This window comes from Streptomyces rubrogriseus (assembly GCF_027947575.1).
In the GTDB taxonomy this organism is placed as follows: Bacteria; Actinomycetota; Actinomycetes; order Streptomycetales; family Streptomycetaceae; genus Streptomyces; species Streptomyces rubrogriseus.
On the sequence record NZ_CP116256.1, the window covers coordinates 6,889,116 to 7,000,282 of the forward strand.

The 111,167-nt window shown below is 70.4% G+C and carries 106 protein-coding genes, 1 tRNA gene and 4 pseudogenes (2 of these 111 cut by a window edge); 42 read left to right on the forward strand and 69 right to left on the reverse strand.

Translation table 11 applies throughout. The features are described from left to right. On the forward strand, positions 1 to 956 hold the 3' portion of the coding sequence (pyk, locus tag Sru02f_RS30825) for a pyruvate kinase (RefSeq protein ID WP_109033482.1). Its footprint begins 475 nt before the window's first position; 956 of the gene's 1,431 nt are visible here — the last part of the coding sequence; its start codon lies off the left edge, out of view; its stop codon occupies positions 954 to 956. An 82-nt stretch (positions 957 to 1,038) separates the two neighbouring features. On the opposite strand, the gene Sru02f_RS30830 is transcribed toward pyk, so the two are convergent. The 4 genes from Sru02f_RS30830 to Sru02f_RS30845 all read right to left on the reverse strand — a co-directional run bounded on the left by Sru02f_RS30830 (position 1,039) and on the right by Sru02f_RS30845 (position 5,365). Next, on the reverse strand, positions 1,039 to 2,397 hold the full coding sequence (locus Sru02f_RS30830; RefSeq protein WP_244941908.1) for a hypothetical protein: 1,359 nt from the start codon (positions 2,395 to 2,397) through the stop codon (positions 1,039 to 1,041). 16 nt (positions 2,398 to 2,413) lie between these two features. Then, on the reverse strand, positions 2,414 to 2,971 hold the full coding sequence (locus tag Sru02f_RS30835; RefSeq protein ID WP_109033481.1) for a DUF6114 domain-containing protein: 558 nt from the start codon (positions 2,969 to 2,971) through the stop codon (positions 2,414 to 2,416). A gap of 116 nt (positions 2,972 to 3,087) precedes the next feature. Beyond that, the gene (locus Sru02f_RS30840) at positions 3,088 to 3,735 is read right to left on the reverse strand and encodes a DUF6230 family protein (RefSeq protein WP_003973578.1); all 648 of its coding nucleotides are present in this window, start codon (positions 3,733 to 3,735) and stop codon (positions 3,088 to 3,090) included. Positions 3,736 to 4,387: 652 nt separating this feature from the next. Then, positions 4,388 to 5,365 carry a tetratricopeptide repeat protein gene (locus tag Sru02f_RS30845; RefSeq protein ID WP_003973580.1) on the reverse strand — a complete coding sequence of 326 codons (978 nt, stop codon included), beginning with the start codon at positions 5,363 to 5,365 and terminating at the stop codon, positions 4,388 to 4,390. Positions 5,366 to 5,647: 282 nt separating this feature from the next. Here Sru02f_RS30845 and Sru02f_RS30850 point away from each other — a divergent pair, with 282 nt between their 5' ends. Further along, positions 5,648 to 6,352 (forward strand): TetR/AcrR family transcriptional regulator, encoded by a 705-nt coding sequence (locus Sru02f_RS30850; protein WP_109033480.1) that lies wholly within the window; start codon positions 5,648 to 5,650, stop codon positions 6,350 to 6,352. A 22-nt stretch (positions 6,353 to 6,374) separates the two neighbouring features. Here the strand turns inward: Sru02f_RS30850 and Sru02f_RS30855 are convergent, their stop codons facing one another. Then, on the reverse strand, positions 6,375 to 7,358 hold the full coding sequence (locus Sru02f_RS30855; protein WP_167469694.1) for an NADP-dependent oxidoreductase: 984 nt from the start codon (positions 7,356 to 7,358) through the stop codon (positions 6,375 to 6,377). Positions 7,359 to 7,427: 69 nt separating this feature from the next. On the opposite strand from Sru02f_RS30855, the gene Sru02f_RS30860 reads away from it, so the two are divergent. Next, positions 7,428 to 8,441: a GlxA family transcriptional regulator gene (locus Sru02f_RS30860; RefSeq protein ID WP_109033526.1), complete on the forward strand. Its 1,014-nt coding sequence runs from the start codon at positions 7,428 to 7,430 to the stop codon at positions 8,439 to 8,441. Positions 8,442 to 8,470: 29 nt separating this feature from the next. Here Sru02f_RS30860 and Sru02f_RS30865 read toward each other — a convergent pair whose 3' ends face one another. The 5 genes from Sru02f_RS30865 to Sru02f_RS30885 form a co-directional block, all read right to left on the reverse strand. Then, the gene (locus Sru02f_RS30865) at positions 8,471 to 10,171 is read right to left on the reverse strand and encodes an acyl-CoA mutase large subunit family protein (RefSeq protein ID WP_109033478.1); all 1,701 of its coding nucleotides are present in this window, start codon (positions 10,169 to 10,171) and stop codon (positions 8,471 to 8,473) included. A 93-nt stretch (positions 10,172 to 10,264) separates the two neighbouring features. Next, complete coding sequence (locus Sru02f_RS30870) at positions 10,265 to 10,606, reverse strand: DUF3817 domain-containing protein (protein WP_164276568.1); 342 nt, start codon at positions 10,604 to 10,606, stop codon at positions 10,265 to 10,267. Between the two features lie 78 nt (positions 10,607 to 10,684). Further along, complete coding sequence (locus Sru02f_RS30875; protein WP_003973586.1) at positions 10,685 to 11,194, reverse strand: MarR family winged helix-turn-helix transcriptional regulator; 510 nt, start codon at positions 11,192 to 11,194, stop codon at positions 10,685 to 10,687. Positions 11,195 to 11,269: 75 nt separating this feature from the next. Next, a complete protein-coding gene (locus Sru02f_RS30880; protein WP_003973587.1) occupies positions 11,270 to 11,563 on the reverse strand; it encodes an MTH1187 family thiamine-binding protein in 294 nt (97 codons plus the stop codon). Next, positions 11,560 to 11,904 carry a DUF3817 domain-containing protein gene (locus Sru02f_RS30885; protein ID WP_003973588.1) on the reverse strand — a complete coding sequence of 115 codons (345 nt, stop codon included), beginning with the start codon at positions 11,902 to 11,904 and terminating at the stop codon, positions 11,560 to 11,562. Before Sru02f_RS30885 ends, Sru02f_RS30880 begins: the two co-directional genes overlap by 4 nt. A gap of 183 nt (positions 11,905 to 12,087) precedes the next feature. On the opposite strand from Sru02f_RS30885, the gene Sru02f_RS30890 reads away from it, so the two are divergent. The 4 genes from Sru02f_RS30890 to Sru02f_RS30905 all read left to right on the forward strand — a co-directional run bounded on the left by Sru02f_RS30890 (position 12,088) and on the right by Sru02f_RS30905 (position 14,723). After that, positions 12,088 to 12,720: an AIM24 family protein gene (locus Sru02f_RS30890; protein WP_109033476.1), complete on the forward strand. Its 633-nt coding sequence runs from the start codon at positions 12,088 to 12,090 to the stop codon at positions 12,718 to 12,720. Between the two features lies 1 nt (position 12,721). After that, the gene (locus Sru02f_RS30895; RefSeq protein WP_109033475.1) at positions 12,722 to 13,372 is read left to right on the forward strand and encodes an AIM24 family protein; all 651 of its coding nucleotides are present in this window, start codon (positions 12,722 to 12,724) and stop codon (positions 13,370 to 13,372) included. After that, positions 13,369 to 14,145, forward strand: coding sequence for an AIM24 family protein (locus Sru02f_RS30900; RefSeq protein ID WP_109033474.1), 777 nt, complete (start codon positions 13,369 to 13,371; stop codon positions 14,143 to 14,145). The genes Sru02f_RS30895 and Sru02f_RS30900 overlap by 4 nt, the downstream gene beginning before the upstream one ends. 101 nt (positions 14,146 to 14,246) lie before the next feature. After that, on the forward strand, positions 14,247 to 14,723 hold the full coding sequence (locus Sru02f_RS30905) for a MarR family winged helix-turn-helix transcriptional regulator (protein ID WP_109033473.1): 477 nt from the start codon (positions 14,247 to 14,249) through the stop codon (positions 14,721 to 14,723). Positions 14,724 to 14,731: 8 nt separating this feature from the next. Here the strand turns inward: Sru02f_RS30905 and Sru02f_RS30910 are convergent, their stop codons facing one another. Both Sru02f_RS30910 and Sru02f_RS30915 read right to left on the reverse strand, forming a co-directional pair. Next, positions 14,732 to 16,165, reverse strand: coding sequence for a sensor histidine kinase (locus tag Sru02f_RS30910; protein ID WP_109033472.1), 1,434 nt, complete (start codon positions 16,163 to 16,165; stop codon positions 14,732 to 14,734). Further along, positions 16,162 to 16,830: a response regulator transcription factor gene (locus Sru02f_RS30915; protein ID WP_102932268.1), complete on the reverse strand. Its 669-nt coding sequence runs from the start codon at positions 16,828 to 16,830 to the stop codon at positions 16,162 to 16,164. Before Sru02f_RS30915 ends, Sru02f_RS30910 begins: the two co-directional genes overlap by 4 nt. A gap of 135 nt (positions 16,831 to 16,965) precedes the next feature. Between Sru02f_RS30915 and Sru02f_RS30920 the strand changes: the two genes are divergently transcribed. Continuing rightward, positions 16,966 to 17,730 (forward strand): PepSY domain-containing protein, encoded by a 765-nt coding sequence (locus Sru02f_RS30920; protein ID WP_109033471.1) that lies wholly within the window; start codon positions 16,966 to 16,968, stop codon positions 17,728 to 17,730. On the opposite strand, the gene Sru02f_RS30925 is transcribed toward Sru02f_RS30920, so the two are convergent. The 4 genes and pseudogenes from Sru02f_RS30925 to Sru02f_RS30940 all read right to left on the reverse strand — a co-directional run bounded on the left by Sru02f_RS30925 (position 17,673) and on the right by Sru02f_RS30940 (position 21,468). Next, on the reverse strand, positions 17,673 to 18,968 hold the full coding sequence (locus Sru02f_RS30925) for an MFS transporter (protein WP_109033470.1): 1,296 nt from the start codon (positions 18,966 to 18,968) through the stop codon (positions 17,673 to 17,675). The two genes, Sru02f_RS30920 and Sru02f_RS30925, sit on opposite strands and share 58 nt — an antisense overlap. Positions 18,969 to 19,081: 113 nt before the next feature. Next, positions 19,082 to 19,279: pseudogene (locus Sru02f_RS30930) on the reverse strand (cobyrinate a,c-diamide synthase); the annotation flags it as partial. Then, complete coding sequence (meaB, locus tag Sru02f_RS30935) at positions 19,243 to 20,199, reverse strand: methylmalonyl Co-A mutase-associated GTPase MeaB (RefSeq protein ID WP_011030222.1); 957 nt, start codon at positions 20,197 to 20,199, stop codon at positions 19,243 to 19,245. The gene meaB and the pseudogene Sru02f_RS30930, both read right to left, overlap by 37 nt. Before the next feature lie 36 nt (positions 20,200 to 20,235). Further along, positions 20,236 to 21,468, reverse strand: coding sequence for an acetyl-CoA C-acetyltransferase (locus Sru02f_RS30940; RefSeq protein ID WP_109033469.1), 1,233 nt, complete (start codon positions 21,466 to 21,468; stop codon positions 20,236 to 20,238). 149 nt (positions 21,469 to 21,617) lie between these two features. Here Sru02f_RS30940 and mce point away from each other — a divergent pair, with 149 nt between their 5' ends. The 7 genes and pseudogenes from mce (at position 21,618) to Sru02f_RS30975 (ending at position 31,523) form a co-directional block, all read left to right on the forward strand. Next, a complete protein-coding gene (mce, locus tag Sru02f_RS30945) occupies positions 21,618 to 22,058 on the forward strand; it encodes a methylmalonyl-CoA epimerase (protein WP_003973598.1) in 441 nt (146 codons plus the stop codon). A 233-nt stretch (positions 22,059 to 22,291) separates the two neighbouring features. Further along, positions 22,292 to 26,206 (forward strand): polarized growth protein Scy, encoded by a 3,915-nt coding sequence (gene scy / locus Sru02f_RS30950; RefSeq protein WP_109033468.1) that lies wholly within the window; start codon positions 22,292 to 22,294, stop codon positions 26,204 to 26,206. 207 nt (positions 26,207 to 26,413) lie between these two features. Beyond that, positions 26,414 to 27,346, forward strand: a complete 933-nt coding sequence (locus Sru02f_RS30955; RefSeq protein ID WP_003973600.1) for a coiled-coil domain-containing protein — start codon at positions 26,414 to 26,416, stop codon at positions 27,344 to 27,346. Between the two features lie 123 nt (positions 27,347 to 27,469). Then, entirely contained in the window at positions 27,470 to 28,462 is a 993-nt protein-coding gene (locus tag Sru02f_RS30960; protein WP_167469692.1) for an ABC transporter ATP-binding protein, read from the forward strand. Then, positions 28,459 to 29,235 (forward strand): ABC transporter permease, encoded by a 777-nt coding sequence (locus tag Sru02f_RS30965; protein ID WP_109033466.1) that lies wholly within the window; start codon positions 28,459 to 28,461, stop codon positions 29,233 to 29,235. The genes Sru02f_RS30960 and Sru02f_RS30965 overlap by 4 nt, the downstream gene beginning before the upstream one ends. A gap of 148 nt (positions 29,236 to 29,383) precedes the next feature. Continuing rightward, positions 29,384 to 30,657 (forward strand): annotated as a pseudogene (locus tag Sru02f_RS30970) (ATP-binding cassette domain-containing protein). Then, positions 30,654 to 31,523: an ABC transporter permease gene (locus Sru02f_RS30975; protein WP_109033464.1), complete on the forward strand. Its 870-nt coding sequence runs from the start codon at positions 30,654 to 30,656 to the stop codon at positions 31,521 to 31,523. Before Sru02f_RS30970 ends, Sru02f_RS30975 begins: the two are co-directional and overlap by 4 nt. An 18-nt stretch (positions 31,524 to 31,541) precedes the next feature. Here Sru02f_RS30975 and Sru02f_RS30980 read toward each other — a convergent pair whose 3' ends face one another. Continuing rightward, positions 31,542 to 31,874 carry an ATP/GTP-binding protein gene (locus tag Sru02f_RS30980; RefSeq protein WP_109033463.1) on the reverse strand — a complete coding sequence of 111 codons (333 nt, stop codon included), beginning with the start codon at positions 31,872 to 31,874 and terminating at the stop codon, positions 31,542 to 31,544. A gap of 255 nt (positions 31,875 to 32,129) precedes the next feature. Between Sru02f_RS30980 and Sru02f_RS30985 the strand changes: the two genes are divergently transcribed. Next, positions 32,130 to 33,158 (forward strand): LLM class flavin-dependent oxidoreductase, encoded by a 1,029-nt coding sequence (locus Sru02f_RS30985; RefSeq protein ID WP_109033462.1) that lies wholly within the window; start codon positions 32,130 to 32,132, stop codon positions 33,156 to 33,158. 78 nt (positions 33,159 to 33,236) lie between these two features. Here Sru02f_RS30985 and Sru02f_RS30990 read toward each other — a convergent pair whose 3' ends face one another. Beyond that, positions 33,237 to 33,629 (reverse strand): SCO5389 family protein, encoded by a 393-nt coding sequence (locus Sru02f_RS30990; protein ID WP_003973607.1) that lies wholly within the window; start codon positions 33,627 to 33,629, stop codon positions 33,237 to 33,239. A 280-nt stretch (positions 33,630 to 33,909) separates the two neighbouring features. Here Sru02f_RS30990 and nucS point away from each other — a divergent pair, with 280 nt between their 5' ends. Next, positions 33,910 to 34,581: an endonuclease NucS gene (gene nucS / locus Sru02f_RS30995; protein WP_109033461.1), complete on the forward strand. Its 672-nt coding sequence runs from the start codon at positions 33,910 to 33,912 to the stop codon at positions 34,579 to 34,581. Between the two features lie 99 nt (positions 34,582 to 34,680). Here nucS and Sru02f_RS31000 read toward each other — a convergent pair whose 3' ends face one another. From Sru02f_RS31000 to Sru02f_RS31015, 4 genes are all read right to left on the reverse strand, one after another. Then, complete coding sequence (locus Sru02f_RS31000; RefSeq protein WP_109033460.1) at positions 34,681 to 37,290, reverse strand: ATP-binding protein; 2,610 nt, start codon at positions 37,288 to 37,290, stop codon at positions 34,681 to 34,683. 233 nt (positions 37,291 to 37,523) lie between these two features. Then, positions 37,524 to 37,847, reverse strand: a complete 324-nt coding sequence (locus Sru02f_RS31005) for an STAS domain-containing protein (RefSeq protein WP_087807203.1) — start codon at positions 37,845 to 37,847, stop codon at positions 37,524 to 37,526. A 190-nt stretch (positions 37,848 to 38,037) separates the two neighbouring features. Beyond that, complete coding sequence (locus tag Sru02f_RS31010; RefSeq protein ID WP_109033459.1) at positions 38,038 to 38,886, reverse strand: 3-hydroxyacyl-CoA dehydrogenase family protein; 849 nt, start codon at positions 38,884 to 38,886, stop codon at positions 38,038 to 38,040. Between the two features lie 136 nt (positions 38,887 to 39,022). Then, positions 39,023 to 39,664: a TetR/AcrR family transcriptional regulator gene (locus tag Sru02f_RS31015; RefSeq protein ID WP_109033458.1), complete on the reverse strand. Its 642-nt coding sequence runs from the start codon at positions 39,662 to 39,664 to the stop codon at positions 39,023 to 39,025. Positions 39,665 to 39,744: 80 nt separating this feature from the next. Here Sru02f_RS31015 and Sru02f_RS31020 point away from each other — a divergent pair, with 80 nt between their 5' ends. From Sru02f_RS31020 to Sru02f_RS31030, 3 genes are read left to right on the forward strand one after another with little or no spacing between them, the layout of a single operon-like run. Then, positions 39,745 to 40,527, forward strand: coding sequence for an ABC transporter ATP-binding protein (locus Sru02f_RS31020; RefSeq protein WP_109033457.1), 783 nt, complete (start codon positions 39,745 to 39,747; stop codon positions 40,525 to 40,527). A 17-nt stretch (positions 40,528 to 40,544) separates the two neighbouring features. Continuing rightward, positions 40,545 to 41,294 (forward strand): ABC transporter permease, encoded by a 750-nt coding sequence (locus Sru02f_RS31025; protein WP_109033456.1) that lies wholly within the window; start codon positions 40,545 to 40,547, stop codon positions 41,292 to 41,294. Between the two features lie 13 nt (positions 41,295 to 41,307). Further along, complete coding sequence (locus Sru02f_RS31030) at positions 41,308 to 41,880, forward strand: cob(I)yrinic acid a,c-diamide adenosyltransferase (protein WP_109033455.1); 573 nt, start codon at positions 41,308 to 41,310, stop codon at positions 41,878 to 41,880. A gap of 93 nt (positions 41,881 to 41,973) precedes the next feature. On the opposite strand, the gene Sru02f_RS31035 is transcribed toward Sru02f_RS31030, so the two are convergent. Next, positions 41,974 to 42,561, reverse strand: a complete 588-nt coding sequence (locus Sru02f_RS31035; RefSeq protein ID WP_109033454.1) for a hypothetical protein — start codon at positions 42,559 to 42,561, stop codon at positions 41,974 to 41,976. Between the two features lie 152 nt (positions 42,562 to 42,713). Between Sru02f_RS31035 and Sru02f_RS31040 the strand changes: the two genes are divergently transcribed. The 3 genes from Sru02f_RS31040 to Sru02f_RS31050 all read left to right on the forward strand — a co-directional run bounded on the left by Sru02f_RS31040 (position 42,714) and on the right by Sru02f_RS31050 (position 46,558). Next, positions 42,714 to 43,910, forward strand: coding sequence for a sensor histidine kinase (locus Sru02f_RS31040; protein WP_109033453.1), 1,197 nt, complete (start codon positions 42,714 to 42,716; stop codon positions 43,908 to 43,910). Continuing rightward, on the forward strand, positions 43,907 to 44,548 hold the full coding sequence (locus Sru02f_RS31045; RefSeq protein ID WP_109033452.1) for a response regulator: 642 nt from the start codon (positions 43,907 to 43,909) through the stop codon (positions 44,546 to 44,548). The genes Sru02f_RS31040 and Sru02f_RS31045 overlap by 4 nt, the downstream gene beginning before the upstream one ends. Before the next feature lie 147 nt (positions 44,549 to 44,695). Next, entirely contained in the window at positions 44,696 to 46,558 is a 1,863-nt protein-coding gene (locus Sru02f_RS31050; protein WP_109033451.1) for a glycoside hydrolase family 18 chitinase, read from the forward strand. 63 nt (positions 46,559 to 46,621) lie between these two features. Here Sru02f_RS31050 and Sru02f_RS31055 read toward each other — a convergent pair whose 3' ends face one another. The 25 genes from Sru02f_RS31055 to Sru02f_RS31175 all read right to left on the reverse strand — a co-directional run bounded on the left by Sru02f_RS31055 (position 46,622) and on the right by Sru02f_RS31175 (position 72,994). Then, positions 46,622 to 47,068 (reverse strand): DUF2550 domain-containing protein, encoded by a 447-nt coding sequence (locus tag Sru02f_RS31055; protein ID WP_109033450.1) that lies wholly within the window; start codon positions 47,066 to 47,068, stop codon positions 46,622 to 46,624. Positions 47,069 to 47,210: 142 nt separating this feature from the next. Beyond that, positions 47,211 to 47,585: a F0F1 ATP synthase subunit epsilon gene (locus Sru02f_RS31060; protein ID WP_109033449.1), complete on the reverse strand. Its 375-nt coding sequence runs from the start codon at positions 47,583 to 47,585 to the stop codon at positions 47,211 to 47,213. A gap of 131 nt (positions 47,586 to 47,716) precedes the next feature. Next, on the reverse strand, positions 47,717 to 49,153 hold the full coding sequence (gene atpD, locus Sru02f_RS31065; RefSeq protein WP_109033448.1) for a F0F1 ATP synthase subunit beta: 1,437 nt from the start codon (positions 49,151 to 49,153) through the stop codon (positions 47,717 to 47,719). After that, the gene (locus Sru02f_RS31070; RefSeq protein ID WP_109033447.1) at positions 49,153 to 50,070 is read right to left on the reverse strand and encodes a F0F1 ATP synthase subunit gamma; all 918 of its coding nucleotides are present in this window, start codon (positions 50,068 to 50,070) and stop codon (positions 49,153 to 49,155) included. The genes atpD and Sru02f_RS31070 overlap by 1 nt, the downstream gene beginning before the upstream one ends. Before the next feature lie 21 nt (positions 50,071 to 50,091). Further along, complete coding sequence (atpA, locus tag Sru02f_RS31075) at positions 50,092 to 51,681, reverse strand: F0F1 ATP synthase subunit alpha (protein ID WP_003973626.1); 1,590 nt, start codon at positions 51,679 to 51,681, stop codon at positions 50,092 to 50,094. A gap of 193 nt (positions 51,682 to 51,874) precedes the next feature. Beyond that, entirely contained in the window at positions 51,875 to 52,690 is an 816-nt protein-coding gene (locus tag Sru02f_RS31080; RefSeq protein WP_164279032.1) for a F0F1 ATP synthase subunit delta, read from the reverse strand. 5 nt (positions 52,691 to 52,695) lie between these two features. Beyond that, the gene (locus tag Sru02f_RS31085; RefSeq protein ID WP_011030209.1) at positions 52,696 to 53,250 is read right to left on the reverse strand and encodes a F0F1 ATP synthase subunit B; all 555 of its coding nucleotides are present in this window, start codon (positions 53,248 to 53,250) and stop codon (positions 52,696 to 52,698) included. A 41-nt stretch (positions 53,251 to 53,291) separates the two neighbouring features. Then, the gene (gene atpE / locus Sru02f_RS31090) at positions 53,292 to 53,522 is read right to left on the reverse strand and encodes an ATP synthase F0 subunit C (RefSeq protein WP_003973629.1); all 231 of its coding nucleotides are present in this window, start codon (positions 53,520 to 53,522) and stop codon (positions 53,292 to 53,294) included. Positions 53,523 to 53,597: 75 nt separating this feature from the next. Further along, complete coding sequence (atpB, locus tag Sru02f_RS31095) at positions 53,598 to 54,419, reverse strand: F0F1 ATP synthase subunit A (RefSeq protein ID WP_109033445.1); 822 nt, start codon at positions 54,417 to 54,419, stop codon at positions 53,598 to 53,600. 225 nt (positions 54,420 to 54,644) lie between these two features. Continuing rightward, positions 54,645 to 55,079, reverse strand: a complete 435-nt coding sequence (locus tag Sru02f_RS31100) for a hypothetical protein (protein ID WP_109033444.1) — start codon at positions 55,077 to 55,079, stop codon at positions 54,645 to 54,647. A 262-nt stretch (positions 55,080 to 55,341) separates the two neighbouring features. Beyond that, positions 55,342 to 56,658, reverse strand: coding sequence for an MraY family glycosyltransferase (locus tag Sru02f_RS31105; RefSeq protein ID WP_109033443.1), 1,317 nt, complete (start codon positions 56,656 to 56,658; stop codon positions 55,342 to 55,344). 143 nt (positions 56,659 to 56,801) lie between these two features. Beyond that, positions 56,802 to 58,058, reverse strand: coding sequence for a serine hydroxymethyltransferase (locus Sru02f_RS31110; RefSeq protein WP_109033442.1), 1,257 nt, complete (start codon positions 58,056 to 58,058; stop codon positions 56,802 to 56,804). A gap of 247 nt (positions 58,059 to 58,305) precedes the next feature. After that, positions 58,306 to 58,986, reverse strand: coding sequence for an arsenate reductase/protein-tyrosine-phosphatase family protein (locus Sru02f_RS31115; protein WP_109033441.1), 681 nt, complete (start codon positions 58,984 to 58,986; stop codon positions 58,306 to 58,308). Further along, positions 58,983 to 59,630: an L-threonylcarbamoyladenylate synthase gene (locus Sru02f_RS31120; RefSeq protein ID WP_003973635.1), complete on the reverse strand. Its 648-nt coding sequence runs from the start codon at positions 59,628 to 59,630 to the stop codon at positions 58,983 to 58,985. Before Sru02f_RS31120 ends, Sru02f_RS31115 begins: the two co-directional genes overlap by 4 nt. Before the next feature lie 50 nt (positions 59,631 to 59,680). Next, positions 59,681 to 60,526 carry a peptide chain release factor N(5)-glutamine methyltransferase gene (prmC, locus tag Sru02f_RS31125; protein WP_003973636.1) on the reverse strand — a complete coding sequence of 282 codons (846 nt, stop codon included), beginning with the start codon at positions 60,524 to 60,526 and terminating at the stop codon, positions 59,681 to 59,683. A gap of 63 nt (positions 60,527 to 60,589) precedes the next feature. Then, positions 60,590 to 61,666 (reverse strand): peptide chain release factor 1, encoded by a 1,077-nt coding sequence (gene prfA / locus Sru02f_RS31130; RefSeq protein ID WP_003973637.1) that lies wholly within the window; start codon positions 61,664 to 61,666, stop codon positions 60,590 to 60,592. Between the two features lie 108 nt (positions 61,667 to 61,774). Further along, positions 61,775 to 61,999, reverse strand: coding sequence for a 50S ribosomal protein L31 (gene rpmE, locus Sru02f_RS31135; protein ID WP_003973638.1), 225 nt, complete (start codon positions 61,997 to 61,999; stop codon positions 61,775 to 61,777). Positions 62,000 to 62,123: 124 nt separating this feature from the next. Beyond that, positions 62,124 to 63,272: an LCP family protein gene (locus tag Sru02f_RS31140; protein ID WP_109033440.1), complete on the reverse strand. Its 1,149-nt coding sequence runs from the start codon at positions 63,270 to 63,272 to the stop codon at positions 62,124 to 62,126. Positions 63,273 to 63,688: 416 nt separating this feature from the next. Then, positions 63,689 to 65,779 (reverse strand): transcription termination factor Rho, encoded by a 2,091-nt coding sequence (rho, locus tag Sru02f_RS31145; RefSeq protein WP_109033439.1) that lies wholly within the window; start codon positions 65,777 to 65,779, stop codon positions 63,689 to 63,691. Between the two features lie 429 nt (positions 65,780 to 66,208). Further along, complete coding sequence (thrB, locus tag Sru02f_RS31150) at positions 66,209 to 67,138, reverse strand: homoserine kinase (RefSeq protein WP_011030204.1); 930 nt, start codon at positions 67,136 to 67,138, stop codon at positions 66,209 to 66,211. Positions 67,139 to 67,423: 285 nt separating this feature from the next. Then, complete coding sequence (gene thrC, locus Sru02f_RS31155) at positions 67,424 to 68,482, reverse strand: threonine synthase (protein ID WP_109033438.1); 1,059 nt, start codon at positions 68,480 to 68,482, stop codon at positions 67,424 to 67,426. 6 nt (positions 68,483 to 68,488) lie between these two features. After that, on the reverse strand, positions 68,489 to 69,781 hold the full coding sequence (locus Sru02f_RS31160; RefSeq protein ID WP_052840680.1) for a homoserine dehydrogenase: 1,293 nt from the start codon (positions 69,779 to 69,781) through the stop codon (positions 68,489 to 68,491). Positions 69,782 to 69,939: 158 nt separating this feature from the next. After that, complete coding sequence (gene lysA, locus Sru02f_RS31165; protein ID WP_109033437.1) at positions 69,940 to 71,331, reverse strand: diaminopimelate decarboxylase; 1,392 nt, start codon at positions 71,329 to 71,331, stop codon at positions 69,940 to 69,942. 18 nt (positions 71,332 to 71,349) lie between these two features. Continuing rightward, entirely contained in the window at positions 71,350 to 72,393 is a 1,044-nt protein-coding gene (gene nrtL / locus Sru02f_RS31170) for an ArgS-related anticodon-binding protein NrtL (protein ID WP_109033436.1), read from the reverse strand. Between the two features lie 109 nt (positions 72,394 to 72,502). Beyond that, positions 72,503 to 72,994 (reverse strand): response regulator, encoded by a 492-nt coding sequence (locus Sru02f_RS31175; RefSeq protein WP_109033435.1) that lies wholly within the window; start codon positions 72,992 to 72,994, stop codon positions 72,503 to 72,505. A gap of 179 nt (positions 72,995 to 73,173) precedes the next feature. Between Sru02f_RS31175 and Sru02f_RS31180 the strand changes: the two genes are divergently transcribed. Next, positions 73,174 to 73,245 (forward strand) — tRNA-Arg (locus tag Sru02f_RS31180). Between the two features lie 259 nt (positions 73,246 to 73,504). On the opposite strand, the pseudogene Sru02f_RS31185 reads toward Sru02f_RS31180, so the two are convergent. From Sru02f_RS31185 to Sru02f_RS31220, 8 genes and pseudogenes are all read right to left on the reverse strand, one after another. Further along, positions 73,505 to 74,884: pseudogene (locus tag Sru02f_RS31185) on the reverse strand (tyrosine-type recombinase/integrase). Next, a complete protein-coding gene (locus tag Sru02f_RS31190; RefSeq protein WP_109033434.1) occupies positions 74,881 to 75,093 on the reverse strand; it encodes a helix-turn-helix transcriptional regulator in 213 nt (70 codons plus the stop codon). The pseudogene Sru02f_RS31185 and the gene Sru02f_RS31190 overlap by 4 nt, the downstream one beginning before the upstream one ends. Continuing rightward, positions 75,083 to 76,456: a replication initiator gene (locus Sru02f_RS31195; RefSeq protein WP_109033433.1), complete on the reverse strand. Its 1,374-nt coding sequence runs from the start codon at positions 76,454 to 76,456 to the stop codon at positions 75,083 to 75,085. Before Sru02f_RS31195 ends, Sru02f_RS31190 begins: the two co-directional genes overlap by 11 nt. Then, the gene (locus Sru02f_RS31200) at positions 76,453 to 76,713 is read right to left on the reverse strand and encodes a hypothetical protein (protein ID WP_109033432.1); all 261 of its coding nucleotides are present in this window, start codon (positions 76,711 to 76,713) and stop codon (positions 76,453 to 76,455) included. Before Sru02f_RS31200 ends, Sru02f_RS31195 begins: the two co-directional genes overlap by 4 nt. Before the next feature lie 104 nt (positions 76,714 to 76,817). Beyond that, positions 76,818 to 77,108: a hypothetical protein gene (locus Sru02f_RS31205; protein ID WP_109033431.1), complete on the reverse strand. Its 291-nt coding sequence runs from the start codon at positions 77,106 to 77,108 to the stop codon at positions 76,818 to 76,820. A gap of 35 nt (positions 77,109 to 77,143) precedes the next feature. After that, positions 77,144 to 77,338 (reverse strand): hypothetical protein, encoded by a 195-nt coding sequence (locus tag Sru02f_RS31210; RefSeq protein ID WP_109033430.1) that lies wholly within the window; start codon positions 77,336 to 77,338, stop codon positions 77,144 to 77,146. A 12-nt stretch (positions 77,339 to 77,350) separates the two neighbouring features. Continuing rightward, the gene (locus Sru02f_RS31215; RefSeq protein ID WP_109033429.1) at positions 77,351 to 78,676 is read right to left on the reverse strand and encodes an FtsK/SpoIIIE domain-containing protein; all 1,326 of its coding nucleotides are present in this window, start codon (positions 78,674 to 78,676) and stop codon (positions 77,351 to 77,353) included. Continuing rightward, on the reverse strand, positions 78,676 to 79,026 hold the full coding sequence (locus tag Sru02f_RS31220; RefSeq protein ID WP_109033428.1) for an SCO3933 family regulatory protein: 351 nt from the start codon (positions 79,024 to 79,026) through the stop codon (positions 78,676 to 78,678). The genes Sru02f_RS31215 and Sru02f_RS31220 overlap by 1 nt, the downstream gene beginning before the upstream one ends. A gap of 199 nt (positions 79,027 to 79,225) precedes the next feature. On the opposite strand from Sru02f_RS31220, the gene Sru02f_RS31225 reads away from it, so the two are divergent. Further along, a complete protein-coding gene (locus tag Sru02f_RS31225; RefSeq protein ID WP_109033427.1) occupies positions 79,226 to 79,966 on the forward strand; it encodes a GntR family transcriptional regulator in 741 nt (246 codons plus the stop codon). Positions 79,967 to 80,375: 409 nt separating this feature from the next. Here Sru02f_RS31225 and Sru02f_RS31230 read toward each other — a convergent pair whose 3' ends face one another. From Sru02f_RS31230 to Sru02f_RS31255, 6 genes are all read right to left on the reverse strand, one after another. Further along, positions 80,376 to 82,316: a hypothetical protein gene (locus Sru02f_RS31230; protein WP_159107562.1), complete on the reverse strand. Its 1,941-nt coding sequence runs from the start codon at positions 82,314 to 82,316 to the stop codon at positions 80,376 to 80,378. After that, complete coding sequence (locus Sru02f_RS31235) at positions 82,309 to 84,837, reverse strand: ATP-binding protein (protein WP_159107561.1); 2,529 nt, start codon at positions 84,835 to 84,837, stop codon at positions 82,309 to 82,311. The genes Sru02f_RS31230 and Sru02f_RS31235 overlap by 8 nt, the downstream gene beginning before the upstream one ends. Positions 84,838 to 84,851: 14 nt before the next feature. After that, a complete protein-coding gene (locus tag Sru02f_RS31240) occupies positions 84,852 to 86,213 on the reverse strand; it encodes a TRM11 family methyltransferase (protein WP_159107560.1) in 1,362 nt (453 codons plus the stop codon). Positions 86,214 to 86,958: 745 nt separating this feature from the next. Then, positions 86,959 to 87,255, reverse strand: a complete 297-nt coding sequence (locus Sru02f_RS31245) for a hypothetical protein (protein ID WP_109033425.1) — start codon at positions 87,253 to 87,255, stop codon at positions 86,959 to 86,961. A gap of 756 nt (positions 87,256 to 88,011) precedes the next feature. Beyond that, positions 88,012 to 88,332, reverse strand: coding sequence for a hypothetical protein (locus Sru02f_RS31250; protein ID WP_109033424.1), 321 nt, complete (start codon positions 88,330 to 88,332; stop codon positions 88,012 to 88,014). Then, positions 88,332 to 88,859 (reverse strand): bifunctional DNA primase/polymerase, encoded by a 528-nt coding sequence (locus tag Sru02f_RS31255; protein WP_109033523.1) that lies wholly within the window; start codon positions 88,857 to 88,859, stop codon positions 88,332 to 88,334. The genes Sru02f_RS31250 and Sru02f_RS31255 overlap by 1 nt, the downstream gene beginning before the upstream one ends. A 414-nt stretch (positions 88,860 to 89,273) precedes the next feature. Here Sru02f_RS31255 and Sru02f_RS31260 point away from each other — a divergent pair, with 414 nt between their 5' ends. Continuing rightward, positions 89,274 to 90,518, forward strand: a complete 1,245-nt coding sequence (locus Sru02f_RS31260; protein ID WP_174855154.1) for a hypothetical protein — start codon at positions 89,274 to 89,276, stop codon at positions 90,516 to 90,518. A gap of 59 nt (positions 90,519 to 90,577) precedes the next feature. On the opposite strand, the gene Sru02f_RS31265 is transcribed toward Sru02f_RS31260, so the two are convergent. Continuing rightward, positions 90,578 to 91,507, reverse strand: a complete 930-nt coding sequence (locus Sru02f_RS31265; RefSeq protein WP_109033422.1) for a phosphotransferase family protein — start codon at positions 91,505 to 91,507, stop codon at positions 90,578 to 90,580. A gap of 405 nt (positions 91,508 to 91,912) precedes the next feature. On the opposite strand from Sru02f_RS31265, the pseudogene Sru02f_RS31270 reads away from it, so the two are divergent. Next, positions 91,913 to 92,350, forward strand: a pseudogene (locus Sru02f_RS31270) (DUF4259 domain-containing protein). Between the two features lie 44 nt (positions 92,351 to 92,394). Here the strand turns inward: Sru02f_RS31270 and Sru02f_RS31275 are convergent. Together Sru02f_RS31275 and Sru02f_RS31280 are read right to left on the reverse strand one after the other, a co-directional pair. Next, entirely contained in the window at positions 92,395 to 92,562 is a 168-nt protein-coding gene (locus tag Sru02f_RS31275; protein ID WP_373103622.1) for a DUF5958 family protein, read from the reverse strand. Between the two features lie 525 nt (positions 92,563 to 93,087). Further along, positions 93,088 to 94,104, reverse strand: coding sequence for a hypothetical protein (locus Sru02f_RS31280; RefSeq protein ID WP_244941907.1), 1,017 nt, complete (start codon positions 94,102 to 94,104; stop codon positions 93,088 to 93,090). Between the two features lie 421 nt (positions 94,105 to 94,525). Here Sru02f_RS31280 and Sru02f_RS31285 point away from each other — a divergent pair, with 421 nt between their 5' ends. After that, a complete protein-coding gene (locus Sru02f_RS31285) occupies positions 94,526 to 95,209 on the forward strand; it encodes a papain-like cysteine protease family protein (protein ID WP_109033420.1) in 684 nt (227 codons plus the stop codon). A gap of 133 nt (positions 95,210 to 95,342) precedes the next feature. Continuing rightward, complete coding sequence (locus tag Sru02f_RS31290) at positions 95,343 to 96,110, forward strand: hypothetical protein (RefSeq protein WP_167469689.1); 768 nt, start codon at positions 95,343 to 95,345, stop codon at positions 96,108 to 96,110. 71 nt (positions 96,111 to 96,181) lie between these two features. Here the strand turns inward: Sru02f_RS31290 and Sru02f_RS31295 are convergent, their stop codons facing one another. Continuing rightward, positions 96,182 to 96,862, reverse strand: coding sequence for a nitroreductase family protein (locus Sru02f_RS31295; RefSeq protein WP_109033418.1), 681 nt, complete (start codon positions 96,860 to 96,862; stop codon positions 96,182 to 96,184). 139 nt (positions 96,863 to 97,001) lie between these two features. Between Sru02f_RS31295 and Sru02f_RS31300 the strand changes: the two genes are divergently transcribed. Beyond that, positions 97,002 to 97,496, forward strand: a complete 495-nt coding sequence (locus Sru02f_RS31300) for an Lrp/AsnC family transcriptional regulator (protein ID WP_109033417.1) — start codon at positions 97,002 to 97,004, stop codon at positions 97,494 to 97,496. A 53-nt stretch (positions 97,497 to 97,549) separates the two neighbouring features. Here Sru02f_RS31300 and Sru02f_RS31305 read toward each other — a convergent pair whose 3' ends face one another. Continuing rightward, a complete protein-coding gene (locus Sru02f_RS31305) occupies positions 97,550 to 98,407 on the reverse strand; it encodes a patatin-like phospholipase family protein (RefSeq protein ID WP_174855153.1) in 858 nt (285 codons plus the stop codon). 88 nt (positions 98,408 to 98,495) lie between these two features. Continuing rightward, positions 98,496 to 100,277 (reverse strand): FAD-dependent oxidoreductase, encoded by a 1,782-nt coding sequence (locus Sru02f_RS31310; RefSeq protein ID WP_109033415.1) that lies wholly within the window; start codon positions 100,275 to 100,277, stop codon positions 98,496 to 98,498. Positions 100,278 to 100,608: 331 nt separating this feature from the next. Between Sru02f_RS31310 and Sru02f_RS31315 the strand changes: the two genes are divergently transcribed. The 11 genes from Sru02f_RS31315 (at position 100,609) to Sru02f_RS31365 (ending at position 109,471) form a co-directional block, all read left to right on the forward strand. Beyond that, a complete protein-coding gene (locus Sru02f_RS31315; RefSeq protein ID WP_109033414.1) occupies positions 100,609 to 101,805 on the forward strand; it encodes a SchA/CurD-like domain-containing protein in 1,197 nt (398 codons plus the stop codon). Between the two features lie 125 nt (positions 101,806 to 101,930). Beyond that, on the forward strand, positions 101,931 to 102,419 hold the full coding sequence (locus Sru02f_RS31320; RefSeq protein ID WP_109033413.1) for a cupin domain-containing protein: 489 nt from the start codon (positions 101,931 to 101,933) through the stop codon (positions 102,417 to 102,419). Then, on the forward strand, positions 102,416 to 103,687 hold the full coding sequence (locus tag Sru02f_RS31325; RefSeq protein WP_109033412.1) for a beta-ketoacyl-[acyl-carrier-protein] synthase family protein: 1,272 nt from the start codon (positions 102,416 to 102,418) through the stop codon (positions 103,685 to 103,687). Before Sru02f_RS31320 ends, Sru02f_RS31325 begins: the two co-directional genes overlap by 4 nt. Further along, positions 103,684 to 104,958: a ketosynthase chain-length factor gene (locus Sru02f_RS31330; RefSeq protein WP_109033411.1), complete on the forward strand. Its 1,275-nt coding sequence runs from the start codon at positions 103,684 to 103,686 to the stop codon at positions 104,956 to 104,958. Before Sru02f_RS31325 ends, Sru02f_RS31330 begins: the two co-directional genes overlap by 4 nt. Positions 104,959 to 105,027: 69 nt before the next feature. Further along, entirely contained in the window at positions 105,028 to 105,300 is a 273-nt protein-coding gene (locus tag Sru02f_RS31335; RefSeq protein ID WP_011030170.1) for an acyl carrier protein, read from the forward strand. 1 nt (position 105,301) lies between these two features. Further along, the gene (locus Sru02f_RS31340; protein ID WP_003973657.1) at positions 105,302 to 105,781 is read left to right on the forward strand and encodes an SRPBCC family protein; all 480 of its coding nucleotides are present in this window, start codon (positions 105,302 to 105,304) and stop codon (positions 105,779 to 105,781) included. A gap of 33 nt (positions 105,782 to 105,814) precedes the next feature. Next, positions 105,815 to 106,150 (forward strand): TcmI family type II polyketide cyclase, encoded by a 336-nt coding sequence (locus tag Sru02f_RS31345; RefSeq protein WP_055417864.1) that lies wholly within the window; start codon positions 105,815 to 105,817, stop codon positions 106,148 to 106,150. Positions 106,151 to 106,394: 244 nt separating this feature from the next. Beyond that, positions 106,395 to 107,300, forward strand: coding sequence for a DUF3152 domain-containing protein (locus tag Sru02f_RS31350; protein ID WP_109033410.1), 906 nt, complete (start codon positions 106,395 to 106,397; stop codon positions 107,298 to 107,300). Between the two features lie 79 nt (positions 107,301 to 107,379). Continuing rightward, positions 107,380 to 107,814, forward strand: a complete 435-nt coding sequence (locus Sru02f_RS31355; protein WP_109033409.1) for a PPOX class F420-dependent oxidoreductase — start codon at positions 107,380 to 107,382, stop codon at positions 107,812 to 107,814. 129 nt (positions 107,815 to 107,943) lie between these two features. After that, entirely contained in the window at positions 107,944 to 108,690 is a 747-nt protein-coding gene (locus tag Sru02f_RS31360; protein WP_109033408.1) for a DUF4142 domain-containing protein, read from the forward strand. Between the two features lie 187 nt (positions 108,691 to 108,877). Next, positions 108,878 to 109,471 carry a hypothetical protein gene (locus tag Sru02f_RS31365; protein ID WP_109033407.1) on the forward strand — a complete coding sequence of 198 codons (594 nt, stop codon included), beginning with the start codon at positions 108,878 to 108,880 and terminating at the stop codon, positions 109,469 to 109,471. A 22-nt stretch (positions 109,472 to 109,493) separates the two neighbouring features. Here Sru02f_RS31365 and ku read toward each other — a convergent pair whose 3' ends face one another. After that, positions 109,494 to 110,585, reverse strand: coding sequence for a non-homologous end joining protein Ku (gene ku / locus Sru02f_RS31370; protein ID WP_167469688.1), 1,092 nt, complete (start codon positions 110,583 to 110,585; stop codon positions 109,494 to 109,496). A gap of 55 nt (positions 110,586 to 110,640) precedes the next feature. On the opposite strand from ku, the gene ligD reads away from it, so the two are divergent. After that, positions 110,641 to 111,167 carry the 5' portion of a non-homologous end-joining DNA ligase gene (gene ligD / locus Sru02f_RS31375; RefSeq protein WP_109033405.1) on the forward strand. 355 nt of this gene lie beyond the right edge of the window, so the window shows 527 of its 882 coding nt (coding positions 1-527); the start codon lies at positions 110,641 to 110,643; its stop codon lies off the right edge, out of view.

Below are 111,167 nucleotides of genomic sequence, written 5' to 3' on the forward strand. Positions count from 1 at the left end.
CCGGCGCGGCGGTCAACGTCCCCGCGCTGAGCGAGAAGGACGTCGAGGACCTCCGCTTCGCGCTGCGCATGGGCTGCGACCTGGTCGCCCTCTCCTTCGTCCGGGACGCCAAGGACGTCGCCGACGTGCACCGCGTCATGGACGAGGAGGGCCGCCGGGTCCCGGTGATCGCCAAGGTGGAGAAGCCCCAGGCGGTCGACAACATGGAGGACGTCGTGATGGCGTTCGACGGCGTGATGGTCGCCCGTGGCGACCTGGCCGTCGAGTACCCGCTCGAGAAGGTCCCCATGGTGCAGAAGCGCCTGATCGAGCTGTGCCGGCGCAACGCCAAGCCGGTGATCGTGGCGACCCAGATGATGGAGTCGATGATCACCAACTCCCGGCCGACCCGCGCCGAGGCCTCCGACGTCGCCAACGCGATCCTGGACGGCGCCGACGCGGTCATGCTGTCCGCCGAGTCGAGCGTGGGCGCCTACCCGATCGAGACCGTCAAGACGATGTCGAAGATCGTCACCGCCGCCGAGCAGGAGTTGCTCTCCAAGGGCCTCCAGCCGCTGGTGCCGGGCAAGAAGCCGCGCACGCAGGGCGGTTCGGTGGCCCGTGCGGCCGCCGAGATCGCCGACTTCCTGGGCGGCAAGGGCCTGGTCGCCTTCACCCAGTCCGGCGACACCGCCCGCCGGCTCTCCCGCTACCGCGCGGCCCAGCCGATCCTCGCCTTCACCACCGACGAGTCCACCCGCAACCAGCTGGCGCTCAGCTGGGGAGTGGAGCCGCACGTGGTGCCGTTCGTGAACACCACGGACGAGATGGTGGACCTGGTGGACCAGGAGACGGCCCGCCTCGGCCGGTTCAGCGACGGCGACATCGTCGTGATCACCGCCGGTTCGCCCCCCGGCGTGCCCGGCACCACCAACATGGTGCGGGTCCTCCACCTCGGCGAGACGCGGCGCGGCTGACCGTCCCCCACCCCGTCGTACGCACCGAGGGCGCCCCCTGTCGCAGGGGGCGCCCTCGGCGGTGTGGCTCGCGGCCGCGGAATCAGTCGGTGATGTACTGGTGCAGCCCGGGAACGTGCAGGGTGCCGCCGAACTGGCCGGCCTGCACCACCTTCACGTTCGTGAAGTAGATCAACGGGATGTCCAACGGCGGCGGGTTCTCCGGGTCGAAGGTGATCGGGATCAGCCCGAGCAGGTTGCCCGAAATACTCTCGGTGTACATGACCGTGTCGCCGTCGCGGATCGTGGACGTGGAGCCCTTGGCCGCTTGGACGTGGTGCGTCTTGCCGGTCGTGTCGTCCTTGACGATCTGGTGCAGGTCGCCGATGTCGGTGCCTTTGGAGATGACGTACTTCAGGACCTTCTTCGTCGCCCCACTGGCCGTCTTCACCTCGACGATGCCCTTGTAGGAGGCTCCCTTCAGGGTGAGTGAGCTGGCCTCCAGGTACCAGGGGTCCTCCGGCACGGGCAGCGTGTTGTCGACACCGCCCTCCTCTTCGGTGGCGGCCGGGCAGTCCTCCGGGTCCACCGCGGCGCTCTCGGACGGGTCGGCGCCGGGCGAGGCGGTGACCTCGTCCTTCGCCTCCTCCGCGGCCTTCCCGGCGTCCTCCGTGGCCTTGTCCACCGTGTCCTTGGTGTCCTCGGCCGCCTTCGACGCCGCGTCGGTCGCGCCGTCCACGGTGTCCTTCACCGTGCCGGTGACCTTGTCGGTGGTCTCCTTCACGACGTCGGACGCGTCGTCGCCGGCGCTCTGGGACGCCGAGGGGGTCGGCGTCGGGCTCGCGGTCTCCTCGGTCTTCTCGCCACCGGTGAAGATGCCCTCTATGGCGTCGCCGATGCCCTCCAGCAGGCCGCCCTTCTCCGATTCGGAGGGGGAAGGCTCGACGGCGCTCGCGCCGGCCGATTCCTTGCCATCGGACGCGGAAGGGCTCGGAGCGGGCTCGGACTTGTCGCCGTCGGCGGCCTTGTCACCGGCGGCCGTGTCGTCCTTGTCGTCGGAACCTGAATCCGACGAAGAGGACGCGTCCTCGTCCGTGCCCGGCTTCTTGCCCGTGTCCCCGGCCGACGGCGAGGCGCTGGGCTTCGTCTCGTCCTGCTTGCCGTCGTCAGTCGCGGAAGGCGAAGGTTCGGGCGACTCGGACGCGTCCTTCTCGGCGTCCGCCATGGCCTCGACACAGGCCTTGTACTCGTCCGCCGTCAGGCTGTTGGACGACGGCGCGCCCTGGTCGTTCCCGTCCGCGAGGGCGAGGGTCGGTGTGAACCCCAGCCCCATGAGGACCGCCGTGGGCATCGCCGCCAGGGCTATCGCCTTGCCGGTGGGCACATGGAACCTGGTGAACAGCGGCTTCCTGGGCGCCGCGTGACGTGGCCCCGTTCTCGCACGGGACGTCTCCTCGTCCATCCCGTGCTTCACCTCGTCAGCCGGCACTGTGCCTCCCGTTCGCCCCGTTGGCCGGGCTCGTTCCTGACCGATCGTCGCCCCCGGGTGCGCTCAGGGACGGGGCGGAAGCCGAGTCGCTCCCCGAGCCCTCGAAGGCGCCGCCCTCGCCCTTGTCGCCCTTGGCCGACCCCGACTCGACCGGCTCCCCCGGCGCCCACGCCACGGCCAGGGCACCGCCGACGAGCGAAAGCATGAAGCCGATGATGAAGCCACCGAAGTTGGCGACGGGAATGGACACCAGCGCGAGCAGAATCGCCGCGATTCCCGCGAAGACCCGTACGTGCTTCTGGAACCAGAGGCTGACGCCGAGTACGACCAGTAGCACGCCGATGATCAAAGAACCGGCGCCGGCCGTGGTGGCCATCGCCACCGTCAGGTTTCCGAACTGCAGGTGCGCGTACGGGAAGTACATGATCGGGAAGCCACCGAGCAGGACGAGCAGACCGGCCCAGAAGGGCCTGGCGCCCCGCCAGCCTCGGAACTGCAGCCTGCGGCGGGTGAACTGGCCGACGGCGGCAGGAGTCTCGGCGCTCATGGAAAACAGCTCCCTGGTACAGCGTTGCTGTGGTGGTGATCTGGGCCGCCACGTCGCGAGGCGGCCGAAGGACCGACGGGCGGGGGCGCAACCGGCCCCCGCCCGTCAGCGAGGGCTCAGTAGCACTCGACGCCTTCGCCGGAGCCCTTCTTCAGCGACATGTGCAGACCGCTGAGCTGGAAGGTACCGGCGGTGGTCGCCCACGCCGTCTGCTTCACGTCCTTCAGCACGGCCTGGTCCGCCTGCTGCGCGAAGCCGCCCGGGCTGGTCTGCTTGCCCTCGACCTCACCCTGCTTCTGCCTCGGGCCCTTGTTGATGGCCCCGGCAGCCACGCCGATGTCGATGTTCGTGAAGGTGGCGTCCGCCTCCAGGTCCTGAACATCGATGTAGAGCTGCTTGGCGTGGACCTTGCCCGAATCCTTGTTGCTGTCGCCCGCCTCCAGCCTCAGCGTGACGGTGCCGATCAGCGGGATGTTCGGGGTGACGACCGACTGGCACATCTTGGTGATGGTGGCCTTGTCGAACGCCGAGACCGCGACGGCATGGTTGCCGTCCACGCCCTTGTCGTAGGCCCCGTACTGCGAGAAGCCCGTACCCACGAGCTCCTTGGCCGTCACCTTGAACGACTGGCCCGACACACTGAACGACGCGGCGAGAGCGCCCTGCGCGAGCGCGACGCCTATCGCAGCCGTGGCGGCGACGCTGGGCACCATCACCACGGCGAACCGCTTCCATCTGGTCCCGCCACGCACCTGGGACTCCATATTTCCTCCTTCTCGGACGTACATCTCCTGGCCTCGGCCCCGTCGCCAGTCGGCGACTCGACCCGGCAGGGATGGGAGAAGTGCTACGTCCTCGGGAAGGAGAGCGCCTGTCCTCGGCGGCACGTACAACGCGCCCGAACAACCGGCGATCACCCCCGAGCGACAACCACTGGTCGCGCCTGACACGCATCACGCACAACCCTGCTGGACAGGCTTCGCCGGATGAGCGAAGACCCCCCTGTCCAAGGGCCGGCATCACTGCCGCCGACCCTGCTCGGTGGGGACCCAGGAACCCCCGCGGCCCGACCGGCTGTCGGGGTACGGGAATGGACCGAGCGTCGCCGATCGTGGTGCATTCTCGCCGTCGGCACAAGGGGGTTCGTTACTGGCTAGTAGCGGCCGGGTGACCGCGGGACGACGCACCGGGCCCGAACGGCGACGCTGGGTGTGCCACGAGGGCGGAACAAAACTGTTGATCGATGGACAGAGTCCGACAGATCGACGCCGTCGACTTACTGGCAGTAACAGCGGCCGCGATTACCAAGTTTTGGTAAAGCGCGGCCGCAGTGACGCCTCTTCGACAGCTCCTTCACATACGCAACACGCCGACGGCGTTTAGAACGCCGATCCGGAGCGCCGGAGCGGAAGGGGCCTAGAACAGGGCGCGGGCGAGCGCCCGGCGCGCCGCGGCCACCCGCGGGTCGTCGGCGCCGACCACCTCGAACAGCTCCAGCAACCGCAGCCGTACGGCGTCCCGGTCGTCGCCCGCCGTGACGCGCACCGTGTCGATCAGGCGCCCGAAGGCGTCCTCCACGTGACCGCCCACCAGGTCCAGGTCGGCGGCGGCGATCTGCGCCTGGGCGTCGCCCGGCTTGTCGGCCGCTTCCCGACGGACCTTCTGCGGATCGGCGTCCTGCACCCGCTGGAGCAACTCGGCCTGGGCGAGGCCCAGTTTGGCCTCCGTGTTGCCCGGCTCCTCGGCCAGCACGTTCTTGTAGGCCTGGACGGCACCGCCCAGGTCGCCCGCGTCCATCGCCTGCACGGCGGCGTCGAGGGCCGCGTCGTGCGGCCCGGCGGGGCGCTCGGGGGCGGCGGGCCGCTCGGCGCCCGGCTCCGCCTCGGGGTCGACGACGAGACCGGTCAGGCCGAAGCGCTCCTCGCCGACCTGCACCAGCTGGTCCAGGGTCTGCCGGATCTGCTGCTCGCCCGCGGCCCCCTGGAAGAGCGGCAGCGCCTGTCCGGCGACGACCGCGAACACGGCCGGGATGCCCTGGACGCCGAACTGCTGCATCAGCATCTGGTTGGCGTCGACGTCGATCTTGGCGAGGAGGAAGCGCCCGTTGTACTCGACGGCGAGCCGCTCCAGGACCGGGCTCAACTGCTTGCAGGGCTCGCACCACTCGGCCCAGAAGTCGATGACGACCGGGACCTCGGTGGACCGCTGCAGGACATCGCTCTCGAAGCCGGCCTCGTCGACGTCGATGACGAGGTCGGCCGGGGAGACGGCGCCCGCGCCGCCGGTCCGGGCCGCCTCGGCGCGCGCCTGCTCCGCCTTCGCCTTGGCCTCCTGGGCCTGCTTCACCGCGGCGAGGTCGACGACCCCGCTCATGGACATGTTCCGTGGCTGCATGGGTCTATCCTCCCCCGTACGGCGCGCGCGTGTGAAAACCGGGTCGAAAGCCCGCCCGGATGTGTGCTGTTCGGCGTGTGTACTGCCCGATGTGTGTGCTGCTCGGCGCCGGGTCCCCACCCCACGCCCGTGGTCGTCGCTGGGGCGCGGGCGGACCCGCGCTTTCGCTACGAGTCGTAGCGTAATGCCAGGACGGCCCGTCGGAACACCCCACCGCCAGACCCCGTCGCGGTGATCTGTCTCACGAGCGGCCGCGTGTTACCCGCCGGTTAAGGTCGGGGGATGCAGAGCAGCACCCCAGCCGGCCGTGCCGGGCGCCCGCGCAGTGCCGCGGCGGACACCGCGATCCTGGCCGCGACGCGGGCCGCCCTGGTCGACCTCGGCTGGTCGAAGCTCACCCTGGGAGACGTCGCCACCCGGGCCGGGGTTGCCAAGACGACGCTCTACCGCCGCTGGGCGGGCAAGAACGAGCTGGTCGTGGACGCGGTGGCGGAGCTGTTCGACGAGCTCGAACTGCCCGACCGCGGCTCCCTCGCCGCCGACATCGAGGGCGTGGTGCTCCAGTTCGCGGCGATCCTGGCCCGACCGGAGGCCAGGAGCGGCCTGATGGCGGTGGTCGCGGAGTCCACGCGCGACGACGCGCTGCGCGAGCGCATCCGCACGTCGATCGTCGAACGGCAGAAGCGCCTGGTACTGGAGGGCAGGGCCCGTGCCCAGGCACGCGGCGAGCTGCCGCCGGAGAACGGTGCGGCCGAGGCCGCCCGCACGGCGGACCTCATCTTCGACGTGGTGGCGGGCGCGGTGGTGCACCGCACGCTGGTCAGCGCCCGGGCCGCGGACGAGGAGTGGGTGCGCGGCCTGACACAGGTACTGCTGTGGGGTCTGGCCGGCGCCGGCGGGGAGCCCGCGGACAGTGGGGACGGCGGGGACGGCGAGGGTGTCGACCCAGGCGGCGGGGCCGACGCGGAAGCGGCCGCGCCCCGGTAGGACGCGGCCGGTCCGGGCCCGCTCAGCGCACGGTGAGTACCAGCTTGCCCGTGGTGCGGCCGGTCTCTCCCTGGGCGTGTGCCCGGGCGCCCTCGGCGAGCGGGAAGGTGCCGGACACGTGGGCGCGCAGGCTCCCCCGTTCGACGAGTTCGGCGACGGCGCGCATCCCGGCGTGGTCGTGCTCGACGAGCAGGACGACGGCGCGGACCCCGGCCCGCTCGGCCGCGGCGCCGGTGTGCGCGTCGCCCGGCAGCAGGGAGACGACGATGCCGCCGGGGCGGAGCACGCCCACGGAACGGGTGGCGGTCTCCCCGCCGAGCGTGTCGAGGACGACGTCGTAACGCTCCTCGGTGTCGGTGAAGTCCGCGGAGCGGTAGTCGACGCAGGCGTCCGCACCGAGTTCGCGCAGGAACGCGTGCTTGGGTGCGCTGGCGGTGCCGGTGACGTGCGCGCCCCGCTCCTTGGCGAGCTGTACGGCGAGATGGCCCACGCCACCGGCCGCCGCGTGGATCAGCACCCGCTGCCCGGCCCGGAGGCCTGCGGTGTCGACGAGGGCCTGCCAGGCGGTGAGCGCGGCCAGCGGGAGGGCGGCGGCCTGGACGTGGTCGATCCCGGCGGGCTTGGCGGCGAAGGCGCGGGCCGGGCCGGTCACGTACTCGGCGTGCGAGCCGTGCCCGTGCGGGTAGGGCAGCATGCCGAACACCTCGTCGCCGGGCCGGAAGAGGGTGACGCCGAAACCGGTCTCCACCACGGTGCCGGAGACGTCCCAGCCGAGGGTCAGCGGCGGGGGCGGCAGGAAGATCTTCAGGGCGCGGTGCTTGAAGTCCGTGGGGTTCAGCCCGGCGGCGTGCACGGCGACGAGGATCTCGCCCGGTCCCGGTTCGGGCCGCGGCAGTTCGGTGGGCCGCAGCACCTCGGGGCCGCCGAGGGCCGTCTGGTGCAGGGCGAGCATCGTCGGGGCGCCGTGCGGGGAAGCGCCGTTCGCGGGAGTGTCCGTCAAGGTCATGACCCCATGCTGGCCGTCGGTCCGGGGCCGGGCCATGGCAAGAAGGTCATCCTCCGATACATTCGTGCCATGCTCGCCGACGCCGCCGCCCGCGCGGCCGAACTGGACCGCCTGATGCGCCCGGCGCCCCGCCCCGGCGCCCACCAGGTCGCCGTCCTCGCCCTGGACGGCGTCTACCCCTTCGAACTCGGCATCCCGCACCGGGTCCTGGGTTCCGCCGACGGGCGCTACGAAGTGCGCTCCGCGAGCGTCGACGGGCGGCCCGTGCGCACCGACTCGGACCTGACCGTCACCCCGGCGCACGGCCCAGAGGTGCTGGCCGACGCGGACACCGTGATCGTGCCGCCGTACGCCGTCACGGCCGCGTCCGCCGCCGTGCCGGATCCGCGGGCGCTCGCCGCCCTGGCCCGGGTCCGCCCCGGCGCCCGCCTGGTGTCGATCTGCACCGGCGCCTTCCTGCTGGCCGCGGCCGGCCTCCTGGACGGACGCCGGGCCACCACCCACTGGGCGCTCACCGACCACTTCCGGGAGCTGTTCCCCCGGGTCGAGCTGGACGCCGACGTGCTCTTCGTCGACCACGGCGACGTGCTGACCTCGGCGGGCGCGGCGAGCGGCGTCGACGTCTGCCTGCACCTGGTGCGCCGGGACCACGGCAGCGAGGTGGCCAACCAGGTGGCCCGCCGGTGCGTCGTACCGCCGTACCGGGACGGCGGCCAGGCCCAGTACATCGAGCGGCCGGTGCCGCCGGCGAGCGGGACGGGCACCGGCCCGACCCGCGACTGGGCGCTGCACCGGCTGGACCGGCCCCTGTCCCTGGACGAGTTGGCCGCGCACGCGGCGATGAGCACCCGCACCTTCGCCCGGCGCTTCCGGGAGGAGACCGGTCTCAGTCCCGGCCGCTGGCTGACCCAGCAGCGGCTGCGGCGGGCCCGGCACCTGCTGGAGTCCAGCGACCTGCCGGTGGAACGGGTCGCCCACGAGGTCGGCTTCGCCACCGCCACCTCGCTGCGCCGCCACCTGGCCGCCGAGGCGGGCGTCGCCCCCTCGGCGTACCGGCGCACGTTCCGCGCCTCGGTGCCGTAGGGCGCCGCCCCGGGTGGATGCCGGCTCGCTCAGAACCCCGCCGGTTCCGTGTACACCCCCCACTCGTCGCGCAGTACACCGCAGATCTCGCCCAGCGTCGCCTCCGCGCGCACCGCGTCCAGCATCGGCTCGATCATGTTGCCGCCGGAGCGGGCCGCGGCCAGCATGGCGTCCAGGGCGCCGCGCACGGCGGCGTCGTCGCGGGCGTCCTTGCGCTCGCCCAGGACCCGCACCTGCTCGCGCTCGACCTCGTGGCTGACCCGCAGGATCTCCAGGTCGCCGGTGACGGAGCCGGTGTGGACGTTGACGCCGACCACCTTCTTGTCGTCCTTCTCCAAGGACTGCTGGTAGCGGAAGGCGGACTCGGCGATCTCTCCGGTGAAGAAGCCGTCCTCGATGCCGCGCAGCAGACCGGAGGTGATCGGGCCGACGGGGTGCTGCCCGTCGGGGTGGGCGCGCAGCCCCCGCTCCTTGATCTGCTCGAAGATCTTCTCCGCGTCGGCCTCGATGCGGTCGGTCAGCTGCTCGACGAACCAGGAACCGCCCAACGGGTCGGCGACGTTGGCGACGCCGGTCTCCTCCATCAGCACCTGCTGGGTGCGCAGGGCGATCTCGGCGGCCTGCTCGCTGGGCAGCGCGAGGGTCTCGTCGAGCGCGTTGGTGTGCAGGGAGTTGGTCCCCCCGAGCACGGCCGACAGCGCCTCGACGGCGGTCCGCACGACGTTGTTGTACGGCTGCTGCGCGGTGAGCGAGACCCCGGCGGTCTGGGTGTGGAACCGCAGCCACTGCGCCTTGTCGGTCCGCGCCCCGTACACGTCGCGCATCCAGCGGGCCCAGATCCTGCGGGCCGCGCGGAACTTGGCGATCTCCTCGAAGAAGTCGAGGTGCGCGTCGAAGAAGAAGGAGAGGCCGGGCGCGAAGACGTCCACGTCGAGCCCGCGGCTGAGCCCCAGTTCCACGTATCCGAAGCCGTCGGCGAGCGTGTACGCCAGCTCCTGCGCGGCCGTCGCGCCCGCCTCGCGGATGTGGTAGCCGGAGACGGAGAGCGGCTTGTAGGCGGGGATGCCGGCCGCGCAGTACTCCATGAGGTCGCCGATGAGCCGGAGGTGGGGCTCGGGCTGGAAGAGCCACTCCTTCTGGGCGATGTACTCCTTGAAGATGTCGGTCTGCAGCGTGCCGTTGAGCACGGACGCGTCGACGCCCTGGCGCTCGGCGGCGACCAGGTACATGCAGAACACGGGCACGGCGGGCCCGCTGATCGTCATGGAGGTCGTCACGTCGCCGAGCGGGATGTCCTTGAACAGCACCTCCATGTCGGCGGCCGAGTCGATGGCCACCCCGCAGTGCCCGACCTCGCCCAGCGAGCGCGGGTCGTCGGAGTCGCGGCCCATCAGCGTCGGCATGTCGAAGGCGACCGAGAGCCCGCCGCCGCCGTTGCGGAGGATCATCTTGTAGCGCTCGTTGGTCTGCTCGGCGTTGCCGAACCCGGCGAACTGCCGGATGGTCCACGTACGCCCGCGGTATCCGGTCGGATACAGGCCGCGGGTGAAGGGGTACTCGCCCGGCCAGCCGATCCGCTCGAAGCCCTCGTACTCGTCCCCGGGGCGGGGTCCGTACACCGGCTCCACGGGGTCTCCGGAGAGCGTGGTGAAGTCCGCGTCGCGCTTGCGCGCCGCGTCGTACCGGGCCTGCCAGCGAAGGCGGCCCTCCTCTATGGCATGAGCGTCCATACCTTCAAATTTACTAGGACGTCCAAGTAAATGTCGATGGGGTACCGCCGTACGGGTGTCCGCACGGCGGTGGGACGGCCGGTGAGGGGCCGGTTACGCCTTGACGGGGGCGGGCGCCTCGGTGGCGGCGACCTTCGCGTCCAGCTCCTGGGTGACCCTGCGCTCCACGAAGAAGGCGGCCGTCGGAACGGTCCCGGCGAGCAGCACCCAGAGCTGCTTCTTCACCGGCCACTTCGCCTTGGAGCCCAGGTCGAAGGCGAAGACCAGGTAGATCACGTACAGCCAGCCGTGGGCGATGCTGACGACCTGGGTGAAGTCGGCGGCGCCGCCCAGATCCAGGACGTACTTCGCGATCATGCCGAGGCACAGCGCGATCAGCAGCACACCGGTGACGTACGCCATGACCCGGTAGCGGGTCAGCACGCTTTTTTTCATGGCTCCGAGCGTAACCGCCCGTTTCGCGCGATCTTCGACCGGGTCGGGCGACTCGCCGGGCCCGCCCGGCCCGCGCGCTCAGTCCTCGTCGAAGTCCCCCGCGGCGACCCGCAGCGGCCTGAGCATCGCGAAGATCTCGCCGCACTCCTCGGCGTCGTACGCGCCCAGGCCGAAGTCCATCGCCATCAGGTCGCGGGTGGCCGCCTCGACGACCTCGCGGCCCTTGTCGGTGATGGTGGCCAGCGTGCCGCGGCCGTCGTTGGGGTTGGGGCGCTTGGCCACCAGGCCGGAGCGCACCAGCCGGTCGACGGTGTTCGTCACGGAGGTGGGGTGCACCATCAGGCGCTCGCCGATCTTGGACATCGGCAGTTCGCCCGACTTGGAGAAGGTGAGCAGCACCAGCGCCTCGTAGCGCGCGAAGGTCAGCCCGTACGGCTTGACCACGGCGTCGACCTCACCCAGCAGGATCTGCTGGGCCCGCATGATCGAGGTGATCGCCGCCATGGAGGGCACACCGCCCCAGCGCTGTGCCCAGAGTTCGTCGGCTCGGGCGATGGGATCGAAGGAGAGACTGAGGGGCTTCGGCACGGCAAGAGACCTTACCGGCCGGTCACATGCCGGTCAGCCCCGTCTCGCCTTTCGATACCACCGCCCGCCGCACGGTCATGGGGCGAGGTGGCGCTCGACCGTCTCGACCTTCGACGTGAGGCCGTCCGTCACGCCGGGGCGGATGTCCGCCTTGAGGACCAGGGAGACCCGCGGCGCGCGTGCCTCGACGGCGGCGACGGCCCGCCGGACGACGTCCATGACCTCGTCCCACTCGCCCTCGACGGACGTGAACATCGCGTCGGTGCGGTTCGGCAGCCCGGACTCGCGGACCACCCGGACGGCGTCGGCGACGTACTCCCCCACGTCCTCGCCGACGCCGAGCGGCGTCACGGAGAAGGCGACGATCATGCGTTGACGATCCCTTCCTGACGGGCGCGGGAGGCGATGACCGCGCTCTCGGCCTCGCGCTTGAGCTTGCGCTCGGCGAAGAAGCCGCCGGTCGGCAGGACCGAGAGGACGAAGTAGAGGGCGGCGGTCTTCAGCGGCCACTTGGCGCGGTTCCAGGCGTCGGCCCAGAAGATCACGTACAGCACGAAGAGGACACCGTGGATCATGCCCATCGCCGGCACCGCGTTGAAGTCGGTGGTCCGCTTCAGCACGGAGCAGACGAGCAGGAGGAGGAACGAGATCGCCTCGGGGGCCGAGACCAGGCGGAGGCGGCGGAGGGCGGTGGCGGTCTTGAGGTCCACGGGTCACCTTCGGAAGGGAGGATGCGCCGACGGCGCGGGCGGTGTGCGGTCCGCCTTGTGAACGGAAGCACAATCGTTCGCCCATTGTGGCAAACAATGCCCCAAGGGATGGACTCAGGGTCGTTCTCCACCCGTGGGCCCTGTTCTGTCCACCCGTGCCGGGGCTACTTTCGCAGCGTGGCGATGTTCCGACTTCAAGGCAGCAAGGTCCTCGCCGTCGACATGACCCAAGACGCCGTGAAGGCGAAGAACGGCTCGATGGTCGCGTACGACGGGGAGATGGCCTTCAAGAAGCTCAGCGGCGGCGGTGAGGGCATCCGGGGCATGGTGACCCGGCGGATCACCGGCGAGCAGATGACGGTGATGGAGGTGAGGGGGCAGGGGACCTGCTGGTTCGCGGACCGGGCCTCGGAGATCACCCTGGTGGGGCTCCAGGGCGACAAGCTGTACGTCGAGTCGAGCAACTTCCTGGCGGCCGACGCCGGGCTGCGCACCGGGACCAGTTTCACGGGCACGCGCGGCGCCTCCCAGGGCAACGGGCTGTTCACCACGACGATCGAGGGGCACGGGCAGGCGGCGATCATGTCCGACGGTCCCGCGGTGGTGCTGCGGGTCGGCCCCCAGTACCCGCTGACCGTCGACCCGGGGGCGTACGTGGCGCACCAGGGGAACCTGCGGCAGTCCTTCCAGTCGGGTGTGACCTTCCGCACGCTGTTGGGCGAGGGCGGCGGGGAGGCCTTCCAGATCCGCTTCGAGGGCGACGGACTGGTGTACGTGCAGCCGAGCGAGCGGAACACGATCGCGGGGGATGTGTGAGATGGCCTTCGAGGAGATCAATTCCAAGATGGTCCGGGCGACCGTCGCGCCGGGGCAGCGGCTGTTCAGTCAGCGCGGGGCGATGCTCGCCTACCAGGGCGAGGTGTCCTTCACCCCCAATCTGCGCGGCGGGCAGGGCGGCGTCATGTCGATGATCGGCCGCCGGGTGGCGAACGAGGACACGCCGCTGATGACCGTCGAGGGCAGCGGCACCGTGCTCTTCGGGCACGGCGGCCACCACGTCCAGGTGATCAACCTGTCGGGCGACACCCTGTACGTGGAGGCGGACCGCCTCCTCGCCTTCGAGGGCACCCTGGAGCAGAGCACCGTGTTCCTGGGCTCCCAGGGCGGGGTCATGGGCATGGTGCGGGGGCAGGTGAGCGGGCAGGGGCTGTTCACCACGTCCCTCAAGGGCCACGGCTCGGTGGCGGTGATGGCCCACGGGGGCGTCTTCGAGGTGCCCGTCACCCCGCAGCGCCCGGTGCGCGTCGACCCGCAGGCCTACGTCGCCCACCACGGCGACGTGCGCAACAAGCTGTCCACGGCCCTGGGCTGGCGGGACATGGTGGGACGCGGCTCCGGCGAGGCGTTCCAGCTGGAGCTGAGCGGCAGCGGCACGGTGTTCGTCCAGGCGTCGGAGGAGAAGCTGTGAGCACGGTCCACCACGACCCGGCGACGCTGCCGGCCGACGACAACGTCAACGCGTACACCTTCTGTGTGGAGCTGAAGGGGAGCCAGTGGTTCCTGCAGAAGGGGAAGATGATCGCCTACTACGGGACGATCGACTTCAACGGGATCGGGCACGGCCGGCTGGACCGTCTGGTGCGCACGTCGTTCCATTCGCCTCTGCACGCGAGCGACTGGGTCGTGGCGGAGGGCTCGGGCAAGATGCTCCTCGCCGACCGGGCCTTCGACGTGAATTCGTACGACCTCGAAGACGGCAACCTGACCATTCGCTCGGGCAATCTGCTCGCTTTTCAGCCAAGCCTCGCGCTCAAGCAGTCGATCGTGCCGGGCTTCCTGACGCTGATCGGAACCGGGAAGTTCGTGGCCGCGTCCAACGGTCCGGTGGTGTTCATGGAACCGCCGATCCGGGTCGACCCGCAGGCCCTGGTCGGCTGGGCCGACTGCCCGTCTCCGTGCCACCACTACGACCACGGGTACATGACCGGCCTACTGGGCGGTCTACGTGCGATGACGGGGCTCGGCGGGGCCTCCGGGGAGGAGCACCAGTTCGAGTTCGTGGGCGCGGGGACGGTCCTGCTGCAGTCGAGCGAGGCGCTGATGGCGGAGCAGGCCGTGGGGGCTCCCCCGCAGCAGGCGGGGGTGCCCGGCACGGGGGCTCCCGGAGCGCCGGGAGGCCGGTCGGGGGTACCGGGACTTCCCGGACAGCTGGGGGACCTCCAGCGCCGCTTCGGGCTGTGAGCGGTAATCTGCGGAGTGTGACATCGAACGCGTGCGCACCGTCACCGTCACGGGAAACCCCTCACTAGTTCGCATTTCAACCTTTTAGGTAGACTTCATTCATGGAGACCGAGACGGCCACTCGCTGGCTGACCGATACGGAGCAGTGTGCTTGGCGCACCCACCTGGAGGTCAACAGGCTGTTGACGCACCAGCTCGAGAAGGACCTGCAGCCGTTCGGCCTGACAATGAACGACTACGAGATCCTGGTGAACCTCTCCGAGTCGGAGGGCGACAGGATGCGGATGAGCGACCTGGCCACCGCCACGATGCAGTCCAAGAGCCGCCTCTCCCACCAGATCACCCGCATGGAGAGCGCGAACCTGGTCCGGCGGGAGAACTGCGAGTCCGACCGGCGCGGGCTCTTCGCCGTCCTCACCGAGCACGGCATGGAGACGATGCGGAAGGTCGCGCCGCACCACGTGGCATCCGTCCGCAGGCACTTCATCGACCTGCTGGCCCCGGAGGACCTGACGGAGCTGGACAAGGCGCTCAAGCCCATCGCGGAACACCTGCGCGGGCAGCGGGGACGACCCTGAGTCCCTGATCACCCGTCCCGGGCCGTGCGGTACCGGGCACCCGGCAGGCGGAGCTCGAACAGGGCACCGCCTGCCGGCGCGTCGTGCACGGTGAGCGTGCCACCGTGCCGCATGGCGACGTCGCGGGCGATGGCCAGTCCGAGACCGGCCCCGCCGTCGTCGCGGCTGCGGGCGTCGTCGAGCCGTACGAACCGCTCGAAGATCCGCTCCCGGTCGGCCGCCGGCACGCCTTCGCCGTCGTCGGCCACGGCGACCAGCGCCGTGTCCCCGTCCCACCGCACGGACACCTCCACCGCCGAGCGGGCGTGCCGCTCGGCGTTGTCCAGCAGATTGGCCAGCACCCGCCCCAGCTGCCCGCGCGATCCGGCCACACTCACCACGCCCTCGTCCCCCCGCACACGCACCCCGGCCCGCCCCTCTGCCGCCTCCCGCGCGAGCGCCGCGAGGTCGACCCGGGCGTCGGCGGGCCGCTCCCCCGCGTCCAGCCTGGCCAGCAGCAGCAGATCGGCGGCGAGCCGCTGGAGCCGTACGGTGTCCGCCACGGCGCCGTCCAGATCCAGCAGCTCGGGATGGGCGGCGGCCACCTCCAGCTGGGTGCGCAGCGACGCGATCGGGCTGCGCAGCTCGTGCGAGGCGTCGGCGACGAAGCCGCGCTGCCGCTCCACCGAGGACTCCAGGGCGGCCAGCGTCTCGTTGGTGGTGGTGGCGAGCCTGGCCACCTCGTCGTGGGTGCCCGGCACCGGGACGCGCCGGGCCAGGTCCTCGCTGGCGGTGATCGCGGCCATCTCGCGCCGGATGCCCTCCACCGGGCGCAGCGCGCGCCGGGTGACGAGCCAGGTCACCCATGCCACGACCGCGAGCAGCAGCGGGAAGCCGATCAGCATCACCGTCAGGGCGGTGTTCACGGCGCCGTGTTCGGCGGAGAGCGGGGCTCCGGCGTAGACGGTGAGCGTGCCCCGGTCGTCGGTCTTCACCGGGACGGCGGCGAAACGGTAGTCCTCCGTGTCCCCGTCGACGGTCGCCGAGCCGTCGCTGACGGTGATCCGTCCGCCGATCTCGCCGGGTTCGAGGGACTCGCCGGAGTCGTCGGCGTCGTCGTCCTCCCCGCTCGGGGAGGCGGCGGGCCGCGGCTTCACCGCGTCGACGCCGGTGCCGCTGATCCGCTCCAGGTCCTCGCTGGCGGCGACCAGCACGCCGTCGTCGTCGACGACCTGCACCGGCCGGTCGTCCACGTCCAGCGACAGGTCCGCGTACCGGGTCCCGACGGCCAGCTCCGTCGCCACCTCCCGCGCCGAGCGCTCGGCCTGGGTGCCCGCCTCGCCGAGCAGGTTGGAGCGCAGGGAGAGCAGGACGGCGGTGCCGGCCGCGACGAGGGCGACGGCGACCACGAGGGTGGCGGCGAGCGTGGCACGGGCCCGCACCGAGGCGAAGAGGCGGCTCACCGCCCGGTCTCCAGCCGGTAGCCGGCGCCGCGCACGGTCCGGATCAGCCCGGCGCGCAGCTTGCGCCGCAGCGCGCTGACGTACACCTCGACGATGTTCGGGTCGCCGTCGTAGGCGAAGTCCCAGACGTGCTCCAGGATCTCCGCCTTGGACACCACCTGCCCGGCCCGCACCACGAGCTGCTCCAGGACGGCGAACTCCTTGGCGGTGAGGGTGACCTCGTCCTCGCCGAGGAAGACCCGGCGTGCGGCGGTGTCGACCCTGAGGTCGCCGTGGACGTGCACGGGCGAGGCACCGGCACCCTGTCCCCGGCGGCGCAGCAGGGCCTTCACCCGGGCGACGAGGACGACGTAGGAGAAGGGCTTGGTGAGGTAGTCGTCGGCGCCCGTGTCCAGGCCCTCGGCCTCGTCGTACTCGCCGTCCTTGGCGGTGAGCATCAGGATCGGCACGTCGTGCCCGGCGGCGCGCAGGGCGGCGCAGACCCGGTAGCCGTTGAGGCCGGGCAGCATGATGTCGAGGATGACGAGGTCGTACACGCCCTCACCCGCCCGGTGCAGTCCCTCCAGGCCGTCGTGGACGACGTCCACGGCGTATCCCTCCGCGGTGAGGCCCTTGGCGAGCGACACGGCGAGGCGCTTCTCGTCCTCCACGATCAACAGGCGCATGTCTAGAGGGTCCCAAAGCCGAGCTGAAGATCCCTTCAGGCGGCTTCAGCCTGGCCTCAGCGTCGGTCCGCGACAGTGAAGTCACCGGAAACTGCCGGACTCTGGATGATCTCTGACGACTCGGAGGAAAACCGCATGAAGCGCAACATCGTGATCGCCGCCGTCACCGCCGCCGCACTGGTCGGAGGCGGTACGGCGACGGCGCTGGCAACGACGGGGGACGACGACCGGGGCACGACGCCCCGCGCGGACGTGAGCGTGTCGGACGACGGCGGGGTACGGGACGAGGCCGACGACCGCGACGAGGCCGACGACCGCGACGACGACGCGGCCCGTGACGACGATGCGGTCCGTGCCGCCTCCGCGAAGGTGACGGCGGCCGACGCCGTCGCCGCCGCGCTCGCGGACACCCCGGGCACCGCGGTCTCCGCCGAGTTGGACGACGAGGACGACGACCAGGACGGGGACGACGACGGCGACGACCGCCGCGAGCGGGCGGCCTGGGAGGTCGACGTCCTCTCCGGCGACGGCACCTGGCACAGCGTCCGGGTCGACCCGGCCACCGGCAAGGTCCTCGGCTCGGAGAAGGACGACGAGGACGACACCGCCGAGGTGCGCGCGGCCCTGAAGGGCGCCTCGGTGGACGCCGCCGAGGCGGCGAAGGCGGCGGCCGGACACGGCACCGTCACCTCCGTCGAACTTGACGAGGACGGCCACTACGGCGACGGGAAGCCCGCCTGGGAGGTCGAGACGCACGCCTCCGGCAAGGGTGAGCAGGACTGGCGGGTCGACCCGAAGACCGGAGAGGTCACGGCCGACCGCTCGGACGGCGCGCACGGCTCTCACGACTCGGACGACGCCGACGACTCCGGCAGCTCCGACGACACCGACGACGACTGAGCGGCCCCTCCGGTCCCTCCGGCGGGCCGGGCCGACCCGCGGCGGTACCCCGGCACCAGTGCCGCCGCCGCGGCGACCGCGCCGGCGACCGCGAAGCACACCGGCAGCGGCAGCCGTTCCACCAGCAGGCCCACCGCGGCGGCGCCGACCGACATCCCCGCGTTCACGGCGGTGTTGCACCAGGCGCCCGCCCGGACCCGGAAACCGGGCGCCACGCTCTCGTCGGCGATCAGGTACGCCGTGGTCAGCGCCGGGGCCACGAACAGGCCCGCGCACATGACGGCCAGGACCAGCGTGCCGAGTCCGGGCGCGAGGCCCGCGGCGGCGAGGCAGAGGCCGACACCGGCCGCGAAGAACGGGAGCCGCGCCCGGGTGGGCGAACTCCAGGCGACGGCGCCGTTGACGAGACCGCCGACCGCGGAGCCCACCGACAGCGCCGCGAGCACCCAGGCGACCGTGCCGTCCCCGAGGCCGCGCTCCCCCGCGAAGGCCACGACGAGGAGGTCGACGGCGCTCACCGAGACGCCGACGGCCGCCGCGACGACGACGGGCTGAAGCAGCGCCCGGCCCTGCCCCGTGCCACCTCGGCCGGGTGCGGGGCCGTCGCTCTTCCCCCGCCCCGCCGGGCGCAGCGCCGCGGTCGCCGGTGAGGTGACGAAGGCGAGGGTGCCGGCCGCCACCAGCACCGCGCTGAGCACGACGCCGGCCACCGGTGAAGCGACGGCGACGATGCCGCCGACCAGGAGCGGGCCGGAGACGAAGAGCAGTTCCTCGGCAACGCCGTCCACGCTGTAGGCCCGCTGCAACAGCAGCCGGTCCGGGAGCAGTTCGGCCCACACCGCGCGCATCGTGGGGCCGAGCGGGGGCGTGCAGGCGCCCGCGAGCCCGGCGGTCACCGCGAGGACGGCCTCGGAGGTGCCCGGACGCCGGCAGGCCGCCGCCAGCACGCAGAGCAGGGCGGCGTAGAGCAGGGCCATGGGCAGCAGGGCCCGGCGCGGACCGTGCCGGTCGACGAGGGAGGCACGGTAGGGGGACAGGAAGACGCTCGTGGCGCCGAAGAGCGCCATGACCAGCCCGGCCACGGCGTACGACCCGGTGGACCGGGTCAGGGAGAGCATCAGGGCGAGGGAGACCGTGCCGTACGAGAGTCGCCCGACGAGGGCGGCCGAGAACGTGCGGCGGGCATGGGGGACACGGAGCACGGCGGCGTACGAGGGCCGCGAAAGAGGTGTGGACACGCGAAGGGTTCCTCAGCAGGAAGGCAACTAGGGGACGCCGATGCGCGCGACGGCCGGATGCGGCGGTCGCGTGCGGGGCGGGTCCTAGGCCAAGAGGAGGAACACGCGGGTCACTTTAGCCCGTCCGGCGCTTGAGGACGAGGCCGTTCAGGCCGAAAGCGGGGTCTGGGGGCGCAGCCCCCGGGGACGGGAATGGGAAGGGGCGGCGGGGGCGAGAGAAGCTGTACGCCAGAAAGCCACCCCGCACCGCTCAGCGCTCGCGTGAGCCCCCGCGTCAGCCCCGCGTCAGCCCCGCCACCAGCTCGTCCGCCGCCCGGTACGGATCCAGTTCCCCGGCGACGATCCGCTCCGCCAGGGCGCCCAGCCGCCGGTCCCCGTGCAGGTCACCGATGCGCTCACGCAGCGTGGTGACGGCGATGGTCTCGACCTCGCGCGCCGCACGGGCCCGGCGCCGCTCGGTGAGGACGTCCCGTTCCTCCATCCACGCACGGTGCTTCTCCAGCGCCTCGACCACCTCGTCGACGCCCTCGCCGCGCGCGGCGACCGTCTTGACGATGGGCGGCCGCCAGTCGCCGGCGGCGCGCGCCTCGCCGAGGCCCAGCATGTGGTTCAGCTCGCGGGCGGTCGCGTCCGCGCCGTCCCGGTCGGCCTTGTTGACCACGTAGACGTCGCCGATCTCCAGGATTCCGGCCTTGGCCGCCTGGATGCCGTCGCCCATGCCGGGGGCGAGCAGGACGACGGAGGTGTCGGCCTGGGAGGCGATCTCGACCTCCGACTGGCCGACGCCCACCGTCTCCACCAGGACCACGTCGCAGCCGGCCGCGTCCAGCACGCGGATCGCCTGCGGGGCGGCCCAGGCGAGCCCGCCGAGGTGACCGCGGGTGGCCATCGAGCGGATGTAGACGCCCGGGTCGGAGGCGTGCTCCGACATCCGGACGCGGTCGCCGAGCAGGGCACCGCCGGAGAAGGGGGAGGACGGGTCGACGGCGAGCACGCCGACCCGCCTGCCCTGCTTGCGGTACGCCGTGACCAGCGCCGAGGTGGACGTCGACTTGCCGACCCCCGGGGAGCCGGTCAGGCCGACCACGTACGCGTTGCCGGTGAGCGGCGCGAGCGCCTCCATGACCTCCCTGAGCTGCGGGGACGCCCCCTCCACCAGGGAGATCAGCCGGGCCACGGCCCGCGGCCGGCCTTCCCGGGCCTGGGCCACCAGTGAGGAGACGTCCTGCATCACAGCTCCGTTCAGTGAGAAGTCGTAACTCGGGGGTCAGGCCCCGGGCACCCGCACGATCAGCGCGTCGCCCTGACCGCCGCCGCCGCACAGCGCGGCCGCGCCCACGCCGCCGCCACGCCGCTTCAGTTCCAGCGCCAGGTGCAGCACCAGCCGTGCGCCGGACATGCCGATCGGGTGACCGAGGGCGATGGCACCACCGTTGACGTTCACCTTTTCGGTGGACACACCGAGGTCCTTCATTGACTGCACGGCCACGGCCGCGAAGGCCTCGTTGATCTCGATCAGGTCGAGGTCGGCGACCTCCAGGCCCTCCTTCTTCAGGGCGTGCCGGATGGCGTTCGACGGCTGCGACTGCAAAGAGTTGTCCGGGCCCGCGACATTGCCGTGCGCGCCGATCTCCGCGATCCACTCCAGGCCCAGCTCCTCGGCCTTGGCCCGGCTCATCACGACCACGGCCGCCGCGCCGTCCGAGATCTGCGAGGACGAGCCGGCGGTGATGGTGCCGTCCTTGGCGAAGGCCGGACGCAGCTTGCCGAGCGACTCGGCGGTGGTGTCGCCGCGGATGCCCTCGTCCTTGCTGAACAGCACCGGGTCGCCCTTGCGCTGCGGGATCTCGACCGGGGTGATCTCCGCGTCGAAGACACCGTCCTTCTGGGCGGCGGCGGCACGCTGGTGGGACAGGGCGGCGATCTCGTCCTGGGCGGCGCGCTCGATGCCCAGCCGGGTGTTGTGCTTCTCCGTGGACTCGCCCATGGCGATGTCCTCGAAGGAGTCGGTCAGGCCGTCGTACGCCATGGCGTCGATCATCTGGACCGCGCCGTACTTGTAGCCCTCGCGGGACTTGGGCAGCAGGTGCGGGGCGTTGGTCATGGACTCCTGGCCGCCCGCGACGATCACGTCGAATTCACCCGCGCGAATGAGCTGGTCGGCGAGTGCGATGGCGTCGAGGCCGGAGAGGCACACCTTGTTGATCGTGAGCGCCGGGACGCTCATGGGGATGCCGGCCTTGACGGCGGCCTGGCGGGCGGGGATCTGCCCGGCGCCGGCCTGGAGCACCTGTCCCATGATCACGTACTGGACCTGGTCCCCGCCGATCCCGGCGCGGTCGAGGGCCGCCTTGATGGCGAATCCGCCGAGGTCGGCCCCGCTGAAGGACTTCAGGGAGCCGAGCAGCCGCCCCATCGGGGTGCGGGCACCCGCGACGACGACGGAGGTGGTGCCGTTCGTTCCAGAGGTTCCAGAGGTTTCAGTGGTTCCAGAAGACATGAGCTGCGGTCCCCTTTTCCGGCCCGCACAGGCCGAGGAGTGAACGAGGGTTTACTCGAATGTACTGAGCGGTATCCCGCCCGTCACCGGGCTGTCGGTGTGATCGCGCGCACGTTGCGTAACCACCTCCGGAGCGCTGCACTGAAACCATGCTGACGCGAATCGACCACATCGGAATCGCCTGCCACGACCTCGACGCGACCGTCGAGTTCTACCGTGCCACCTACGGCTTCGAGGTGTTCCACACCGAGGTCAACGAGGAGCAGGGTGTGCGCGAAGCCATGCTCAAGATCAACGATACGTCGGACGGGGGCGCCTCGTACCTCCAGCTCCTGGAGCCGACCCGGGAGGACTCCGCGGTCGGCAAGTGGCTCGCGAAGAACGGCGAGGGCGTCCACCACATCGCCTTCGGTACGGCGGACGTGGACGCGGACGCCGCTGACATCCGCGACAAGGGCGTACGCGTTCTGTACGACGAGCCCCGGCGCGGTTCCATGGGGTCGCGGATCACCTTCCTGCACCCCAAGGACTGCCATGGCGTACTGACAGAACTGGTCACTTCGGCGGCCGTTGAGTCACCTGAGCACTGACCCTCGTACATATGGGCCGGTAGGGTTGGGTGCGGTCGCCGCTCAGTCCAGGGTGACCCGGTCCTGTCGTCTCCGGCGCCGGGACCGCCGGGGTCGTGTTTCGGGGGGCGGGCGACGGGGCAGCAGCACATGCTCCGCCGTTGATCTGACACCATTCCCCGGGGGCCCCGTCCGTCGGACGGACGGAGCTCGTTCGGGAAGATTTGCGACCAGGGGACGGATGGGACCGCGCAGTGCGGGGCTACGAGAGCCAGGAGCGAGAGCCGGCGGCTGACGTCGACCACCTCTCTCGGTTCGAGGCCGAGATGAAGCGGCTGAAGACCGAGCGGGAAAAGGCGATCCAGCACGCCGAGGACCTCGGCTACCAGGTCGAGGTGCTGCGCGCCAAGCTGCACGAGGCGCGGCGCACCATCATGTCCCGGCCCGCCTTCGACGGCGGCGACATCGGGTACCAGGCCGAGCAGTTGCTGCGCAACGCGCAGACGCAGGCCGACCAGCTGCGCGCCGACGCGGAGCGGGAGCTGAGCCAGGCGCGGGCGCAGACCCAGCGGATCCTCCAGGAGCACGCCGAGCAGGCCGCCCGGCTCCAGGCGGAGCTGCACCAGGAGGCGGTCACCCGCCGCCAGCAGCTCGACCAGGAGCTGGCCGAGCGCCGGCAGACCGTCGAGTCGCACGTCAACGAGAACGTGGCCTGGGCGGAGCAGCTGCGCGCCCGCACCGAGCAGCAGGCCCGGCGCCTGCTCGACGAGTCCCGCGCGGAGGCCGAGCAGGCCATGAGCGCGGCCCGTGCGGAGGCGGAGCGGCTGACCGCCGAGGCCCGCCAGCGGCTGCGGAGCGACGCGGAGAGCGCCCGCACCGAGGCCGAGCAGATCCTGCGCCGGGCGCGCACCGACGCGGAGCGGCTGCTGAACGCCGCCTCCGCGCAGGCCCAGGAGGCGACCGACCACGCGGAGCAGCTGCGCAGCTCCACCGCCTCCGAGTCGGAGTCCACCCGGCGCGAGGTCCAGGAGCTGAGCCGGGCCGCCGAGCAGCGCATGTCGGAGGCCGAGGAGGCGCTGCGCAAGGCGCAGGCCGAGGCCGAGAAGGTGGTCGCCGAGGCCGAGGAGGCCGCCGCCAAGGCGCTGTCGAGCGCCGAGGCGACCAACGAGCAGCGCACCCGCACCGCCAAGGAGCAGGTCGCCCGGCTGGTCGGCGAGGCCACCAAGGACGCCGAGAGCACCAGGTCCGAGGCCGAGCAGGTGGTCGCGGACGCCCGTGCCGAGGCCGAGCGGATCGTCGCCGAGGCCGCCGAGAAGGCCCGCACGATCACCGCCGAGGAGTCGGCCACCCAGCTGTCCAAGGCGGCCAAGACGGCCGAGGACGTGCTGAACAAGGCGTCGGAGGACGCCAAGCGGACCACGAAGGCGGCCACCGAGGAGGCCGAGCGGATCCGCACCGAGGCCGAGACCGAGGCGGACCGGCTGCGCGCCGAGGCGCACGACATCGCCGAGGAGCTCAAGGGCGCGGCGAAGGACGACACCAAGGAGTACCGCGCCAAGACGGTCGAGCTGCAGGAGGAGGCGCGCCGGCTGCGCGGCGAGGCCGAGCAGCTGCGGGCGGACGCGGTCGCCGAGGGCGAGAAGATCCGCGCCGAGGCCCGCAAGGAGGCCGTGGCGCAGATCGAGGAGGCGGCGAAGACCGCCGAGGAGCTGCTCGCCAAGGCCAAGGCGGACGCCGACGAGCTGCGGCAGACCGCGACGGCGGACGGCGAGAAGGTCCGCGCCGAGGCCATCGAGCGGGCGACGACCCTGCGCCGGCAGGCCGAGGAGACCCTGGAGCGCACCCGCGCGGAGGCCGAACGGCACCGCGCGGAGGCCGCCGAGCGGGTGGAGGAGCTCCAGGCGGAGGCCGAGCGGGCCGCCCGCGAGCTGCGCGAGGAGACCGAGCGCGCCGTCGAGGCCCGGCAGGCGGAGGCCGCCGAGGAGCTGACGCGGCTGCACACCGAGGCCGAGGAGCGCCGCACCGCCGCCGAGGAGGCGCTGAGCGGGGCCCGCGAGGAGGGCGAGCGGATCCGCCGCGAGGCCGCCGAGGAGAGCGAGCGGCTGCGCACGGAGGCCGCGGAGCGGGTCCGTACGCTCCAGCAGCAGGCCGAGACCGAGGCAGAGCGGCTGCGCACCGAGGCCGCCGCGGACGCGTCCGCCTCCCGCGCGGAGGGTGAGGCCGTCGCCGTACGGCTGCGCTCGGAGGCCGCGAGTGAGGCGGAGCGGCTGAAGTCGGAGGCGCAGGAGAGCGCCGACCGGGTGCGGGCGGAGGCGCAGACCGCCGCCGAGCGCATCGCGGCCGAGGCGTCCGAGGCGCTGGCCGCCGCCCAGGAGGAGGCCGCCCGGCGCCGCCGCGAGGCGGAGGAACTGCTCGGCTCCGCCCGGCAGGAGGCCGACCAGGAGCGCGAGCGGGCCCGCGAGCAGAGCGAGGAGCTGCTGGCCTCGGCACGCAACCGCGTGGAGGAGGCCCAGGCCGAGGCGGTCCGGCTGGTCGAGGAGGCCGACCGGCGCGCCACCGAGATGGTGTCGGCGGCCGAGCAGCACGCGGCGCAGGTGCGGGAGTCGGTCGCCGGGCTGCACGAGCAGGCCCAGGAGGAGATCACCGGGCTGCGCAGTGCCGCCGAGCACGCCGCCGAGCGCACCCGGACCGAGGCGCAGGAGGAGGCGGACCGGGTCCGCGCCGACGCCTACGCGGAGCGGGAGCGGGCGAGCGAGGACGGCGGACGCCTCAGGCGCGAGGCGCAGGAGGAGACCGAGGCCGCCAAGGCGCTGGCCGAGCGGACCGTGTCCGAGGCCATCACCGAGGCCGACCGGATCCGTGCGGACGTCTCCGAGCACGCCCAGCGGGTGCGCACGGAGGCCTCCGACGCCATCGCCGAGGCCGAGCAGTCCGCGTCGCGCACCCGGGCGGACGCCCGGGAGGACGCCAACCGCATCCGGTCCGACGCGGCGACGCAGGCGGACACCCTGATCACCGAGGCGCGTTCCGAGGCGGAGCGGCTCACCACCGAGACGGCGGCCGAGACCGACCGGATCCGCACGGAGACGCTCGCGGAGGCGGAGCGCGTCACCGCCGAGGCGGCGAGCGAGTCCGAGCGGGTCAGGGCCGAGGCGGGCGCCCGGGCCGAGCAGCTGGTCTCGGACGCCACCGGGGAGGCGGAGCGGCTGCGGGCCGAGGCCGCCGACACCGTCGGCTCCGCGCAGCAGCACGCCGAGCGGCTCCGCACCGAGGCCGACCGGGTCCGCCGCGAGGCGGCCGCGGAGGCCGAGCGGGTCACCGCGGCCGCCCGGGAGGAGGCCGAGCGCACCCTCGACGAGGCCCGCAAGGACGCCAACAAGCGGCGCTCGGAGGCCGCCGAGCAGGTCGACACGCTCATCACGGAGACCGCCGCCGAGGCCGACAAGCTGCTCACCGAGGCGCAGCAGCAGGCCCAGAAGACCACCGCGGACGCCGAGTCGCAGGCCGACACGATGGTCGGCGCGGCCCGCTCGGAGGCCGACCGGATCGTCCAGGAGGCGACGGTCGAGGGCAACACCCGGGTGGAGAAGGCCCGTACGGACGCGGACGAGCTGCTGGTCGGCGCCCGCCGGGACGCGACCGCCATAAGGGAGCGCGCGGAGGAGCTGCGCGAGCGGCTCACCTCCGAGATCGAGGAGCTGCACGAGCGGGCCCGTCGCGAGGCCGCCGAGACGATGAAGTCGGCCGGCGACCGCTGCGACGCGCTCATCAAGGCCGCCGAGGAGCAGCTCGCCAAGGCGGAGGCGAAGGCGAAGGAGCTGGTGTCGGAGGCCAACTCCGAGGCCGGCAAGGTGCGCATCGCCGCCGTCAAGAAGGCCGAGGGGCTGCTCAAGGAGGCCGAGCAGAAGAAGGCCACCCTGGTCCGCGAGGCCGAGGAGCTGAAGGCCGAGGCGGTCCGTGAGGCCCGGGCCACGGTCGACGAGGGCAAGCGCGAGCTGGAGGTGCTGGTCCGGCGCCGCGAGGACATCAACGCGGAGATCTCCCGGGTCCAGGACGTGCTGGAGGCGCTGGAGTCGTTCGAGGCGCCCGGGGGTGCGAAGGACAACGGGGTGAAGGCCGGAGCGACGGTGGGCGCCCCACGTTCGGGTGGCAAGTCGTCAGACGGCTAGCGTTCGGGGCGGTTTGGGTGTCTGCTGGAGATCTTTGGCCGAGTCCCGACGGGACCGTTCACCAGAACTTTGGCAAGCCATCCGCGGGTCAGCCACCCAAAAGAGGTGTCATTCTCCGTATCAAACGTGCATCCGCTCGATGACACACCGCATTGGCGCCTAGGATTCCCTCTATCACCTCACCCGGTCTCTTTCGACAGGAACCCCATGAGCGACACTTCCCCCTACGGCTTCGAGCTTGTGCGGCGTGGGTACGACCGCGCTCAGGTGGACGAACGTATCTCCAAGCTCGTCTCCGACCGTGACAGCGCTCTCGCCCGCATCACCGCTCTGGAAAAGCGCATCGAGGAGCTCCACCTCGAGACCCAGAACGCCCAGGCCCAGGTCAACGACGCAGAGCCGTCGTACGCCGGTCTCGGCGCCCGGGTCGAGAAGATCCTGCGGCTCGCCGAGGAAGAGGCGAAGGACCTGCGCGAGGAGGCCCGGCGCGCGGCCGAGCAGCACCGCGAGCTGGCCGAGTCCTCGGCCCAGCAGGTGCGCAACGACGCGGAGTCGTACGCCGCCGAGCGCAAGGCCAAGGCCGAGGACGAGGGCGTCCGGATCGTCGAGAAGGCCAAGGGCGACGCCTCGCAGCTGCGTTCCGAGGCGCAGAAGGACGCGCAGTCGAAGCGCGACGAGGCCGACGCGCTCTTCGAGGAGACCCGCGCGAAGGCCGCGCAGGCCGCCGCCGACTTCGAGACCAACCTCGCCAAGCGCCGCGAGCAGTCGGAGCGGGACCTGGCCTCCCGTCAGGCCAAGGCCGAGAAGCGGCTCGCGGAGATCGAGCACCGCGCGGAGCAGCTGCGCCTGGAGGCGGAGAAGCTGCGCACGGACGCCGAGCGCCGGGCCCGCCAGACCGTGGAGACGGCGCAGCGCCAGTCCGAGGACATCGTGGCCGACGCCAACGCCAAGGCCGACCGGATCCGTTCGGAGTCGGAGCGCGAGCTGGCCGCCCTCACCAACCGCCGCGACTCCATCAACGCGCAGCTGACCAACGTGCGCGAGATGCTGGCGTCGCTCACGGGTGCCGCGGTGGCAGCCGCACCGTCGGTCGAGGACGAGTCGGTCTCCCGCGGGGTGCCGGCCCAGCAGTCCCGCTGACGCCCTTTCGCCCGAGCGGTTTCGGCCGCGCGGGGGGTACGCCTGCTGAATCCGTACGAACATGGGCGAGGCCTGCTGTCACTGGGGTGGCAGTGGGCCTCGTCCCGTTCTAGCGTGGTCGCCATGATCGAGCTCGAGGGGCTGACCAAGCGGTACGGCGAGAAGGTGGCGGTCAACAATCTCTCCTTCACCGTCAGACCCGGCATCATCACGGGCTTCCTCGGCCCCAACGGCGCGGGCAAGTCCACGACCATGCGGATGGTGCTGGGCCTGGACCGGCCGACCGCCGGGGACGTGCGGATCGACGGCAAGCACTACGACCAGCTGACGGACCCGCTGACGTACATCGGCGCGCTCCTGGAGGCCAAGGCGTGGCACGGCGGGCGCAGCGCCTACAACCACCTGCTGTGCCTCGCGCAGAGCAACGGCATTCCCGCGAGCCGGGTGCGCGAGGTCCTGGACACGGTCGGTCTGTCGGCGGTCGCCAGGAAGAAGACCAAGGGCTTCTCCCTGGGCATGGGGCAGCGGCTCGGCATCGCGGGCGCCCTGCTCGGCGACCCGCGGATCCTGATGTTCGACGAGCCGGTCAACGGGCTCGACCCCGAGGGCATCCACTGGATCCGCAATCTGATGAAGACCCTGGCCTCCCAGGGCCGCACCGTCTTCGTCTCCTCCCACCTGATGAGCGAGATGGCGCTGACCGCCGACCATCTGGTGGTCATCGGCCAGGGCAGGCTGCTGGCGGACACCTCGATGGCCGAGTTCATCGCGGAGAACTCGCGCAGCTACGTCCGGATCCGCACCCCGCAGCGCGAGCAGCTGCTCGACGCGCTGCACGCGGCCGGGGCCACGGTCGTCGAGTCGGGCGAGGGGGTCCTGGAGGTGGACGGCGACAAGTCGGAGACGGTCGGCGAGCTGGCGGCGCGCCACCAGGTCGTGCTGTACGAGCTGAGCCCGCAGCGCGCCTCCCTGGAGGAGGCGTTCATGCAGCTGACCGCGGAGTCCGTGGAGTACCACGCGCACGACGGGCAGCCGCCCGGCGCGGTGCCGCAGCAGCAACAGCCACCGGGACGGCCTCCGCGGCAGCCGTGGGGCAGCGACTGGAAGAGGGGATGAGCATGGCGGCGACACAGGTCGTGCGGTCCGAGTGGACCAAGATCCGGTCGGTCGCGTCCACGGTGTGGACGCTGGGCCTCGCCGTGGTCGTCACCATCGCCCTGGGCATGCTGATCTCGGCCCTGTCGAAGAACGAGTTCGGCGACATGAGCCGGCGGGACCAGCTCTCCTTCGACCCGACCTTCATCAGCTTCGCCGGTACGAGCCTCGGCCAGCTGGCGATGATCGTGTTCGGGGTGCTGGTCGTGGGCAACGAGTACAGCTCCGGCATGATCCGCACCTCGCTGGCCGCCGTGCCGAGGCGCGGCACGTTCCTGTTCAGCAAGATCGCGGTGGCCACCGCGCTCGCGCTGGTCGTGGGCATGGTCACCAGTTTCGCCACGTTCTTCCTCGGGCAGGCGATGCTCGGCGACCTGAAGGCGTCGATCGGTGACCCGGGCGTGCTGCGCGCGGTGTTCGGCGGCGGCCTCTACATGACCCTGATCGCGATGTTCTCGATGGGCGTCGCCGCGATGCTGCGCTCCCCGATGCTGTCGCTGGGCATCCTGATGCCGTTCTTCTTCCTGATCTCCAACATCCTGGGCAACGTCCCGGCGACGGAGAAGGTCGGCCGGTTCCTGCCCGACCAGGCCGGCAGCAAGATCATGCAGGTGGTCACGCCGATCGACGACGACGTCCCGTACGGACCGTGGGGCGGCCTGGGGATCATGGCACTGTGGGTGATCGCGGCGCTCGTCGGCGGTTACGCGGTGCTGAAGCGGCGGGACGCCTAGAAAGCAGGCGGCGGAACCCGGGGAGGCGCCTCCGTACGGTGTCGGATTTTGCCCGCGCTTGAACGGAACCGTCAGCGCGTGGATATCCTCCTAACCCTTACGGGGGCGTGTGCCCTGCTGTCCCTGAACCTTCCGATGGGTGCGGAGCATGATCGAGGCTGTCGGCCTGACCAAGCGATACGGCGACAAGACCGCCGTGTACAACCTCTCCTTCCAGGTGCGGCCCGGTGCCGTCACCGGCTTCCTGGGGCCCAACGGCTCGGGCAAGTCGACGACGATGCGGATGATCCTGGGCCTGGACAACCCCACGGCGGGCCACGTGACCATCGGCGGCCACCCCTACCGCAGGCTGCCGAACGCCGCGCGCCATGTGGGGGCGCTGCTGGACGCCAAGGCGGTGCACGGCGGGCGGGCCGCCCGCAACCACCTGCTGAGCCTCGCCCAGCTGTCCGGCATCCCGGCCCGGCGGGTGGACGAGGTGCTCGGCGTGGTGGGCCTCCAGGACGTGGCCAAGCGCCGTTCCAAGGGCTTCTCCCTCGGCATGGGCCAGCGGCTCGGCATCGCCGCCGCGCTGCTCGGCGACCCCCAGGTGCTGCTCTTCGACGAGCCGGTCAACGGCCTCGACCCGGAGGGCATCCACTGGGTGCGCAACCTGATGAAGGCGCTCGCCGCGGAGGGCCGCACCGTCTTCGTCTCCTCGCACCTGATGAGCGAGATGGCGCTGACCGCCGACCACCTGATCGTCATCGGGCGCGGCCAGCTGATGGCCGACATGAGCGTGACGGACTTCATCTCGGCCAACTCCGCCGACTTCGCGCGCGTGCGGACGCCGGACACCGAGCCCCAGCTGCGCGAGAAGCTGACCTCGGCGCTGACCGAGGCGGGCGGCCACGTGCTGCCCGAGCAGGACGGCGCGCTGCGGGTGACCGGGCTCGCCCTCCCCCGCATCAGCGACATCGCGCACGACACCGACGTACGGCTGTGGGAGCTGTCGCCGCACCAGGCCTCGCTGGAGGAGGCGTACATGCGGATGACGCAGGGCGCCGTGGACTACCGGTCGACCGCCGACCAGAAGGCGGGGCTCCAGCAGCCCCTGCCGCCCGGCGCGCAGCCGCCGATGCCGGTGCCGGGGCAGGGCCAGCCGGGGTGGTACGCCCCGCCGCCGCCCCAGCAGGGCGGTCAGCCCTTCGCCGCGCCGCAGGGTGCGCCCGGCCAGGCCCCGGCGGGCCCGTACGGTGCCCCGGCGGCGCCCGGGGCGGGCGTCCCGGGGGCCAGCCAGCCAACCCGTACGCGGCCCAGCAGGCGCCCCAGGCACCGCCGGTGCCCCAGGCTCCCGCCGGCCCGCCGACGCCGCCCTCGGCGGGCCCTGCGCCCGCCGCCGCGCCCGTCACCGACCCGACCAAGCCCGAGGACGCCCGATGAGCACGCCCCAGCCCCCGACGCAGCAGGCCGCGCCCGACTGGCACGCGGCGCCCGGTTCGCCGTTCCCGACCTACACGTCGCCGATCCCGGTGGTGCGCACGACCCTCGTGCACGCGCTGGCCTCCGAGTGGACGAAGATCAAGTCGGTGCGCTCGACGATGTGGACGCTGGGCGTGTTCGTCCTGCTGGTGCTCGGCATCGGGCTGCTGACCGGCGCGGTGGTGGCGAGCTCGGACTCCGACCTGGCCGGTGAGAGCGCGCTGAGCCTCGGCTTCTTCGGCCTGCTGCTGGGCAGCATGTGCGTGATCACGCTGGGCGTGCTGACCACCGCCTCGGAGTACGGCACGGGGATGATCCGCACGACGATGACCGCCTGCCCCAGCCGCGGCCGGGTGCTGGCCGCCAAGGGCATCGTGTTCTTCCTGCTGGCGTTCGTGGTGACCCTGGTCTGCGCGACGCTGGTCGGGCTGGCCCACGTGTCCATGCTGGAGGGCAACGGCGCGGAGAACCCGACCGGCGCGGAGTGGCTGAAGGGCACCGTCGGCGTCGCGCTCTACGTCGCGCTGCTCGGGCTGCTCTCGCTGGCCATGGGCTCGATCATCCGGCACTCGGCGGGCGCCATCACCATCATGATCGGCGTCCTGCTCGCCCCGCTGGTGATCGCGCTGTTCATGTTCTCGGAGTCGCTCAAGGACGTGCAGCAGGCGCTGTTCGAGTACTCGATCCCGAACCAGATGAGCATCTTCTACGCCAACTCGCTCTCCGAGTCCGGGCCCTCGGGCTGGGACCCGCTGTGGATCGTGCTCGGCGTGACCGCGGCCGCGTTCGCCGCCGCCTTCGCCCTGCTGGAGAAGCGGGACGTGTAAGGCCGGCCGGACCGGCGCTCAGAACCTCGGCGCGTTACGGGACCGCTGCACCCGCGTGGTGCGGCGGTCTTTCGCGTTCCAGCACGCCTTGTGCCAGTGCCGGCGCTCGTCCACGCCCGAGTGGGCCGGCCAGGCCACGACGTGCGGGACTCCGTCCGGAATGAGCTGGTCGCAACCCGGGCAGCGGTACGACTTGCCCTGCGCGCTCGCCCCCGCCACGTGCCGTACGCTCCACTCCTCGCCCTGCCAGTTCTCCGCGGACTGCCAGCCGCCGTAGCGGCCGGAGCCGTCCTCCTCGGCGCTCCGGCCGGAGGAACCGGCTCCCTTGGGTCGGTTGCGACGCGGGGACACAGGACACCTCACGGAGCTATACAGGAAGCAGGGCGGCATCCAGCCTACGCGGCACGGACACGGGTACGCGTACGGCGCCAAACACCGCAACTCCCCCGACCGGTGTTGTCCGTCCGGGCCCGCGCACCGTCCCACAACGGCCGATTCTGCAGACAATCCGCAAATTGCTTCGTCCGGCCGTGTCCTCGGCACGTGTCAGGCGGTTATGCCGTGCGGGGGAGCTCCACGTCGGGGCCGAGGAAGCAGGAAAAGGCAATGCGCGTAGGAAGTTTCGTGTTGGGTGCCCAGTTCCCGGGCCAGGGTCAGGGGGAGGCGCTGCACCGCGCGGTCCGCTCGGCCGAGGTCGCCGAGGAGGCCGGGCTGGACACGGTCTGGCTGGCCGAACACCACTTCGTGCCGTACGGCACGTGTCCGTCGGCCGTGACCCTGGCCGCGCTGCTGCTGGGCCGCACCCGGCGGCTGCGGGTCGGCACCGCGGTGAGTGTGCTGCCCACCGTCCACCCCGTGGCGCTCGGCGAGCAGGCCGCGCTGCTGCACGTCACCAGCGGCGGCCGCTTCTCGCTGGGCGTGGGCCGCGGCGGCCCGTGGGTGGACCTGGAGGTGTTCGGCGCGGGGCTGGAGGCGTACGAGAAGGGGTTTCCGGACTCGCTCGACCTGCTGCTGCGCTGGCTGCGCGAGCCGGCCGTCGGCGCCTGCGGCGACCGCTACCGCTTCCGCGAGGTGCCCGTCGTGCCGCGCCCGTCGGAGTCCCTGTCGGAGGAGCCGGGCCCGGAGGTCGTCGTCGCCTGCACCTCGCCGTCGAGCGTGCGGATGGCGGCCGAGCGGGGGCTGCCGATGCTCCTCGGGATGCACGTCGGTGACGAGGAGAAGGCGGAGATGGTCGCCCTGTGGCGGCGCCACGCGCGTGCGGCCGGGCGTCCGGCGGCGGAGATCCACGGCGCCGGACACGTCTCGGCCGGTGTCTGCCAGATCGCGGACCGGCGCACGGACGCGGCCGAGACCCTGCTCAAGGCGATGCCGGGCTGGCTGCGGCAGGGACTGGGCGCCCACGTCACGGTGGACGGCCGGGCCCGGCAGATGCGCGACCCGCACGCCTACACCGAACTGCTCTGCGGGCTGCACCCGGTGGGCACGCCCCGGCTGTGCGCGGACCGGCTCGCGGCGACCGGCGAGCGGACCGGCATCTCCCGCTTCGCCCTGCTCGTCGAGGGCTCGGGAGACCTGGCGGCGACCGAGGAGAACGTACGGCGGCTCGGGGCCGAGGTACTCCCCCAGCTCCGCTGACCCCCGCGCGGGGAGCTTGCCGCTCCGGTACAGAACTGCACCTCCCGCGTACGGAGCGGCAAGCGAGGACCGCGGGCCTCAGCAGTCGCGCAGTTCCGGCGACTGGTTCAGCAACTGGCTGCGCACCGAGGTGAACTTGGTCAGCGTCTCGTCGACAGAGGAGTCCAACGGGAACACCGCCACCCGGTGGCAGTTCTGGAAGGCCAGCCGCACCCCGAAGTGCCGCTGCAGTGCACCGCGTATGGCGTCACTCGCGAGCGCACGCAGGAGCTGACCGCGCGCCTGCTCGTCCGGCGGGGGCGTCTGGTTGTCGGCGAACGCTCCGCCGTCGACCTTCAGCTGTGCCACCAGGGAGCTGACCATCTCCCATGCGTAGGGCAGGGAGGTCCGGACGCAGTCGACGAAGTCTGCTTCGTCGACCTCGCCTCGCTCGGCCTGTTCGAGTAGGGCCGGTGAGACGTCGAGCGACATGGGTTCTCCTCTCGCACCCCCGACCAGCAGGGGTTGCCGGACAGTTAAGGGAGTGCGCGATTCCGAACACGCTGCGTACACAGTTCGCGACCTCCCGTTCAATACCGTAAGCAACCGATCGTGACGGCACCAGGAGAATGCCCAGATGGACACCATCCGGTAGGCCCACAATCGGCCAGTGCGCAAGACGGGGCCAATGGGAGAAGTGGGACAGCGCACCCGGGTGCCCGGGTACGGGCGAATCGCGTCGGGCCCGGCCCGTCGAGTAGCGTTGCCGACCATGCGTCTCGTCATTGCCCGCTGCTCCGTCGACTACGCCGGACGGCTCACCGCCCACCTGCCCTCGGCCCCCCGGCTGATCCTGGTCAAGGCGGACGGCAGCGTCTCGATCCACGCCGACGACCGGGCCTACAAGCCCCTCAACTGGATGTCGCCGCCCTGCGTCCTGAAGGAGGGCACGGGCGAGGAGGAGGGCGTCTGGACCGTCGTCAACAAGGCGGGCGAGAAGCTCATCATCACGATGGAGGAGATCCTCCACGACTCCTCGCACGAACTGGGCGTCGATCCGGGCCTGATCAAGGACGGCGTGGAAGCACACCTCCAGGAGCTGCTCGCCGACCGCATCGACACCCTGGGCGAGGGCTACACCCTCATCCGCCGCGAGTACATGACCGCCATCGGCCCGGTCGACATCCTGTGCCGGGACGCCCAGGGCGGGACCGTCGCGGTCGAGATCAAGCGGCGCGGCGAGATCGACGGCGTGGAACAGCTCACGCGCTACCTGGAGCTGCTGAACCGCGACCCGCATCTCGCCCCGGTGCGCGGCGTCTTCGCCGCCCAGGAGATCAAGCCGCAGGCCCGCGTACTGGCCACGGACCGCGGCATCGGCTGCCAGGTGCTGGACTACGACGCGCTGCGGGGCATCGAGGACGACAAACTGCGGCTGTTCTGAGGGCGCGGCGCGTCCTGGGGGCGCGTCACGTACGAGGTGGGGAGGGCCGGGTCCGTGCGGCGGACCCGGCCCTCCCTTGCTGTCGCCCGTCCGGGACGGTCAGATGATCTGCCCGGTGCCCGGGTCCGAGCCGGCCGGGGTTCCCGTGCCGGTGCCGGTGCTCTCGGTGCTGCTCTGCGAGACGGTGGCCGGCGGGCTGTCGGCGCCGCTGACGGTGTCGGACGTCTCCGGGGTGGACGGCGAGGTCGTCTCGGTCTCCGTGGGCGTCGGTGACGTGTCGTCGGACTCGGTGGGCGTCCCGGGGTCCGTCGGCTCGGTGTCCGTCGGCTTCGGCGACGTGGGCTTCGTCGTCGGCGAACTCGGCGACTTGCTCGGCTCGTCCGGCGAGCCGGGGTCGTCGGGGCTCTCGTCGTCCCCGGGGTCGGTGCTGCCCGTACTGCTCGGCCCCTGCGAAGGCGCCCCCGACTCCGTGGCCGTCGGCGCCTCGGACGTGCCGGGGGTGGCGGAGCCGGTCGGGGCGCCGGGCGTCTCCTGGCCCTGACCGTCGTCCGAGGGCCGGTCGGCGCCCAGACTGCCGTCGTCGACGCCCTGGCTGGCCGACGGGTTGACGCCGACCTCGTTGGAGGGATCGCCGCCGTCGTTCTCGGAGGTGGCCCCCAGGGTCACCACCGTGCCGAGCACGGCGACGAGCAGCGCGCCCGCTCCGGCGGCCACCAGGTTGCGCCGTGCGAAGCCCTTGATGCCGCCGGCGACCGTGCGGGGCGGCTCCTCGTCGGGCTCGCGGCGGGTGACGAGGGTGGGTGACTGCGGACGCGGCTGGAGCGGCGGGAAGGGAGCGGGGACCCCCGCGGACGGCGACGCCGACTCCTCGTTGCGGGCGTCGGGCACCTCCTCCCCCACCGTCGGGCCGAGTCCGGCCCCGACCACACCGAGTCCGGCGGCGGGCGCCGCCGCGGCGAACGCGCCCGCGCCGCTGCCCAGGCCCGGCGTGTCGCCGGTGCGGTCGGCGACCAGCGCGAGGGCGCGGCGGCCGGCCACGGCACCGCGCTTGTCGGAGAGCGCGCCGCGCAGCCCGATGGAGGCCTCCAGCTCGGCGCGGGCCCGGTCCAGCCGGCCCTCGCACAGCGCGAGGACGCCCAGTTCGTGGTGGAAGTAGGCCTGTTCGGCGACGTCACCGGCGAGCCGGGAGGCCTCGGTGCCCGAACGCAGCGCCCGTTGCCAGGCGCTCCAGTGCAGCCCGGCGGCGAAGGCGGGCGCCGCGGTGCGGGCCAGCTGGACGGCCGGGCTCTCCTCGTCCTCGGCGGTGGGGGTGGTCGCGGGCACCAGCACGGCGAGGGCGGCCAGTACGGCGTCGGCCTCCGCGCAGACCCGCACCGGGGTGACCGAGGGGTGCCCGGCCCACCAGGCGTAGTGCTGGGCGGCGGCCGTCGCCCGCTCCCGTACGGCGTCGGCGTATCCGGCGCTCTCCAGCTGGGTGAGCACGCCGGCGGCCAGCCGGTAGCGGGAGGCGACCGGGGAGACCAGTCCGCAGTCCGCCAGTTCGCCGAGGGCGGCGTCCGCGTGGGTGTCGCCGACCAGGGCGGGCAGATGCGCCTGGTGCGGCACCTCGCCGCCGAGCGCGACGGCGAACTCCAGGGTGGCGCGGGCGGAGGCGCTCAGCCGGGAGGCGAGCAGCGGTGCGGGCGCGGCGGCCTCGCCGAGGGACGGCAGGGGTACGTCGTCGGCCTCGGCGGCGTCGTAGGGGGTGTCGTCGGCGGGGCGGGCGTCGGCGAAGACGCCGAACTCGTCGACGGCGCCGGCACCGGCCCGCTCCCGGTCCCGGCGGCGCAGCAGGGCACCGGCCTGGACGAAGCGCAGCGGCAGGCCCTCGGACTCGAACCAGAGGTCTCCGGCCCAGTTGGCCTCCTCCTCGGTGAGGGCCCGCCCGGCGGCGCGCTCGAGCAGCTCCACGCCGTCGGAGCGGTCCAGGCCGGTGAGGAAGACCTCCTCGACGGCCGAGTCGGCGGAGGGTGCGGCCACGTCCGGGGTGGTGCCGATGACGAAGGCGCACTCGGGGGTGGCGTCGAGGAGTTCGTCGAGGGCGGTGCCGCCGAACTCGGCGTCGTCCAGGACGACGACCGCGCCCACCTCGCGCAGGTGGCCGAGCAGTTCCGTCCGGTCGGGACGGTGCAGGGGCGCGCCGTGGACGGCGTAGAAGAGGTCGTGGAGCAGGTCGTCGGCGGTGCGGTGGTGGCCGTTGAGCCGGACGACGCCGTCGGGCGCGAGGCCCGCGCAGTCCTCGGCGACGACGTCGAGGAGGCTGGTGCGGCCGGAGCCGGCGGGGCCGGTGAGGCGCACGGAGCGGCCGCGGGCGAGCAGCCGCACCAGGCGTTCGCGCTCGTCCTCCCGGGCCAGCAGGCCGAGGACCGTGCGGACCGGTCCCGGTGGGACGGGCGGCCGCGCGGCGCGCTCCGCGTCGGCGCGTTCGGCCGCGGTGAGCTTCTCGGGCCGGGCGGGCCGCTCCGAGGGCGGGCAGACCTCGATCTCGCTGCCGTCGACGGGGTTGACGGTGAGCAGGAAGTCGCCGGACACCAGCTGCACCGTGCGGGCGAGCGCGGGCGCGTGCTGTCCGAAGTCGGAGGTGATGGGGTCCCTGTGCGGGCGCGGGCGCGGCGCCTGGCGGTCGCCGTCCTGGCCGTACTCCTCAGGGCCCCGGTTGTTCGGGTCCATTGGTTCAAGCCCCCCAAAAGCGTCGTGTGCAGGGCCCCGGCAGGGACCACCCTCCCGGCCTTGCCGCACACCGCGCTGTCGCTTCTGGTCCGGGCCCGCCGGCGGGTTTGCAAAGGCAGCGGGCAGCCAGACCCTAAACCTTCGCCCAGTATCTCCGACAGTCCGGGGTGCCGGGCTGCCCGAGAGGTCACGGTCTCGTGAGGATTGCGTGTGTCGGAGGTGTGAACCTTCACTTACACGCGGGGCAGGGTCTCCACACCGATGCCGCCCTCGATGGCGAGGATCCGGTGCAGCCGGGTGGCCACCAGCAGGCGCTGCATCTGCGGCGGCACACCGCGCAGCACCAGCCGCCGGCCGCAGCGGCCGGCCCGCCGGTGGGCTCCCATGATCACGCCGAGTCCGGTGGCGTCCCAGGAGTCCAGCTCTGACAGGTCGAGCACCAGGTCGCCGGCTCCGTCGTCGACGGCCGAGTGCAGGACCGTACGGGCGTCCGCCGCGCTGCGGACGTCGAGGCGGCCCCCGACGACCAGCTCGACGTGGTCGCCCCTGATGTGCATATGCGCTCCCCGGCGTGCGTCTTCTTCGTCGTCTTCTTCGTCTTGGCGTTGCGTTCCGCGCGTTGTGGTCTCTCGGCGATATCAGGCACTGCACCCTCTGACTGGCCGAAACGACCGGAGGTTGCCGTCTGTAAGCGAACCGATACCGAATTCACCCCGGCGTGTGACGTTTGCCGGGGCTGGTGTGACCTCAGTGCTTGTAGAAGCCCTGCCCGCTCTTGCGGCCGATGTCACCGGCGTCCACCATCCGGCGCATCAGCTCCGGCGGGGCGAACTTCTCGTCCTGGGACTCGGTGTAGATGTTGCCGGTGGCGTGCAGCAGGATGTCGACGCCCGTCAGGTCGGCGGTGGCCAGGGGTCCCATGGCGTGGCCGAAGCCCAGCTTGCAGGCGAGGTCGATGTCCTCGGCGGTGGCGACGCCCGACTCGTACAGCTTCGCAGCCTCGACGACGAGGGCGGAGATGAGGCGGGTGGTCACGAACCCGGCGACGTCGCGGTTGACGACGATGCAGGTCTTGCCGGTGGACTCGGCGAACTCGCGTGCGGTGGCGAGCGTTTCGTCGCTGGTCTTGTAGCCGCGCACCAGCTCGCAGAGCTGCATCATCGGCACCGGCGAGAAGAAGTGGGTGCCGACGACCCGCTCGGGGCGCTGCGTCACGGCCGCGATCTTGGTGATCGGGATCGCGGAGGTGTTGGACGCGAGGATCGCCCCGTCCTTCACCAGCTTGTCCAGGGTACGGAAGATCTCGTGCTTGACTTCCAGCTTCTCGAAGACGGCCTCGACGACGACGTCCGCATCGGCGGCGGCGTCCAGGTCGGTGGTCGCGGTGATGCGCCCGAGCGCGGCCTCGGCGTCGTCGGCGTCGAGCCTGCCCTTGGCGACGAACTTGTCGTAGGAGGCCCTGATGCCGTCGGTGCCGCGCCGCAACGCCTCGTCGGTGACGTCGCGCAGGACGACCTCCCAGCCCGCCTGGGCGGAGACCTGGGCGATGCCGGACCCCATGAGACCGGCTCCGATGACGGCGAGCTTCCGTGCCACTGTGCGACTCCCCTGATACGCGCTGATTCTCGTCTCTCGGCCGGAGATTAGCGGGCGTGAGGCGCTGTGTGACCGGTTAGTAACGCGCGTCACGTCTCAAATGACGGACGTCACACCGAGGGGTGCCGTTCGGGTGTCACAGCGCGCCTCGTACGGCGTAGTTGAGCACCTTCTCACTCAACAGCTCCTCCATCTCGTCCAGCAGCACGAGGATGTCGCGGGACACCTCGGCGGGTCTTCCGCCGGCCATCAGGCGGCGGCCGATGGTCGCCATCACCGTGCCGTGCAGCCAGCTGATCTGACCGGCCATCAGCGACGGGACGGGGTCGTCGTCCGGGGCGCCGGTCTCCTCGCGCAGGGTGCGCTCGAGGTCGTCCTGCACCTCCTGGCCGATCGCCCAGAGCCGGGAACGCAGCGCGGGTGAGGAGTGGATGACTCCCATGAAGCGCGCGTATCCGTCCATGAGACCGATCCGGGGCGAAACCGACTCGACCTCCTCGCGCAGTTCCCGCAGCACGGCCCGAGCGGCCGACTCCCCGTCGCCCCGTCCGCGCACCCAGCGCGACAGCCGGTCGACGACCCCCTTGGAGCGGTCGAGGAACAGGTCCTCCTTGGCCGGAAAGTAGTTGTAGAGGGTGTTGACGGAGACGTTCGCGGCGTCCGCGACCTCCGCCACCGTGACGGCCTCGAAACCGCGCTCCAGGAACAGCCCCGTGGCGACATCCGAGATGTACTGCCGGGTCTGCCGCTTCTTCCGTTCCCTGAGTCCCTCGGCCATGCCCGCATCCTAGCTTCGTTGGGACCGATGAAAACTTGGAGCCGTTGCAAAATTTCAGTGTCTCTGTTTTTCTGGGGCGCATGGCAATCATCAGTACGGCCCAGCTGGCCCGCACCTTCGCCACGAAGCGCGGCCCGGTCGAGGCGGTGCGCGGCATCGACCTCACCGTCCGCGAGGGCGAGATCCTGGGCTTCCTGGGCCCCAACGGCGCCGGCAAGACCACCACCCTGCGGATGCTCACGACCCTGCTCGCCCCCACCGGCGGCGCGGCCACCGTCGCCGGGCACGACCTGGCGACCGACCCGGCCGGGGTGCGCGCGGCGTGCGGGTACGTGGCGCAGTCGGGCGGGGTGGACCCGCAGGTCACGGTCCGGGAGGAGCTGGTCACCCAGGGCCGCCTGTACCGGCTGACGAAGGCGCGGGCGGTGGAGCGCGCCGACGAGCTGGCCCGCGACCTGGACCTGGCCGGGCTGCTCGACCGCAAGTGCGGCGCGCTCTCCGGCGGGCAGCGGCGCCGGCTGGACATCGCGATGGCGCTCACGCACCGCCCGAAGGTGCTCTTCCTGGACGAGCCGACGACCGGTCTGGACCCGGGCAGCCGCGCCGACCTGTGGGACCTGGTCCGGCGGCTGCGCGCCGAGCACGGCACCACCGTCTTCCTGACCACCCACTACCTGGACGAGGCCGACGCCCTCTCCGACCGCCTGGTCGTCGTGGACGGCGGCACGGTGGTCGCCGAGGGCACTCCCGCCGCCCTGAAGCGGGAGTACGGCGGCTCGCCCGACGCCACCCTCCAGGACACCTTCCTGGCCGTCACCGGCCGCAGCGCCGCTCCGGCCGACGCCGCCCCCGTCGCCGTCTGACCTTCCGAGGATTCCCGATGCTGCTCCACGACACCGGCCTGATCTACGGCCGCTATCTGCGCCAGTCCCTGCGCTCCCGCTTCGCGCTGCTGTTCGGCGTGCTGATGCCGCTGCTGTACCTGCTCTTCTTCGGCCCGCTGCTGACCGACCTGCCGCTCGGGGGTCAGGGCAGCTCCTGGCAGGTGCTGGTCCCCGGCCTGCTGCTGCAACTCGGCCTGTTCGGCGCCTCCTTCGCCGGGTTCTCGATCATCATCGAGAACGGCCAGGGAGTGGTCGAGCGGATGCGCGTCACGCCCGTCAGCCGCCTGGCGCTGCTCCTCGGGCGGGTGCTGCGGGACGCCACCGTCTTCGCCTTCCAGGCGGTGCTGCTGGTGCTGGCGGCCGTGGTGACGGGCCTGCGCGCGCCGCTGCCCGGCGTGCTGATCGGCTTCGCCTTCGTCGCGCTGCTCACGGTCTCGCTGGCCTCGCTGTCGTACGCGCTGGCGATGAAGGTCCGCACCCCGCAGGAGTTCGGGCCCACGATCAACGCGCTGACGATGCCGTCCATGCTGCTGTCCGGCCTGATGCTCCCGATGACCCTGGGTCCGGCTTGGCTGGACGTGCTGTCGCACCTGATGCCGTTCCGCTACCTGGTGGACGCGGTACGAGACGCCTACGTCGGCTCCTACGCCACGGCGCACATGCTGTACGGCGTCCTCGTCGCCCTGGCCCTCACCGCGCTGGCCGTGACGGTGGGCACACGCGTCTTCCGAACGGCGGGCGCGTAACTACGCTGGCCCCATGGTCAACCTGACGCGCATCTACACCCGGACCGGCGACAAGGGCACCACCGCCCTCGGCGACATGAGCCGGGTCCCCAAGACCGACCTCAGGATCTCCGCGTACGCGGACGCCAACGAGGCTAACGCGGTGATCGGTACCGCCATCGCCCTCGGCGGCCTGTCCGAGGAGGTCGTCAAGGTCCTCGTCCGCGTCCAGAACGACCTGTTCGACGTGGGCGCGGACCTGTCGACGCCGGTGGTGGAGAACCCGGAGTACCCGCCGCTGCGGGTCGAACAGTTCTACGTCGACAAGCTGGAGGCGGACTGCGACCGCTACCTGGCCGAGGTGGAGAAGCTCCGCTCCTTCATCCTCCCCGGCGGCACCGCCGGCGCGGCCCTGCTGCACCAGGCGTGCACGGTGGTCCGCCGGGCCGAGCGCTCCACCTGGGCGGCGCTGGAGGCCCACGGCGAGACGATGAACCCGCTGACGGCGACCTACCTCAACCGCCTCTCCGACCTGCTCTTCATCCTGGCCCGGGTGGCCAACAAGGAGGTCGGCGACGTGCTGTGGGTGCCGGGCGGGGAACGCTAGGCGCTCCGCTGGGGGTGCCGGGGACCGGTGCCGTCTTTCGTCTGCTGCTCCGTCGTGGCTGGTCGCGCCCACGCGGCAGAGCCGCACGTCGACTCAGCCCCGCGCCCCTTCGGGGGCGCTCCCACCCGCCTCGGTCGAGGCCGTGCCCGCCGGGCCCCTCTTCGGCCAGATCAGGTACGTCAGGGCGATCAGGCCGTGGATGCCGACGACGCGCAGGGCCGTCCACTGGAAGGAACGCAGCGACGAGACGTCGCCCTCGTCGCCGACGTACCAGACCGCGCCTTGGAGCAGTGCGCACGCCACGGCCGCGCCCAGCAGGGTGCGCAGCCACAGCCGGCCCTCGTGCCGCGCCCGGGGCATGCCGTAGCGCGGTGGCTTGGCCGGGCGCGGGCCGCCGGCCAGGCGGTGGGCGGCGTGGCCGTCGAGCCAGCGGATCGTGTAGTGGCCGTAGGCGACGGTGTAGCCGATGTACAGCGCGGCCAGGCCGTGCTCCCAGCCGGGCTCGGCGCCGTTCTTCAGGTCCCACGCCGTCACGGCGAACAGCACCAGTTCCAGCACCGGCTCGCACAGCAGCAGGACCACGCTGGTGCGCCGCCACTTCAGCAGGTAGCGGGCGCCCAGCCCGAGGGCCAGCAGGACCCAGAAGCCGACCTCACAGGCGATGATCAACGCGACGACCACGACGCACTCCCTTCGTTCACCCTTCCAGGCTCCCGTCGGAATCCGCCGGGTTCGTCGTCGGCGGTGACGAACCTCCGGTACATCGAAAGATGCAGTGCGGGACCCTTCCCGGGGATCAGGCGGGCGGGGCGCGGGCCGTGTTGGATGGTGGCATGGCCGTACGACTCCCCCGCCCGCGCCGCTTCGACGTGTACGCCGCGTCGGCCGGGCTGCTGGGCGGGCTGCTGCTGTGGGGCATCGGCCTCGGCGTACGGCCGGCCGACGAGCCGATCGTGCTGTTCGACGGCCGCTGGCCGCTGCTGGTCCCGCTCGTCGTCATGGCGGGCTGCGAGCTGCTGCGCCGGGCCGCGCCGCGCACCGGCCTGCTGATCGGCACCGTCGCGCTGACCGCGGACACGCTCACCCAGGGCAGCCTGGTCACGGTGATCATGTACACCGACCTGATGTACGCCGCCGTGCTGTACGGTCCGCCCGCCTCGGCCCGCCGCATCCCGTGGATCACCGGGCTGCTCACCGTCGCCTCGACGCTGGTGCCGTTCGCCGTGTGGCGGGTGCCCGAGACACTGCTCATCGGCGTCGCCGTCGGCATCGTGTCCTTCGCGCCCGCCTCCACGGGGCTCATCGTCCGCAACCACCGCGAGGCCGCCGACGCCGCCCTGCTGCGGGCCGAGCAGACCGCGCTGCTCGCCGAGATGGACCGGGTCCAGGCGGTGACGGCGGAGCGCTCCCGGATGGCCCGCGAGCTGCACGACATGGTCGCCAACCACCTGTCCGCGATCGCCATCCACTCCACGGCCGCGCTCTCCCTGGACGACGCGGCGACCACCCGGCAGGCGCTCGGCGTGATCCGGGAGAACAGCGTGGCGGGACTGGCCGAGATGCGACGCCTCATCGGCATCCTGCGGGACCAGGGCGGGGACACCGAGCCGGCCGCCGCCCCCACCCTCGACGGGCTCGGCGCGCTGGTCGAGGGCGCCCGCGCCAACGGCCTCGACGTCACCCTGGACGCGGCACCCGGCGAGAGTCTGCCCGCGCCGGTCGAGCTGGCCGCGTACCGGATCGTGCAGGAGTCGCTCACCAACGCCCTCAAGCACGCCTCGCCGGGCACCGTCCTGGTCCGGCTCGACCGGCACGAGGGCGCCCTGCGGGTGGAGGTGACCAGCCCGTACGGCGACCGGGACACCCCGCGTGCCCCAGGTTCCGGTGCCGGTCTGGTCGGGATGCGGGAGCGTGCCGCGCTGCTGCACGGCACGTTCGAGGCCGGGGCGGTGGCGGACCCCTGCCCGGCGGGCGGCAAGATCTGGGCCGTGCGCGCAGCGCTGCCCCTGACCGAAGGAGACCTCGCATGATCCGCGTCCTCGTCGCCGAGGACCAGTCCGCCGTCCGTGCGGGGCTGGTGCTGATCCTGGGCAGCGCACCGGACATCGAGGTGGTCGGAGAGGCAGCGGACGGCGAGCAGGCGGTGGCGCTGGCCCGGGAGCTGCGTCCCGACCTGGTGCTGATGGACGTGCAGATGCCGCGCCTGGACGGCGTGTCGGCGACCCGGATCGTGGTCGGGGAGCAGCTCGCCGACGTCCTGGTGCTGACCACCTTCGACCTGGACGAGTACGTCTTCGGGGCGCTGCGGGCGGGGGCCGCCGGGTTCCTGCTGAAGAACACCGACGCCAAGGACCTGCTCGCGGCCGTGCGCACGGTGGCCGGCGGCGAGGGCATCGTGGCCCCGGCCGTCACCCGGCGGCTGATCGCCGAGTTCGCCGCGAAGCCGGTGCGCGAGCCGACCGCGGACCCGGCGGTGCTGCGGGAGCTGACCCGGCGTGAGCGCGAGGTGCTGTCCTGTCTCGGCGAGGGGCTGTCCAACGCGGCGGTCGCCGAGCGTCTCGACATGGCGGAGGCCACGGTGAAGACGCACGTCAGCCGGCTGCTGGGGAAGCTGGGGCTGCGCAGCCGGGTGCAAGCGGCGGTGCTGGCGCAGGAGTTGGGGATCTAGTTTTCCCTGTCAATCACAGGTTCAACCACTGGCCGCCACATTGGTCCAGACCTATTGACCTGTGGTCCAGACCTTTCTATTCTCGCCGCACTGCGGGCATGAGGCTCAGTCATGCCCTCGACAACATCCCCATATAAGGAGGCGCACATGCGCTTCAGACACAAAGCCGCGGCACTCGCAGCGACCCTGGCGCTTCCCCTCGCCGGTCTGGTCGGTCTCGCGAGCCCGGCCCAGGCCGCCGCGTGGGGGTCCCCCCGCTCGAGCGAAGTCGAGAGTGGGGGAGCGACGGCCACCTTCGAGAAGACCTCGGACTGGGGCACGGGCTTCGGCGGCAAGTGGACGGTGAAGAACACCGGCACCACCTCCCTCAGCTCCTGGACCGTCGAGTGGGACTTCCCCTCCGGCACCAAGGTCACCTCCGCCTGGGACGCCACCGTCACCAACTCCGCCGACCACTGGACCGCCAAGAACGTCGGCTGGAACGGGACGCTCGCCCCCGGCGCCTCGGTCTCCTTCGGCTTCAACGGCAGCGGGCCCGGCTCCCCGTCCAACTGCAAGCTCAACGGCGGCAGCTGCGACGGCACCTCGGTCCCCGGCGACGAGGCCCCCTCCGCGCCCGGCACGCCCACCGCCTCCAACATCACCGACACCTCGGTGAAGCTGTCCTGGTCGGCGGCGACCGACGACAAGGGCGTCAAGAACTACGACGTCCTGCGGGACGGCGCGAAGGTCGCCACCGTCACCGGTACCACCTACACGGACAACGGCCTCACCAAGGGCACCGCGTACTCGTACAGCGTCAAGGCCCGTGACACCGCCGACCAGACCGGCCCGGCCAGCGGCGCCGTGAAGGTCACCACCACCGGCGGGGACGGCGGCAACCCCGGCACCGGTGCCGAGGTCAAGATGGGCTACTTCACCAACTGGGGCGTCTACGGGCGCAACTACCACGTGAAGAACCTGGTCACCTCCGGCTCCGCCGACAAGATCACGCACATCAACTACGCCTTCGGCAACGTCCAGGGCGGCAAGTGCACCATCGGCGACTCCTACGCCGACTACGACAAGGCGTACACCGCCGACCAGTCCGTCGACGGCGTCGCCGACACCTGGGACCAGCCGCTGCGCGGCAACTTCAACCAGCTGCGCAAGCTGAAGGCCAAGTACCCGAACATCAAGATCCTGTACTCCTTCGGCGGCTGGACCTGGTCCGGCGGCTTCCCCGACGCCGTGAAGAACCCGGCCGCGTTCGCGAAGTCCTGCCACGACCTGGTCGAGGACCCGCGCTGGGCCGACGTCTTCGACGGCATCGACCTGGACTGGGAGTACCCGAACGCCTGCGGTCTCAGCTGTGACGAGACCAGCGCTCCGAACGCCTTCAGCAGCATGATGAAGGCCATGCGCGCCGAGTTCGGCCAGGACTACCTGATCACCGCGGCCGTCACCGCCGACGGCTCGGACGGCGGCAAGATCGACGCCGCCGACTACGGCGAGGCCTCGAAGTACATCGACTGGTACAACGTGATGACGTACGACTTCTTCGGCGCCTGGGCGAAGAACGGCCCGACCGCTCCGCACTCGCCGCTGACCGCGTACGACGGCATCCCGCAGCAGGGCTTCAACACCGCCGACGCGATGGCGAAGTTCAAGTCGAAGGGCGTCCCGGCGGACAAGCTGCTGATCGGCATCGGCTTCTACGGCCGCGGCTGGACCGGCGTCACGCAGTCCGCACCCGGCGGCACCGCCACCGGCCCGGCGACCGGCACCTACGAGGCGGGCATCGAGGACTACAAGGTCCTCAAGAACAGCTGCCCGGCCACCGGCACCATCGCCGGCACCGCGTACGCCCACTGCGGCTCCAACTGGTGGTCCTACGACACCCCGGCCACCATCAAGTCCAAGATGGACTGGGCGGAGCAGCAGGGCCTCGGCGGCGCCTTCTTCTGGGAGTTCAGCGGCGACACCGCGAACGGCGAACTGGTGAGCGCCATCGACAGCGGCCTGAAGTAACAACCACCCCGTAGCCGCATTCGCTCTCCCCTCAGGCTTCGTCCAGGGGGAGAGTGAATGTGGCTACGCCACATTCACTCGCTGTCCGGGCGGGGCTGCTTCCAGCCACGCGAGGAATCCGGTCAGCGCGTCTTCGCTCATCGCCAGTTCCAGCCGGGTGCCCCGGTGCAGACAGGCCAGGATCACGGCGTCGGACAGCAACGCCAGCTCCTCCTCGCCGTCCGGCAGCCGTCGGCCGGCCACCTCGATCGCGGAGCGCTCGAGGACGCGGCGCGGGCGCGGGGAGTACGAGAAGACGCGGTACCACTCGACCCGGTCGCCGTTGTAGCGGGCCACCCCGTACGCCCAGCCCTTGCCGCCGGTGTCGCCCTCCTTGGGGGCGTCCCAGCGCAGGGAGCAGTCGAAGGTGCCGCCCGAGCGCTGGATCAGCCGGCGGCGCAGACCGAAGACGAAGAGGCCGATCACCACCACGGCCACGACGATTCCGCACACAGTCAGAGCGAGGGCCATCGACACCGACCTCCTCGTCTCCTAGGTAACGGAACGGAAAAAACACCCGGATCTGCCTCAGCCGCGGCCGGGTCCGGATGGCTCCGGTCCCAGCCGCGGCTGAGTGACGTCATGGCACGACGCTATCGCACTGTGCTGTGGATCAGCGTCCCGCCGCCGCGCGCAGTCGGACGTCCGCGCGGCGCTCGGCGTGGGCGTCGCCCTCCGACTTCGCCTGCTCGAGCTTGCGCTCGGCGCGGTGGACGTCGATCTCGTCCGACAGCTCGGCGACCTCGGCCAGCAGCGACAGCTTGTTGTCGGCGAACGAGATGAAACCGCCGTGCACCGCGGCGACGACCGTCCCGCCGTCACTCGTACGAATGGTCACCGGGCCCGACTCCAGCACACCGAGCAGCGGCTGGTGACCGGGCATGACGCCGATGTCGCCGGACGTGGTGCGCGCGACGACCAGGGTGGCCTCGCCGGACCAGACCTCTCGGTCGGCCGCGACCAGCGCGACGTGCAGCTCAGCAGCCAAGGTGGCTCCTCGGGTCACCACCCGGCGGGAGAGCCGGGTGTTGGTTACAAGTCTAAGGGGCGTGCCGGAGGGGACGGGACGCGCCCGTCCCCTCCGGGTGGTGAACCGTGCGGCTCACCGTGAGCCGAGGCTCAGGAGACGCCCAGCTCCTTGGCGTTGTTCTTCAGGTCCTCGATGCCACCGCACATGAAGAACGCCTGCTCCGGGAAGTGGTCGTACTCGCCGTCGCAGATCGCGTTGAAGGCCGCGATCGACTCGTCCAGCGGGACGTCCGACCCGTCGACGCCGGTGAACTGCTTGGCGACGTGGGTGTTCTGGGACAGGAAGCGCTCCACGCGACGGGCGCGGTGGACGACGAGCTTGTCCTCTTCGCCCAGCTCGTCGATACCGAGGATCGCGATGATGTCCTGCAGGTCCTTGTACTTCTGCAGGATGTTCTTCACGCGCATCGCGGCCTGGTAGTGGTCCGCCGCGATGTACCGCGGGTCGAGGATGCGGGACGTCGAGTCCAGCGGGTCCACGGCCGGGTAGATGCCCTTCTCGGAGATCGGACGGGAGAGCACCGTCGTCGCGTCGAGGTGGGCGAAGGTGGTGGCCGGGGCCGGGTCGGTCAGGTCGTCCGCGGGGACGTAGATCGCCTGCATCGAGGTGATCGAGTGACCACGGGTCGAGGTGATGCGCTCCTGGAGGAGACCCATCTCGTCGGCCAGGTTCGGCTGGTAGCCCACCGCGGAGGGCATGCGGCCGAGCAGGGTCGACACCTCGGAGCCCGCCTGGGTGAAGCGGAAGATGTTGTCGATGAAGAACAGCACGTCCTGCTTCTGGACGTCGCGGAAGTACTCGGCCATGGTGAGGCCGGCCAGCGCGACGCGCAGACGGGTGCCCGGCGGCTCGTCCATCTGACCGAAGACCAGCGCGGTCTTGTCGATGACGCCGGACTCGCTCATCTCGTCGATGAGGTCGTTGCCCTCACGGGTGCGCTCGCCGACACCGGCGAACACGGAGACACCGTCGTGGTTGTTGGCGACGCGGTAGATCATCTCCTGGATGAGCACCGTCTTGCCGACGCCGGCACCGCCGAACAGACCGATCTTGCCGCCCTTGACGTACGGGGTCAGCAGGTCGATGACCTTGACGCCGGTCTCGAACATCTCGGTCTTCGACTCGAGCTCGTCGAAGTTCGGGGCCTTGCGGTGGATCGGCCAGCGCTCGCCGTCGTACTGCTCGTCGACGTTCAGCACCTCACCGAGGGTGTTGAACACCTTGCCCTTGGTGAAGTCGCCGACGGGGACGGAGATGGCCGCGCCCGTGTCGGTCACCGGGGCCTGACGGATCAGGCCGTCGGTGGGCTGCATGGAGATGGTGCGGACCAGGCCGTCACCGAGGTGCTGGGCGACCTCGAGGGTCAGCGTCTTGAGCTCACCCTCCTTGGCCGGGTCGGCGACCTCTACGTGCAGCGCGTTGTAGATGTCCGGCATCGCGTCGACGGGGAACTCCACGTCGACGACCGGGCCGATGACCCGGGCGACGCGGCCCGTGGCCGTCGCGGTCTCAACAGTGGTGGTCATTAGTTGTCACTCCCCGCGTTCGCGTCGGCCAGGGCACTGGCGCCACCGACGATCTCGCTGATTTCCTGGGTGATTTCGGCCTGGCGGGCCGCGTTGGCAAGACGGGAGAGCGTGTTGATCAGCTCGCCCGCGTTGTCGGTGGCCGACTTCATCGCGCGCCGGGTGGCGGCGTGCTTGGAGGCAGCCGACTGCAGCAGCGCGTTGTAGATGCGGCTTTCGACGTAGCGCGGCAGCAGGGCGTCGAGGACGTCCTCCGCCGACGGCTCGAAGTCGTACAGCGGAAGGATCTCGTCCTTCGTGCCCGACTCTTCCGCCACCTCGTCGAGGCTCAGCGGCAGCAGCCGGGAGTCGACCGCCGTCTGCGTCATCATCGAGACGAACTCGGTGTAGACGATGTGGAGCTCGTCCACGCCGCCCTCCGCCGTGTCCTTCTCGATGGCCTCGATCAGCGGCGCCGCGACCTGCTTGGCGTCCGCGTACGTCGGCTCGTCGGTGAAGCCCGCGAACGACTCCACGACCTTGCGCTCGCGGAAGTTGTAGTGGGCCAGACCGCGGCGGCCGACGATGTACGTGTCGACCTGGCGGCCCTCACGCTCGAGGCGCTCGGTCAGCTGCTCCGCCGCCTTGATGGCGTTGGAGTTGAAGGCACCGGCCAGACCGCGGTCGCTCGTGAGGAGCAGGACCGCGGCACGGCTCGGGCTGTCCGCCTCCGTGGTGAGCGGGTGCTTCGTGTTCGACCCGGTACCGACCGCCGTGACCGCGCGGGTGAGCTCCCGCGCGTACGGCGTGGAGGCCGCCACCTTGCGCTGCGCCTTGACGACGCGCGAGGCGGCGATCATCTCCATCGCCTTGGTGATCTTCTTGGTCGCGGTGACGGATCGGATGCGACGCTTGTAGACCCGGAGCTGGGCTCCCATGAGTCAGGTCCCTTCCTTACGTCACTTGGCGGCGGACGGGGCGTCCTCGCCGAGCAGCTTGCCGTCGCTCGTCTCGAACTGCTTCTTGAACGCCGCGATGGCCTCGGCGACGGCCTGCAGGGTGTCGTCGGACATCTTGCCGCCCTCGCGGATGGAGGTCATGAGGCCCTGCTCCTGGCGGTGCAGGTACTCCAGCAGCTCCTTCTCGAAGCGGCGGATGTCGGCGACGGGCACCTCGTCCATCTTGCCGGTGGTGCCGGCCCAGACGGAGACGACCTGGTCCTCGGTGGACATCGGCTGGTACTGGTTCTGCTTCAGCAGCTCGACCATGCGCTGACCGCGCTCCAGCTGCGACTTCGACGCGGCGTCCAGGTCGGAACCGAAGGCGGCGAACGCCTCCAGCTCACGGAACTGGGCGAGGTCGACGCGGAGGCGGCCGGAGACCTGCTTCATGGCCTTGTGCTGGGCGGAGCCACCGACGCGGGAGACCGAGATACCGACGTTCAGGGCCGGACGCTGGCCGGCGTTGAACAGGTCGGACTCCAGGAAGCACTGGCCGTCGGTGATGGAGATGACGTTGGTCGGGATGAACGCCGACACGTCGTTGGCCTTGGTCTCGACGATCGGCAGACCGGTCATCGAGCCGGCGCCCTCGGCGTCGGAGAGCTTCGCGCAGCGCTCCAGCAGACGGGAGTGCAGGTAGAAGACGTCACCCGGGTAGGCCTCGCGGCCCGGCGGGCGGCGCAGCAGCAGCGACACGGCGCGGTAGGCGTCGGCCTGCTTCGACAGGTCGTCGAAGATGATCAGGACGTGCTTGCCCTCGTACATCCACTGCTGGCCGATGGCCGAGCCGGTGTACGGCGCCAGGTACTTGAAGCCGGCCGGGTCGGACGCCGGGGCGGCCACGATGGTCGTGTACTCCAGCGCGCCGTTCTCCTCCAGAGCGCCGCGCACGGACGCGATGGTGGAGCCCTTCTGGCCGATGGCGACGTAGATGCAGCGGACCTGCTTGTTCGGGTCGCCGGTGCGCCAGTTGTCGCGCTGGTTGATGATCGTGTCGACGGCCAGGGCGGTCTTGCCGGTCTGACGGTCGCCGATGATCAGCTGACGCTGACCGCGGCCGATCGGCGTCATGGCGTCGACGGCCTTGTAGCCCGTCTCCATCGGCTCGTGCACCGACTTGCGCTGCATGACCGTGGGGGCCTGCAGTTCGAGGGCGCGGCGACCGGAGGTCTCGATCTCGCCGAGGCCGTCGATCGGGTTGCCGAGGGGGTCGACGACGCGGCCGAGGTAGCCCTCGCCGACGGCCACGGAGAGGACCTCACCGGTACGCGAGACCGGCTGCCCCTCCTCGATGCCGCTGAACTCACCGAGGACGACGCAACCGATCTCGCGCTCCTCGAGGTTGAGGGCGAGGCCGAGGGTGCCGTCCTCGAACTTCAGCAGTTCGTTGGCCATGGCCGAGGGCAGGCCCTCGACCTTCGCGATGCCGTCGCCGGCAAGGGTGACCGTACCGACCTCCTCGCGCGAGGCCGCGTCCGGCTTGTACGACTGGACGAAGTTCTCCAGTGCGTCCCGGATCTCCTCCGGCCGGATCGTGAGCTCCGCCATCTGAGTTCCCTGCTCTCCTTGTTGGGCCCGAAGTTTCACTTGGGGGGTATTCCACGAGTCGGGACTCCCCCCAATGAGAGGTGAATCCTCTGCACGGCCCAACCAGGGCCGTCGTAAGTACGTACTGCTACTGCTCTGTTACTGCTGTGCTGCCAAGTGCTGTGCTGTTGTCGCGACCGCGGTCGCGGGGGCGTCAGCTCGCCAGCCGGCGGCCGGCGTCCTCCAGACGGTCCGCGATGGAGCCGTTGATGACCTCGTCACCGACCTGCACCCGGATTCCGCCGAGGACCTCGGGGTCCACGTCGAGGTTCAGGTGCATCGGACGGCCGTAGACCTTCGCGAGGGCCGCGCCGAGGCGCTGCTTCTGCGTGTCGCTCAGCGGCACCGCCGAGGTGACCACGGCGACCATCCGGTCCCGCCGGTCGGCGGCGAGCTTGGACAGGGACTCGAGTCCCGACTCCAGGCTACGTCCCCGCGGCGCGGTGACAAGGCGCGTCACCAGACGCTCGGTGGTCTGCTCCGCCCGGCCGCCGAGCAGGCCGCGCAGCAGCTCGCTCTTGGCCGCGGTGCTGGCCGACCGGCTGGTGAGCGCGGCGCGCAGCTCGGTGTTGGAGGAGATGATCCGGCCGAACCGGAACAGCTCGTCCTCGACGTTGTCGAGCCGGCCCCGCTTCTGGGCCGCGGTGAGGTCGGCGGTGTTCGCCAGCTCCTCCAGCGCGTCCACCAGGTCGCGGGACTGCGACCAGCGGGAGCGCACCGTGCCGGCCACCAGGTCGACGGCGGTGCCGCTGACCTGGGTGCCGAGGAGACGCTGGGCGAGCTCGGCCTTGGCCTCGCCCGACTGCGCCGGGTCGGTGAGGACCCGACGCAGCGACACCTCGCGGTGCAGCAGCGCGGTGACGGCGGCCAGCTCGTCGGCGAGCGAGCCGGCGTCCACGGACGTGGAGTCCGTCAGCGCGTCGAGGCGCTCGCGTGCGGCGGCCAGGGCCTCGCGGCTCGCTCCGTGCATCCCACTCATCGGGTTGCCTCTGCCGTCGTCGCCTTGTCGTCCAGCTCGTCCAGGAAGCGGTCGATCACACGGCTCTGGCGGGCGTGGTCCTCGAGGGACTCGCCGACCAGCTTGCCGGCCAGCTCGGTGGCCAGCTTGCCGACGTCCTGGCGCAGCGCGGACGCGGCGGCCTTGCGGTCGGCCTGGATCTGGGCGTGACCGGCGGCGATGATCTCCTCACGCTGCCGCTGGCCTTCCGCGCGCATCTCGGCGATGAGCGTGGCGCCCTGCTCCTGCGCCTCCTGGCGCAGTCGCGCGGCCTCGTGCCGGGCCTCGGCGAGCTGGGCCTTGTACTGCTCGAGGACGCTCTGGGCCTCGGTCTGCGCGGCCTCGGCCTTCTCGATACCGCCCTCGATGGCCTCGCGACGCTCTTCCAGAACCTTGTTGATGTTCGGGAGGAGCTTCTTGGCGAGGAAGCCGAAGACGATGACGAAGGCGATCAGGCCGATGACGAGCTCGGGGATCGGCGGGATGAGGGGATTTTCCATCTCCTCGGCCGCGATCTGGAGCATCGGGCTCATGGGTTTGCCTTTCGTCTAGTCGGCTGGTCTGGGATCAGCGATCAGTAGCCGTAGACGAACGGCATGACCAGACCGATCAGGGCGAGCGCCTCACAGAAGGCGAAGCCCAGGATCTGGTTGGCGCGGATCAGGCCGGCCGCCTCGGGCTGACGGGCCATGGCCTGGGTGCCGTTGCCGAAGATGATGCCGACGCCGACGCCGGGGCCGATGGCAGCGAGGCCGTAACCGATGGAACCGAGGGAACCTTCGACGGCAGCAAGGGTCTGGGACATGCCAGTTCTTCCTTTTCTTTACGGACCGGTGGGGGTTGGCCACCGGACGACTGTGAGAGGTCTGGGCGCGCTTGCTCAGTGGTGCTCGGCCATGGCGCCCTGGATGTAGGTGCACGTCAGCAGGACGAACACGTACGCCTGCAGAGCCTGGATGAACAGCTCGAAGGCGGTCATCACCACGGTCATGATGAACGAGACGCCCGCGTAGGCGATGCCGACGCCGTTCAGCAGGTACCAGCTGGCGATCGTGAACAGGAGCAGCAGGGTGTGACCCGCGAACATGTTCGCGAAGAGTCGCACGGCGTGGGTGAAGGGCCGGATCAGGATGTTCGAGAAGAACTCGATCAGCATGGCCAGCGGCAGCACCGGGCCCAGCGACTTGTCGTAGCCGGTGACGTTCTTGAAGAACCCGACGAATCCCTGACGCTTGAAGGTCAGCGTGATCCAGGTGACGTAGACGATCAGGGCGAGCACCGCCGGGTAGGCGATGATCGAGGTGACCGGGAACTGGGCGACCGGAATGATCGACCAGAGGTTCATCATCCAGACGAAGAAGAAGAGCGAGACGACGAGCGGGACGTACTTCTCGCCTTCCTTCTTGCCGATGGTCTCGTAGACGACTCCGCGCCGGATGAAGTCGTAACCCGCCTCGGCGACCATCTGGAGCTTGCCGGGGACGACCTTCGGCTTGCGGAAGGCCGCCCAGAAGAACCCGACGATGACGATCGACCCCAGCAGCGCCAGCAGCATCGGCTTGTTGAAGTACAAGTTGCTGTCGTGGTCGCCCCACAGGGGCTCGAACAGGAACGAGTGCAGGCCGGGAGAAGGGAAGCCACAACCGTCGAAGATGTGGCAGTCGGTCTCGAAGGCGAGCACCTGCGTCGGGTCAGCACTCACCGCGGGCTCCTTCAGCGTGGCGCATGGATACGGCAACCTCGTTGTGTCGGCGCGGCGCGGGGCCGCTGTTCGGCACGGGACTGGTGTTACGGGTGTGGGGGCGGCTGTGGGGCATCTCGCCTCGCGATTCAGCAGGCGTCAGCCGAGATGCCCGCGCCCGCGATGCCGCAGTTGGCACCGGACGATAGCAGGACTTCACATGCCTCTTTATCCCGGCCCTACCCCTCACGACGAGTGGCCCGTCTTTTCGGGCTTTTCGCCCGTCGGTTCGGGCTCGACGTAGAGAACCTTGGCCTTCATGTGCGCCCGCGTCTGCGCGGCGATCCACGCGAGCGTGACGACGAGCAGACTGGCCGCGAAGGACCGGGGGTTGAACAGCGTCGTGTTCTTGAACGCGGCGAGGAAGACGAACAGCAGCAGGATCTGTGCCGCGTAGAGCATCAGGCCCATCGCCTGGAAAAGGTGCGGAAGCGACTTCGCGGTGCGCTGCAGGACGTAGAGGCCGATCCCCATGAAGAGCATCGCGAGCACGGTCGCGACGACGGCTCCGACCGCCCCCTTGCCGCCGGCGACCACGGCGCTGACGACGGCGGCTACAGCGCCGACGGCAGCCGCGGGCACGGCAGCCTGAAGCAGGATCCGGACGTCATTGGACGGCATGGCGGCAACTCCGCTTTCAACACACAGGGGGCAGGTGTCGTCATGGACGAGCGTAGCCCCGAGCCGGACGAGGTCCTCACTTACAAGAGACCGTCGCACTACGGTCCTTGGGCTCTACCCGGGGGATACTCGTGAACCGTATCACAAACTATTTGATGAGGTCTTTACCTCTGGGTGTGCTTGCTGTCACACGTGAGAGTGACCCTGCGCGTTTGTGCAATCACGGCGGCAACTTGTCTGGTATTGCGGCGATTTCCCGCTCCTACCGGGTCCCCGTACGGTGCCCGACGGCGGTCGCCCCGTTGACGCCCGAGACGCCCACCGTGACCGGAACGCGCTCCTCGCCCTCCCCGTCGGCCGCCGCGTCCCCGGCCCCGGCCCCGCCCTCGTCGGCGGCAGCGGCAGCGGCCCTGCGGCGCCGGTAGCGCGGCGGCACCAGGCCCTCCGCCCAGCGCGGGGCGCGCGGGGTGAACCGCGGCAGCAGGAGCAGCACCAGACCGATCGCGCTGAGGAAGACGACGCTCAGCACGATCCACATCGACGCCGCGTTCACGGAGTAGGCGAGCGCGCCGAACGCGATGAGCGCGGAGAAGAAGTACATGATCAGCACCGCGCGGCTGTGCGAGTGGCCGATCTCCAGCAGGCGGTGGTGCAGGTGCCCCCGGTCCGCGGCGAACGGTGACTGGCCGCGCCAGGTGCGGCGCACGATGGCCAGGATCAGGTCGGCGGCCGGGATGGCGATGATGGTCAGCGGCATCACCAGCGGGATGTAGACCGGCACCATCTGGTGCACCGAGTTGCGCTCCGACCCGGAGAACAGGTTCATCAGGTCGGGGTCGACCTGTCCGGTCACGGAGATCGCGCCGGCCGCCAGCACCAGCCCGATCAGCATGGAGCCGGAGTCGCCCATGAAGATCCGGGCGGGGTGCATGTTGTGCGGCAGGAAGCCGAGGCACATGCCCATGAGGATGACCGCGAAGAGCGAGGCGGGCGCCGCGGCCTCGATGCCGTACGAGTACCAGATCCGGTAGGCGTACATGAAGAACGCCGCCGCCGCGATGCACACCATGCCGGCCGCGAGGCCGTCCAGTCCGTCCACGAAGTTGACCGCGTTGATGGTGATGACGACCAGCGCCACCGTCAGCAGGGTGCCCTGCCACTGGGTCAGTGCGACCGTGCCGACGCCCGGCACCGGGATCCACAGGATCGTCAGGCCCTGCACCACCATCACGCCGGCGGCGATCATCTGGCCGCCGAGCTTGATCAGGGCGTCGATCTCGAACTTGTCGTCCAGGACACCGATCAGCCAGATCAGCGCGGCCCCGGAGAGCAGCGCGCGCGGCTCGTTGGACTTCTCGAAGACCTCGCTGAGGTTGGTGAGGTGGTCGGCGACCAGCAGGCCGGCGCACAGCCCGAAGAACATCGCGATCCCGCCGAGCCGCGGAGTGGGTTCCCGGTGCACGTCACGTGCCCGGATCTCCGGCATCGCCCCCGCCACGATCGCGAACTTCCGTACCGGCCCTGTCAGCAGATACGTCACCGCGGCCGTGATGCAGAGCGTCAGCAGGTATTCACGCACGGGCTTCCCCACAGGTCTCGCTGGCCATCCTCAACCCCACACCCTAGCGATGCGCATGGCAATGCGACGCATACGGTTGAGGACTTACGGGTATCGACGATGGTTGCACGTGTGGCTGTGTACGCCTGTACGCCTACCCGGCCTCAGTCCGGGTACGGGGGGAATTCCGCGGTCAGGTCCCTTACGTCCGCCCGTGCCGCGGCCGGGTCCGTCGTACCGCGCAGCACCCCGGCGACCAGCGTGGCCACCGCCCGCATCTCCCGCTCCCCCATGCCCTGTGTGGTGACCGCCGCCGTGCCCAGGCGCAGCCCGCGGGCGTCGGCGTGCGGCAGTGCGCAGCAGTCCAGGACGATCCCGGCCGCCGCGAGCAGCCCCCGTGCGGCCTTCCCGTCGACGCCGAGCGGGGCGGGGTCGGCGGTGAGCAGGTGGGTGTCGGTGCCGCCGGTGGTGACGACCAGGCCCTCGGCGGCCAGGTGGGCCGCGAGCGCCCGGGCGTTGGCGACCACCTGGTGGGCGTAGGCGGCGAAGGCGGGGGTCGCCGCCTCCCCGAAGGCGACGGCCTTGGCGGCGATGGTGTGCATCTGGGCGCCGCCCTGGGTGAAGGGGAAGACGGCCCGGTCGACCCGTTCCGCCAGTTCGCTTCCGCACAGGATCATGCCGCCGCGGGGTCCGCGCAGCACCTTGTGCGTGGTGGCGCACACGATGTCGGCGTACGGCACCGGACTGGGCGCCGCTCCCCCGGCGACGAGTCCGATCGGGTGGGCGGCGTCGGCGATGAGGTAGGCGCCCACCTCGTCGGCGATGTCGCGGAAGGCCGCGTAGTCGAGGTGGCGGGGGTAGGCGATGGAGCCGCAGACGATCGCCTTGGGCCGGCGGGCGCGGGCCAGTGTGCGCACCTGGTCGTGGTCGATCAGCCCGGTCTCCGCGTCCACGCCGTAGCCGACGAAGTCGAACCAGCGGCCGGAGAAGTTGGCGGGTGAGCCGTGGGTGAGGTGGCCGCCGTAGGGCAGGCCGAGGGCGAGGACGGTGTCGCCGGGGCGCAGCAGCGCGGCGTAGGCGGCCAGCACGGCGGAGGAGCCGGAGTGGGACTGCACGTTGGCGTGCTCGGCGCCGAAGAGCGCCCGGGCCCGCTGGGCGGCCAGCCGCTCGGCCACGTCGACGATCTCGCAGCCGCCGTGGTGGCGGGCGCCCGGGTAGCCCTCGGCGTACTTGTTGGCCAGCGGTGAGCCGAGGGCGGCGAGCACGGCGGGCGACGTGAAGTTCTCGGCGGCGATCAGCTGGAGGGTCGTCGACTGGCGACGGCCTTCGGCGAACAGGATCTCGGCCAGCTCGGGATCCTGGCGCAGCAGGACTCCGACCGAACTGTCATCGGCCTCGATGATCTCGTGGGTGACCGACATGGTGCGCTCCGGGCATGCGTCGACGGTGACGTAGCACCAATGTAGGCCCGCCACGAAGAAGCCGCCCGGCGTGCGCGTGGCAGGCCCCTACATCCACGCCGGAACCCCGGCCGGCGCCGTCACCACGAGGACCCCAGCCGGCACGCACCCCTCGCACCGCCCGGCCCCGGAGGGCCTCCCGGGCATCGGCACGCCGCGGCGGACTCCGGCCGCCGACTCCACCGGCCGGGCCCCGCCCCTGCCCGCCTCAGGCCCGCGCGGGGACCCCGGTCAGTGCCGTCACCACGGGGTCGAGGGCCTGGTGTATCTCGTCGCCGATGGAGCGGAAGAAGGTCAGCGGGGCGCCGTACGGGTCGTAGACCTCGTCCGCCTCGACCGTGGGGGCGAGGAGCCACCCGCGTAGCGCGGCGGCGGCGCGGACCAGGGCGCGGGCGCGGGTGACCACGCCGTCCTCCAGGGGAGGGAGCGTCGCCGGGTCGATGGCGTTCACCAGGCGGGTGAACTCCTTCAGGGTGAAGGTGCGCAGCCCCGCGGAGTGGCCCATGGAGATGACCTGGGCCCGGTGGTCCCGGGTCGCGGTGAGGACCAGGTCGGCGCGGATCACGTGCTCGTCGAGCAGCTCGCGGCCGGTGAAGCCGGCGGGGTCGGCGCCGAAGTCCGTGAGGACCGTCTCCGCGTTCGCCTCCATGGGCGCGCCCTCGTGGCCCCAGGTGCCCGCGCTCTCCACGATCAGGCCGCCGCCCAGCACGCCGAGCCGCTCCTTCACCGCGTGCCGGGTCAGCCGCTCGGTGATCGGCGAGCGGCAGACGTTTCCGGTGCTGACGTGGAGGATGCGGAAGCTGTCGCGCGGGAGGCCGACGAACGTGGTCGTGATCTCCGCGGCGCGTTCCCCGTTGCCTATGCCACGCCCCGTCTCAGGGGCCGTCAATTCGCCACCTCGAGGTCGGGTACCACCTTGCGCAGTTCCTCCGCCGACAGCGCGCCCGCGCGCAGCAGGACCGGCACCTCGCGGGTGACGTCGACGATGGACGAGGGCACGATGCCGGGCGTGGGGCCGCCGTCGAGGTAGACGGAGACGGAGTCGCCGAGCATCTGCTGGGCGGCGTCGCAGTCCTCGGGCGCCGGGTGGCCGGTCAGGTTGGCGGACGAGACGGCCATGGGGCCGACCTCGGTGAGCAGCTCGATGGCGACCGGGTGCAGCGGCATGCGGACGGCGACCGTGCCCCGGGTCTCGCCCAGGTCCCACTGGAGGGACGGCTGGTGCTTGGCGACCAGGGTCAGCGCGCCGGGCCAGAAGGCGTCGACCAGCTCCCAGGCCATCTCGGAGAAGTCGGTGACCAGGCCGTGCAGGGTGTTCGGCGAGCCGATGAGCACCGGGGAGGGCATGTTGCGGCCCCGTCCCTTGGCCTCCAGCAGGTCGCCGACGGCCTCCGCGGCGAAGGCGTCGGCGCCGATGCCGTACACGGTGTCCGTCGGCAGCACCACGAGCTCGCCACGGCGGACGGCGGACGCGGCCTCACGCAGACCGGTCACTCGGTCGGTCGCGTCGTTGGTGTCGTAACGCCGTGCCATCTAGCTGGCCTCCTCGTACACGTACTGCGGGGTGGGAGTCGTCGGGGTGTTCACGGCAGTGCCTTGCGGGCCGTCGCGAAACGAGGTCGGTTGTTGAGGTCGGGATGGTCGGCCGCGTCGGCCCAGCCCCGTTCCTCGGTGAAGATCCACGGCACCTGGCCGCCCTGGGTGTCGGCGTGCTCGACGACGACCACGCCGCCGGGGCGCAGCAGACGGTGCGCGGTGCGTTCCAGGCCGCGGATCAGGTCGAGGCCGTCCTCGCCGGAGAACAGGGCCAGCTCCGGATCGTGGTCGCGGGCCTCGGGGGCGACGTACTCCCACTCGGTGAGCGGGATGTACGGCGGGTTGGAGACCACCAGGTCGACCTGGCCGTCGAGGTCCGGGAAGGCCGTCAGGGCGTCTCCCTGGCGCAGGTCGACCCTGGACCCCTCCATGTTCCTGCGCGTCCACTTGAGGGCGTCCTCGGACAGCTCCACGGCGTGTACGCGCGAGCGCGGCACCTCCTGGGCGAGGGCGAGCGCGATGGCGCCCGAGCCGGTGCACAGGTCGACGATGCAGGGCTCGACGACGTCCATGGCGCGCACCGCGTCTATGGCCCAGCCGACGACCGACTCGGTCTCGGGGCGGGGCACGAAGACGCCGGGGCCGACCTGGAGCTCCAGGTAGCGGAAGTAGGCGCGGCCGGTGATGTGCTGGAGCGGCTCGCGCGCCTCGCGGCGGGCGACGACCTCCCAGTACCGGGCGTCGAAGTCCGCGTCCGGCACGGTGTGCAGCTCGCCCCGCTTGACGCCGTGCAGGTACGCGGCGAGTTCCTCCGCGTCGGTGCGCGGCGAGGGCACGCCGGCGTCGGCCAGCCGCTGGGTGGCCTGGGCCACCTCCGCGAGCAGCAGGTTCACGCTGGTCCTCCGGGGCTGAGCTGGTCGTCCGGTACGGGGATGCGGGGCGGGGCGGTGCGGGGCTCAGGCTGCGGCGAGCTTGGCCGCCGAGTCCGCGTCGACGCAGGCCTGGATCACCGAGTCGAGGTCGCCGTCCAGGACCTGGTCCAGGTTGTACGCCTTGAAGCCGACGCGGTGGTCCGAGATGCGGTTCTCCGGGAAGTTGTACGTGCGGATCTTCTCGGAGCGGTCGACGGTGCGGACCTGGCTGCGCCGGGCGTCCGCGGCCTCCTTCTCCGCCTCCTCCTGCGCCGCCGCTAGCAGCCTGGAGCGCAGGATACGCATCGCCTGCTCCTTGTTCTGAAGCTGGCTCTTCTCGTTCTGGCAGGAGGCGACGACTCCGGTGGGGATGTGCGTGATGCGCACGGCGGAGTCGGTGGTGTTGACGGACTGGCCGCCGGGCCCGGAGGAGCGGTAGACGTCGATGCGGAGGTCGTTGGGGTTGATCTCGACGTCGATCTCCTCGGCCTCGGGGGTCACGAGGACGCCCGCCGCGGAGGTGTGGATGCGGCCCTGGGACTCGGTCGCGGGGACGCGCTGCACGCGGTGCACGCCGCCCTCGTACTTGAGGCGCGCCCAGACGCCCTGGCCGGGCTCGGTGGCGCCCTGGCCGCCCTTGGTCTTCACGGCGACCTGGACGTCCTTGTAGCCGCCCAGCTCGGACTCCGTGGAGTCGATGATCTCGGTCTTCCAGCCGATCCGCTCGGCGTAGCGCAGGTACATGCGCAGCAGGTCGCCGGCGAAGAGCGCCGACTCGTCGCCGCCGGCGCCGGCCTTGATCTCGAGGATGACGTCCTTGTCGTCGCTGGGGTCGCGCGGGACGAGGAGCAGCCGCAGCTTCTCGGTGAGCTCGTCGCGCTGCTTGTCCAGTTCCTTGACCTCGGCGGCGAAGTCGGGGTCGTCGGCCGCGAACTCGCGCGCGGTCTCCATGTCGTCGCCGGTCTGCTTCCAGGAGCGGAACGTGGCGACGATCGGGGTCAGCTCGGCGTACCGCTTGTTCAGCTTGCGCGCGTTCGCCTGGTCGGAGTGGACCGACGGGTCGGCGAGCTTCTTCTCCAGGTCGGCGTGCTCGGCGACGAGTTCCTCGACGGCCTCGAACATCTTGGGCTCCTGCTACTGCGTGGGAAAGGGAAGGCGGGCGACCAAAAACGCCGGTCCCGGCGCTCCCCGGGGAGGGGATGCGGCCGTGGACCGGCGGTTGGAGGCTCGCTACTTCTTGGAGCCGGCGGAAGCCTTGCCGAAGCGGGCCTCGAAGCGGGCCACGCGGCCACCGGTGTCGAGGATCTTCTGCTTGCCCGTGTAGAACGGGTGGCACTCGGAGCAGACCTCGGCGCGGATGGTGCCGCTCTCGATCGTGCTGCGGGTGGTGAACGACGCGCCACAGGTGCAGCTGACCTGCGTCTCGACGTACTCGGGGTGGATGTCGCGCTTCAAGGTGTCTCCTACTGTTTCGGGAGGGCGCCGGGTCGCAGCCGCGGGATGCGGGAGCGTGAACCGGAGCCGACGTACCAGTCTGCCAGGACTGGGGCCATCCCCCAAAACCGGGGGGCGGCGTGAACTATTCCCCGGCGTTCACGACGTCCTCGGCCTCACCGGTCGCCGTGCCCTCCGTGGCCGACGCCGGGATCGGGCGGTCGTTCTTCAGGGCCGTCCAGACCTGCTGGGCCTTGTCCTTCTCGACCAGGACGCGGTTGGCGTCGGCGGGGTCGTAGACGACCGGCATGGTGACCATGTGCATCCTGTCCGGGCCGATGCCCTTCAGGCCGCTCGCGAAGGACATCAGGGAGTTCACCGAGCCCAGGTCGGAGTCGGTGGTGACGGTCTTGGTGGCGGTGTCGGCGACGTCGTACAGCTTCTTGGGGTTGCCGAGCAGGCCGATGTCCTTGACCTGGTGGACCAGGGCCTTGACGAAGGCCTGCTGGAGCTGGATGCGGCCGAGGTCGGAGCCGTCGCCGACGCCGTGCCGGGTGCGGACCAGGCCGAGGGCCTGCTCGCCGTCGAGCCGGTGGGTGCCGGCCGTGAGGTCGAGGTGGCTGTCGGGGTCCTTGATGTCCTCGGTGGTGGTGACCTGTACGCCGCCGAGGTCGTCGATGAGGTTCTGGAAGCCGCTGAAGTCGACCTCGAGGTAGTGGTCCATGCGCAGGCCGCTGATCGACTCGACGGTCTTCACGGCGCAGGCCGCGCCGCCGGTGGAGTAGGCGGAGTTGAACATCACGCCGTCGGCCGCGGGGTGCTCGCCGCCGTCGGTGTCGGTGCAGTCGGGGCGGTCGATGAGGGTGTCGCGCGGGATGGAGACCACGCTGGCCTTCTTGTGGCCCTTGTAGACGTGCACGATCATCGCCGTGTCCGAGCGGGCGGTGCCGTCGTCGGTGCCGCCGCCCAGCTTCTTGTTGCCGCCGGAGCGGGTGTCGGAGCCGAGGACCAGGATGTTCTCCGAGCCGTTGTCGGCCTTCTCGGGCCGGTCGGCGCCGAGCGCCTGGTCGATGTCGACGCTCGTGAGGTTGCCGTTGAGCTTGAAGTACAGGACTCCGGCTCCGGTGCCGCCGAGGACCACGATGCCCGCGGCGCTCCAGGCCGCGACGAGCAGGGCCTTGCGCCGCTTGGCCGTGGGCTTGCGGCGGCGGCCCTTGCCCCGGCGGCCGGGGCCGGGGGTGCGGGACTGGCCGGGGCCGGGTATCGCGGGATCCGGCGTGCTCTCGGCGGACATGGGCTCCTCGGTGTTCGTCCGGTCGGTTACCCCCTGCGCTCAGGGTCGGGTCGGTCGGCTCCGGTGGTCGGCGCCGCTACCTCACCATGGTCCCTCCGTAGCTCAGACGGCGGAACTCGGGACAGGGTTGCACAACGGTCTGTGGCGACCCGGTGGGGAATCGGTGACGGAGCGTGTTCGGCCTGCCCTGCTGCGCCTCGCTGACCTGGGCATCCGCGAGCCCCGGCCCGGACCCGCCGGGACGCCGTCCGGGCCGGCCCGTGTGGCGAAGGTCGCAGGTGGAGGACGTAGGCCGCAGGTGGAAGACGTAGGCCGCAGGTGGAGGACGTCGACATGGACCCAGGACGTAGACATGGGCCCATGACGAAGGGGCCGCCCCCGAAGCGGAGGCGGCCCCTGAGATGCGCGGCGGTGACTCAGTCGCCGTTGCCGGGCGTCGGGGTCGTCTTCTGGATCTGCATCAGGAACTCGGCGTTCGACTTCGTCTGCTTCATCTTGTCGAGGAGCAGCTCGATCGCCTGCTGCTGGTCGAGCGCGTGCAGCACACGGCGCAGCTTCCAGGTGATGGCGAGCTCGTCGCTGCCGAGCAGGATCTCTTCCTTGCGGGTACCGGACGCGTCCACGTCCACCGCCGGGAAGATGCGCTTGTCGGCGAGCTTCCGGTCGAGCTTGAGCTCGGCGTTGCCGGTGCCCTTGAACTCCTCGAAGATGACCTCGTCCATGCGGGACCCGGTGTCCACCAGGGCGGTGGCGAGGATGGTCAGCGAGCCGCCGTCCTCGATGTTGCGGGCCGCACCGAAGAAGCGCTTCGGCGGGTACAGGGCGGTCGAGTCGACACCACCGGACAGGATGCGGCCGGAGGCCGGGGCGGCGAGGTTGTACGCACGGCCCAGACGCGTGATCGAGTCGAGCAGCACGACGACGTCGTGACCCAGCTCCACCAGGCGCTTGGCGCGCTCGATGGCCAGCTCGGCGACCGTGGTGTGGTCCTCGGCCGGGCGGTCGAAGGTCGAGGAGATGACCTCGCCCTTCACCGACCGCTGCATGTCGGTGACCTCTTCGGGACGCTCGTCGACCAGGACGACCATCAGGTGGCACTCGGGGTTGTTGTGCGTGATCGCGTTGGCGATCGCCTGCATGATCATGGTCTTGCCGGTCTTCGGCGGGGCCACGATCAGACCGCGCTGGCCCTTACCGATGGGCGCGACCAGGTCGATGATGCGGGTGGTCAGGACGCCCGGGTCCGTCTCCAGGCGGAGGCGGTCCTGCGGGTAGAGCGGCGTCAGCTTGTTGAACTCCGGCCGTCCGCGGCCGTGTTCGGGCGCCATGCCGTTGACCGAGTCCAGGCGCACCAGCGCGTTGAACTTCTCGCGGCGCTCGCCCTCCTTGGGCTGGCGCACGGCACCGGTGAGGTGGTCGCCCTTGCGCAGGCCGTTCTTGCGGACCTGGGCGAGGGAGACGTACACGTCGTTGGGGCCGGGCAGGTAGCCGGAGGTCCGGATGAACGCGTAGTTGTCGAGGATGTCGAGGATGCCGGCGACCGGGATGAGGACGTCGTCCTCGTTGATCTGCGGCTCCTGGATCTCGTCGCGCCCGCGACGGCCCCGGCGGTCCCGGTAGCGGCCGCGGCGGCCGCGACGGCCGCTGCCGTCGTCGTCGTAGCCGTCGTCGTGCTGCTGACGGTCCTGGCGGCCGCCGCCCTGCTGCTGGCGGTCCTGCCGGTCCTGGCGGCCTCCGCCCTGGTTCTGCTGGTCGTCGCCCTTGTTGCGCCGGTCGCGGCCGCGCTCGCCACGGTCACCGCGGTCGCCACGGTCACGGCGGTCGCGGCGGCGGCCGTCGCCGCCCTCACCGTCGGAACGGGCGTCGCCCTGGCCCTGCTGGTGACCCTGCGACTGCTGCTGGGCCGACGTGTCGGCCTTCGGCTCGGCGCGGGTCTCGACGGCCACCGTCGTGTCGGTGGCGGACGGGCTGCCCGCGTCGGAGGTGGCCCGGCGACGACGGCGCTCGGAGGGGGCGTCGTCGGGGGCGGTCTGCTCGGCCGAGGTGTTGACCTTGGGGGACGGCTGACCGGGGATGTCGATCTGCTGCTGGGCGGCCTTGTCGGCGGCCGCCTTGTCCGCCTTCTTGTCGGCCTTGCCGGCCTTCTCCGCCCGCTCCGCCTTCTCGGCGGGTGCCTCGTCGCCCGAACGGGTCCGGGAGGTGCTGCGGCGCTTCGGCTTGGTCTCGCCGGCGGTGTCCGCGGCGGCGGGCGCGGCCTTGGCGGGGGCTCCCCCCGCGGCCTGCGCCTCCTTGATGACCTCGATCAGCTGGCTCTTGCGCATACGCGCGGTGCCCCTGATGCCGAGGCCGGATGCGACCTGCTGCAGCTCGGCCAGCACCATGCCCTCGAGGCCGGTACCGCGGCGCCGCCGGGAGCCGGCACCGGTGGCAGGCGCGGAGGCGTCCGTGGCGGGCGCGGCAGCGGTCTCCTCGACACGTGCGCCCATCAGATCGGTGGTGTCGCTCACGAAGGGTCCTTCCCTGGAGCGGACGTCGGCCTGTCTGGCTCGGCGACCGGTTGTGCTGTCCGGCTTCGGTCCTTGCTGTGTGAACCGTGCCGGGGCGGTGGTCCGCCTGAACGGCGGAAGAGATATCTGGTGATGGCGCTTCCCCTAGCCGTGGCACCCGGTGTCTGTGTCATGCGGCGTGGTCGCACCGGTTCCGAAACTCCCCCAGCGGGGGTAACCCCCACCGGTGGGCCGCTCAATGCCCGTGTCGGCCGTACTGATCACGTACGACATCCACTGCAGAATGCGGCTTGGGGGGCTCCCGGAAGAATGTCTGTCCCGGACGGGGACACGAGGCACCTCGCCATGGTGGGGTCGGGTGCAGACTTGAGGTTAACACTACCGGATCCAACAAACATTCCCCCTCTCGAAATCCGGCAACCGTCCGCGTCAGGTGTCGCTGGCGGTCGCCAGGGGCAGGACGGTCGCGCCCTGCTGGTCCAGGCCGAGCCGGTTGGCCGCCCAGTCCGTTCCGGCCAGCGCCTCGACCTTGTCGGCCGTGTCGGCGTCGGCCAGTGCCATCACCGTGGGTCCGGCACCGGAGATCACCGCGGGGATGCCGTCGCCGCGCAGCCGTTCCACCAGCGCCGTGCTCTCCGGCATGGCCGGCGCGCGGTACTCCTGGTGCAGGCGGTCCTCGGTGGCCGGCAGCAGCAGCTCGGGGCGCCGGGTGAGGGCCTCGACGAGCAGCGCGGCGCGGCCTGCGTTGGCGGCGGCGTCGACGTGCGGGACGCTGCGCGGGAGCAGCCCGCGCGCGGTCTGGGTCAGTACCGGCTTTCCGGGCACGAAAACCACCGGAACGATGGAATCGGAGGGCTCCATCCTGATCGCCCGGGCGGCGCCGGACTCCATCCAGGAGAGGGTGAATCCACCCAGGAGACAGGCCGCCACGTTGTCGGGGTGGCCCTCGATCTCGGTGGCGAGGTCGAGCAGCGCGGCGTCGTCGAGGCGGGCCTCGCCGCCTATCGTCACCGCGCGCGCGGCGACGATTCCGGCGCAGATGGCGGCGGAGGAGGAGCCGAGGCCGCGGCCGTGCGGGATGCGGTTGGCGCACACGATCTCCAGGCCGCGCGGCTGCCCGCCGAGCAGGTCGAAGGCGGTGCGCAGGGAACGGACGAGGAGGTGCTTCTCGTCGCGCGGGAGGGTCTCGCTGCCCTCACCGGCGATGTCGATGTGCAGCCCGGAGTCGGCCACCCGGACGACCACGTCGTCGTACAGACCCAGCGCGAGGCCGAGGGCGTCGAAGCCCGGACCGAGATTGGCGCTGGTGGCGGGGACGCGCACCCTGACGGCGGCGGCGCGGAACGCTGGACCGGCCATCGCTCGATGACTCTCCTTGAGCTGCGTGACTGTCGAATGACATTCGATGAAGACGACGATGACGTACAGAACCCTGGGCGCGACCGCGGAGACGGCGCGGTACCGCGGCATATGCGGCAGGCGGGTTAGGTACAGCCTATCGAAGGAAGGTTCTGTGGCGACATAGGGCGCACAGGAGGCGCACGATGCGTGTCGTATGCCCCCTGTGCACCCCCCGTAAGTGACTTTCCCGGCCGGGCGTCGCCTACGCCCTCCTGCGCCGGGCGCCTTTCACCGGCGCGGCGCTCAGACCAGCCCGAGCCGCTCGGCCGCCGTCGCCGCGTCGACCGGGACGGTGACCGGCTGCGGGGCGCCGGCGACGGCCCAGTCCGGGTCCTTCAGCCCGTTGCCGGTGACGGTGCACACGATGCGCTGCCCCGGGTCGACCTTGCCCTGCTCGGCGGCCTTCAGCAGACCGGCCACGGAGGCGGCGGAGGCGGGCTCCACGAAGACGCCCTCCTGCGAGGCCAACAGCCGGTAGGCGCGCAGGATCTCACGGTCCGTCACCTCGTCGATGGCGCCGCCCGACTCGTCGCGTGCGGCGAGCGCGAAGTCCCACGAGGCGGGGTTGCCGATCCGGATGGCGGTGGCGATGGTCGACGGGTCCTTGACGACCTCGCCGCGCACGATCGGGGCGGAGCCGGAGGCCTGGAACCCCCACATGCGGGGCTTCCTGGTGCTGACCCCGTCGGCGGCGTACTCCCGGTACCCCTTCCAGTACGCGGTGATGTTGCCCGCGTTGCCCACGGGAAGGACATGTATGTCGGGCGCGTCGCCGAGCATGTCCACGATCTCGAAGGCGGCCGTCTTCTGCCCCTCGATGCGCACCGGGTTGACCGAATTGACCAGCGCCACCGGGTAGTTGTCGCTGAGCGCACGGGCCAGCGTGAGGCAGTCGTCGAAGTTGCCGTCGACCTGGAGGATCTTCGCGCCGTGCACGAGGGCCTGGCCCATCTTGCCCAGCGCGATCTTGCCCTGCGGCACGAGCACGGCGGAGACCATGCCCGCGCGCACGCCGTACGCGGCGGCACTCGCCGACGTGTTCCCGGTGGACGCGCAGATGACGGCCTGCGCGCCCTCCTCCTTGGCCTTGCTGATGGCCATGGTCATGCCGCGGTCCTTGAAGGACCCGGTCGGGTTCGCCCCCTCGACCTTGAGGTGGACCTCGCAGCCCGTGCGCTCGGAGAGCACCTGCGCGGGCACGAGCGGGGTGCCGCCCTCACGGAGCGTCACGACGGGCGTGCTGTCGGAGACGGGCAGCCGGTCCCGGTACTCCTCGATGATTCCGCGCCACTGGTGGGTCATTGCTGGTTACTCTCCTTCAACCCGCATGATGCTGGCGACACCCCGCACGGTGTCGAGCTTGCGCAGCGCCTCGACCGTACCGCCGAGGGCGGCGTCGGACGCGCGATGGGTGACGACGACGAGGGATGCCTCGCCGTCCTTGCCGGACTGCCGCACGGTGTCGATGGAGACACCGTGCTCCGCGAACACGGTCGCGACCTGGGCGAGCACGCCCGGTTTGTCGGCCACGTCGAGGCTGATGTGGTAGCGCGTGACGACGTCGCCCATCGGGGAGACGGGCAGGGCGGCGTACGCGGACTCGCCGGGTCCGGTCGCTCCGCCCAGCCGGTTGCGGCACACGGCCACCAGGTCGCCGAGCACGGCGGACGCGGTCGGCGAGCCGCCGGCGCCGGGCCCGTAGAACATGAGCTGTCCGGCGGCGTCGGACTCGACGAAGACCGCGTTGTACGCCTCGCGCACATTGGCCAGCGGATGGCTGAGCGGGATCATCGCGGGATGCACGCGCGCGGTGACCGATCCTCCGTCCGCCGCCCGCTCGCAGATGGCGAGCAGCTTGATGGTGCAGCCCATCTCCTTGGCGGAGGCGAAGTCGGCGGCGGTGACCTCGGTCATGCCCTCGCGGTAGACGTCGTCGAGGCGTACGCGCGTGTGGAAGGCGATCCCGGCGAGGATGGCGGCCTTGGCGGCGGCGTCGAAGCCCTCGACGTCGGCGGTCGGGTCGGCCTCGGCGTACCCGAGGGCGGTGGCCTCGTCGAGCGCCTCCTGATACCCGGCGCCGGTCGTGTCCATGGCGTCGAGGATGAAGTTGGTCGTGCCGTTGACGATGCCGAGCACCCGGTTGACCTTGTCGCCGGCCAGCGACTCGCGCAGCGGCCGGATCAGCGGGATGGCACCGGCGACGGCGGCCTCGTAGTACAGGTCCTTGCCGTGCTCGTCGGCGGCGGCGTGCAGGGCGGCGCCGTCCTGGGCGATGAGCGCCTTGTTGGCGGAGACCACGGAGGCGCCGTGCGCGAAGGCGGTGGTGATGAGCGTCCGCGCGGGCTCGATCCCCCCGATCACCTCCACCACGACGTCGATGTCCCCGCGCTTGACGAGCGCGGTGGCGTCGGTGGTGACGAGGGCGGGGTCGATCCCCTCCCGCACCTTGTCGGGCCGCCGTACGGCGACGCCCGCGAGCTCCACCGGGGCCCCGATCCGGGCGGCGAGGTCGGCGGCGTGCGTCGTCATGATGCGCGCCACCTCTGAGCCGACCACTCCACAGCCCAGCAGCGCCACCTTCAGCGGACGCGTACGCATCATCCGACCTCGTTTCCTCATACCGTCTACGGTTGGACCAGTCTCACGCACCGGACGGGATTTTCTGCCTTTCGTCCGGATCGTGAGACGTTTATTTCATTTTCTGAGGGGGTGCGGACCGAAAGATCTTCGCCCGCCCCCGCCTCCCCCTCCCTCGGACGTCACCCGACGTCGAGACGCAGCAGATCCTCCTCGGTCTCCCGCCGCACGAGGACCCGCGCCGCACCGTCCCGCACGGCGACGACCGGCGGCCGCAGCGCGTGGTTGTAGTTGCTGGCCATGGAGCGGCAGTACGCCCCCGTCGCCGGTACGGCGATCAGGTCACCGGGTGCCAGGTCCCCCGGCAGGAAGGCGTCCTTGACCACGATGTCCCCGCTCTCGCAGTGCTTGCCGACCACGCGCACGAGCATCGGTTCGGCGTCGGAGGTGCGCGAGGCGAGGGCGACGCTGTACTCGGCGTCGTAGAGCGCGGTCCGGATGTTGTCGGACATCCCGCCGTCGACGGAGACGTACGTCCGCAGCCCGTCGAGCGGCTTGACGGTGCCGACCTCGTACAGCGTGAAGGCGGTCGGCCCCACGATGGCCCGCCCGGGCTCGACGGAAATGCGGGGGGTGGCAAGCCGGGCGGCCTCGCACTCCCGCGTCACGATCTCGGTCAGCGCCTTGGCGATCTCGTGCGGCTCGCGGGGGTCGTCGTCACTGGTGTACGCGATGCCGAGCCCGCCCCCGAGGTCGATCTCGGGCAGCTCGACACCGTGCTCGTCCCGGATGTCCTTGAGCAGCCCCACCACCCGGTGCGCAGCGACCTCGAACCCCGACATGTCGAAGATCTGCGACCCGATGTGCGAGTGGATCCCGATGACCTCGAGCCCGTCCAGCTGAAGGGCCCGCCGCACGGCCTCCGCCGCCTGCCCGCCGGCCAGCGGAATCCCGAACTTCTGGTCCTCGTGGGCGGTGGCGATGAACTCGTGCGTGTGCGCCTCGACCCCGACGGTGATCCGGATCTGCACCCGCTGCCGCCCGCCGAGCGACTGGGCGATGTGCGCGACCCGCACGATCTCCTGGAAGGAGTCGAGCACGATCCGCCCCACCCCGGCGCGCACGGCCCGCTCGATCTCCTCCGGCGACTTGTTGTTCCCGTGGAAGGCGATCCGCTCGGCGGGCATCCCGGCGGAGAGCGCGGTGGCCAGCTCGCCCCCGGAGCAGACATCGAGGTTGAGCCCTTCCTCGTCCAGCCACCGCACGACCGCGCGCGACAGGAAGGCCTTCCCGGCGTAGAAGACGTCGGCGTCGTCGCCGAACGCGGTGCGCCACGCCCGCGCCCGCTCCCGGAAGTCGGCCTCGTCGAGGAGGTAGGCGGGGGTGCCGTACTCCTCGGCGAGCTGGGTGACGGGAATCCCGCCGACGGTGACGACCCCGTCCGCGTCCCGCCCGACGGTGCGGGCCCAGACCTTGGGGTCGAGGACGTTCAGATCGTCCGCCGGAGCGGAGTAGTGCCCTTCGGGCAGGACATCGGCGTGGCGGGGCCCGGCGGGGTGTGCGGAACGGCTCATGGCGTCTTCCGTGCTCTCTCAGAGGTGTTCGGGTGCGTCGATGCCGAGCAGGGCCAGGCCGCCGGCCAGCACCGCCCCGACGGCTTCGGCGAGGGCCAGCCGGGCGCGGTGGGCGGCCGAGGGTTTCTCCCCGCCGCGCGGCAGCACGGTGGGCAGGAACGGCAGCGCCGCGTCGGCGACGGCGACGAGATGCCGGGCGAGCCGGTCGGGGGCGCGGTGGTCCGCGGCGGCGGCGAGGACGCGGGGGTGGTCGGCGAGGGCGGCGAGGAGGTCGCGCTCGGCGACGGGGCCGGGGGCTGCGTAGAACCCGAGATCGGCGGCGTTCCGGGCGGTGGCCCGGGCACGGGCGTGGGCGTACCGCACGCGGAAGAGGGGGTTGCTCTCACGCTGGACGAGGTACTGGTCGCCGCCCCGGGGCCGGTCGTGGGCCGCGGGGTGGAGCAGGGCCCAGCGTCCGGCGTCGCGCCCGAGGGACATCGGGTCGGCGGACCCGTGGGCGGGGACGGGCCGGACGTTGACGGGCAGCTCGGCGGGGGCGACCCCGACGGCGTCCACCGTCACCCCGAGGACCGAGGTCCAGGCGTCCTCGAACCCCTCGGCGCTCACGCGGACGAGGGCCCCCTGGGAGCGGAGCAGCCGTGCGGACGCCTCGGCAACGACGACGGCACGCAGGTCGTGGGGGCAGTGGAGCTGCACGACGCGCCGGTCCGGTCGGTCGGCGTACCCGTACCGGTCCCCGCGGCGCAGGATCTCGCCGACGACTCCGGCGGCGGAGGCGGCACGGTCGAGACTGATGTTGAGGAACCCCGGCCCGGTGAGGACGACGTCGGTGATCCCGTCTGTTCCGACCAGGTAGGGCCGCAACACCTCGGCGACCCGGAACGGCGTCTGCCCGGCCGGGCGGGCCAGCTGGAGGGCGATGCTGGTGGCGTAGTCCCCGCACCCGCCGGGTCCCGGCGGCGCGACCACGGCACGCGTCGGCACGGCCACGCTCAGCTCCCCCGCGTCGACGGCGCGACGCACCGCGTGCAGCACGGTGCGGGAGAGCTCTACGGGTGTCACGGGACAAGCGTATGGGAGGAAGGGGGTGGGGAGGCGAACCGATTTGCGCCGGTCCCGGGATATGGACGCAAGCCGGCACCCCCAAGGGGGACCGGACCCGGTGCGCACCTCACGCCTGCGCGGACGCCCCACTCTCCCCGGCGAGCCCACGCACCCGCGGCGGCGAGGCCCCGGCTCCCGGACCCGACGACCCGGACGCCCCGCTGACGACGGGGGACCCACTTCCCTTCCGCTCCACCAACTGCCGCACCAGACCGACCAGCTCGGCGGGCTCGAAGGGCTTCGACAGAAAGGCGTCGGCCCCCGCGGCGAACCCGGCGTCGACCTCGTACTGCGTACAGGCACTGACGATGGCGATCGGAAGGTCCCGGGTACGCGGATCGGCACGCAGCCGGGCGGCGGTCCTGAGCCCGTCCAGCCGAGGCATGACCACGTCCAGCGTCACGGCGTCGGGCCGCACCTGATGAACGACTTCCAGACACTCGGCACCATCGCCCGCGGTCACGACCTCGAAGCCCTCCAGCTCGAGGTTGACCCTGATCAGCTGCCGGATGACCTTGTTGTCGTCGACGACAAGAATCCGGCCGGACGGCCTAGGCACAACTCGAGAGTAGGTCCGGACCGGCCACCGCGTCCGGGTTTTCCCGACTTCCGCCCCCCGCGGGTGACAACGCCCTGCACGGGCCCCGTCACGACCCGCCAAAACCCGTTCATGACCACCCCGGGCGAGCTGGTAGTGTTCTACCCGTCGCCGCGAGCAACACCGAACGCGACGGACACGCCCCCGTAGCTCAGGGGATAGAGCAACGGCCTCCGGAGCCGTGTGCGCAGGTTCGAATCCTGCCGGGGGCACACTGTGCAAGTGTGCCCAAGACCCCGCCATCAGCGAGTTCGCTGAGAACGGGGTCTTCGCGTATGTGCAGGCGGACGCGGTCGGAAGCAGCCGTTTGTCAGTGATCACGTTGTAATGACGTGTTGATCTTGGAGTGCTTCGCAGCAGGTCAGCGGGTGTGCCGCAGGTTTTCGGAATGGCTCCGCGGACAGGCGAAAACCCCGGATCTCTCCGGGGCTTCCGTGGGTTGATTGTGTCGCGCATCGGCTCCAGGCGTCCCTAGGCGTCGTCCTCCCCGAGCCCTTGCATGATCCGGTCGTTCATCTCCTGCTCCTGGCCGTCGATGCACTTGGCGTAGATCTTCAGGAGGACGTCCACCGAGTGGCCCGCGCGAGCGGCGACCTCCGGTGCCGGCACTCCCGAGTTGAGCCACTGGGAGACGCCCGCGTGACGGAGGTCGTACGGTCGGAATGCCATGACCGAGGACACCTGATGCGGGACGAGCGCCAGTTCACGGGCTTGCTTCCAAGCTCGCGAGTACGACGAGGCCGCGATCACGTTGCCCCGCTCGCTGGCGAACAGCCGCCCGTCCTCCGCGGTACCGAACTCCTTCAGGTGGTCGCGGAGCAGCCGCACGAGCGGCGGCGGAATCGGCACGATGCGTACCTCGCCCTGGGACCGCTGCTTCAGTCCCCGTCGATCATGCGCTTCGCCCGAGTCGGTCCAAGCCTTACCGGCCGTGGGCCGTGTCTCCGCCAGTTCGATGCGGCCCCAGCCTTTCACCGGCAGCGTGCAGTCGGAGCGGCGAAGGCCGAGCGCCTCGCCCGGCCGCATGGCCGCGTAGTACAGGCACCCGAAGAAGGCCCGCAGGCGTCGACCGCTCGCCCGCTCGTAGCCGCCCACGTAGGTGAGCGCGGTCAGCAGTTCCCGAGCCTGTCACGGGTTCACCACCACTCGGCGGTCAACCTCCTGCACCGCACGCTTGCCCCGCTTCCGTCGCACTCGACTCAGCGGATTGGAAGTGAGGTGCTCCAGTTCGATTGCGAATTCGAGCGCGTTGAACACGACGGCCCTGCGGCGCCGGTAGGTCTGAGTCGCCGCGGGCTTGCCGTCCAACCTCCGTCCCAAGCCGTCGATCAGCTCATGCACACGGGCGATCTCTTGCAGCTCTCCCACCGGAAGAGATGCCTTCTCGATCCACCGCACCGCAGTTGAGATCTCCTCCGTCCGCTCCCGTTCCCTGCGTGGCACAGGCAGGACGTACGACCGCAGGGTCCGACGCAGTACCTCCGGCGCGGGTCGCCCCCGTCCCGGCTTGACCAGGACGGGAACGACCGTCGCCAATGCATCCGTCATGCTGTCCCGCTGCTTCGCGGATGCCTCCGCCCACCGGGCATCGACGTACTTGACCGCCAGGTCGAGGAAGGACAGCGCCGCTTTCCCACCGCGCAGGGAGTCGGGCAGGCCCGTCACCGTGTCGAACGGCTCTCCCTTGTCGAGTGCCCGCACGAGCTTGGCGCGAAAGCGGTCGGCCAGCGCCTTGGTCTTGTACGACTCGCTGAAAGGCTGGCCGTCGACCACCCAGCGCACGATGTAGGTCGGCTTCTTGGTCGTCTTGTTGACCGATAGCTTCCACACGGAAGCCTTGTAGGACTTCACGAGGCCACCCCCTCCGCACGCTCCTCCAACCAGTCGTTGAGCACGTCGCGCCGGACCCTGAGTTCTCCATTCGGGAGGCGGATGCAGGCCGGTGCGAGCCGCAGTTCCCGCCAGCGGTAGAAGGTGCGGCGCGAGATGCCGCCCAGTTCGTCGAGGACCTGCCGCACGGTGAGCAGCTCGGTCGCCTTCGTTCGGACGTCACGCGCCATGGGACGCACCGCCCTGCCGCACGGAGGCGGCCAGGAGCGCGGCTGCCGGCGAGTAGCCGCGCCCCGCGTAGCGCCACCGGCCGACCGTGACCGTCGGACGGTCGGCGACGCCGAGGGAAGCCCGCTGCTGCTTCGCCCTGTGGTCGGTACGGGCCTGCCGGAGCGCGGTCAGCGTGGTCGAGTAGCGACGGGACTTGGTGGAGAAGTGACCGCCGTACCCGAGCATATGAGCCCAGCGCCGCAGGCCGAGCGGCTCGAACTCCGGTAAGCCGCCGAGCCACCAGCACGCGCCGATCATGCGGAGCACGTGTGCGCGCACCGGCAACACGACCATCTCGCGCGCTTGACGAATACGACCGTCCACCGCGCCGGCGGACTCCGCTCCCTTGGTGGCGTACTTGGCGATGTAACCTGCCACGCTCGACGCGGAGGCAGGCCGCTCCCCCGCGCTCCGTCGGTACGAGGTGACCGGGCGTACGTCGACCTGGGCGCCGAAGTGCAGCACCCGTGGACCGATGACGCCCGCGCCGGGAGCTGACAGCCTCACCCGGCCGACCACGGCGTGAACCGCGTCGGCCAGGAGTGGAACGGTCGCCCACCCCGGCGGGGCAGAGTCGGGCCCGTCCGGACCGTCGATGCGGATCACGGCATGGAAGTGGACCAGGCCCCGCCGCTGGTACTCGGCGACCTTCGCGTATGAGAGTCGGGCGACTTCCCCGAACTCGGTACGAGACAGCCCGGCTCGCCGTGCGACCTCCCGCTTCAGCTCCAGCCCGAACCGATGCCAGAGCCGACCGGCGAACGCGTGCCAGAGGACCGCACCCGCGTAGTCGTAGCAGCGCGGGCAGAGCGGCTCACCAAGCCGGGGGTCGTCCGCCGGGTGCCGCTCATGGCATCCGGCCGGCGCCCCGTGCGGACAGAGGTCCTCTCCCTGGCGCCGAGGACGGCAGGGCCGTACACGTCCGTCACGTTCACGGCGAGTGTGGACCGGGCCGTACCCGGGGGCGGTGAGCGTAGCGAACACTCGCGGATGACCGCTCACCACCTCCGGGACGTTCTTGCCGCCGACAAGACCCGCACGGACGAGTTGGTACGTGTCGGCTCGATACAGAGCCGAGCAGGCCGGGCAGACAGACGCCCGCCGGTTACCGCACGCGGTGAGCAGGCGACCGCCGTAGACGTCCGAGCCGTAGGTGAGCAGGGCCGCACCGGTGGTCGTGTCGTAGACGGTTGCCGCGCCGACCAGGTGAATCGGGTTGGTGCAGCCGCCGAGGCGGACGACGTTCCGGTGCCATGCTCCGAACTCCGGCCGCGACGCCTTGGCGACGAGTGCGGCGACGCTCTGCGGAAGGGTGGCGGTCATCGGCGACCACCACCGTCGCCGAACGCTTGCCCCATCACGGCCGAGATTCCCTCCGGCCGGGTCTTGGCGCTGAAGCGGAGTGTCGGGTTCGTGAGCCAGACGGCGGCGGCGTGCGCCGGGCACAGCCACTGCTCGGTTCCGTCGAGGCCGACGAGGACGATCTGTTCCCGTCCGGCGCAGAGCGAGACCTGTGCGTCACGCTGCCTGAGTTCGCAGTCGGGCAGCGGAGATTTGCGCGAAGGGTGCGCGATGGACAAAGTGTGAGTGCTCCTTTCACTGCTCATGTGGCGGATGGAGTGGGTTCCTGACGGGGTCGGGTTTGGCGACTTCGCGCCCCGTCGGGAGCCCGTCGTACGGGCGGTCACTTCCGCTCCTCGGGAGGGATCCCGACGGCGCCGTACGAGATCGGGCCGCAGGCGCGGCGCGCGTCGAAGTAGCCCCGACCGATGTCCTCCACCGGCACGCCGAGCGGAGACGCGACGGACTCCACGCCGGCACGGCGAGCGGCAGAGCCGGAGGCGTCGACCACAACGACTACGGACGCGTGACGCGGGACGGCGACGGCCGGATTGGCGGTCAGGAAGTCGACCAGCTCCCGCAGACCGGCCAGGAATGCGGCGCGGTCACCGGAGCGGATGACGTATTCGGACACAGGAAGTCCCCCTGTCTGGTGAGTGCTGAGGTTGTTCAGAAGCGGAGTTGGCCGAGGAAGCCGTTCACGCCGTCGAGGAGGCCCTGAACCACGGGCGCGGCGACAGTCCGGGAGAGCAGGAAGCCGAAGGCTCCGCAGAGCAGCGCGTCGGCCCACCGCAGGTACCGGATGCGCAGGAGGAACCAGATCAGCAGGCCGAGCAGTAGAACGGCCGACATGGACACCAGCACGGCAGGCCCCTTTCACGGCGCTTCGACGTGCAGTTCGGACAGGAGGGGAGTCAGGTGTGCGTACTCGGCGGCGACTGCTTCCGCCTCTGCTTCCGTGATCAGGTGGGAGCGGGCCCGTTCCCATCCGTCGCCGGATGCGAGGACGGCTGTACCGGCCTGTTCGGGGACGATGGCTTGCGCCGCTTTCAGCGCGTCGGGGTTGAGGTCGCCAAGCGCCATCTCGGCCGTACCGGGGTCGGCCACGCGGTGACACACCCGTCCACCCAGTTGCGCCCGCAGGGCCGTGACTCCGGGTCCGAGGTCGGAGCCGACGCGTTGACCGGCCACGACGAGGAAGACTCCGAGTGCTGCCCCGAGCTGGGCGAGCCGGATCAGCGCCGTACCGGCCGCATGCGCTTCCTCCTTCTCGTTCCGGCTCGCTACGAGGAAGAGTTCCGCGATCTCGTCGACGATCACGACGACTGGTACCGGGCGCTTCTTGTCGGACAGGCCCCAGATGTTCCGGACCCGAGCCGCCCGGCAGACCGTCATCCGGTCGAGGGTCAGGTCGACGAGAGCGGCCAGCAACCGGACGGCTTGCTCCCGGTTGGTCGCGAGAGCGGACAGTCGCGGTTCGTAGAGGGACAGTTCCATGCCGCCCTTGCAGTCGATGCCGACCAGGGCGACGGGTTGCGGGGCGAGCCCCGCCACGAGCGTGTTGATCAGGGTCGACTTCCCGGAACGGGTGGCCCCGACGATCAGCCAGTGCGGCACACGTCGCAGGTCGACCACCCAAGCGGCCCCGGTCTCCAGGGCTCCCACGGTCACGCGGAGCAGGTGGCCGGGCCCTCGCTGCTTCGGCACCTGCGGATCGGCCAACGGGTCGGCCGCCGAGACGACGATCCGCACGACCCCCGGTTTCCAGGCACTCACCCGCACCACGTGCACTTGCCAGTTCTCTGCCATGGCAGGAGCGGCCTTGACGAACTGCTCCGGCACCTGACCCGGCAGCAATCGCACGAGCAGTACGAAGCCGCCGACGGTCGGACGAATGAGCCCTCGCCGAGGCACCCGCGGCTGTGGCGGTGGCGGTGGCGCACCTTTGCCGACGAGTCCGGATACGACGGTCAGCGCCGGCCGACGACTTACAGCGAGCCCGCAACCGGCCATAAGGGGCCGCCAGGTCTGCACGACCCGGAAGGTCACGCCCGGGAAGCCGCATAACAACCACCAGGCCACGGGGTAGCGGCGGCGCAGGGCCGGGCCCGCCAGAAGCAGACCCGACACCAGCACTGCGGCCACCACCAGAACCCAGCTCGGCCAGGTCACACCGGCCGAAGCGGCGGAGGCCAGTTTCATCACTGCCCGGCCCCCTTACCTGCCGGAGTGGCGGGAGCGCTCAGGGGCCGGATCTCCGCCGCACGGAACGCAACACCGTGCCGCCCGTCGTTCTCCCACGGTGTGGCGACCAGGTCCCGCACCGCCACCGGCATGCCGAGCTGCACACCGGCCGGCTCCCCGGCCACGCTCACGTTCACGACGTCGGCCGACGCCCCCGCCATCAGGCAGAGGCCGACCTGATACACGGTCTTGCCCGTCTCACGGTCGACGCGGAGCTGACCGGTCTCACGGTTGGCGACCCGCGGAGTCGGGGGTACGGCACAGATGATCCCCGTGTACTTCGCGGTGTCGATCGGAAGGCTTGCCACTTTTCGGTTCTCCTCTCTGCTCCCGCAGGACCATCCTGCGGGCTGCTAGACCACCCGTAGTACGGGTGACGCAGACAAGAGTGACCACCCGTAGTACGGGTTGTCAACCGCCCTGGCGATGAGCGAAGCTGTCCACGAACGTGGACAAGTCGTCTACGAGGACGCACAGCCGAGCAAGCACTGGCCACGGAGGGCCCGCATGCCGCCGAAGAACACGCAGCCGAAGTACCGGCAGATCGCCGACTACCTGCGCGAAGGCATCTTGGACGGCACCTTCGCCGCCGGCCAACCCCTACCGTCGGAAGAGGCATTGGCCAAGCAGTTCGGCGTGACGCGCCCCACAGTCCGCCAGGGGCTCAGCGAGCTACGGGCGTCAGGTCTCGTCGAGGCCATCATGGGCCGAGGCACCTTCGCCCGCTCCCCCCACAGCCGACCCAGCCACACGCGCCCTCGCGGCGTACGCCGCACTCCGGACGGCCGCTACGTCGAGGCCGACGGCATCCGCTGGACGGACGCCGAACCACCGGTAGCCACCCGCACCGACGCCCCGCTAGCCCTGGCGGATCTACTCCGTATCCCGCCGGGCGAGCCGATGTTCACGTACGACGCCCTGCAGACCGCGGACCACGGCCACTTGCGCCAACTCCACCGGACCTACGTGCCGTTCTCAGTACTCGTCGACACCAAGTACGAGGAAGAGGCACCGCCGCCGGCGCCAGAGCTCTACACCGCGCTCGCCGACCTGGGCCACGAACTCCACTTCACTGAGTACGTACGCACCCGCATGCCCCTGCCGGACCAGGCCCAAGCCTTGCGGCTCACTGACGGAATTCCGCTGCTGCACGTCATCCGCGTGACCCTCACCGAGCCCGACAAGCCCCTCGCACTGGAGGAGTTCCACCTTCCAGGCGATGAGCTGGAAATCTCGTTCAAGCTGTAACTCAAGCCGAGTTGGCTCAGAGTTTCTCTACGTCATCAAGGCGGCTCGCTCCGCTCCCCGCGCGCTGCCCGGCCCCCGGCCGGGCCTGCGCTCCTGTCTACGCCCCGCTCCAGCCCGGCCGGCGCCCGTGCAGCGCTCAGAGCGTTCAGCCGACCGCCGCCAGAGAAGGGGTACATCGTGGCTGGGCTCGGTCGGCTACACGGCTTTAGCCACCTCCCCGGTCAGGGTCCCGCGTCGAGCAAGACCAGGGGGCCACTCGTGCTAATTGCAGTCAGGCTCAAAGCCTGCCCGAGTTGCAATCCGGCGTACGGCCCCCTGATCATGCTCGACCCCAGACCGGGCAGGCCACCGACCAAACCCGCTCCGCCGACCTCTTTCGTAAGCCTCGAAGGACCAGACACTGAAGTACTTACACATTCGCCTTATCGATCAAGCTTGGATCGAAAGCATCGCGCGAGTCACGTTGGGCCATCCGGGAGAGCAAAGCCGAACGGTACGGTTCTCGAAGACGTCCCACTCTACTAACGCCGTAGACGACCGTCGACCGCGAGAGAGAAATTAGCGATTCGAGCTTCGGAGATGCCACAGTGCCAGTCAAAGCAGCCGTGATCTGATCGGCTGCTCTACCTTGCATCGACTGAGGTTCCATGGCTTTATAAGCATCGACTTGCTTAGCAACCCATGCCCTAAGATCCTCAAAGCGCTTCTGCCAATTAGGAAGAACATGGTCGGGCATCGCCTGATTCGCAGACATGAGACCCTGGCCAGTATCACTGAGCACGCACATGTCGAGTGCCGTCAGGGGAACGTAGTGCTGCTGACTCAACTTCACCTCGACCCCAAGGCCTGAGTCTGCATAGAAGAACGGTAGATCAAAGGACGTCGAGCCCTCTCCCCCTGGATGAGTAATCATCCGATCTGTCGGAGTCTTCAGGGGGGCCACCCTTACGAATTCCAATCCATTCCCACGCTTCCCATCAGAGCGAACAGCCAGGTCGCACGGCTGGGAGAGGAGAATCATAAAATGCTCCGATCCCAAACGCCGAAGATCGGGTTCACCACCTCCAACCGATGCGCGAGGACCTCTAGCATTTTGAGAACGCTGTCGCTCAAATTGATGCGGTTTATCCACAAACTTCTGAAACGCGAAAATATCCCCCACTTCGAGGGGGAAATGGAGACCGGTTAGGTGATCAGCCGTCTCAAAATACTCTAGTCGCTCAATCCCTGACAGTTCTTGACGCACCCGATCAGGGTTGACCGTGCTCGGCAGTTTTACTTGACTTAGGCTCGTAACAAGTTTACTGGAAAGATGAACTGTCCGATCGGCCCGAAGTTTGGCACGAACAGAATCCTGAGTAAAAGCCGTAGCAATCCGCAGCAGAGTTTCGGGGCCCCAAGTACCGTCTGTGAGTCTGTCCCCATTAAGGGCAGCTTCAAGGGTGTAGGGGTCAATCCCCCCTACTTTCCTGATTGCCTCCACCCACGTCCCATTGACGGCTTCAGCCAGGCTATCCTGTAGCCGCTCCAGTGCGGGCGCAAGCAGAGTGAGTTTCAGCATGCGCGGGAATCCATCGGCGCTGACCGACAACCGCCCTTTGGCGATCACGAGGAACCTAGAGGAATCAGCTTCAAACTTCCGCGAAAGCGTCTTCCAAGTCTCAATTTCAGCGTCATCTTCCGACACCGTGTGCGTGAGAAGGCCAATCCGCCAGGTGTCCGGAGCATCACGCAGCAGTAGGGAGATCTGTTCTTCGCCAGCGGTCTGAGAAGCTCCTTCTCTGCTGAAATCGCGGTCGAAGAGAATCAAGGTGCTCTTGCCATCAGTCAACAGACTGCTGCGCTTCCTCCGCCAGTCAGAGAGCGAAAGAGTCAAAAACTCACTTGACTCAGCCAGCAGCTCTCGGAGACACGCCGCGGCCGGCTCGTCCTCCTCTCCTGGGGCACCTACGCCATCTGGACCCAGGCGGCTGTCCACCACGTGGTGTATCTTCTTACGCTTATTCTCGTCGAGAGATGCCCACACGCCCCTCACTTCATCCACGAGGAGTTCGGCAGGGGTCGACGGGTCTCGTAAAAGTGCCACCTCAGGAATGACGTCTGCGATCGCCTCCAAATCGGCGGGAAATAGAGCCCCATCGGCCAGAGCTGCAAGGACAGCTTCGCCGGTATCCTCCTTTTCTGCATACCAGTCGTCTACGCAGATAACTCGTTCGACCTGGGCCAGTTCCATCAGCTCTTGGGACGCAGCTTTTGCGTCGAAAGTGGACCCAGCTTGCTTGTCTGCCTGAGCCGGAATCCAGGGCTCCCCGCCGTGCGCCACTGCATCGTCCGCACTCTCTTCATGCATCAACACGCATCCCCCCCAGGTTGATCTGAAATCTATACAACCGACCGTGGCTATTACGGTCCGGCGTTAGCTCAATTCCGCATCCCTCAGAGTCAAGCAACTGCGTCACAACATAGAGCCCGAGCCCTCTTCCTTCCCCCCGCTTTTTAAACGAGACAAAGGGTTCGAAGAGCGTCGACTCTACGCTTCGATCGATACCGCGACCGTTATCGCTAAAGATCAGGTAGGGCTCGTCGATCAAGAGCGAGACAGCAGGAGACTCTTGGGAACCCACCCTGTGATCCTGGAGGAGCCAATACTCGCTATTGAGTAGCAAGTTATCCAGGATTTGAGTCAGCTTTCCCCTGTTCACCTCGATCGTGAAGTCACGCGGCACTTCAACACTGAAAGAGAGCGGCCCCTTACTCCACCTATCGCGATGATAATCCGCTAGGTCTCCGCAAAATTCAGCAAGCGAGATCTTTTCCCTGCGTTCTCTCATGTAGCGCAGCGACGGGTTGAGGTGAGCGATCTGGCGCTTCAGAGCACTAGCTGCTGACTGGACGTACTGAATATAGTTCGAGAGGCGTCTATCCGCGATCTCCACCTCAGTAAGGTGCCGGCGGATCTGTGCACTCCTCACCGAAACCCCGTCGGCAACGTGAGCCACCTCGTGAGAGACGGCCTCGGCTGTGAGTCCCAGAGATACGGTTTCCCAGGCCTGGGCAAGCTGTGCGCGGAGTTGGTCCGATTGGTCTCGAAGAATTTGGAGTACAGCGCGCTCAGATTCGAGTGATTCAACGATCTCTTCGATTTCAGTGACCGACTGGCCAGTTCGCTTATCCCCAGCTTGCAGGTTTGACAACTCTTGGGCAATGGCTGGGTCGATTGACCCAGCAAAGAGTGACCGCTGACTTGCATCAAGTTCGCTCGCCACGCGCTCATGGCTCTTGGCAGTTGCTTCGGCCTCATTGCGTAACGTCCTAAGCCGCTGCTTGGCCGATACAATAGTGCGAGTCCGAGTGTCTTCAACGTGCTGAATCAAGACTTCCGAACTCGCCGTCGGATCTACGCCAGTGCTGATGACCTCGACTTCCTGACGATAGTCATTATAGGCACGGCGAATGAATGTCTGAAATTGCTCGGTGAAAGAACGCCAGCCCTGCAGGAGGCCCATTAGATTTCGATAATGTGGCGTATCAGCGAAACCTTCACGGTCTGTCGTTTCAACCAGTTGCGCATTCTGTCGAGCGGAGATGTCGATGAACCCGAGCGTATTCTCAGGACGTAGACCATAAAAGGACTTCCCGCTAGTCTGCGCCTTTCGCAGCCCTAGCCAATCTTCGTCCATTCGCACGCCAAAGCCGTCGCGGTACACCCTGATGCCCGCAAGGCTTTTTAGATAATTGCGGAACTCGCTACGATTATTGAATGCTTCAGGGTGCCCTTGCCCCAGAGTAATGTAATCTACCTCACCACGAAATGGGCCGGGATCGGCGGGAAAGTCGCCCTCTTTCGAGCGGTGCAGCGCCACATCGTCGAGAGCTCCCAGCTCGATCGACCTTTGGGCCTGTAGAAAATATGCCCCTTCGGCGGCATGGCAATTGAACGCCTGCATCTGCTTGGGCCGGCGAGTTCGCAGCCAGTCCAAGAATCTGTCGCCTGAGTCGGCCTGAAGAAGGGAATCAAACGCGGCTCGGTCTACCGCTCTGCCCTTTTCTTGGGGAGCCCAATAGGCCAGAGAAGCTTCCCCAACGATGTCTAGTTTACCGTTTGCGTAGTTGAGTAGATACCTAACCTCGGCTGCGTTGCGGACACGTGAGGGTAGGTCATATAGATCGATGCGCTCTTCATCGACCCGAAGAAGAATTTTGAGTCCTCTCTCATCGCCATACGGTGAGATCAATACGGACAGTTCTTTCTGCAAGGCAGAGGTACTGCCTTCGGGTCCGCTCTTAGCCGCATCACGCCATTGCTTCGGCTCCCGCAACTGCGTAACGGTCAGAGTGGTTCCAGAGGTTTCCTGCGTTGATCGAGTCAGTAGACGAAGATCGACATCGTTGAGTGACGACTTGCTTAGGAAATCACGCCAGTCAATGGTGATTTCGTGTTCAGCATCGTCTCCGCTTGGCTTCGTAACAATGGTGACAACGTCACCGAGTCTCTGTGCGCCCAGACGGCCCAGCCCTTTATCTCCCAGAGGGGTCCTGCCCAGGCGTGTGGAAAGTCCTCGCTCTTTCATTTCACGCTTAACAGAGTTGCTGATCGTGAGCCAGCCACGCCTAATTTGCTCGATGGTCATTCCTGACCCGTTGTCTTTGATGACAATCGATGGCTGGATTGGATGCTCGGAGTTAGCCAACCCTGTATTGATGACAATATCTGCCCACGTCGCGTCCGCGTCATAGGAATTTTTAACTAGCTCAATCAAAGCTTGCATGGAATCCGTGATGAGGTCCTCGCCAAGTTTGAAGACCACGGACGGATGAACCTCAAGATGAAGAATATCCGCAGGCCCGCGTTCCTCGTCACCGTTCGACACTGTGCTCTCCCTTCCTATGAGCGAGAGTCGGGGTCAGCGTAACAAGGACCACGCATGACCAAAACGCTTTCGGTGTTCATGGTCTCAACGCTTGCATTCCGGTAGGCCATTCTTTTTGTCCCGCCGGGAATTTTCCTCTCGAGCGTTTCGATGTGTCGAGATCCGCGAGACACCAATAGGTCTCGCACGATGGCGACCGTGGGGACCGAGACCCCGCTAATTTTCCGCTCGCCGAGGGTCCAGAACATCCAAGCATTGCTCCGCAAATGCGCCGTGATAGCGTCCAATGACTCATCAAGGTCGCGAACAAAAGCGATAAATCTCGACTGTGCGTTTCGTGGATGGCTTCGCAGCTGATCTAGGCAAATTGCGAACGCAGGCGACTTGCTCTGCAAGTCGTCAGCCCAATCAAGCGCGCCTTTAAGTTTTCCGCCAAGGCTGATTGAATCGATTGATCGGGTATTTTCAAGCAGCTCTTGACGCATACCCGGTACGTCACTTGCATCGATCCATTGAAGTGGAAGATAGCTGTGCTGCCCATAGGTGACCGTAGTAACATTGTCACCGTACGGTGGGGACGTCATAAGGATGTCAGCCGCGGCTTTAGTTCTCTGCGTGGGCACGCTTCTAGCGTCGGCAACATTGCATGAGATTGTAAGCGTTGGATTTGCCCGCAATCCTCTGGTCAATGCTTCTGCCTGATCTTTTAGCTGCTCAATCTGCGCCGCCGAGATTCGCAGGAACGTGTCGATCGTATCGATCTGGCGTGCTGCAATTTCCTCTATTTTGTAGGAATGTAGTTTGACTGTGGACGTCCGGCTATTACTCACAAGCCGGATGGTCTCCGCCATCGCCACCCAGAAAGCCTGGCGAATCGGCTTTCGTCGTTCCGCAGAAATTGCCCTCTTGAGCTTCGACAAATCGCGAGCCACGTCCGCCCGGAACCATTTATCTCTATTGTGAAAATCTACTGCCAGCTCGTCACTTAAGTCCGCCGTCACACGCAGTGCAATTCTCTGACGAACCCGGATCAGCAATTCGGGCTCGTATACCCGTGACTTCACGGTTGCAAGAAGCACAGCTAGCGGGTTGATATCTGTGCCTGAAAAGGAAAGCCCGCGACTCACTGACTCAAGCATGACAGTGCCTGACCCCATAAAAGGATCAATAACAGAGGAAACGGTTGAATCTACGGCTTGTACGTCCTCCAGCAGGGCTCCCTGCAGCTGAGGCACCATCATTGCCGGATAGGCAAAAATGCCGTGGCCGGCCTCGCGACGTGAGCGTCCCGAGAATGACCAGAACTCCGGTGCCAACGCGGCCCGTTCACGGAGCTTGGAAGCCAGCGCCTCCTCAATCTGCGGGGTTAGCCTCACCGGGGTCTCCCTACCCGCCCTCCTCGAGCTCCTACTTTGCGCTCTATCCTGATCAGTGTTGGACGCTCCTAGGCGACCCGTCGCACTCTCCATCGAGGCGGCCCCCGTTCCACGGTTGTTCAACGCGGCCCCCTGCCTGCCCTGTGAGGCACAAGTTCATAGATTGAATCAGATGACGCGGCGTCACGTCACCGGCCCTGCGGGCCAGAAGGGCCAGAAGTCGATGTCACCTTGGCCGATCTTGTTGCCATCGGCTCGCCTCCTCGTCAGCGGACGTGCTCAGACCTCGGCGACCTTGCAGTACTGGCTGCGCCCTGCAGCGGTTCACAGAGGCTCCCCAGAACATGCGAGCGTCATGCTGCGTTTACCGCCTCACGTACCGTTCGTGCCGCCAGCTGACTCCTGTTGCCGGCGTCTGTCAGTGCGCCACCCTGGCCACTGCCGCTTCAGCCGTCTCGGCCGAGCCAACGGCTCGGAAGCATGATGGGCCCCACACAGGCCTCAACGACGGCTCGTGTCCTGCTCATCGGAACAGGTAGTGACTCGCACGGTTGAACTCCCTGCCGAGATGCTGGCAGATGACGTGGACTATGTGTGGACGGGTCGCTGCTGAATCTTAGTCTGTGAGCATCTAACCAGCGGCTTTCCCCAAGACTCAAGCCATCTCCGGAGCGGTGTGGACGCCCTCGGAGTTTCAGTTTGTTGGCCAGGGACCTGCGGTCGGGCCGAGATGGGGAAGAGTTGTTCAGCCGGTGATGGCAGCGCGGCCGAGGTTTTTGAGTACGTCCTCAGTCGACAGCTGTGAGTCGCGCAACCTCTCGTATCCGGCAACGACCTCATCCGGGTCCAAGCCTGCCGCTTTCGCCTCGCTACGCAGGTCAGCAAGGTCGATGGCATCCCTAAGCGCCTGCTTGGCGGCTTTGGCGTCCTCATGCTGCAGCCGCTTGGCCGCTTCCTGCTGACCACGCTTCCACATGTACCAACCTCCGCCGGTTCCGCCTGCCACGAGGGCACCAGCAGCGGCAAAGAAGAGAATGGGCATCTCAGATCCTTTCGTTGCCGTTCATAGGCTGCCAGGTCCGTGCCACCATCACGGGCGATTCAGCGGAAAAAGGCGATCTAGCTCTTACGCCAACCACGACGTCGCTGCCGCAAGAAGACGATGAAGGGCACGGCACGGTGTTACCTCCAGCAACGCGAGTGGGCGAAGCGTGGCCGCGCCGAGCCGAACAAGAGGGCCACGCAAGCGCCGCGTGAAGATGGGTCAGCGATACGGGGTGAGTGTCTAACTGCGTGACGACGCCGGCGAACAACGAAGGACAAGCGCGAACAGCTGCGGAGCATCCCAGCAGTCGAGCTGATGCCTCACATCGGTCTGCCGCTCGTCCGGGCTGCGGCGCTGGGGCGCCGGTCCCGGCCGAGCGGCAGACCAAGGAACGCACACCGGGGAACACCCGGCGCATGAGGAGCGGTTTAGGCCGCAGGTGCTTCGCGGCGAGTGGTCATATGCGGTTGACCCGTCGGGCCACTACTCTCCGCCTCCAGTCCTGCCGTGATCAGCTGTGCCAGTAGTTCGGCTGCCCCAGGTCGAACGACTCCCAGCTGCACCAACCCATCGCCTGAAACATTGACGTCAGCGACCATGCCGGGAAAGTCGGAGTCCAGTCCGAGTAGCACCAGCTGATCGGCCAGGGCGCCGGCGCCTCCTCGGGCGCGGTTCCAGCCGCGGACGTAGGGCACGTCAGGAGCTAAGTTCTCCGCCCGTTTGGCCACCACTCCTCGCCGGTCGGTCATCGTGTCAGTTCCTTCCCTTGTGTTCTTGGACGGTGGTTGGGGCAGGGTCGGTGCTGGCGCGGTCTCTGCCGAAGCCGCTCGCCAGCGCCAGGCGGAGGAGTTCTGCGAGGCGTTCGGCCGTCTCGGGCGACACCCGACCCAGCTCGACGAGGCCATGTCCGAAGGCGTTCAACTCGGCGCGCAGGTAAGGGAAGTCCCTCTCCAGGCCCGCGCGTACGAGGGTGTCTCGCAATGCGGTGGTCGCGTTTCGGGCCGCGTACCAGCCGTCACTGTCGAGGGGCGACCACGCGGCAGCGTCTCGGCCGTCGGTCGGCTCGTTCGGCATCAGCGGTCTGTCTCCTCGGGAAGGGCAGCGACAGCCTCGTACGGGGTCGGGTACAGCTCGTCGAAGCGATCGATCCTGGCGAGGAGTTCTCCGGACGCAACCAACGCGGTTGCGAGAGCGACCGGGCGCAGGGGGTTTGCCTCCGGTCGGCGCGTGGGGGCGCGGAGCCACTGGTAGCGGTCGTCGGACAGAGGAGTGGGGCCGGGTACAACGACCGCACTGCCGTCGCCGAGGTAGCGGAACGGCGGTGGAGACGACGTTTCCCGTCCGAGGTAGAACGCGAAGGTCTCGCGGCTGTCCGAGCCGAGGAAGAAGCCGACCCGTTGGGCCTTGCGATCGGCGACCGATGGCCCGAAAGGCATTCCGCTGCGCTGGAGACGGTCGAACATCTCCAGCCCGAGACGCTCTTCCACGCTCAGCACGTCGAAGAGCCGGCCGGTCGGCACCAGACTGGGCCTGCGGGGATCGTCCGCCCAGATCTCCCGGCGCAGGGCCGGGTCGTCCGTGGCTTCGGACAGCCACTCCATGCCGCGCCTGGTCATCCTTTGCACGTCGTCTCACCCTCAGTCGGAGTACCTTGCGGCCCGATGCCGCCGTGCCTCCAGACTCATGGCCCGGTACGTGGCCTGGGCAGATGACGAGGGGTGACGGGGGATGACACATCCACACACGCCACGTCACCCCCCGTCAGGTCGGCAGGTGCAAACGATCTCCGATTACTGCCTGCAAGAAGCGATCACCAGCGCGTACATTCGGTCGGACAGGTCGAGTTGCCACGCCGGCGCATGCGCACGGGAGTGAAGGGTCACGTCTCCATGAAGCCGACCAGTGTCCGCTTACGAGAGGCTCGCACCAGTCGGGGCTGGAGCCAGCCGCGGCTGGTCAGGGAACTGCGCCGGGTAGCCGGGCAACGTGGGCATCAGTTGCCCTCGGATACCAGCGTGAAGCGTCGCATTGCCAGTTGGGAGAACGGCCACAGCTCGCCGGACGACTTCTATGGTCCCCTGCTCTGCGATGTCTTCGCGGTGGGTGCGGCGGAGCTGGGTCTGAGTGTCGGAGAAGCGAAGGACGCTCCTGTATTCGACGCTGCGTATCCCGCCAGCCCGGACGACGCAATTCAGACGGTCAGCCAACTGTGGCGCGCGGATCTCAACCAGTACGACCCTCTGATCTCGGCGGAGCCGTCCGAACCGGCGTGGAACGAGGCTTCCTTGCGGTGGCTGGTCGCGCCGGAGCCGGGCATCCCTCGCCCACGCACCGAGGGAACACGGGTCGGTCTCCGTGACGTGACCGCCGTCAAGACCACAGCCGACATGTTCGCTCAGCTCGACGACCAGTTCGGCGGAGACCACGCGCGGCACTCGGTGATCCAGTACCTCAGCAACGACGTGGCGCCACTGCTGCGCGGCCGGTACACCGAGCAGGTAGGCCGAGCCCTCTTCTCCACCGTCGCGGAAGCCACCCTGCTGGCTGGTTGGATGTCGTACGACGCCTGTCACCATGGGCTCGCCCAGCGGTATTTTCTCCAGGCACTCCGACTCGCCCAGGACGCCAACGATCGCCGGTTGGCGGGCAGCATCCTGTCAGCGATGAGTCATCAGGCAACATTCCTGGGGCGGTACACCCAGGCCGCCACTCTCGCCCGTGCGGCGCTCATGGGCATTTCCGCCGTGGCGACGCCGACGTTGCGGGCTCAGTTCCATGCGATGGAAGCCCGCGCCCTCGCCCGTACTGGTGATGTCGCTGCCTGCGAGGCTTCGCTGAGCGCTGCGACCAGGGCCCTTGAGAGCCGGAACAGCGGAGACGAGCCGGAGTGGATCAGCTACTTCGACGCCGCGGAGCTTGCCGCGGAGGCCGCGCACTGCTTCCGTGACGTCAACAGGGCTCGCCATGCGGTAACCCATGCCGAGAACGCGATGAGCGGCAGTCACGTGCGCAGCGACTTCTTCGCGACCATGGTCCTCGCCGACGCCCACCTACGAGCCGGGGACGTCGAAGAGGCGTGCCGCGTGGCCCTCGATGCGCTTGACCTGGGGGAACAGCTTAAGTCGGCCCGGTGCGTCAGTTATCTCGCCGAGTTCGGGCAGAACCTCTCCCGGGTGGAAAGCACAGCCACCCAGGACTTCCACCAGGTAGCCGCGGAGCACCGGCTCTGGCAGGCGACGGGCAGAGTGGCCAGCGGCTGAAGAGACGCTGGCCAGCAGTCAGGCAGGCAGTCAGTCAGTCACCGGACCGACAACGACTCTCAGAAGGGCCGCCAGTCCTTCCGGCTTCCGCCCGTCCGCAGAGCACGCAGACGCCGGCCGAACTCATCCGCGGAGCGCTCGCTGGTAGCGACCTGGTGACCGAGCCACGCCACCATCATCAGCTCCCGCAGGTCGGCCAGGGTCTCGTAGCCAGGCCAGTTCATCAGATCGAAGCCGTACCGGTGGACGAACTCCGCGTACTCCGCTTTCGAGTGCCAGCCGTAGCGGTCGTAGTAGAGCGCCGTCAGGATCAGGTCCCACTCGCGTGGGGCGAGTGTGAGACCGTCCAGGTCGATGAAGACCGCGTGGCCGTCCCGGTGGCGGAGGACGTTCCCGATGTTGGCGTCTCCGTGGATCATCCCGAAGGGGAGAACGAAGTCCAGGCGGTCGTAATCCTTGGCGAGCCCAGCCGCTCGCGCCTCCAGGAACTCGCGGTCCTCCCCCGCGATGCCGTCCAGTCCTTCGAGGGACGCCGTCAGCTTGGCCAGCGGATCGAAGTACGGCAGGCCGAGAGACTCCGGCTCTTCGAGCCAGTGGAGGCGGCGCAGCAGGTCGGCCAGTTCGCCGACGGTGGCGTACTCCTCGTTCTCCTGAACGCTCTCCCAGAAGGTCACCACTCGGCCGCGGACGACTAGCGGCTGAGCGACACGCGCCGGCACGCGCGTGGCCGGGAAGTTCTCGGTCTCCAGCCAGCGTGCCACCTTCACCGCCCGGTCCATCTCCACGCGTACCGACGGATCGCGTGCGATGCGCACGATGATGGGTGACATGGGCAGGCGGTACACCGCGTTCGACCCCAGGCGCAGCAACTCGGCTCCACTGGAGTCGAGTCCAGCCGACGAGCAGGCCTCTCGAAGGACGGGGGCCAGTGTCTCCGCGGTGAACTCCGCGCTGTTGCCGCCCGCTCCCCCGCTGCTGCCCGAGATCATGCTTCGACGATACGGCCCGGACCCACCGCCTGACAGGTCGCCCGCGCAATAGGAGCGTGATGATCTTGCTCAGGCTTCAGCCGCAAGAAGGCTCCGCCGCAGGTCAGGGCGCGGGGCGCCGCTCGTGCTCACCTGGCCTCCGGAGCCGTGTGCGCAGGTTCGAATCCTGCCGGGGGCACACTGTGCAAGTGTGCCCAAGACCCCGTCACCAGCGGAAACGCTGAGGCCGGGGTCTTCGCGTATGTGCAGGCGCATGAAAGCAGCCAGGCTCCCAGCGAGGCCAGCCACTGGCCAGTTGCCCAGGTCAGCTCCTGACCGAGCCGCAAGTCCACAGCTTCCCAAAATGGTGTATCGATGTCAGTGGTCAGTGCGAAGATCCCGGTCAACCAGCTGACTGGGAGAGTCATGGGCACATGGGACATCCACCCATTCGACAACGACACAGCCGCGGACTTCGCGAACGATCTGGACGACGCCGACACGCTGGAGCGTGTAGCCCTCATCCGCACGGTTCTCATGCGGGCTGCCCACAGCAAGGACTAGCTGGAAGCGCCCGAAGCCGAGGAAGCAGTAGCGGCTGCGGCCCTGGTGGCCGCCCAATGCTCCGATACTGAACCGGGCAACATTCCGTACGGTCCTGAAGAGCCGATTCCGACCCTGCCCGCGGACCTGAGGTTGGTGGCCGTCGAAGCCCTGGACCGGGTCCTCGCAGACGAGTCCGAGCTCTCCGAGCTTTGGGAGGAGTCCGAGGGCGGCGGAGCCTGGAAACGAAGCATCGGCCGGCTACGTCAGGCACTCGACCCGGCGCTTCAGGCACAAAGGGATGCGCTGTTCGGGATCTGAGCCGCGCCCCTCGCCGTGCTACTACCGGGTCGTTCCTGGTCCGTTCAGTGCCGCTTGGCAGCGGCCATCGACGACTGCCCGCAGAACAGCACCAGTGCATGTAGGGCCCTGCGTTGGTCCCCCTCTGAGAGACCCTTGAACCACTCGACGCCCTCGTCCACAGATCTGAGCTCCTGCGCGAGTTCGTTCAGGATCACCTCGTGTGTGTACACCGCAGACTTCGACCCCCATGATTCAGACCCACGGGACGCTCACCGCCTCCCGTGGGCATCTCCCCCGTCGAGCCCGCGCAGCACGCCTTTCAGGAGGTCCACGCAGCAACTGCGCCCCGGTCCCGTCCATTCCGGCCGCCCCGCACGCCTCGCGCAGGTCGACTGCCACGCCCTCCGCCGTGAACTACGTGGCGTCGCTGGCCGGTCCCTCGCTACTGCCCGGGATCATGGCTTCGACGATACGACGCAGCCCCACCCCCGGACAGGGGGCGCCCTCGCAATAGGGACGTGCTGTCCAGCCCCTCCCGTGGCTCGCTTCGTGTCTATGACGGGCGGTTCTCGGGGACGCGGGCGCCGGGGCACGGCGTGACCACGGCGCCGTTGCGGCGGGCGGGGGTGCGGGTGTTCGGCGAGGGGCAGGTTGCCGAGGCGGCGGGCTGCCCGGGTGAGCTTGAAAGTGCCGGTGCCTTGCGCTGGCCATCGCCTCGCGTTCGCCAACACCCCTAGCTGTCCCAGGCCTCAACATCAGTCCCACTCCCAGGCCAGGCCCACGATGCCCGGGCTGGCGTCCTGTTCCGTCAGGTGGGCGCTGTGGTAGCCGTTGAGGGGGATCGGTGTGACGTGGTGGCGGGGGGCGTGGGCGGAGCGGCGGGTGAAGCCGTAGCAGCGGACCGGGAGGGTCGGTGGGGCGAAGTAGACCTGGAGGAGGTAGTGGCCCACGGGGTAGCGGAAGCCCCGGGTGTACTCGGTGCACTCGCCGCCGGTGCCGTCGGTGATGCGGTAGCGGAAGGGCTGGGTCTCGCCGAGGGACAGGGGGCGGTCGAAGACCAGCTCCACGGCGAGGAGGGAGGCCGACTGATCGCCGCGCACGCGGCCCAGGCGGCAGTTGTCCAGGGGGTCGATCCGTACCCGGGTGATGTCGCAGCCGGGGTCGCCCTGGTAGATGGAGACGTACCGGTCGACGTTGCCCCGGTGTGCCCGTACGAGTTGCTGGACCTCGCGGCGCCACAGTTCACGTCGGGGGCCGAGGTGGACCTGCTCCGACTGGCTCACCGTGTGGAGGCGGTCCTCGGTGGGGCAGTCGAGTTGGTCCAGCAGGTGGAGGACCGCCGTGTCCGAGCCGATCAGCTCCTGGTAGCGGCGGGCCGCCCGGGTGGTGGTGCCCGTGGCTCCGCCTCGGGTCGGTTCCAGCAGGCGGAGCAAGGCGCCGGGGGCGATGTCCAGGATGTGTTCGAGTGCCCTGATCACCTGTACCGACTCGGGCCTTGCCGGTACCCGTTCGCCGCGCTGCCAGTAGCTGAGGCTGGTCACGCTGACCTGGAGGCCCTGTTCGGCCAGGTGGTGGCGGATGCGGTGCAGGGCGAGGCCGCGGCGTCGGACGGCCGTGCGCAGGGCCAGGTGGAAGGGGCCGGTGCGCAGGGCCCCGGTCAGCGCATCGGTCAGGGCATCAGGCAGGGCGTCGGGCGGGGCGTCGTCCGGTGGGGCGCTCTGCACGGGGCCGCCGGTGCCGGAGGCGCCGCCGGGGTGCGTATCGGTATGCATCACATCTTCACCTCCGCCGGTGGCCGGTCCCGTGTGCTTCGAGTGGATGTTCACACAGCAGGCGGTCGAAGGCACCGGGTCGGACGGGACGATTCCACGGCCGGTGCGCGGAGGGCCCGCGGGCGGGCGGTCGGCGATGCGGGTGGGGCTGGGCAGAGGGGTCGCGGTGCGATCCGGTCCGGCTTGTGCGGCGTTCACGGGTGTTCACACCGGGTTCACCGCTGAACCAGCCAGTTTTGCCGGCCTCTTGAACGACCGGACGCGCGGTCCGACTCTCGAGCCACTCCCCCCGGCCGGTCCCGGCGGTCCCGGCCCCCTGGTGCCCGGTTCCCGTCGTTCTCCCCTGGGCCCGGCCGGTGGTTCGTCAGGTGAACGGCCTTATCCGATGGGGTTGTTCACCGTCCCCACAAGGAGGGCATCCATGCGCTTGTCCCTGTCCCCACGGAGACGGCGGCGGTGGGCCGTCGCGCTCGCGCTCTCCGCGAGCGTCGGGCTGCTCACCCCGTCGGTGGCGTCGGCGTCGTCTTCGCCGTCCCCCGGCCACGCGGCGCCACCGTCCACCCTCGCTCGCTCGGCGGTCGGCGGCGGCAGCAGCAGCAGCAGCAGCGCCACCCAGGCCGAGTGGACCTGGCGCCGGCTGAACATCTCCATGCAGGCCCAGCAGTTGAGCAACTGGTGCTGGGCCGCGACGGGCGACACCGTCGCGGAGTACTACGGCCACGACTACTCGCAGAACCAGTTCTGCAACCTCGCCTTCGGCCGGGCCGTGAACAGCTCCTGCCCCAACTCGCAGGCCACCCTCGGCAACGACCAGCGGGCGTTCAGCTCGATGGGCATCAACCCGGGCCGGTACGTCGACGGCTACCTCAACTACGACACGATCACCCGGGAGATAGACGCTGACCGCCCCGTGATGTCGCGGATCCAGTGGCAGTCCGGCGGCGGTCACATGCTGACCGTGTACGGCTACGACGTCAGCAAGAACTGGGTGTACTGGGGCGATCCCTGGCCGTCGAGCAACCGCTACAACTGGGCCACCTACGGCTACTACGTCAACAACGGCTCCTTCTTCTGGACCCACTCCCTCTACGGAATCGGAGCGTGAGCCCGGCATGCGACCCCGACCCCGACCCCGACTCCGACACACCGTCCTGCTGATCGCGCTGCCCGGCCTGGCTCTCCTCGGGCCGGGTCCGGCGGCCGCCGCCGGCCAGACGGGACCCTCCAAAAGCCCTGTGGTGGCCGACGCTCCCACCGCAGCGCAGCTGTCCGACGCCCACCGGGCCGCCGGGGCCCCGGCCACCCTGCGGGTCCTGGAGACCTTCTTCGCCCGCGACGGCCTCCCGCCGGGCCGCAAGGGCAGACTCGGCCCCGCCCAGGAGGCCACCGCAGCCGAGGCCGCCGATCCGCGCCTGGTCGGCACGGCCGTACCGGTGTACTCGCTCAACCCGGAGTTCGTCACCGCGGCCTCGGCGGGCCGGACCCCGGTGGCCACGATGGAGTTCGCCGCGTCCGAGGCCGTCGACACCGACGGCGACACCGCCTCGGTGTGGACGGCCCGGGTCGCCGGGAAGTGGCAGGTGGTCAACATCGCCACCGGGAGCGACGAGACCGACTACGCGGCCCGCGCCGACGCCGGTTCGGTGGTGTTCCGGGAGCCCCAGCTGAACGCCTGGTACCGGTTGGCCGACGGCCGGGTGGTACCGCTGAACGAGGAGGCCCGCGCCTCCGTCGGCGCCGGGGGCACCGGACTGGCGCGCTACCAGCGCCTGGTGCACCAGCGGTACGCCGACAAGATGCCGGGGTCGCGGTACGACGAGCGCGGTTACGCCGGCGGGTACGACACGGGGGCTGAGCGGGCGCGGGTCGCCGCGGACGCCCGTACCGCCGACTCGGGGCCGGCGGGCACCGTGCCGGGCGCCGCCGGGGTGGGGGCGGCTGCCCTCGCCGTCGCCGGGGTGGCCGGCGGGCTGTTGGTCCGCCGGCGGCGGCTCACCGGGGGGTGAACCGGACCTGAGCCGACGGCCTCGACGGCCCCCGACGACGCCCACGGCGGTCGGGGGCCGTCGGGGATCCGTCAGCGCGGGGGCTCGGTGATCGCCTCCGCCAGGGGCTTGCGGGCCAGGTCCGGGACCTCGCAGTCGGGCGCCGCGTAGCCGACGGGGAAGAGGATGTAGGGGCGTTCGTTGCCGGGGCGTTCGCAGATCCTGGTGAGGAAGGCCATCGGGTTGGGCGTGTGGGTGAGGGTGCTCAGGCCCATCGCGTGCAGGGCGGTGATGAAGAGGCCGCAGGCGATGCCCACGCTCTCGTTCACGTAGTAGTTCTTGCGCAGCGAACCGTCCGGCATCGCGGTGCTCTTCTCGGCGAAGCAGACCACGATCCACGGTACGACGTCGAGGAAGCCCTTGTCGGAGTCCGTTTCGAGGCGGGCGAGCGCGGCGCGCCACTCGGGCGGGATGCGTCCGCCCTCGTAGTTGACCCGTTCCTCCTCCTCGGCGGCGAGACGGATGCGGTGCTTGGTCTCGGCGTCGCCGATCACGGCGAACTTCCACGGCTGGAAGTGGGCGCCGGAGGGTGCGGTGTTGGCCGCGGCGACGGCGAGGTCGACGCACTCGCGCGGGACCGGCTCGTCGCTGAAGAACCGCACGCTGCGCCTGCGGTCGACGAACGACACGAAGTCCCGCCCCCGCCGGATCATTTCGGCCTCGTCGTACCGGTCGGGGCGGTAGGGGACGAACGGGTGCGTGTGCTGCCTCACGGAACGGGTCTCCTCCTGGACGGGAGCACATAGGGTGGGACGGGAAGTGCCCAATGGGCAACAGAGGCGTCCGTCGGCTGTCGATTTGGCAGCTCAAACGGGATCGGGCTGCCCTTCGGGTGGCAGATCGGCAGGTACGGTGGCACGACAGGGGCTCGACCAGCTCGACGGCCGGATGCTGCGGCTGCTCCGGGAGCGTCCACGTGAGGGCCTGCTGGAGATCGCCCGCCGGCTCGGCGTCGCCCGCGGCACCTTGCAGGCCCGGCTCGACCGGCTGACCGGTTCCGGCGTGGTGACCGGTTACGGCCCGGACATGGACGTCGCCGCCCTCGGGCACGTGGTCCAGGCGTTCACGACGTTCGAGGTGGACCAGCCCGCCCGCGAGGCCATCGCGGCGCGCCTGCGGGCCGTTCCGCAGATCCTGGAGGCGCACGTGGTGACCGGCCCCGGCGACATCTGGTGCCGTATCGCGGGCACGAGCAACCAGCACGTGCAGCAGGTGATCGACCAGGTGCTCGAGGTGCCGGGGGTCCGGCGCAGTACGACGGTCATCGCCCTCAGCGCCGTCGTCCCCTACCGCGTCCAGCCCTTGGTCGACGAGGTGTCCGGCCTGTCGGAGCCACGCCTGGGCTGACTCCGCGGCTCCTCGGGTCCGTCGGGCCTCTCGCGAAGCCGGCCGAGCGGGGCTCAGCCCTGCCAGATCTCCCCGATGCGTCCCGCGTGGGCCGCGCCCTGGCGTCGGCCCTCCCGCGCCGCCCCGGGGATGCGGGAGGCGTCCAGGGCGTTGCGGCCGAAGGCGCGGCGGGCCGCCCGGTCGGGGGTCAGCAGGGCGACCCGGGCGCCGCGCGAGGCGAGGGTCTCGGCCTGGGTCCGCGCGCTCGGGCTCGCTCCCGCGCCCTTGGGGACCGGGGCCAGCACGACGACGCGCGCGCAGTCGTCGACGAGGTCGGCGTTGGTCGTGGAGCGGACGCCGCCGTCCATCCAACGGCCCGCACCGATGCCGATCGGCGGGAAGAGGGGCGGCAGTGCGCAGGTCGCCGACATGGCGTGCAGCAGGTCGACCCCGCTGTCGGCGTCGAAGGCGGTCGGTTCACCGGTGAGCGCGTCGACGGCGAACATCCGGACGGTCCTGTCCGGCCAGTCCCGCACGGGCAGTTGGGCGCCGATGGCGTCGAAGACCGCGCTCTGCGGCACGTCGCGCACGGAGAGCGCCAGCCGGCCGAGGCGCCCGACCACCGTCTCCGGGTCGCGCGAGCCCAGCGCGGCCCACAGGTACCTGACCGTCATGCCGAAGGTGAAGTCCACGTCCATCATGGCGCGTTCACCGTCGAGCTGCTCCTTGTAGAGGTCGGCCGGGGCCGAACCCCTGGCCAGGTCGAGGGCCAGCAGCGAACCCGCCGACGTGCCCGCGAGGACGTCGGCGTCCGTGAGGTCCACCCCCGCGTCGGCCAGCCCGGCCAGGACGCCGATCTGCCATCCGTACGCGGTCAGACCGCCCCCACCCAGCACCAGCGCCGTGTCCGCCACGTCCTCCACCCCTCCCATAGCGGGGACCACTCCCCGTTTTGCTGCCGAGCGCGACGCTAGCAGGTAAACGGGGAGTGGTCCACGTTTGGGGTGTCCCGTGCCCCACTCAGCTCCGGGCCAGTACCGTCCCCACCACCTGGCGCAGCATCGACTCCGGGTCGGGGGCGGGGCCCGGGGAGCGCCAGGCCACGAAGCCGTCGGGGCGGACCAGGACCGCGCCGCCCCGGGTCACCCCGTGGGCGCGCGCCCAGTCGGTCTCCTCGTCGTCCGGGATCAGGTCCGCCCCGGGCGACCCGCCCACGCGGTACGACTTCAGCGGCACCCGCATCCCGGCGGCCACCGCGGCGGCCGCCTCGTGCCAGCCGGTGGGCTGGGCGGCGTCGCTGAGCAGGACGAGGGAGTCCTCGTAGAGGTCCAGGGTGGACAGGCGGTCCTGGCCCCGGCGCACCCAGAGGTGGGGAGCCCGGCTGCCGGGCGCTCCGGTGAGGTCGAGGCCCTCCGGGACCACCGGGGTCGCCGGGTCGGCGCCGACCACCGCGCCCCGGGGGTAGCGGTAGCCGAGGGCGACGTTGAGGATCCCGCGCTGCGGGCCGCCGCCGGGACCGCCAGGACCCCCGGAGCCGCCAGGACCGCCAGGCCCACCGGTGCCGCCGGTGCCACGGCCCGCACCGCCGGGAGTACCCGCGCCCGGACCGCCGACCCCCACGACCGGCGGCGGCGCGAAGCCCGGGTGGCTGTGCTCGACCGAGCGATGGGCGGCGCGGGCGCTGGTGGCCTCCGCGACCGGGCGCCGTTCCGTGTCGTACGTGTCCAGCAGGGCCTCGCCCGCCCAGCCCTCCAGGACCGCGGCCAGCTTCCAGGCGAGGTTGTGGGCGTCCTGGATGCCGGTGTTGGAGCCGAAGGCGCCGGTGGGGGACATCTCGTGGGCCGAGTCGCCGGCCAGCAGGACGCGGCCGGAGCGGTAGCTGCGGGCGACGCGCTGGGCGGCGTGCCAGGGCGCCTTGCCGGTGATCTCGACGTCGAGGTCGGGATCGCCGATCGCGCGGCGGATGTGGGCGGCGCAGCGCTCGTCGGTGAAGTCCTCGACGGTTTCGCCCTGTTCGGGGTGCCAGGGGGCGTGGAAGACCCAGTTCTCGCGGTTGTCGACGGGTAGCAGGGCTCCGTCGGCGTTCTCGTCCGTCAGGTAGCAGACGATGAACCGGCGGTCGCCCACGACGTCGGCGAGACGGCGCGAGCGGAAGGTGATGCTGATGTTGTGGAAGAGGTCGCCGGGTCCGCTCTGGCCGATGCCGAGCTGTTCGCGGACGGGGCTGCGCGGACCGTCGGCGGCGACCAGGTAGTCCGCACGGATGGTGGTGTGCTCGCCGGTCTCCCGGCTCTTCACGATCGCCGTGACGCCCTCGGTGTCGGCCTCGAAGGAGAGCAGTTCGGTGCCGAAGCGCAGGTCGCCGCCGAGGTTCACGGCGTGCGTGAGGAGTTCGGGCTCCAGGTCGTTCTGACTGCACAGGCACCAGGAGCTGGGGCTGAAGCGGGCCAGTCCGCCGCCCGGGTCGATCTGCTTGAAGAGCCACTCCCCCGCGTCGCCGGCCAGGGTCGGCGCCTGGAGGATGCCGTGGTTGTCGGCCAGCGTGGCGGCGGCCCTGCGGATGTCCGGCTCGGTGCCGGCCACCCGGAAGATCTCCATCGTGCGGACGTTGTTGCCGCGCCCGCGGGGGTGGATGGAGGTGCCGGCGTGCCGCTCCACCAGGGTGTGCCGGACGCCCAGCCGGCCCAGGAACACCGAGGTCGACAGGCCCACCAGGGACCCGCCGACGACCAGGACCGGGACGCGGTGGGTCCGGTCGCCCCCGGGGGCGGCGCGGCCGGACCGGTCGGCTCTTTCGTTCATGATTCGTCCTCCGTTGTACGACAGGTGTGCGTCGGGAGTGGGTCGGTAGTGCGTCGGTAGTGCGTCGGACGCGCGTTCAGATCCGCGTCGGGGATGCGTCAGGGGTGCGAGGGGGGTCCGACCGAGGTGCGCCGGGGCCTTCATGCATGCCCCGTACGGCCCGTCGGGGCCCGCCACGGCGCAGGCTTCACCCGCTTAACCCTCCTGGTTCGCGGACCCCGCGGGCACGGCCCACGATCGTGCTTACGCGACCGTCGCACCCCGCCGGCCCGGCGGGCGCCGCCGACGATCGCCCCAGTCCACGAGGAAGACCGGAGAAGAGGTGGGCCGGATGACGGTCTCTCCCGTCGTAGCGACGGATGCCCCGACCACGGACGCGACGCGGGCCACGGCGGCGTCGGCGACGCCGCCCGCCGTGGCGACGGACGCCGGTGCCGTGTCGATATCCGCGTTCGACGGTTCCCGCGTGCGGGTCGTCCTGATGCTGGACGTCCACGACGGAATGCAGCAGGAGTTCCTGGACGCCTACGAGCGCATCCGCGACCGGGTCGCCGCCGTACCCGGACACGTCAGCGACCAGCTGTGCCAGTCCCTGGAGAACCCGACCCAGTGGCTCCTCACCAGTGAGTGGGAGAGCGCCGCGCCCTTCCTGGCCTGGGTCAACAGCGACGAACACCTCGACACCGTCGAACCGCTGGCGACCTGCGTCCGTGACACCCACTCGCTGCGCTACAGCGTCCTGCGGGAGACCGACGGGGGGCGCCCGGCGCCCGGTGAGCCGCGCTCCGCACCCCGGATCGGGGACAACGTCGTACGGCACGCCCTCACCTTCACCGTGCGGCCCGGCACCGAGGCCGAGACCGCCCGGCTGCTGTCCGAGTACGTGTCGCCCGACGCCCACGTGGACGGCTCCACGCGGCTGCTGCGCACCTCGCTCTTCATGTCCGGCAACCGGATCGTGCGGGCCGTGGAGGTGCGCGGCGATCTGCAGACCGCGTTGCGCCACGTCGCCCGGCAGCCCGGGGTGCGGGCCGTCGAGGAGGCGCTGAACCCGTATCTGGAGCAGGACCGGGACCTCGGCGACCCGCAGTCCGCCCGGCGCTTCTTCACCCGGGCCGCCATGCCCGCCGTCCACCACACGACGTACCCCGACCGGCCGGGCGCGCGCCGGGAACGGCTCGCGCTGCTCTACCCGGTACGCGACGGCGCGGGTCCGGAACTGGCCCGGCTGCTGGCCCGTCAGGACGCGTCCGCCGCCCGGAACCCGGACGGCCCGGTGCTGGCCGCCACCGTCTTCCACCGCGACGACCTCGTCGTACGGCTCGTCGACGTGGACGGCGACCCCGAGGGCGCGCCCGCCGAGGTCCTCGGCCTGCACGGGTCCGAGGGCGCCGCGGCCGCCGAGCGGCTGCTGGACACCGCCGCGGTCGGCGTCGACGGGCCGCCGGCCGAGGCGGCCACGCTGTCCCGGCTGCTGACCCGGGTCCGTATGACGCCTCTGACCGACCGGCGTTCGGCCGGTTCCTGAACCACTCTCCCCGACCGCGCGGCCGACCGGGCCCGACGGCGTGCCCCCGGTACGCGCGGCCCCCTCCCCGGCTCCTCCCGGCTTCCCCTCCCCCACTTCCTCCCGTCACCCCCGGAGTGAACGACATGACAGACCAGCAGGTACGCATCGTCTCCCTCGGCGACATCGCCCCGAACCGCCGCCGCGGCGGAGACCTCCGCGCCCTCCTCACGCCCACCACCGCCGGGTCGACCAGCGGCTTCATGGGCGTGGCCATCGTGCAGCCCGGCGACCGCATCGCCGAGCACTACCACCCGTACTCCGAGGAGTTCGTGTACGTCACGGAGGGCGCCCTCGAAGTGGACCTGGACGGGGTGCCGCACTCGCTCGGCACCGGGCAGGGGCTGCTGATCCCGCAGGACATGCGCCACCGCTTCCGCAACGCGGGGGATGTCGAGGCGCGGCTCGTGTTCCACCTGGGGCCGCTGGCCCCGCGGCCGGAGCTGGGCCACGTCGACACGGAGGACGCCGAGGGCAACGCGCTCCCCTGCGACGGTGCGCACGCGGGCCACGCGGGCCACGCGGGCCACGCCGGGCACGAGCGGCCCGCCCCCGCGGCCGAGGTGGTGTCGTGACCCGGCGCCGGGTCGCCGTCACGGGCATAGGCGTCGTCGCCCCGGGCGGGATCGGCGTGCCCCAGTTCTGGGGGCTGCTGTCCGAAGGCCGTACGGCGACGCGCCGCATCTCCCTGTTCGACCCGTCCGGACTGCGCTCGCAGATCGCCGCCGAGTGCGACTTCGAGCCGTCCGACCACGGGCTCGGCCTCGCCACCGCCCAGCGCTGCGACAGGTACGTGCAGTTCGCGCTGGTGGCCGCCTCGGAGGCGGTCCGGGACGCGAACCTCGACATGAACCGCGAGGACCCCTGGCGGGCCGGTGCCACGCTCGGCACCGCGGTCGGCGGCACCACCCGGCTGGAGCACGACTACGTCCTGGTCAGCGAGCGCGGCTCGCGCTGGGACGTCGACGACCGGCGCTCCGAACCGCACCTGGAGCGCGCGTTCACGCCGGCCACCCTCTCCTCCGCGGTCGCCGAGGAGTTCGGGGTGCGCGGGCCGGTGCAGACCGTCTCCACCGGGTGCACCTCCGGCCTCGACGCGGTCGGGTACGCCTACCACGCGGTCGCCGAGGGACGTGTCGACGTGTGCCTGGCCGGTGCGGCGGACTCGCCGATATCGCCGATCACCATGGCCTGCTTCGACGCCATCAAGGCGACCTCGCCGAACAACGACGACCCCGCGCACGCCTCCCGGCCCTTCGACGCGGACCGCAACGGCTTCGTGATGGGCGAGGGCGCGGCGGTGCTGGTCCTGGAGGACCTGGAGCACGCCCGGGCCCGGGGCGCGGAGGTGTACTGCGAGATCTCCGGCTACGCCACCTTCGGCAACGCCTACCACATGACCGGGCTCACCAAGGAGGGCCTGGAGATGGCGCGGGCCATCGACACGGCGCTGGACATGGCGCACCTCGACGGCTCGGCGATCGACTACGTCAACGCGCACGGCTCCGGCACCCAGCAGAACGACCGGCACGAGACCGCGGCCGTCAAACGCTCGCTGGGCGAGCACGCCTACGCGACGCCGATGAGCTCCATCAAGTCCATGGTGGGCCACTCGCTCGGCGCGATCGGCTCCATCGAACTGGCCGCGTGCGTACTGGCGATGGCCCACCATGTGGTGCCGCCCACCGCCAACTACACGACCCCCGACCCCGAGTGCGACCTGGACTACGTGCCGCGCGAGGCACGGGAGCGGACGCTGCGGCACGTGCTGTCGGTGGGCAGCGGCTTCGGCGGCTTCCAGTCCGCGGTCGTACTGAGCGGCAGTGAAGGAGGGCTGCGATGAGCGGACCACAACGGACCGGCACCGGCGGTGGTAGCCGACGGGCGGTCGTCACCGGACTCGGCGTGGTGTCGCCGCACGGCACCGGCGTCGAGGCGCACTGGAAGGCGGTCGCCGACGGCACCAGCAGTCTCGGTCCCGTCACCCGGGAGGGCTGCGCGCACCTGCCGCTGCGGGTCGCGGGCGAGGTGCACGGCTTCGACGCGGCCGAGACGGTCGAGGACCGATTCCTCGTCCAGACCGACCGGTTCACGCACTTCGCGCTGTCCGCGACCCAGCACGCGCTGACCGACGCCCGGTTCGGCCGGGCCGACGTCGACTCGCCGTACTCGGTCGGCGTGGTCACCGCGGCGGGCTCGGGCGGCGGAGAGTTCGGGCAGCGGGAGTTGCAGAACCTGTGGGGGCACGGCTCGCGCCACGTCGGCCCGTACCAGTCGATCGCCTGGTTCTACGCGGCCAGCACCGGCCAGGTCTCCATACGCAACGACTTCAAGGGCCCCTGCGGGGTCGTGGCCGCCGACGAGGCGGGCGGCCTGGACGCCCTGGCGCACGCGGCACTGGCCGTGCGGAACGGCACCGACACGGTGGTCTGCGGCGCGACGGAGGCGCCGCTGGCCCCGTACTCGATCGTCTGCCAGCTGGGCTACCCCGAGCTGAGCCGGGCCGCCGAACCCGATCGCGCCTACCGCCCGTTCACCGAGGCGGCCTGCGGTTTCGCCCCGGCCGAGGGCGGTGCCGTGCTCGTCGTGGAGGAGGAGGCGGCGGCCCGGGAGCGCGGGGCGGACGTGCGGGCGACGGTGGCCGGGCACGCGGCGACCTTCACCGGGGCCGGCCGCTGGGCCGAGTCCCGGGAGGGGCTGGCCCGCGCGATCCGGGGCGCCCTGGCCGAGGCGGGCTGCCGGCCCGAGGAGGTCGACGTGGTCTTCGCGGACGCCCTCGGGGTCCCGGAGGCCGACCGGGCCGAGGCGCTGGCGCTGGCCGACGCGCTGGGCCCGCACGCCGCGCGGGTGCCGGTCACCGCGCCCAAGACCGGGACCGGGCGGGCGTACTGCGCGGCGCCGGTCCTTGACGTGGCGACGGCGGTACTGGCGATGGAGCACGGGCTGATCCCGCCGACCCCGCACGTGCTGGACGTGTGCCACGACCTGGACCTGGTGACCGGCCGGGCCCGCCCCGCCGAGCCGCGCGCGGCCCTGGTTCTGGCGCGCGGCCTCATGGGGTCCAACTCGGCGCTCGTCCTGCGCCGGGGTGCGGTACCGCCCGAGGGCCGCTGACGACCGAACGACGACCACTGGCCACGGGCGGTGCCCGTGGCCGGCCAACCCGAGTCAAGGAGGACACCCATGACCGATCAGCAGCTGGACTACCAGGTGACCGTCGAGGAGCTGTCGGCGCTGATGAAGCGCACCGCCGGCGTGCACGTCGACCCGGTCACCCTCCGGCAGCAGGCCGACGACGGTTTCGACACCTTCGGCCTGGACTCCCTCGGCCTGCTGGGCATCGTGGCCGAGCTGGAGAAGCGGTACGGCCTGGGCCTGCCCGAGCAGGCCGAGCGCTGCAAGACGCCCGCGGATTTCCTCGCGCTGGTCAACGGCGCCCTCAAGACGGGAGTGTGACATGGCAGGGCACACCGACAACGAGATCACCATCGCCGCCCCGATGGAGCTGGTCTGGAACATGACCAACGACATCGAGAAGTGGCCCGGCCTGTTCAGCGAGTACGCCTCCGTGGAGGTGCTCGGGCGCGACGACGACAAGGTCACCTTCCGGCTCACGATGCACCCGGACGCCGACGGCAAGGTGTGGAGCTGGGTCTCCGAGCGGGTCGCCGACCCCGTCACCCGCACGGTCCGCGCCCAGCGGGTCGAGACCGGGCCCTTCCAGTACATGAACATCGTCTGGGAGTACGCGGAGACCGCCGAGGGCACCGTCATGCGCTGGACGCAGGACTTCGCGATGAAGCCGGACGCGCCCGTGGACGACGCCTGGATGACGGACAACATCAACCGCAACTCGCGTACGCAGATGGCGCTGATCCGGGACCGGATCGAGCAGGCGGCGGGCGAGCGGCGGACCGCGTCGGTGCTCGCCGACTGACACGTACGGACATCGGCGAAGGGCAGCACCCTCATGCACCACACACTGATCGTCGCCCGGATGGCACCCGGCGCGGCACCGGACATCGCGAAGGTGTTCGCGGAGTCCGACAGCGGCGAGCTGCCGCACCTGGTGGGCGTCAACCGGCGCAGCCTGTTCGAGTTCGGTGACGGCGTGTACCTGCACCTCATCGAGAGCGACGAGGACCCGGCCCCCACCATCGGCAGGCTGACCGGCCACCCGGAGTTCCGCCAGGTCAGCGAGCGGCTCGAACCGTACGTCTCGGCGTACGACCCGGCGACGTGGCGCGGTCCGAAGGACGCGATGGCGCGCTGCTTCTACCGCTGGGAGCGGACCGCCGCCGGCTGACGGCACTCCGTCCCCGCATCCGTCGGGGTCGCCCGGATCTGATCCGGGCGACCCCGACGAAGACGTTCCGGGGCATCGAACGGTTGCCCGCACGGACCGAATGTCCGCGTGAGAAGGGACACTTCGGAAACCGTGATGTTTTCGCACGTCCGTCCGCTTGGATCATCGGGGCACGACGGCACCGCAGTCCGCGGTGCCGGGCCGACCGGGCCAGCCCCGCCGACCAGCAGAGAGGACGCACACCGTGGGCCGATCCACCGCCCGCCGGGCCGGCCGAAGAACCGGGCCGGACGGTGCCGGACACAGGCCCCGCGCCCGCAGGCGCAGCCGCCGCGGACCCGCCCGGGCGGTCCTGGCCTGCCTCGCCCTCGGGGCGGTCCTGCTCACCGCGGGGGTGGCCGTCGCGTACTGGCGGGAGACCCGGCCGCCGGTGACGGACGACCAGGTGGCCGACGTCACGGACGCGCTGGACGCCTCGACCCGGACACCTTCGGCTTCCCCCTCCCCCTCGGCGTCACCGTCCCCGAAGGCCTCCGCGTCGGCCTCGGCGTCACCCTCGCCCTCCGCCACCACCATCGCCATTCCGGCGACCGGTCCCGGCACCTTCGTCACCGCCCGGGCCGACGGCTCGACCGTGGGCACCGGCAGCCGGGTGCGCCGCTACAAGGTCCTGGTCGAGGAGGGCATCGACGTCCGGCCGAGCGCCGCCGCCGACGAGATATCCGAGGTGCTCGCCGACCGCCGCGGCTGGACCCAGGACGGGACCAACTCCTTCCGGCTGGTCAGCGGCGGCTCCTACGACTTCGTGGTGAAGATCGCCACGCCGGGCACCGTCGACAGGATCTGCGGCGCGGCGGGCCTGCTCACCCGGGGCGAGGTCAACTGCAGCGTCGGCACGGACGTCGTGGTGAACCTCAAGCGCTGGGTGCTGGGCTCCCCGGAGTTCGACGGGCCGATCCACGAGTACCGGGCCCTGATCGTGAACCACGAGGTCGGTCACCGCCTCGGCCACGGCCACGAGACGTGCCCCGGAGCGGGCCGGCCCGCTCCGGCGATGATGCAGCAGATCAAGGGCCTCAAGGGATGCGTGGCCAACGCCTGGCCCTACGACGGGACGGGCGACTACCTGGGCGGCCCGGCGGTGCCCTGAGCCCGGCCCCGGGCCGGCGCGGCGCGTTCGGCGGACGGTTCGCGGGACAGGCCCCGGGGCGGGGGGTGATGATCGGTCCATGACCACCACACCGCGCTTCGATCCCCGTGCCCTGCTGGCCGAGAGCCGGCTCGGCGTACTGGCGACGATCAAGTCGGACGGCCGCCCGCAGCTCTCGCCCGTCATGCCCGCCTACGACCCCGAGGCGGGCGTCATCCGGGTCTCCACCCGCGAGGGCCTCGCCAAGACGGCGAACCTGCGCCGGGACCCGCGGGCCACCCTTGAGGTGACCGCCCCGGACGGCAGGTCCTGGGCCACCGCCGAGGGCGTCGCCACCCTCACCGGTCCGGGCGCCGACCCGCACGGACCGGAGGTCGAGGCGCTGGTGGAGTACTACCGCGCCGCGGCCGGGGAGCATCCGGACTGGGACGAGTACCGGTCGACGATGGTGTCCGACCGCCGGGTGCTGCTCACCATCACGGTCGAGCGCGTGTACGGCGCCGACATCGGCTGACCGGCGCGGCGTCGGCTCGGGAGCGGGTCCCGCACCGGCCCCGCAAGTTTTGTGCCGGACCGGTGAAGGATCCGCCCGCCGCTTCCGTACCTCCTGGCGTACCCGTATCGCGTCGCCCCTGGAGGCACCATGCGCCTGTCCCGCAGCAGGATCGGAGTCGTCGTCCTGTTCGGTGCGATGACCCTGACCCTCACCGCGCTGGCCTTCCCGGCCGTGCTCGGTCTGGACAAGGCCGACGGCAACCAGAACCGGGTTGTGGCCAGCACGAAGTTCGGTCCGCTCACCGAGGCGGACCGCGACTTCGTGGTGAAGGTCCGCGCCGCCGGACTGTGGGAGTACCCGCTGGGCGAGATGGTGATGGAGCGCGGCACGACGAAGGCGATGAAGACGGCCGGGGAGCACCTGGTCGTCGGGCACGCCGGACTCGACGCGATGTGCCGCGAGATCTCCCCCGAGCTGGGCATCACGCTGCCCAACCGGGCCTCCCCGCAGCAGGAGGGCTTCGTGGCCACCGTGGACGCCAAGAGCGGCGGGGAGTTCGACTCTTCGGCGGTCAACATCATGCGGGTGACCCACGGTCAGATCTTCCCGGCCATCGCCAAGATCCGGGCCTCCACCAAGAACACCCTCGTGCGGCAGCTGGCGGACCTGGCCAACGACACCGTGCTGGACCACATCACGGTGCTGGAGAAGACCGGGCTGGTCGAGTACGACGACGTCACCTTCAAGCAGACGGGCCCGGCGAAGCTGCCGAGGGAGAAGGTCACCCCGCCCCCGCCGCAGCCCGGTGAGCGGGTGCTGGTGCTCAGGCCGCGCCCCGACCTGAACGTGAACACCGCCTCCCCGACGCCCACCCCGTCCCCGGCGGCGCCCTGAGGACGATTACGACCCAGTCACGACCGGCGGCACGGGGAACGGGCCGCCGGTCGCGCACGTTCTTCGCAGGTGGCGGCCGACGGTGTCCGCCGGGCCATGACCATCCGGTGCCGGAGCCGGTGGTGGGCGGCCGTTCCCCTGCTCCCGCCCGCGTCCGTCCGGGGCCGACGACAGGAGGAGCGGGACCATGACCGCTTCCGGACCGGGCGGCGGCGACACCCCGGATGGACCGGACGACGCGCCGGCCGTGCCCGAGTACGTCTGGCGGCTGTTCCTGGAGGACGACGAGCGCGCCATCCACGCCTCCGCCCCCCGGGAACCGGCGGCACGGGACCGGGTCCCCGGCTCGCAGCCGGAGCCTCCCGCCGACCGCCCCGGCCGCGCCCGCGACACGGTCGGCGAGCCGTGGCGCCGGGAGGACGCGTGGGCCGGACCGTCCTGGCGCGAGCTGGACGGACGGGCCCGGTTGCGGCGGACGGGCCGCGTGCTCGGCACGGCGGCCGCGGTCGCCCTGGCCGTGACCGCGTGGTCGCAGCTGACCACCGGCCCGGCCACCCCGGGCGGCGGCCCCGCCGAAACGATCGGGCAGCGCCTGGAGGAAAGCCCCGCCCTGCCCTCGCCGGCCTCCGTCGCGGACACGCCGGCGTCCACCGAGTCCGCCGGCGCGAGCCCCGCCGCCTTCGAACCCAGCCCCGCCGCCTTCGAACCCAGCCCCGCCGCCTTCGTACCCGCCCCGTCCGCGATACCCCGGGCGCCCACGTCCACCCGGACCTTCGACTGACCGAGCGGCGGCCGGCTCCGGGTCAGGCGCTGCGCCTGCGGGACGCCGTCTTCTTGGCGGTGCCCTTGGCCGCGTCCTTGTCGCCGCCCCGGGCCGTGCTCCTGGCCGTGGCCTTCTTGGCGGTGCCCTTGGCGGGACTCCTGGCCGCCGTCTTCTTCGCGGACCCGGCGGACTTGGCCGTCGACTTCTTCGGCTCCGCCCTCTTCGCCGCCGCCTTCTTCGCGGCCGTCGACGTCGACTTCTTGCCGCCGGTCTCCTTCGGGGCCCGGGACGAGGTCTTGCGCCGCGGCAGGGATCTGACCTCCGCCTCCTCGGCCGGGCCGCCCGCCTCCTCGCCGTCCCGGGACTCCCGCGCCGCCCGTACGCTGCTCTCCAGTGCCGCCATCAGGTCGAGCACCTTCCCGGGCGCCGCCTCCTCGCGGGCCTCCGGGGGCTTCTCACCGGAGGCCTTGGCGGCGACGACCTCCTCGACGGCCTCCCGGTACTCGTCGTGCAGGTCGTCCAGGTCGATCTCGCCCAGGGTGTCCATGAGGGCGTCCGCGAGGTCCAGTTCCTGGTCGCGCACGGTGACGCCGGACTCCGGGGCGACGCCCTCGGGGGCACGGACCTCGTCCGGCCACAGCAGGCCGTGCATCGCGATGGCGTCGCCGACGACCCGGAGCATGCCCAGCCGCTCCCGGCCGCGCAGCGCGAACTTGGCGATCGCCACCCGGTTGCTGCGCTTGAGCGCCTCGCGCAGCAGCGTGTACGGCTTGGCGGCCGGGGCGCCGCTGGCCGCGAGGTAGTAGGCGGAGCCCATCTGGAGCGGATCGATGCGGTCCTCGGGCACGAAGGCGACGATCTCGATCGTGCGGGCCGTCGGGATCGGCAGCTGGGACAGGTCCTCGTCGGTGATCGGGATCATCGAGCCGTCGGCGTCCTCGTAGGCCTTGCCGATCTCGGCCTGGGTGACCTCGCGGTCCTCGAGTTCGCACACCTTGCGGTAGCGGATCCGGCCGCCGTCCTCCGTGTGGATCTGCCGGAAGGAGACCGAGTGGCTCTCGGTGGCGTTCACCAGCTTGATCGGGATGCTGACCAGGCCGAAGGAGATGGCGCCGTTCCAGATGGATCGCACGTGCAGCACCGTTCCTTTCGGGCGTTTTGTGACTGTTTCATGAGATTCTCATGGTATGGCGCCGATGACGGAAGTGGAGGGGCGGCGGGTGGCCCTCAGCAACCTGGACAAGGTGCTGTATCCCGCGGCCGGCCTCACCAAGGGCGAGCTGCTGCACTACTACGCGACGACCGCCGAGGTGCTGCTGCCGCACCTGCGGGACCGCGCGGTCTCCTTCCTGCGGTATCCGGACGGCCCGGACGGCCAGGTGTTCTTCACCAAGAACGTGCCGCCGGGTACGCCCGACTGGGTCACCACGGCCGAGGTGCCCCGCTCGGAGGGCCCGGCCCGGATGGTGCTGGTGCAGGACCTGGCGAGCCTGATGTGGGCGGCGAACCTGGTGACCGAGTTCCACACCCACCAGTGGACCTTGGACGATCCCGGCGAGGCCGACCGGCTGGTGTTCGACCTGGACCCGGGGCCGCCCGCGACCGTGGTGCAGTGCTGCGAGGTCGCGCTGTGGCTGCGGGAGCGGCTGGCGGCGGACGGGATCGAGGCGTACGCCAAGACCTCCGGGGCCAAGGGGCTGCACCTGCTGGCGGG

What these genes read in the sequence shown, in the direction of transcription:
- thrB (WP_011030204.1), bottom strand. Translation starts at nt 67,138, where the DNA reads ATGGCCGGTCCAGCGTTCCGCGCCGCCGCCGTCAGGGTGCGCGTCCCC.
- Sru02f_RS30855 (WP_167469694.1), bottom strand. Translation starts at nt 7,358, where the DNA reads ATGACCTTGACGGACACTCCCGCGAACGGCGCTTCCCCGCACGGCGCC.
- Sru02f_RS31140 (WP_109033440.1), bottom strand. Translation starts at nt 63,272, where the DNA reads ATGTCCGCCGAGAGCACGCCGGATCCCGCGATACCCGGCCCCGGCCAG.
- Sru02f_RS30870 (WP_164276568.1), bottom strand. Translation starts at nt 10,606, where the DNA reads ATGAAAAAAAGCGTGCTGACCCGCTACCGGGTCATGGCGTACGTCACC.
- Sru02f_RS30940 (WP_109033469.1), bottom strand. Translation starts at nt 21,468, where the DNA reads ATGTCTTCTGGAACCACTGAAACCTCTGGAACCTCTGGAACGAACGGC.
- Sru02f_RS31365 (WP_109033407.1), top strand. Translation starts at nt 108,878, where the DNA reads ATGACCGCTTCCGGACCGGGCGGCGGCGACACCCCGGATGGACCGGAC.
- mce (WP_003973598.1), top strand. Translation starts at nt 21,618, where the DNA reads ATGCTGACGCGAATCGACCACATCGGAATCGCCTGCCACGACCTCGAC.
- Sru02f_RS30955 (WP_003973600.1), top strand. Translation starts at nt 26,414, where the DNA reads ATGAGCGACACTTCCCCCTACGGCTTCGAGCTTGTGCGGCGTGGGTAC.
- lysA (WP_109033437.1), bottom strand. Translation starts at nt 71,331, where the DNA reads ATGAGCCGTTCCGCACACCCCGCCGGGCCCCGCCACGCCGATGTCCTG.
- Sru02f_RS31280 (WP_244941907.1), bottom strand. Translation starts at nt 94,104, where the DNA reads ATGCATACCGATACGCACCCCGGCGGCGCCTCCGGCACCGGCGGCCCC.
- meaB (WP_011030222.1), bottom strand. Translation starts at nt 20,199, where the DNA reads ATGCAGGACGTCTCCTCACTGGTGGCCCAGGCCCGGGAAGGCCGGCCG.
- Sru02f_RS31315 (WP_109033414.1), top strand. Translation starts at nt 100,609, where the DNA reads ATGACGGTCTCTCCCGTCGTAGCGACGGATGCCCCGACCACGGACGCG.
- Sru02f_RS31120 (WP_003973635.1), bottom strand. Translation starts at nt 59,630, where the DNA reads ATGGCACGGCGTTACGACACCAACGACGCGACCGACCGAGTGACCGGT.
- Sru02f_RS30975 (WP_109033464.1), top strand. Translation starts at nt 30,654, where the DNA reads ATGAGCACGCCCCAGCCCCCGACGCAGCAGGCCGCGCCCGACTGGCAC.
- Sru02f_RS31000 (WP_109033460.1), bottom strand. Translation starts at nt 37,290, where the DNA reads ATGGACCCGAACAACCGGGGCCCTGAGGAGTACGGCCAGGACGGCGAC.
- Sru02f_RS30880 (WP_003973587.1), bottom strand. Translation starts at nt 11,563, where the DNA reads ATGATCGTCGCCTTCTCCGTGACGCCGCTCGGCGTCGGCGAGGACGTG.
- Sru02f_RS30860 (WP_109033526.1), top strand. Translation starts at nt 7,428, where the DNA reads ATGCTCGCCGACGCCGCCGCCCGCGCGGCCGAACTGGACCGCCTGATG.
- atpA (WP_003973626.1), bottom strand. Translation starts at nt 51,681, where the DNA reads ATGGCGGAGCTCACGATCCGGCCGGAGGAGATCCGGGACGCACTGGAG.
- Sru02f_RS30965 (WP_109033466.1), top strand. Translation starts at nt 28,459, where the DNA reads ATGAGCATGGCGGCGACACAGGTCGTGCGGTCCGAGTGGACCAAGATC.
- Sru02f_RS31015 (WP_109033458.1), bottom strand. Translation starts at nt 39,664, where the DNA reads ATGGCCGAGGGACTCAGGGAACGGAAGAAGCGGCAGACCCGGCAGTAC.
- Sru02f_RS30840 (WP_003973578.1), bottom strand. Translation starts at nt 3,735, where the DNA reads ATGGAGTCCCAGGTGCGTGGCGGGACCAGATGGAAGCGGTTCGCCGTG.
- Sru02f_RS31045 (WP_109033452.1), top strand. Translation starts at nt 43,907, where the DNA reads ATGATCCGCGTCCTCGTCGCCGAGGACCAGTCCGCCGTCCGTGCGGGG.
- Sru02f_RS31005 (WP_087807203.1), bottom strand. Translation starts at nt 37,847, where the DNA reads ATGCACATCAGGGGCGACCACGTCGAGCTGGTCGTCGGGGGCCGCCTC.
- Sru02f_RS31190 (WP_109033434.1), bottom strand. Translation starts at nt 75,093, where the DNA reads ATGGCGCGTGACGTCCGAACGAAGGCGACCGAGCTGCTCACCGTGCGG.
- Sru02f_RS31160 (WP_052840680.1), bottom strand. Translation starts at nt 69,781, where the DNA reads ATGATGCGTACGCGTCCGCTGAAGGTGGCGCTGCTGGGCTGTGGAGTG.
- Sru02f_RS30865 (WP_109033478.1), bottom strand. Translation starts at nt 10,171, where the DNA reads ATGGACGCTCATGCCATAGAGGAGGGCCGCCTTCGCTGGCAGGCCCGG.
- Sru02f_RS31245 (WP_109033425.1), bottom strand. Translation starts at nt 87,255, where the DNA reads ATGCCCATTCTCTTCTTTGCCGCTGCTGGTGCCCTCGTGGCAGGCGGA.
- Sru02f_RS30960 (WP_167469692.1), top strand. Translation starts at nt 27,470, where the DNA reads ATGATCGAGCTCGAGGGGCTGACCAAGCGGTACGGCGAGAAGGTGGCG.
- Sru02f_RS30920 (WP_109033471.1), top strand. Translation starts at nt 16,966, where the DNA reads ATGAAGCGCAACATCGTGATCGCCGCCGTCACCGCCGCCGCACTGGTC.
- Sru02f_RS31360 (WP_109033408.1), top strand. Translation starts at nt 107,944, where the DNA reads ATGCGCCTGTCCCGCAGCAGGATCGGAGTCGTCGTCCTGTTCGGTGCG.
- Sru02f_RS31225 (WP_109033427.1), top strand. Translation starts at nt 79,226, where the DNA reads ATGCCGCCGAAGAACACGCAGCCGAAGTACCGGCAGATCGCCGACTAC.
- Sru02f_RS31330 (WP_109033411.1), top strand. Translation starts at nt 103,684, where the DNA reads ATGAGCGGACCACAACGGACCGGCACCGGCGGTGGTAGCCGACGGGCG.
- prfA (WP_003973637.1), bottom strand. Translation starts at nt 61,666, where the DNA reads ATGTTCGAGGCCGTCGAGGAACTCGTCGCCGAGCACGCCGACCTGGAG.
- Sru02f_RS31050 (WP_109033451.1), top strand. Translation starts at nt 44,696, where the DNA reads ATGCGCTTCAGACACAAAGCCGCGGCACTCGCAGCGACCCTGGCGCTT.
- Sru02f_RS31025 (WP_109033456.1), top strand. Translation starts at nt 40,545, where the DNA reads ATGCTGCTCCACGACACCGGCCTGATCTACGGCCGCTATCTGCGCCAG.
- Sru02f_RS30850 (WP_109033480.1), top strand. Translation starts at nt 5,648, where the DNA reads ATGCAGAGCAGCACCCCAGCCGGCCGTGCCGGGCGCCCGCGCAGTGCC.
- atpD (WP_109033448.1), bottom strand. Translation starts at nt 49,153, where the DNA reads ATGACCACCACTGTTGAGACCGCGACGGCCACGGGCCGCGTCGCCCGG.
- Sru02f_RS31230 (WP_159107562.1), bottom strand. Translation starts at nt 82,316, where the DNA reads ATGCATGAAGAGAGTGCGGACGATGCAGTGGCGCACGGCGGGGAGCCC.
- Sru02f_RS31345 (WP_055417864.1), top strand. Translation starts at nt 105,815, where the DNA reads ATGCACCACACACTGATCGTCGCCCGGATGGCACCCGGCGCGGCACCG.
- Sru02f_RS30915 (WP_102932268.1), bottom strand. Translation starts at nt 16,830, where the DNA reads ATGCGCCTGTTGATCGTGGAGGACGAGAAGCGCCTCGCCGTGTCGCTC.
- Sru02f_RS31100 (WP_109033444.1), bottom strand. Translation starts at nt 55,079, where the DNA reads ATGCCGTCCAATGACGTCCGGATCCTGCTTCAGGCTGCCGTGCCCGCG.
- Sru02f_RS31110 (WP_109033442.1), bottom strand. Translation starts at nt 58,058, where the DNA reads ATGTCGGTCACCCACGAGATCATCGAGGCCGATGACAGTTCGGTCGGA.
- Sru02f_RS30830 (WP_244941908.1), bottom strand. Translation starts at nt 2,397, where the DNA reads ATGGACGAGGAGACGTCCCGTGCGAGAACGGGGCCACGTCACGCGGCG.
- Sru02f_RS31215 (WP_109033429.1), bottom strand. Translation starts at nt 78,676, where the DNA reads ATGAAACTGGCCTCCGCCGCTTCGGCCGGTGTGACCTGGCCGAGCTGG.
- Sru02f_RS30990 (WP_003973607.1), bottom strand. Translation starts at nt 33,629, where the DNA reads ATGTCGCTCGACGTCTCACCGGCCCTACTCGAACAGGCCGAGCGAGGC.
- Sru02f_RS31070 (WP_109033447.1), bottom strand. Translation starts at nt 50,070, where the DNA reads ATGGGAGCCCAGCTCCGGGTCTACAAGCGTCGCATCCGATCCGTCACC.
- Sru02f_RS31195 (WP_109033433.1), bottom strand. Translation starts at nt 76,456, where the DNA reads ATGACCGCCACCCTTCCGCAGAGCGTCGCCGCACTCGTCGCCAAGGCG.
- Sru02f_RS31085 (WP_011030209.1), bottom strand. Translation starts at nt 53,250, where the DNA reads ATGAGCCCGATGCTCCAGATCGCGGCCGAGGAGATGGAAAATCCCCTC.
- Sru02f_RS30890 (WP_109033476.1), top strand. Translation starts at nt 12,088, where the DNA reads ATGTTCCGACTTCAAGGCAGCAAGGTCCTCGCCGTCGACATGACCCAA.
- Sru02f_RS31255 (WP_109033523.1), bottom strand. Translation starts at nt 88,859, where the DNA reads ATGGAGTGGCTGTCCGAAGCCACGGACGACCCGGCCCTGCGCCGGGAG.
- Sru02f_RS31355 (WP_109033409.1), top strand. Translation starts at nt 107,380, where the DNA reads ATGACCACCACACCGCGCTTCGATCCCCGTGCCCTGCTGGCCGAGAGC.
- Sru02f_RS31265 (WP_109033422.1), bottom strand. Translation starts at nt 91,507, where the DNA reads ATGATCTCGGGCAGCAGCGGGGGAGCGGGCGGCAACAGCGCGGAGTTC.
- Sru02f_RS31040 (WP_109033453.1), top strand. Translation starts at nt 42,714, where the DNA reads ATGGCCGTACGACTCCCCCGCCCGCGCCGCTTCGACGTGTACGCCGCG.
- Sru02f_RS31030 (WP_109033455.1), top strand. Translation starts at nt 41,308, where the DNA reads ATGGTCAACCTGACGCGCATCTACACCCGGACCGGCGACAAGGGCACC.
- Sru02f_RS31340 (WP_003973657.1), top strand. Translation starts at nt 105,302, where the DNA reads ATGGCAGGGCACACCGACAACGAGATCACCATCGCCGCCCCGATGGAG.
- Sru02f_RS31310 (WP_109033415.1), bottom strand. Translation starts at nt 100,277, where the DNA reads ATGAACGAAAGAGCCGACCGGTCCGGCCGCGCCGCCCCCGGGGGCGAC.
- Sru02f_RS30845 (WP_003973580.1), bottom strand. Translation starts at nt 5,365, where the DNA reads ATGCAGCCACGGAACATGTCCATGAGCGGGGTCGTCGACCTCGCCGCG.
- Sru02f_RS31080 (WP_164279032.1), bottom strand. Translation starts at nt 52,690, where the DNA reads ATGCACGGAGCGAGCCGCGAGGCCCTGGCCGCCGCACGCGAGCGCCTC.
- Sru02f_RS30905 (WP_109033473.1), top strand. Translation starts at nt 14,247, where the DNA reads ATGGAGACCGAGACGGCCACTCGCTGGCTGACCGATACGGAGCAGTGT.
- Sru02f_RS31320 (WP_109033413.1), top strand. Translation starts at nt 101,931, where the DNA reads ATGACAGACCAGCAGGTACGCATCGTCTCCCTCGGCGACATCGCCCCG.
- Sru02f_RS30895 (WP_109033475.1), top strand. Translation starts at nt 12,722, where the DNA reads ATGGCCTTCGAGGAGATCAATTCCAAGATGGTCCGGGCGACCGTCGCG.
- thrC (WP_109033438.1), bottom strand. Translation starts at nt 68,482, where the DNA reads ATGACCCACCAGTGGCGCGGAATCATCGAGGAGTACCGGGACCGGCTG.
- Sru02f_RS30835 (WP_109033481.1), bottom strand. Translation starts at nt 2,971, where the DNA reads ATGAGCGCCGAGACTCCTGCCGCCGTCGGCCAGTTCACCCGCCGCAGG.
- Sru02f_RS31055 (WP_109033450.1), bottom strand. Translation starts at nt 47,068, where the DNA reads ATGGCCCTCGCTCTGACTGTGTGCGGAATCGTCGTGGCCGTGGTGGTG.
- Sru02f_RS31305 (WP_174855153.1), bottom strand. Translation starts at nt 98,407, where the DNA reads ATGGGAGGGGTGGAGGACGTGGCGGACACGGCGCTGGTGCTGGGTGGG.
- atpE (WP_003973629.1), bottom strand. Translation starts at nt 53,522, where the DNA reads ATGTCCCAGACCCTTGCTGCCGTCGAAGGTTCCCTCGGTTCCATCGGT.
- Sru02f_RS31020 (WP_109033457.1), top strand. Translation starts at nt 39,745, where the DNA reads ATGGCAATCATCAGTACGGCCCAGCTGGCCCGCACCTTCGCCACGAAG.
- Sru02f_RS30985 (WP_109033462.1), top strand. Translation starts at nt 32,130, where the DNA reads ATGCGCGTAGGAAGTTTCGTGTTGGGTGCCCAGTTCCCGGGCCAGGGT.
- Sru02f_RS31250 (WP_109033424.1), bottom strand. Translation starts at nt 88,332, where the DNA reads ATGCCGAACGAGCCGACCGACGGCCGAGACGCTGCCGCGTGGTCGCCC.
- nucS (WP_109033461.1), top strand. Translation starts at nt 33,910, where the DNA reads ATGCGTCTCGTCATTGCCCGCTGCTCCGTCGACTACGCCGGACGGCTC.
- Sru02f_RS31335 (WP_011030170.1), top strand. Translation starts at nt 105,028, where the DNA reads ATGACCGATCAGCAGCTGGACTACCAGGTGACCGTCGAGGAGCTGTCG.
- Sru02f_RS31285 (WP_109033420.1), top strand. Translation starts at nt 94,526, where the DNA reads ATGCGCTTGTCCCTGTCCCCACGGAGACGGCGGCGGTGGGCCGTCGCG.